The sequence below is a fragment of the Candidatus Pantoea persica genome (assembly GCF_013753875.1).
GTDB classification, from domain to species: domain Bacteria; phylum Pseudomonadota; class Gammaproteobacteria; order Enterobacterales; family Enterobacteriaceae; genus Pantoea; species Pantoea persica.
The window spans coordinates 113568-198080 of the sequence record NZ_SMDS01000020.1 but is presented as its reverse complement, the minus strand read 5'-3'; the positions used below and the strand labels follow the sequence as shown (position 1 = coordinate 198080).

The 84513-nt window shown below is 59.0% G+C and carries 52 protein-coding genes, 1 tRNA gene, 1 rRNA gene, 1 other RNA gene and 30 pseudogenes (1 of these 85 cut by a window edge); 52 read left to right on the top strand and 33 right to left on the bottom strand.

Annotated elements, in window-relative coordinates; translation table 11 throughout:
* Positions 1-86: 86 nt before the first annotated feature.
* From EIO60_RS13510 to EIO60_RS13500, 3 genes and pseudogenes are all read left to right on the top strand, one after another.
* Positions 87-162, top strand: a tRNA-Thr gene (locus tag EIO60_RS13510).
* A gap of 31 nt (positions 163-193) precedes the next feature.
* Positions 194-309 (top strand): 5S ribosomal RNA (gene rrf, locus EIO60_RS13505).
* Positions 310-474: 165 nt separating this feature from the next.
* Positions 475-1751 (top strand): annotated as a pseudogene (locus tag EIO60_RS13500) (MFS family transporter).
* Between the two features lie 173 nt (positions 1752-1924).
* On the opposite strand, the gene pssA reads toward EIO60_RS13500, so the two are convergent.
* The 4 genes and pseudogenes from pssA to trxC all read right to left on the bottom strand — a co-directional run bounded on the left by pssA (position 1925) and on the right by trxC (position 7340).
* Positions 1925-3280: a CDP-diacylglycerol--serine O-phosphatidyltransferase gene (pssA, locus tag EIO60_RS13495; RefSeq protein WP_258577092.1), complete on the bottom strand. Its 1356-nt coding sequence runs from the start codon at positions 3278-3280 to the stop codon at positions 1925-1927.
* Positions 3281-3396: 116 nt separating this feature from the next.
* Positions 3397-6054 (bottom strand): bifunctional acetate--CoA ligase family protein/GNAT family N-acetyltransferase, encoded by a 2658-nt coding sequence (locus tag EIO60_RS13490; protein WP_258577091.1) that lies wholly within the window; start codon positions 6052-6054, stop codon positions 3397-3399.
* A 125-nt stretch (positions 6055-6179) separates the two neighbouring features.
* A pseudogene (locus EIO60_RS13485) lies at positions 6180-6828 on the bottom strand (tRNA-uridine aminocarboxypropyltransferase).
* 98 nt (positions 6829-6926) lie between these two features.
* Positions 6927-7340, bottom strand: coding sequence for a thioredoxin TrxC (gene trxC / locus EIO60_RS13480; protein WP_258577090.1), 414 nt, complete (start codon positions 7338-7340; stop codon positions 6927-6929).
* A gap of 162 nt (positions 7341-7502) precedes the next feature.
* On the opposite strand from trxC, the pseudogene EIO60_RS13475 reads away from it, so the two are divergent.
* Positions 7503-8455: pseudogene (locus EIO60_RS13475) on the top strand (tRNA/rRNA methyltransferase).
* Positions 8456-8732: 277 nt separating this feature from the next.
* Here the strand turns inward: EIO60_RS13475 and emrB are convergent.
* The 12 genes and pseudogenes from emrB to EIO60_RS13415 form a co-directional block, all read right to left on the bottom strand.
* Positions 8733-10274, bottom strand: a complete 1542-nt coding sequence (gene emrB, locus EIO60_RS13470) for a multidrug efflux MFS transporter permease subunit EmrB (protein WP_258577089.1) — start codon at positions 10272-10274, stop codon at positions 8733-8735.
* Between the two features lie 16 nt (positions 10275-10290).
* Positions 10291-11463, bottom strand: a complete 1173-nt coding sequence (gene emrA / locus EIO60_RS13465; RefSeq protein WP_258577088.1) for a multidrug efflux MFS transporter periplasmic adaptor subunit EmrA — start codon at positions 11461-11463, stop codon at positions 10291-10293.
* A 148-nt stretch (positions 11464-11611) separates the two neighbouring features.
* A pseudogene (mprA, locus tag EIO60_RS13460) lies at positions 11612-12118 on the bottom strand (transcriptional repressor MprA).
* Between the two features lie 304 nt (positions 12119-12422).
* A pseudogene (locus EIO60_RS13455) lies at positions 12423-13560 on the bottom strand (MFS transporter).
* Positions 13561-13689: 129 nt separating this feature from the next.
* A pseudogene (gene proX / locus EIO60_RS13450) lies at positions 13690-14629 on the bottom strand (glycine betaine/L-proline ABC transporter substrate-binding protein ProX).
* Positions 14630-14721: 92 nt separating this feature from the next.
* Positions 14722-15805: pseudogene (gene proW / locus EIO60_RS13445) on the bottom strand (glycine betaine/L-proline ABC transporter permease ProW); the annotation flags it as partial.
* Positions 15802-16827, bottom strand: a pseudogene (proV, locus tag EIO60_RS13440) (glycine betaine/L-proline ABC transporter ATP-binding protein ProV); the annotation flags it as partial. The pseudogenes proW and proV, both read right to left, overlap by 4 nt.
* Before the next feature lie 120 nt (positions 16828-16947).
* On the bottom strand, positions 16948-17907 hold the full coding sequence (gene nrdF / locus EIO60_RS13435; protein ID WP_258577098.1) for a class 1b ribonucleoside-diphosphate reductase subunit beta: 960 nt from the start codon (positions 17905-17907) through the stop codon (positions 16948-16950).
* Positions 17908-17915: 8 nt separating this feature from the next.
* On the bottom strand, positions 17916-20054 hold the full coding sequence (nrdE, locus tag EIO60_RS13430) for a class 1b ribonucleoside-diphosphate reductase subunit alpha (RefSeq protein WP_258577087.1): 2139 nt from the start codon (positions 20052-20054) through the stop codon (positions 17916-17918).
* A complete protein-coding gene (nrdI, locus tag EIO60_RS13425; protein WP_258577086.1) occupies positions 20024-20437 on the bottom strand; it encodes a class Ib ribonucleoside-diphosphate reductase assembly flavoprotein NrdI in 414 nt (137 codons plus the stop codon). The genes nrdE and nrdI overlap by 31 nt, the downstream gene beginning before the upstream one ends.
* Positions 20438-20441: 4 nt before the next feature.
* Positions 20442-20684 carry a redoxin NrdH gene (locus EIO60_RS13420; RefSeq protein ID WP_258577085.1) on the bottom strand — a complete coding sequence of 81 codons (243 nt, stop codon included), beginning with the start codon at positions 20682-20684 and terminating at the stop codon, positions 20442-20444.
* 321 nt (positions 20685-21005) lie between these two features.
* Positions 21006-21320 (bottom strand): annotated as a pseudogene (locus tag EIO60_RS13415) (DUF883 family protein).
* Positions 21321-21491: 171 nt separating this feature from the next.
* Here EIO60_RS13415 and EIO60_RS16900 point away from each other — a divergent pair.
* From EIO60_RS16900 to EIO60_RS13390, 4 genes and pseudogenes are all read left to right on the top strand, one after another.
* Positions 21492-21826 (top strand): annotated as a pseudogene (locus EIO60_RS16900) (YgaC family protein).
* Positions 21827-21961: 135 nt separating this feature from the next.
* Positions 21962-22234, top strand: a pseudogene (locus EIO60_RS13400) (S-methylmethionine permease); the annotation flags it as partial.
* 128 nt (positions 22235-22362) lie between these two features.
* Positions 22363-23020 (top strand): annotated as a pseudogene (locus EIO60_RS13395) (homocysteine S-methyltransferase family protein).
* A 101-nt stretch (positions 23021-23121) separates the two neighbouring features.
* Positions 23122-23532, top strand: coding sequence for a peptidase associated/transthyretin-like domain-containing protein (locus EIO60_RS13390; RefSeq protein WP_258577097.1), 411 nt, complete (start codon positions 23122-23124; stop codon positions 23530-23532).
* A gap of 6 nt (positions 23533-23538) precedes the next feature.
* Here EIO60_RS13390 and EIO60_RS13385 read toward each other — a convergent pair.
* From EIO60_RS13385 to smpB, 3 genes and pseudogenes are all read right to left on the bottom strand, one after another.
* Positions 23539-23829: pseudogene (locus EIO60_RS13385) on the bottom strand (GNAT family N-acetyltransferase); the annotation flags it as partial.
* Between the two features lie 990 nt (positions 23830-24819).
* Positions 24820-25183: a transfer-messenger RNA gene (gene ssrA / locus EIO60_RS13380) on the bottom strand.
* A 44-nt stretch (positions 25184-25227) separates the two neighbouring features.
* Positions 25228-25710: an SsrA-binding protein SmpB gene (smpB, locus tag EIO60_RS13375; RefSeq protein ID WP_258577083.1), complete on the bottom strand. Its 483-nt coding sequence runs from the start codon at positions 25708-25710 to the stop codon at positions 25228-25230.
* A 166-nt stretch (positions 25711-25876) separates the two neighbouring features.
* On the opposite strand from smpB, the gene EIO60_RS13370 reads away from it, so the two are divergent.
* Together EIO60_RS13370 and EIO60_RS13365 are read left to right on the top strand one after the other, a co-directional pair.
* Positions 25877-26311, top strand: coding sequence for a type II toxin-antitoxin system RatA family toxin (locus tag EIO60_RS13370; RefSeq protein WP_258577082.1), 435 nt, complete (start codon positions 25877-25879; stop codon positions 26309-26311).
* Positions 26304-26597 (top strand): RnfH family protein, encoded by a 294-nt coding sequence (locus tag EIO60_RS13365; RefSeq protein ID WP_258577081.1) that lies wholly within the window; start codon positions 26304-26306, stop codon positions 26595-26597. Before EIO60_RS13370 ends, EIO60_RS13365 begins: the two co-directional genes overlap by 8 nt.
* Positions 26598-26665: 68 nt before the next feature.
* Here the strand turns inward: EIO60_RS13365 and bamE are convergent, their stop codons facing one another.
* The 3 genes and pseudogenes from bamE to nadK all read right to left on the bottom strand — a co-directional run bounded on the left by bamE (position 26666) and on the right by nadK (position 29621).
* Positions 26666-27013, bottom strand: a complete 348-nt coding sequence (gene bamE, locus EIO60_RS13360; RefSeq protein WP_258577080.1) for an outer membrane protein assembly factor BamE — start codon at positions 27011-27013, stop codon at positions 26666-26668.
* 194 nt (positions 27014-27207) lie between these two features.
* Positions 27208-28659: pseudogene (gene recN / locus EIO60_RS13355) on the bottom strand (DNA repair protein RecN).
* 83 nt (positions 28660-28742) lie between these two features.
* A complete protein-coding gene (gene nadK / locus EIO60_RS13350) occupies positions 28743-29621 on the bottom strand; it encodes an NAD(+) kinase (protein ID WP_258577079.1) in 879 nt (292 codons plus the stop codon).
* A 123-nt stretch (positions 29622-29744) separates the two neighbouring features.
* On the opposite strand from nadK, the gene grpE reads away from it, so the two are divergent.
* Positions 29745-30326: a nucleotide exchange factor GrpE gene (gene grpE / locus EIO60_RS13345; RefSeq protein ID WP_258577078.1), complete on the top strand. Its 582-nt coding sequence runs from the start codon at positions 29745-29747 to the stop codon at positions 30324-30326.
* 63 nt (positions 30327-30389) lie between these two features.
* Here grpE and ung read toward each other — a convergent pair whose 3' ends face one another.
* Entirely contained in the window at positions 30390-31073 is a 684-nt protein-coding gene (gene ung, locus EIO60_RS13340; protein ID WP_258577077.1) for a uracil-DNA glycosylase, read from the bottom strand.
* Between the two features lie 218 nt (positions 31074-31291).
* On the opposite strand from ung, the gene grcA reads away from it, so the two are divergent.
* The gene (gene grcA, locus EIO60_RS13335; protein WP_258577076.1) at positions 31292-31675 is read left to right on the top strand and encodes an autonomous glycyl radical cofactor GrcA; all 384 of its coding nucleotides are present in this window, start codon (positions 31292-31294) and stop codon (positions 31673-31675) included.
* 214 nt (positions 31676-31889) lie between these two features.
* Here grcA and srmB read toward each other — a convergent pair whose 3' ends face one another.
* Positions 31890-33218 (bottom strand): ATP-dependent RNA helicase SrmB, encoded by a 1329-nt coding sequence (gene srmB / locus EIO60_RS13330; RefSeq protein ID WP_258577075.1) that lies wholly within the window; start codon positions 33216-33218, stop codon positions 31890-31892.
* 126 nt (positions 33219-33344) lie between these two features.
* On the opposite strand from srmB, the pseudogene EIO60_RS13325 reads away from it, so the two are divergent.
* Positions 33345-34028, top strand: a pseudogene (locus EIO60_RS13325) (tRNA1(Val) (adenine(37)-N6)-methyltransferase).
* On the opposite strand, the gene nadB reads toward EIO60_RS13325, so the two are convergent.
* Positions 34015-35640, bottom strand: a complete 1626-nt coding sequence (gene nadB / locus EIO60_RS13320; protein ID WP_258577074.1) for an L-aspartate oxidase — start codon at positions 35638-35640, stop codon at positions 34015-34017. The pseudogene EIO60_RS13325 and the gene nadB overlap by 14 nt on opposite strands.
* A 434-nt stretch (positions 35641-36074) precedes the next feature.
* Between nadB and rpoE the strand changes: the two genes are divergently transcribed.
* From rpoE to acpS, 11 genes and pseudogenes are all read left to right on the top strand, one after another.
* The gene (rpoE, locus tag EIO60_RS13315; protein WP_258577073.1) at positions 36075-36653 is read left to right on the top strand and encodes an RNA polymerase sigma factor RpoE; all 579 of its coding nucleotides are present in this window, start codon (positions 36075-36077) and stop codon (positions 36651-36653) included.
* A 27-nt stretch (positions 36654-36680) separates the two neighbouring features.
* Positions 36681-37310 (top strand): anti-sigma-E factor RseA, encoded by a 630-nt coding sequence (rseA, locus tag EIO60_RS13310; protein WP_258577072.1) that lies wholly within the window; start codon positions 36681-36683, stop codon positions 37308-37310.
* Positions 37310-38232: pseudogene (rseB, locus tag EIO60_RS13305) on the top strand (sigma-E factor regulatory protein RseB). Before rseA ends, rseB begins: the two are co-directional and overlap by 1 nt.
* Positions 38229-38693: a SoxR-reducing system protein RseC gene (gene rseC, locus EIO60_RS13300; protein WP_258577071.1), complete on the top strand. Its 465-nt coding sequence runs from the start codon at positions 38229-38231 to the stop codon at positions 38691-38693. The pseudogene rseB and the gene rseC overlap by 4 nt, the downstream one beginning before the upstream one ends.
* Before the next feature lie 218 nt (positions 38694-38911).
* Positions 38912-40711 (top strand): translation elongation factor 4, encoded by a 1800-nt coding sequence (gene lepA, locus EIO60_RS13295; RefSeq protein WP_258577070.1) that lies wholly within the window; start codon positions 38912-38914, stop codon positions 40709-40711.
* A gap of 9 nt (positions 40712-40720) precedes the next feature.
* Positions 40721-41695, top strand: a complete 975-nt coding sequence (gene lepB, locus EIO60_RS13290) for a signal peptidase I (RefSeq protein ID WP_258577069.1) — start codon at positions 40721-40723, stop codon at positions 41693-41695.
* Between the two features lie 133 nt (positions 41696-41828).
* Positions 41829-42509 (top strand): ribonuclease III, encoded by a 681-nt coding sequence (gene rnc / locus EIO60_RS13285; protein WP_258577068.1) that lies wholly within the window; start codon positions 41829-41831, stop codon positions 42507-42509.
* A gap of 45 nt (positions 42510-42554) precedes the next feature.
* Entirely contained in the window at positions 42555-43460 is a 906-nt protein-coding gene (era, locus tag EIO60_RS13280) for a GTPase Era (protein WP_258577067.1), read from the top strand.
* A 4-nt stretch (positions 43461-43464) separates the two neighbouring features.
* Positions 43465-44189, top strand: a pseudogene (recO, locus tag EIO60_RS13275) (DNA repair protein RecO).
* 73 nt (positions 44190-44262) lie between these two features.
* On the top strand, positions 44263-44994 hold the full coding sequence (gene pdxJ, locus EIO60_RS13270; RefSeq protein ID WP_258577066.1) for a pyridoxine 5'-phosphate synthase: 732 nt from the start codon (positions 44263-44265) through the stop codon (positions 44992-44994).
* The gene (acpS, locus tag EIO60_RS13265; protein WP_258577065.1) at positions 44994-45374 is read left to right on the top strand and encodes a holo-ACP synthase; all 381 of its coding nucleotides are present in this window, start codon (positions 44994-44996) and stop codon (positions 45372-45374) included. Before pdxJ ends, acpS begins: the two co-directional genes overlap by 1 nt.
* Here acpS and EIO60_RS13260 read toward each other — a convergent pair.
* Positions 45371-45579, bottom strand: a pseudogene (locus tag EIO60_RS13260) (4Fe-4S dicluster domain-containing protein). The gene acpS and the pseudogene EIO60_RS13260 sit on opposite strands and share 4 nt — an antisense overlap.
* On the opposite strand from EIO60_RS13260, the pseudogene EIO60_RS13255 reads away from it, so the two are divergent.
* Positions 45557-45745: pseudogene (locus EIO60_RS13255) on the top strand (phosphatidylglycerophosphatase C); the annotation flags it as partial. The pseudogenes EIO60_RS13260 and EIO60_RS13255 sit on opposite strands and share 23 nt — an antisense overlap.
* 72 nt (positions 45746-45817) lie before the next feature.
* Positions 45818-46315 (top strand): tRNA adenosine(34) deaminase TadA, encoded by a 498-nt coding sequence (gene tadA, locus EIO60_RS13250; RefSeq protein WP_258577064.1) that lies wholly within the window; start codon positions 45818-45820, stop codon positions 46313-46315.
* Positions 46316-46419: 104 nt separating this feature from the next.
* Here the strand turns inward: tadA and mltF are convergent, their stop codons facing one another.
* On the bottom strand, positions 46420-47883 hold the full coding sequence (gene mltF, locus EIO60_RS13245) for a membrane-bound lytic murein transglycosylase MltF (RefSeq protein WP_258577063.1): 1464 nt from the start codon (positions 47881-47883) through the stop codon (positions 46420-46422).
* Positions 47884-48149: 266 nt separating this feature from the next.
* On the opposite strand from mltF, the gene purL reads away from it, so the two are divergent.
* The 5 genes from purL to glnB all read left to right on the top strand — a co-directional run bounded on the left by purL (position 48150) and on the right by glnB (position 56537).
* Positions 48150-52040, top strand: coding sequence for a phosphoribosylformylglycinamidine synthase (gene purL, locus EIO60_RS13240; RefSeq protein ID WP_258577062.1), 3891 nt, complete (start codon positions 48150-48152; stop codon positions 52038-52040).
* A 569-nt stretch (positions 52041-52609) separates the two neighbouring features.
* Positions 52610-54043, top strand: coding sequence for a sensor histidine kinase (locus EIO60_RS13235; protein WP_258577061.1), 1434 nt, complete (start codon positions 52610-52612; stop codon positions 54041-54043).
* A complete protein-coding gene (gene qseG, locus EIO60_RS13230) occupies positions 54040-54708 on the top strand; it encodes a two-component system QseEF-associated lipoprotein QseG (protein WP_258577060.1) in 669 nt (222 codons plus the stop codon). The genes EIO60_RS13235 and qseG overlap by 4 nt, the downstream gene beginning before the upstream one ends.
* On the top strand, positions 54708-56042 hold the full coding sequence (gene glrR, locus EIO60_RS13225) for a two-component system response regulator GlrR (protein ID WP_258577059.1): 1335 nt from the start codon (positions 54708-54710) through the stop codon (positions 56040-56042). Before qseG ends, glrR begins: the two co-directional genes overlap by 1 nt.
* Before the next feature lie 156 nt (positions 56043-56198).
* Complete coding sequence (glnB, locus tag EIO60_RS13220) at positions 56199-56537, top strand: nitrogen regulatory protein P-II (protein WP_258577058.1); 339 nt, start codon at positions 56199-56201, stop codon at positions 56535-56537.
* 309 nt (positions 56538-56846) lie between these two features.
* Here the strand turns inward: glnB and EIO60_RS13215 are convergent, their stop codons facing one another.
* A complete protein-coding gene (locus EIO60_RS13215; RefSeq protein ID WP_258577100.1) occupies positions 56847-56981 on the bottom strand; it encodes a hypothetical protein in 135 nt (44 codons plus the stop codon).
* Positions 56941-57164: pseudogene (locus EIO60_RS13210) on the bottom strand (NO-inducible flavohemoprotein); the annotation flags it as partial. The gene EIO60_RS13215 and the pseudogene EIO60_RS13210, both read right to left, overlap by 41 nt.
* 347 nt (positions 57165-57511) lie before the next feature.
* Between EIO60_RS13210 and glyA the strand changes: the two are divergent.
* Complete coding sequence (gene glyA, locus EIO60_RS13205; protein ID WP_258577057.1) at positions 57512-58765, top strand: serine hydroxymethyltransferase; 1254 nt, start codon at positions 57512-57514, stop codon at positions 58763-58765.
* A gap of 141 nt (positions 58766-58906) precedes the next feature.
* Positions 58907-60014 (top strand): annotated as a pseudogene (locus tag EIO60_RS13200) (3-phenylpropionate MFS transporter).
* Here EIO60_RS13200 and csiE read toward each other — a convergent pair.
* Positions 59978-61246 carry a stationary phase inducible protein CsiE gene (csiE, locus tag EIO60_RS13195; RefSeq protein WP_258577056.1) on the bottom strand — a complete coding sequence of 423 codons (1269 nt, stop codon included), beginning with the start codon at positions 61244-61246 and terminating at the stop codon, positions 59978-59980. The pseudogene EIO60_RS13200 and the gene csiE overlap by 37 nt on opposite strands.
* Positions 61247-61401: 155 nt before the next feature.
* Between csiE and EIO60_RS13190 the strand changes: the two are divergent.
* The 3 genes and pseudogenes from EIO60_RS13190 to EIO60_RS13180 form a co-directional block, all read left to right on the top strand.
* Positions 61402-61989 (top strand): annotated as a pseudogene (locus tag EIO60_RS13190) (DUF1007 family protein); the annotation flags it as partial.
* Positions 61972-62953: pseudogene (locus EIO60_RS13185) on the top strand (nickel/cobalt transporter). The pseudogenes EIO60_RS13190 and EIO60_RS13185, both read left to right, overlap by 18 nt.
* A gap of 212 nt (positions 62954-63165) precedes the next feature.
* On the top strand, positions 63166-64179 hold the full coding sequence (locus EIO60_RS13180) for a TIGR04086 family membrane protein (protein ID WP_258577055.1): 1014 nt from the start codon (positions 63166-63168) through the stop codon (positions 64177-64179).
* A 305-nt stretch (positions 64180-64484) separates the two neighbouring features.
* Here EIO60_RS13180 and suhB read toward each other — a convergent pair whose 3' ends face one another.
* Positions 64485-65288 (bottom strand): inositol-1-monophosphatase, encoded by an 804-nt coding sequence (gene suhB, locus EIO60_RS13175; protein WP_258577054.1) that lies wholly within the window; start codon positions 65286-65288, stop codon positions 64485-64487.
* A gap of 155 nt (positions 65289-65443) precedes the next feature.
* On the opposite strand from suhB, the pseudogene trmJ reads away from it, so the two are divergent.
* The 5 genes and pseudogenes from trmJ to sseB all read left to right on the top strand — a co-directional run bounded on the left by trmJ (position 65444) and on the right by sseB (position 70144).
* A pseudogene (gene trmJ / locus EIO60_RS13170) lies at positions 65444-66177 on the top strand (tRNA (cytosine(32)/uridine(32)-2'-O)-methyltransferase TrmJ).
* 130 nt (positions 66178-66307) lie between these two features.
* Positions 66308-66805 carry a Fe-S cluster assembly transcriptional regulator IscR gene (gene iscR / locus EIO60_RS13165; RefSeq protein WP_258577053.1) on the top strand — a complete coding sequence of 166 codons (498 nt, stop codon included), beginning with the start codon at positions 66308-66310 and terminating at the stop codon, positions 66803-66805.
* A gap of 87 nt (positions 66806-66892) precedes the next feature.
* Positions 66893-68059, top strand: coding sequence for an IscS subfamily cysteine desulfurase (locus EIO60_RS13160; protein ID WP_258577052.1), 1167 nt, complete (start codon positions 66893-66895; stop codon positions 68057-68059).
* Between the two features lie 156 nt (positions 68060-68215).
* Positions 68216-69343, top strand: a pseudogene (gene pepB / locus EIO60_RS13155) (aminopeptidase PepB); the annotation flags it as partial.
* Between the two features lie 59 nt (positions 69344-69402).
* Positions 69403-70144: pseudogene (gene sseB, locus EIO60_RS13150) on the top strand (enhanced serine sensitivity protein SseB).
* A gap of 31 nt (positions 70145-70175) precedes the next feature.
* Here sseB and sseA read toward each other — a convergent pair.
* Positions 70176-71018 (bottom strand): 3-mercaptopyruvate sulfurtransferase, encoded by an 843-nt coding sequence (sseA, locus tag EIO60_RS13145; RefSeq protein ID WP_258577051.1) that lies wholly within the window; start codon positions 71016-71018, stop codon positions 70176-70178.
* Positions 71019-71340: 322 nt separating this feature from the next.
* On the opposite strand from sseA, the gene ndk reads away from it, so the two are divergent.
* The 11 genes and pseudogenes from ndk (at position 71341) to EIO60_RS13090 (ending at position 84099) form a co-directional block, all read left to right on the top strand.
* Positions 71341-71772 (top strand): nucleoside-diphosphate kinase, encoded by a 432-nt coding sequence (gene ndk / locus EIO60_RS13140; RefSeq protein ID WP_258577050.1) that lies wholly within the window; start codon positions 71341-71343, stop codon positions 71770-71772.
* Positions 71773-71968: 196 nt separating this feature from the next.
* On the top strand, positions 71969-73138 hold the full coding sequence (gene rlmN, locus EIO60_RS13135) for a dual-specificity RNA methyltransferase RlmN (protein ID WP_258577049.1): 1170 nt from the start codon (positions 71969-71971) through the stop codon (positions 73136-73138).
* A 78-nt stretch (positions 73139-73216) separates the two neighbouring features.
* Positions 73217-73904, top strand: a pseudogene (locus EIO60_RS13130) (type IV pilus biogenesis/stability protein PilW).
* Positions 73894-74798, top strand: a pseudogene (rodZ, locus tag EIO60_RS13125) (cytoskeleton protein RodZ). The pseudogenes EIO60_RS13130 and rodZ overlap by 11 nt, the downstream one beginning before the upstream one ends.
* Positions 74799-74835: 37 nt before the next feature.
* The gene (gene ispG / locus EIO60_RS13120) at positions 74836-75963 is read left to right on the top strand and encodes a flavodoxin-dependent (E)-4-hydroxy-3-methylbut-2-enyl-diphosphate synthase (RefSeq protein ID WP_258577048.1); all 1128 of its coding nucleotides are present in this window, start codon (positions 74836-74838) and stop codon (positions 75961-75963) included.
* 91 nt (positions 75964-76054) lie between these two features.
* Positions 76055-77329 (top strand): histidine--tRNA ligase, encoded by a 1275-nt coding sequence (gene hisS / locus EIO60_RS13115; RefSeq protein ID WP_258577047.1) that lies wholly within the window; start codon positions 76055-76057, stop codon positions 77327-77329.
* Between the two features lie 39 nt (positions 77330-77368).
* Positions 77369-77986: a YfgM family protein gene (locus EIO60_RS13110; protein WP_258577046.1), complete on the top strand. Its 618-nt coding sequence runs from the start codon at positions 77369-77371 to the stop codon at positions 77984-77986.
* Positions 77987-78005: 19 nt separating this feature from the next.
* Entirely contained in the window at positions 78006-79187 is a 1182-nt protein-coding gene (bamB, locus tag EIO60_RS13105) for an outer membrane protein assembly factor BamB (protein WP_258577045.1), read from the top strand.
* 162 nt (positions 79188-79349) lie between these two features.
* Positions 79350-80840 (top strand): ribosome biogenesis GTPase Der, encoded by a 1491-nt coding sequence (der, locus tag EIO60_RS13100; RefSeq protein WP_258577044.1) that lies wholly within the window; start codon positions 79350-79352, stop codon positions 80838-80840.
* 369 nt (positions 80841-81209) lie between these two features.
* Positions 81210-83620: pseudogene (locus EIO60_RS13095) on the top strand (membrane-bound PQQ-dependent dehydrogenase, glucose/quinate/shikimate family).
* 320 nt (positions 83621-83940) lie between these two features.
* The gene (locus EIO60_RS13090) at positions 83941-84099 is read left to right on the top strand and encodes a type I toxin-antitoxin system Hok family toxin (RefSeq protein WP_258577043.1); all 159 of its coding nucleotides are present in this window, start codon (positions 83941-83943) and stop codon (positions 84097-84099) included.
* A 118-nt stretch (positions 84100-84217) separates the two neighbouring features.
* Here the strand turns inward: EIO60_RS13090 and EIO60_RS13085 are convergent.
* Positions 84218-84513: pseudogene (locus tag EIO60_RS13085) on the bottom strand (protealysin inhibitor emfourin); it runs 57 nt beyond the window's last position.

Sequence of the window (84513 nt, the reverse complement as noted above, 5' to 3'; positions counted from 1 at the left end):
TCAGAAGTGAAACGCCGTAGCGCCGATGGTAGTGCGGGGCCTCCCCACGCGAGAGTAGGAAACTGCCAGGCATCCAAATATAGTGTGCTGATATGGCTCAGTTGGTAGAGCGCACCCTTGGTAAGGGTGAGGTCCCCAGTTCGACTCTGGGTATCAGCACCAGTTACATGAGAGTTCGGCAAAAAAGAATTTGCCTGGCAGCCTTAGCGCGGCGGTCCCACCTGACCCCATGCCGAACTCAGAAGTGAAACGCCGTAGCGCCGATGGTAGTGCGGAGCCTCTCCATGCGAGAGTAGGGAACTGCCAGGCATCCAACACACGCGTTACAGTCAAATCCTCTGCTGCGTCACATTTACCGGCACCGCGTTCTTGATTAAGTTCCGCTGCTCGCCATGAAATGCTTTACTCGTTGTTTTAACGCTGCTTATCAGCAAGGAACATGAGGTTACGCATGACAGAACTACATAGCCGTTCATCCCAGAACGCAGAGGATGCTGGGGATTTAACCGACAGCGCGTCTGGGCTATCGTCGGTGCGTCATCGGGCAATCTGGTCGAATGGTTCGACTTTTACGTCTACTCTTTTTTCTCTCTCTACTTTGCCCATATCTTTTTCCCGCAAGGAGATACCACCACCCAGCTGCTGCAAACCGCAGGCGTATTTGCGGCCGGCTTCCTGATGCGCCCGATTGGCGGCTGGCTGTTTGGCTATATCGGCGATCGCCATGGTCGTAAAAAGTCGATGCTGATCTCGATCTGCATGATGTGCTTGGGATCGCTGGTCATTTCCTGCCCGGCTATGCCAGCATCGGCGTTGCGGCGCCTGCGATCCTGCTGCTGGCGAGCATGTTCTAGGGGCTGTCGGTCGGCGGCGAATATGGCACCAGCGCCACCTATTATGAGTAAAGTGGCGCTGAAAGGACACAAAGGATTCTACCCTCATTCCAATACGTCACCTTAATCGGCGGCCAGCTGCTGGCGGTGCTGACAGTCGTCGTGCTGCAGTTTATCCTCAGCGACGAGGATCTGCGCAGCTGGGGCTGGCGCATTCCATTTTTCCTCGGCGCGATACTCGCCGTCGTGGCGCTCTGGCTGCGCCGTTCGCTTAACGAAACCTCTGACAGCCAGAGCCGCCACCATAAGGATGCCGGAAGCATCGCCGGCCTGCTTCGCAACCACGAGCGCACCTTTATCATGGTGCTGGGTTTCACCGCAGGCGGCTCGCTGAGCTTCTATATATACCTATACGAGAAGTACCTGGTGAACATGGCGGGAATGGATGCGAAGAGCGCCAGCGGCCTGATGACCGGCGCGCTGCTGGCCTATATGCTAATTCAGCCGATCATCGGCGCGCTCTCTGACAAAATTGGTCGTCGCGCATCGATGCTGATCTTCGGCGCTGGCGCCACACCATTTGCACCGTTCCCATCCTGACGGCGCTACAGAATGTGCAAAGTCCCACCGTGGCGTTCTGCCTGATCATGCTGGCGCTGCTGATTACCAGCTTCTACACTGCTATCAGCGGCATTCTGAAAGCGGAAATGTTCCCGCCCGAGGTGTGTGCGGTGGGCGTAGGATTGTCCTATGCGGTCGCTAACGCCATCTTCGGCAGCTCGGCGGAGTATGTCAGCGCTGCTGATGAAGAGTGAGGGGATCGAGACAACCTTTTTCTGGTATGTCTCGGCAATGGGCGCGCTGGCGTTTCTGGTGTCACTGCTGCTGCATAAACGCGGCAAGGGGATTAGGCTGTAGCGCATAGATCAATGCCGGGCCGGCGCTCGGAAAACAGCATGGCGCTGGCGAGACGACCAGCTTTGGCGCGGGGCTCTCGCGGCGACGAAGAGCCGCCGCTGTTATTGCGCGATGATTAGCTGAACGGGCCCGGCGGCAGCCAACCTTATGGCACGCAGCCGCTGGGCATCACGTCAGAGAATACGGCTAATCAAACGGTCAATACGGATGCGGCGCAGGCGGCGTATCAGTTTGCGCACCTTCGCCGGATAGTCTGAAATGCTCTCCAGCTCGCGGAAGTGCTTCACCACATGCGTATGAGTGCGGATCAGCGCCAGCTCTTTTTCACGTTGCGCCGCCAGCTGCTGGAGCGGGTCGTGGAGCAGCACCGCATTCTCTAGATCGAGGCGCCAGGCGCGCGGATTAAGATTGTTGCCGGTAATCAACGTCCATTCGTCATCCACCCAGATGCCTTTGAGATGGTAGCTGTTCTCGCCATCTTTCCACAGACGCACCGCCAGCTGGCCGTTATCAACGTAATACTGCAGTCGGCTCAGAAAACGGCGCAAGTTGATCTCATAGAGATAGGGCAGCGCGCCGATGATTTTGAAAGGCTGATCCGGCGGAATATAGAAGTCATTAGCAGTTTTGTCGCCGACGATAATCTCCACCTCTTTTCCTTCGCGTAGCAGGTGAATAATGCTGTGTACCAGAATGGCCGGCAGGTTGAAGTAGGGTGTGCAGATCGTCAGCTTCTGCTCGGTGCAGGGCATCAGGTGGAAGATGGTTTTGTTCAGCAGGCTATGCTTGCCCAGCCCGACAAGCGGTGTGACCGTCAGCTCTTCATTGTGGCCGTCGCTCTTAAACTGATAGTTGAAGCCGCGCAGATCCTGGCGGAACTGACGCGTTTCATTTTTGATTTCAAGGCTGGAGGGGCGTTCGGCCCGATCGAGACGGTTAACCGCTTCTGACTGCTTGAGGTTGATATTGATCCACTCATACATGGTGTCAGCTAGCTTCGGATTGAGGATCAGCTGGTAGCGGTCATAGCGATACTTATCGTGCTGGTGCAGATAGACGTCATTAATACTGGCGCCGCTATAGAGCAACGTGTCGTCAATGATAAAGCCTTTCAGATGCAGCACGCCGAGCGCCTCGCGGGTATTCACCGGGATACCGTAAACCGGAATAGCGATATCCGCATGCTGGGTAGCCATCTCGCAATACCAGTCGGCATTGGTGACGCCGCGCGCGGCGCCAATGCGCCAGCGCTGGGCGCGATGCCAGTCCACCAGTATGCTAACGTCTAGCGTCGGACGGGCGCGTTTTGCCACATAGAGCGCGTCCATAATCGCCCGTCCTGCGGCGTCGTTCTCCATATAGAGGGCGACGATGCAAATGCGGTGCTGCGCCGCCGCAATTTTTTCCAGCAGCGTGCGGCGAAAATCGGCAGGCGAATAAAGCGTCGACAGATCAGCCGCGGGCTGCGACAGCTTAGGCAACTGGGCGAGGTGTTGCTGGTGTTTATTGCGCTTGAATTTAGACAACATCGCAGTGCGCTTCTTCTCGTTTCATTGCATGGCCTTTTGCCATCAAATCAGGGTATAACGGTAAATAATAACATCAACCCGACAGGGGCGGCCATTTTTTACCTTTCTCTACAAGGTTAGCTGATGTCTTTATGTAAAGGTAAATTCAGGCTGACGATCCCTTCATCGAGCTGAACATCTACGCCGAAGCCCAGCTTGCGCGCTAGCGTAATCATCCCGCGATTGTGCTGCATGGTTATGCCGTTAAGCTGCTGCAGACCATGATCGCGCGTATAGCGAATCATCTTCTCCAGCAGGCGGCGCCCCATTCCCAGCCCTTTCAGATCTGAACGCACCAGCACCGAAAACTCCGCGTCGATATTGTCAGCGTCGGAAATCGCCCGCGTGACGCCGATGATCTCACTGCTCTCCTGCCGCTGGCGCACTGCAACAAACGCCATCTCGCGGTCATAATCGATCTGCGTCATATTGGCGAGATCCTCATGGGTGAACTCATTGATCTCGCTGAAGTAGCGATAGTAGAGATCTTCTTGGGTCACCTGCGCAATAAATTCTCGCAGCAGCGGCTCATCTTCCGGCAGAATCGGGCGGAAAAGACAGCACTGCTCATCCTTCAGCGTCACCGACTCTTCCAGCTGCTGGGGGTAGGGGCGGATCGCTAGGCGCGCCTCGCTGTCGCCGCTGAACGGCGCCAGCTCCATCGTCACGTCAAGCAGTGTAAAGTCGCTGCCGGCCGCCAGCAGCGGGTGGATGTCGAGCCGCTGGATGGTGGGACAATCCACCACCAGGTTAGAGACCTGCACTAGCAGCTGGCTAAGCGCGGCGATATCCAGCGCCGCCAGTGCGCTGCGGCTGCGTATCTTGCCGCTTTTAATCGCCTGAATCACCAGGTAGCGCGCCAGCGTCATATTCAGCGGCGGCAGCGCAACCGACGCCTGCTTATCCGCCTGCCACTCTACGCCGCCTTCGCCCAGTAGAATAATAGGGCCAAACAGCGCGTGCTGCTGCACCACGACGCGCAGCTCCTGTGCGCCGGCGCGGTTCGCCATGCTCTGCACCAGCAGACCATCAATACGCGCCTGCGGCAGCGTCTGCCTGACGCGATCGACGATCGCCTCGGCTGCCTGCTGCACCTCTGCAGCACTGCGCAGGTAGAGCATCACGCCCTGCACCTCGGACTTGTGGGCAATATCGGGCGAGCGCAGCTTCAGAGCGACCGGATAGCCGATGCGATCCGCTACCGCGGCGGCTTCGCTGCTGTCGCTGGCGATCCAGGTAGGCAGCGTGGCGAGGCCGTAAGCCTGCAGGATGGGCTGCACCTCATGGGTATCCAGCGAGGTGACGCCGCGTTCCAGCGCCTGCGACAACAGCAGGTGCGCCTGGGCGCTGTCCTGCGTCAGGCTGGCGGGCAGCGCCGGTGTTTCGCGCAGCTGTTTCTGGTTGCGGCGATATTCCACCAGGTGCATAAAGGCGGTGATGGTGCCTTCCGGCGTGCGCCAGGTGGGAATGCCCGCCTGAGTAAAGGCGCGCCGCGCTGCCTGGGAGGAGTATTCGCCGCACCAGTTGGTCAACAGCGTGACCTGCTTGCCGCGCGAATGGGCGGCGATGGCGTCAATGATGCGTTCCGCCGACGCCGTGCCGGGTGCCACCGCGCTGGGGGCGTGAATAATCATCAGCGCATCCAGCTCGTGGCTGGCGAGCAGCAGGTTAAGACAGCCGACATAGCGCTGTGGCGTAGCGTCATCTTTTAGATCGAGCGGGTTGCCGTGCCCCACGCCTTCCGGCAACATCCGGTCAAGCGCCGCCAGCGTCTCGTCGCTGAGCGTCGCCAACTTGCCGTTGCGCGCGTAGAGCGCATCGAGCGCCAGCGCCGCCGGCGCAGCGCCATTGCTGATAATCATCAGCCGCTCGCCGCGCAGCGGGCGCATATGGCTGAGCGACTCAACGGCGGAAAAGAGCTCATGGGTATCCTGCACGCGCAGCAACCCGGCGCGCTGGATCGCCGCATCCCAGGCGGCATCAAGACCGCTGTGGGTGCCGAGCAGCGCCTGCGCCTGATGGCTACGTCCGCTTTTGATTACCAGAATGGGCTTATTGCGCGAGGCGCTGCGCGAGGCGGAAACGAAGCGCCGCGCATCGCTGAGGTGTTCAAGGTAGAGCAGAATGGCGCTGGTTTTGCCGTCGCGCGCCAGGAAATCAAGCAGATCGTCAACGTCGGTATCGAGACTGTCGCCCAGCGCGATAAACCAGGAGAAGCCGAGGTTGCGCTGTTGCGCCCAGTCGAGAATAGTATTGGAGACCGCGGCCGACTGCGAAATAAAGGCGATGCGTCCTTTCTCTATCGGCACCGGCGAGAAGCTGGCGTTGAGTCCCTGCCAGGGCGCCAGCAGGCCGAGGCTGTTCGGGCCAAGCAGGCGAATCTGCCACTGTGCGGCGCAGGTTTTCAACGCCTCCAACTGGCTGGCGGGCGCGGAGAGAATAATGCAGGCCTTGCAGCCTTTTTCGCCCAGCTGCAGCAGCAGCTCAAGATTGCGCTTCGCGTGGGTGCAGATCACGGCAAGGTCGGGCGCGAAGGGTAGGCTGGCGATGGTCGGCCAAGCTAGCACGCCGTTCACCGCCTGATACTTCGGCGTCACCGGCAGTACCGGGCCGCTGAAGCCGCCCGCCAGCAGGTTGCGCATCATAAAATGGCCGGCGCGTCCCGGTTTTACCGACGCGCCAATCACCGCGATAGATTTAGGTCGTAACAGCGCTTCCAGTCCGCGTTGGCTCATTCTGCTCTCCCAGAGTCGACTGGCGTAAGTGTAACCGCTTTTGCGCCGCTCTGCTGGTGCGGGGATCGCAGCCTGAGAGGCGCGGCACCCTTTCCGCCGCGTTGGCTTGGCGTGCACGGCGTCCGTTACTGGCTGTCGACTACGGTGGCGTAATGGGCCGGATAGGGCGGTTTGCCTGCCAGATAGGCGTGGCGGAAGTGCTCGAAGTGCTGATGCAGCGCCTACGCCGCCGCGACGTCGCCCGCCTGTTCCAGCAGCACGGCGGCGACCTCAGTGGTACAGTGCTGGCCCTCGCCGTAGGCTTCGCGCAGTGTATAGCGCGACGGCGCGGTGACGTTTAGCGACATCACCGGCAGCGCATCGAGCCACGGGTTTTTGCGGAACATTTTCCGCGCCTCGGTCCAGGTGCCGTCGAGCATGATGAACAGAGGCGGCGCGGTCAGCACCTCGCGATCGGCATCGGCATAGGCGGCGGGAAACACCACCAGCGGCTAATAGTCAGGATGCGCGACCGCCGCCAGCAGCGCCGGATTCGGCTCAGTGCGCGACCAGCCGAACGCCTCGGTCTGCGGCAGGATATCGGCGATAAGCCGTCCGGTATTGTTGGGTTTCATTGGTTCGGTATCAAACATCACTAGGCAAAAACGGCTACGCGCCGTCTGCGGCTGGATGGTGTTGCACAGGCAATTTTTTTTGCGGCAGCTGGCAGCGCAGCACGCGGTTGCCGCGGGCGAGTCGCTGCGCGCGCAGGCGGAGTACGGCGTTGTCAATCATGGCTTAGTAACAGAAGGAAAACGTCAGTGTAATCGAAGCGCGCGGGAAAAGAAAAAGGCCAGCAGCACTGGCCTTGGGCATTACAGGGATTCGTCGAGCTATTCGTTGAAGGGCGCTTTCGGCATGGTGCCGTTCAGCATGTCCACCAGCTCGCCTTTTTTGAAGATCATGATGGTCGGGATACTGCGAATGCGGAAGCGTGTGCTCAGCGCCGGTTCCGCTTCGGGGTTCATCTTGATAAAGCGTACCTGGCCGCTGCGCTCCTGCGCCACCTCTTTGAACATTGGCGCGAAGTTGACGCAGGGACTGCACCAGGGGGGGAGAGGGGGGGGCCAGAAATCGACCACGACCGGCAGATCGTCCTGTAGATAGCTATCCAGTATCGCGGCGGTGGCGTTAGCCACTTCGCCGTTAAACAGTTCGCTGCCGCAGCGACCACATTTTGCTCCGTCGGCAAGGCGATCTTGCGGAACGCGATTGGTTGCCTGACAGGAGGCACATACCGTATTCATATACACCTCTGGGGTTTTCGAAACGTGTCAATCACGTGAATGTCGTCCATTATGAAAAGGTTGCAAACAGCCTACAAACTGGATTGTCCAATAGGTTCAATAGTTGATAGCTAAGCGCAGACACATCAGGTAATCTTCGCGCTCTCAATGTAAGAGGAACAGATGAACGACGAATTTAAAGGCAAAAGTGGCAAGGTAAAAGTGATGTACGTGCGTGATGAGGGCGAGAAAAGCTCACGCGCGCCGAACCCGCGTACCGGTAAAGGAGGAGGCCGCCCCGCCCGCCAGGAAGATTCGCGTCGCTCCTCTGGCCGTCCTGGCGAAGAGAAAGGCAGCCGCGGTGGACGTCAAGGACGACGGCTTTTCTCCATGGCGTACCGTGTCGCGTCCGCCGAGCGCGCGCGCCTACGGCGAAAACTCCTGCCAGGCGCTGTTCCAGAGCCGCCCTGAGGCGATCGTGCGCGCCTGGTTTGTGCTGAGCGTTACGCCGCGCTTCCGCGAGGCGCTGCGCTGGCTGGCGGCGAACCGCAAAGCCTATCACGTGGTGGACGATGCCGAACTGGCGAAGGCGTCCGGCACGGAACATCACGGCGGCGTCTGCTTTATTATCAAAAAACGTCTGGGTATCGCGGTCAGCGAGTGGCTGAGCCAGGCGGGTGAAAAAGATTGCTTACTGGCGCTGGAAGATGTTAGCAACCCGCACAACTTGGGCGGCATTATGCGCAGCTGTGCGCACTTCGGCGTCAAAGGGCTGCTGGTGAATGATGCGTCGCTGCTAGACTCCGGCGCGTCGGTTCGTACCGCAGAAGGCGGCGCCGAGCACGTGCAGGCGATCAGCGGCAACAGCTTTGCCGTCGGTCTGGAGGTGTTCCGCGCAAAGCGGGCTACACCATCGTCACCACCTCCAGCCATCAGGGCACGCCGCTGGCGAAAGCGGATCTGCCGGCGAAAATGTTGCTGGTGCTGGGGCAGGAGCGCGTAAGGCCTCTCTGACAGAGCGCCTACCGCAGGGCGCTCTCAGCCTCTCAATCGGCGGCACCGGCAACGTTGAAAGTCTTAACGTGTCGGTGGCGACCGGCATTCTGCTTGCCGAATGGTGGCGACAGAACGCATAAAAAACGGGCCGAAAGGCCCGTTTTTGTTTCTGGCGATGAATGTCGAAGCTGAAAGTGCAGAAGCGGCTAGCTCAGGCCGATGGCAAAGAGGCAAAATCCGTTATCCCTGACAGCGCGTCCCGCGCGGATACGCACCTCATCCATGAGGCGCGCCCGTTACCGGGCCAATGCACTGCGTTGTTTAAAAACGCTCCCGGCGTTTTTGTCCCTGTCGCGGGACGCTTTGCTCCTCAGCCTGGGCCATCCGCTTTTTGAACTCTGCGCTGCCACTACAACGCTAATGCGCGCCACCGCCACCGCCACCGCTGCCAGAGCCAAACGGCGGACGGGCGAACCAGATCAGCACCAGCAGGATCAGAAACACGCCGCCGGATGCCCAGAAGATCTCGTTGGCGGAGATAATCAGCCCCTGATTGGTAAACTGCTTCGCGATATAGGCTGACGCCTGCTGATGAGACATGCCCATGCCTTCCAGCTGCTGGTACATCTGCTGCGCATTAGGGTTATAGGGCGTCACCGACTCGCTGAAGGTGCTGTGGTGCATCGCCTCGCGGTTGGTCCACATCGTCGTGGTGATGGAAGTACCGATAGAGCCCGCTAGCGTACGCACAAAGTTCGACAGGCTGGAGGCCGCCGCCAGCCGCTCCGGCGCCAGCCCGGAAAGGGTAATGGTGGTAAGCGGCATAAAGAAGCAGGCGACCGCAAAGCCCTGGATAAACTGCGGCCAAGCGGAGGCGCCGAAATCCATCGACGGCTCAAAGGTGTAGGCGCGCCAGTAGAAGCAGACGGCGTACATGATAAAGCTGAAGGTCACCAGCTGCCGCATATCCAGCCGGTGGGCGAAGCGGCCGATAATCGGCGACAAGATCACCGGAATAATCCCGACCGGCGCGGAGGCGAGCCCCGCCCAGGTGGCGGTATAGCCATAGACCTCCTGCAGCAGCTGCGGCAGCAGCACGATAGAGCCGAAGTATAGCATATAGGCTAGGCTGATAGAGAGGCAGCCGATGGTGAAGTTGCGCGATTTAAACAGCGCCAGATCGACAATCGGGTGATCGTCGGTCAGCTCCCATACCAGCAGCACCGCCAGCGACACCACGGCGACCACCGTCAGCACGATAATCTCGGTGGAGTTAAACCAGTCAAGCTCCTTGCCGCGGTCCAGCATCACCTGCAGCGAGCCAATGCCCACCACCAACAGCACCAGGCCGACCACGTCTATCGGGCGGATCTCGGTGCGCGTTTCGTGGCCGCGCAGCGTCTGCAGCGTCAGCATCACTACCACCGCGCCGAACGGCACGTTGATAAAGAAGATCCAGCCCCAGTGGTAGTTGTCGCTGATCCAGCCCCCTAAAATCGGGCCGCAGATCGGAGCGATGATCACCGTCATCGCCCATAGCGAGAGGGCGATGCTGCGCTTCGCTGGCGGGTAGTTGCTGAGCAGCAGGCTCTGCGACAGAGGGATCAGCGGGCCTGCCACGATGCCCTGCAGGATGCGGAAGAATATCAGCATCTCCAGGCTTTCGGACATGCCGCACGCCCAGGAGGTGAGGGCGAACAGAATCGTCGCCCTGGTAAAAAGCTTCACTTCGCCGACGCGCTTCGCCAGCCAGCCGGTAATCGGGATGGCGATCGCGTTCGCCACCCCGAACGAGGTGATGCCCCAAGTGCCCTGCGAGTTGGATGCCCCCAAATTCCCCGCAATAGTGGGGATCGCCACGTTCGCGATGGTGGAATCTAGCACCTGCATAAAGGTCGCCAACGACAGCGCAATGGTCATCAGGACCAGCGGTGCGCCCTCTAGGGGTTTTTGTGCCATAACAGCCTCCGCGTCATCATCCGGCGTTGGCGCGGACGATATCAGTGATCAGCTGGTTCACCGGCGCCAGATCGATCGCCAGCGCGTTGCTGCTGTAGGCGGCCTGCTGACGCACGTTGGTTGCCAGTGCACTGCCCTCCTTGCTGGTGGTATCGACTTTCACCAGCGTGGACAGCCCAATACGCAGCGGATGCTGCGCGATATCCTGCGGGTTCAGCTCGATACGTACCGGCAGGCGCTGCACTACTTTGATCCAGTTTCCGGTGGCGTTCTGAGCAGGCAGCAGCGAAAAGGCGCTGCCGGTGCCCATATCGAGGCCGACCACTTTGCCGTGATACACCATATCGTCGCCATAGATATCCGCCACCACCGTCGCCGGCTGGCCGATGCGCATGCCGGCCAGCTGCGTCTCTTTGAAGTTGGCGTCAATCCACAGGTTGGTGGCAGGCACGACCGCCATCAGCGCCGTGCTGGTGTCGATTTGCGCGCCTACCTGAACGCTGCGGCGTGAAACGTAGCCGTCCATCGGGCTGCGGATATCGGTGCGCTGCAATGCCAGCCAGGCGTCGCGCAGCTCGGCGGCGCTCTGTTTCACCGCGGGCTGGTTTTCCAGCGAGGTGTTGAGGATCATCGCCTGGTTGGCGTTGTACTGCTGCGTCGCTACGTCGAGCAGCGCTTTAGCGGTGGCGACCGCGTCGCGCGCGTGCTGCAGCTCTTCACGGCCAATTAGGTTGACGGCGGCCAGCGGCTCGCGGCGCTTCAGATCGGCTTCCGCCTGCGCCAGCGCGGTCTGCCGCAGCGCGATCGTCGCCTGATACTGCTTGCCGTTGATCATCAGCTGGTGGGTCTGGCGCACACTGGTGGCCAGCGCGGTTTGCGCTTTCTCGAAAGCCTGCTCGGCGTCGGTTTTATCCAGCGAGACCAGCACGTCGCCTTTCTTCACAAAGTCGGTATCGTCGAACCAGACCTTGTTGACGCTGCCTGAAACCTGCGCCATCACCTGCACCTGATTGCCGGCCACGTAGGCGTCGTCCGTTTCCTGAAAGTGACGCAGCACCAGAAACCAGTAAGCCCCCCATGCAATACCAATCAGCACAAAAAGCAGCGCCAGCAGAAGCAGCACTTTTTTGCGCGTTTTCTTTTTATTGGCTGGCTGTTGCGGGCTTTGCGCCTCCGCCGTTGTACTCATGTCGTTCTCCAACTGTTTCATATTGTCGGGGTGCGAAAATCCTTTTCACGGAGCCCAAGTCGAAAAAAGCCAGCGACAGAGCGCTGGCCGGATAAAAGGAAAATTAAAATAACGGTTTCGACAGGTGATTGTGTCGCAGTTCTTGCTATTAGCGAGAGAGAGAGAGAGAGGTGATGACTTGGTATTCGTCCATTTTATCAAGACGATTAAGCAATTTACGCGTGATACCTTCCAGTTGAGATTTTTCGTCGGTGGTCAGCGACGACCAGAGGTACTGCAGGCTCTGGTGCTGCGGTGGCAGCAGCTGGCGCAGAAACTCGTTGCCTTTCTCCGTCAGTGTAGGTGACGGCGATCGTTATCGCTTTCGCGACGTTCGATCCAGCCGCGCTTCTCCAGTTTGTCCGGGTGCGCGACGAGCCGAGCGCGGCGCTCAGCTCGGAGGGCTGAATGCTCTGGTTCTCCTGCGTATCCAGCGTGATCAGCACCATAAATAAAGGTTTCGTTAATTCCCTACGCCTTTAACATCTTGATTGCGGTTTTCCAGCAGCTTGCCCTGCCAGAAGCGCGTCAAAATGATCTCATGCAGAGGAAAATATTTATGGCAGTTTGCGCAGATGTTGAGCATCTGTTCAATGGGAGTGAACGAACTTTCCATTATAAAAAACTCACTAGTTGCAACTTATATAGTAACGATGGGGACAGATTAAGCGTAGCGATGTTTACTCTGCGCGATTGTCAGTCGATCACCCTGCCATCATCAGGTGTCTCCAGGCCACTCCCTGACCTAGGGCACATCACCCTCGCGCTGCGGCCGGGCCTTCAGCGCGTAATCCAGCCCAGCAGGAAACTTTCTGCATGGTAAATAATTTCTTAGAAAAAAATCACTAGTGTGAATAAGTTCGTTGCTAACGATAGCAAAACTAACCATTCGTGACCAGACTCAATCACGAAATTGGCTTTTAATTTACACTCTCACCTGCTTCGAAGCGGTAGCCGCGCCACCAGATCAGCAGATTAAGCAGCGTCATTACGACGCCGGCGGCGCAGACGCCGTACCAGCCGGCGATATGGAAGGCATTAGCGGAGAGCACCGAACCCAGCGCGCCGCCGATAAAATAGCTGGTCATGTAGCCAGCCGTCAGACGGTTACGCGCTTCCGGTTGCTGTAGATCACGCTCTGATTGGTAATGTGCACGCCCTGTACTGCCAGATCGAGCAGCAGAATGCCGACGATCAGGGCCAGCAGGCTGTGCGCCCCCAGCGCTGTCTCCGCCAGGACGCCTGCATAATCAGCAGCCCCAGCGTGGTAGTCAGCTTCGCCTTGCCTTTATCCGTCAGCGTTCCCGCCTGGTGCGCCGCCAGCGCGTCGCCTTCTGAAAAGCCATAGGGCGGGGCGGCGAGCAGAAAGTCCATTGAGGTCCAGAGCACGCTGAAATTAGCGAAAGAGAGGCAGCCGGTGAGCATGCGCGTGCGGATAACGCGGTTCGCCTTATAGAGGCTGAAGATAGATTGCAGCAGCTGCGGGTAGTTAAGCGCGACCGACTACTTCACGCGCGGCAAAAAGCGACACAGCGTCAGCGTCATCAGCACGCTGGCGGTCCAGTAAACGCTGCGTCAGCCGCCGAGCTGCGCCAGCGCGCCCGCGACGGTACGCGCTAGCAAAATGCCCAGCAGCAGACCGCTCATTACGGTGCCGACAATCTTGCCTCGCTTCTCCGGCGCCGCCAGCGTGGCGGCGAGCGGCACGAGGATCTGCGCCACGACCGAAAACAGGCCGGTCAGCACCGTGCCGAGCAGCAGCGTGAAGCTGGATTAGGTGGCAGTAATCACCATGCCGCCCGCCTCCAGCAGGCTCATGCTGACGATCAGGCCGCGGCGCTCCAGCATATCGCCAAGCGGCACCAGCAGCAGGCCGCAGGTATAGCTGAGCTGCGCAGTGGTAACGATAAATCCCGCTAGGCTGACGGAGAGGCAAAAATCGTTGGCGACGGTATGGAGCAGTGGCTGCACATAGTAGTTGCTGGCCACGGAGAGATCGTTGGCGATCGACATCAGCACAACCAGCGCGGGCGTCAGGGAATGGCGGTTAGCGTTCATTTATATAAGGCAGGCGATAATAATCATAATCCGGTAATAATAACCTAAAAAACTATTCATTAATGTGCAAGGGCGTCGGCCGACGCCCTTGATGTGAGCATTTACTTGCCTTGCAGCGGCGAGTGCGTCCTAAATCCAGCGATCGAACTGCTGCTGGTGGGCCTTAATCCAGCCATCGACGTGGCGATTAATATCCGCTTCCGAAGCCTGGCCGCCATGCATTGCCGCGTTTTCGGCGTTGATATCCTTAATCGGCAGCTTTATCTCGCTAAACAGTACCGCGGCCACTGGATTCTTCTCCGCCCAGGCTTTGTTTGCCACGATATGCATGCTGTTGACCGGGAGACCGTAGTTGGAACCGTTCGCCAGCTTCGTATCGACCTTGCTCTGCGCGCCCGACAGCCAGGAGAAGGGCACCTGCAGCCAAACCACATCGCGGCCCGGCTTCAGCACGTCGCTCAGCCAGTAGGGCGTCCAGGTGTAGTAAAGGATCGGCTTACCCTGCTTAAAGCGCGTCAGGGTATCGGCCACCATCGCCGAGTAGTTGCCCATGTTGGCGGGTATCGCTTAGGCCGTAGGCGCTGTTCTGATGATTGATAACCGCCTCGCAGCCCCAGCCTGGCATACAGCCGGTCATATCCGCTTTGCCGTCGCCGTTGCTGTCGAACAGCTGCGCGATTTTCGGATCTTTTAGCTGTTCAATATTGGTAATGTGGTACTGCTCGGCGGTTTTTTTGTCGATCAGGTAGCCCTGTGCTGCGCCGGAGACGTAGGTGCCCTGGTGATAGAAGGCCTTGTCGCCGCCGGCGGCGTTGTACATATCATCATGCAGCGGTTGCCAGTTGGTGGCGATAAAGGTGATATCGCCGGCAGCCATGGAAGTATAGGCGACATTATAGTCGATTTCGCTCGGCTTTTCGACCTTATATCCCAGCTTCTCTAGCGCGCGGCTGACCAGCAGCGTCTGGAAGCCCTCTTCGGCGATGGTGCTCTGCGCAGGCTTCACGGTAATGCCCATGCCCGGCAGCTCAGCGGCGGCGGTCTGGGCGACGGCGAGCGTGGTCAACACGGCGGCGAGGAGAGGTGCGGTCTTGCGCGTAGTTTTTCCTTATTGTCGGCGTTGCGAGGCAGGCGGCCGCGGCGGGCCGCCCAAAAACAGGCTTTGCGGAAAGGGCGGGTCAGCAGGCCAACCGGGCCGGTATGGCTCCAGCGGCGGCTGCCGCGCCTGCGGCCGTCGCGGCCCACGGACTGCGTCAGACGGTCAAGGATAATGGCGAGGATCACGATGCCGACGCCGCCGACAGCGATCATTGAGGCAATCACCACCATCGACAGCGCCAGCATTAGCGTCTGGTTGACGCCCGCCATGATGGTCGGCATCGCCAGCGGCAGCTGCACCTTGAACAACATCTGGCGCGGACTGGCGCCGAAGGATTCGCTGGCCTCGATCAGGTCGGCAGGCAACTGCCTGATGCTGAGAATGGTCAGGCGCACCATCGGCGGCAGGGCGAAGATAATGGTCACCACCACGCCCGGCACGTTGCCGATGCCAAACAGCATAACGATCGGCACCAGATAGACGAAGGCGGGCGTGGTCTGCATCGCGTCCAGCAGCGGAAGTATAATGCGGCTGGCGTGCGGGCTGCGCGCCAGCCAGATACCGAGCGGCAGTCCGATAAGGATGCAGAACAGCAGCGCGGTCAGTACCAGCGCCAGCGTCACCATCGCCATCGCCATCGCCTGCGACCAGGTGCCGATAGCGCCGATCAGCACCAGCGAAACCAGCGTCGCGACGCCCATCGCCGGGCTGGCGATCTGCCAGGCGATCAGGGCAACCACCGGCGCGGGTAGGCTCTGCAGCAACTGCTGGAAGGCGCTGAGGATATAGTCCACCGGCACCTGAATGCCCTGAAACAGTGGGCGGAAATGGCTGACTACCCAGCTGATGCCTTCCGTTACCCAGCGATCGAGCGGGATCAGTGTCTTATGGAGAGGATCGAGTAGGATTAAAATGATACGGCTACGGCTGAGGAGCGCTGCTCAGCCAGTCGCTGTTGCTGCTGCTGCTGCTGGCAGCGTCATGGGTGCCGCCGCTGTCCGGCGCGCCCCAGGCGTCCGCGCCGTGGCTGGCGGACGCCGCGCTGTCGCCCGCGCTGGACAAGGGATCGCTGTTTGCCTGTGAGGCGTCGGCGGTTTGCGGAGCCGCGCTCGCGCTTTCCCACGGCTGGCTGTTTTGCTGACTCATGACGTGGCTCCCTCTCGATCTAACGCGCGTAACAACATACCTTTGGAAATGATTCCGATGTACTGATCCGCTTCGCCCACCACCGGCACGGCGCAGGGTGCGTGCGCGACGTGGCTGAGCAGATCGTTCAGCGACGTCTCGGCAGGCACGGCGGCTGGCGCGTCGAGCAGGGCGCTGTCGAGCTCTTCGCCCGCCGCCAGCGTTGCTTTCAGCGAATCGGTGGAGACCAAGCCGATAAACTTCTGCTTCTCCAGCACATAGCCGAACTCACGATCTTCATCCTGCAGCAGCTTGATGGCGGAGCGCGGCCCGAAGCCCAGCGCTTTGCGGATTAGCGCGGCGGCGCTACGGCGCGCGATATCTTTGGCGCTGAAAACGTGGCTGATATCGACGCCGCGTAAGAAGGTGCGCACGTAGTTGTTGGCGGGATTATTGAGGATCTCGTCCGGCGTGCCGACCTGTACCACTTCGCCGCCCTGCATAATGGCGATGCGGTCGCCGATGCGCATCGCTTCGTCGAGATCGTGAGAGATAAAAATAATGGTGCGCTGATGTTTCGCCTGCAGCTTCACCAGCTCATCCTGCATTTCGGTGCGGATCAGCGGATCGAGCGCGGAAAAGGCCTCGTCCATCAGCAAAATATCGGGATTAATCGCCAGCGCGCGGGCTAATCCAACGCGCTGACGCATGCCGCCGGACAGTTCGTCGGGATAAGCGCGGGCGTAATTTTCCAGCCTCACCTGACGCAGCGCGTCGAGTGCTTTTTCCTGACGCTCCGCCAGCGGAACGCCGGCTAATTCCATGCCGAAGGCGGTATTATTTAGCACGCTCATATGTGGCATCAGCGCAAATGACTGGAACACCATGCTGATCTTATTTTTCCGCACGTTGCGCAACTCGCTGGCTGATATTTTTGCAATATCGACGCCGTCAATGATGACCTCGCCGCGTGTCGGCTCTATCAGACGATTGAGAAGGCGAACCATAGTCGATTTTCCGGGGCCGGAGAGTCCTATTATGACAATATAGCGCGTCATCAGGCGGTAATAATAGGGATAGTGGCGTTAATGGAAATAGCGGGCGCCTCTGGCCGTGCGGAAAAAAGAATAGCATCGGGCCGCGACCGGCCCGACAGGCGTGAATTAAAAGTCCCAGTCTTCGTCTTCGGTTTCCACCGCTTTGCCCATCACATAGGAGGAGCCGGAGCCGGAGAAAAAGTCGTGGTTTTCGTCGGCGTTGGGCGACAGTGCCGCGAGGATCGCCGGGTTTACCGCCGTCAGCTCCGCCGGGAACAGCACCTCGTAGCCCAGATTCATCAGCGCCTTGTTGGCGTTGTAGTGCAGGAAGGTTTTCACCTCTTTCACCCAGCCGACGTCGGCGTAGAGCGCCTCAGTGTAGGCTACCTCGTTTTCATACAGCGCCAACAGCAGATCGTAAGCGAACTGTTGAAGTTCCTCTTTGCGCGCGTCATCGACCTGTTCCAGTGCTTTCTGGTACTTGTAGCCGATGTAGTAGCCGTGCACCGCCTCGTCGCGGATGATCAGCCGGATAAGATCGGCGGTATTGGTCAGCTTGCCGCGGCTTGACCAGTACATCGGCAGCCAGAAGCCGGAGTAGAAGAGAAACGACTCGAGGAACACGCTGGCGATCTTCTTCTTCAGAGCATCGTCGGCGCGATAGTGTTCCAGAATAATGCGCGCCTTGTTCTGTAGCGCCGCGTTCTCTTCGCTCCACTGATAGGCGGCGTCCACGTCGCTGGTGTTGCACAGCGTCGAGAAGATCGAGCTATAGGAGCGCGCGTGCACCGCCTCCATAAAGCTGATATTCGAGAGCACCGCCTCTTCGTGCGACGTCAGGGCGTCGAGCATCAGGCCCGGCGCGCCGATTACGTTTTGGATGGTGTCGAGCAGCGTCAGTCCGGTAAACACGCGGATGGTCAGCTGCTGCTGCTGGCTGTCCAGCGACTGCCATGCCGGTAGATCGTTGGAGAGCGGCACCTTTTCCGGCAGCCAGAAGTTGCTGGTCAGACGGTTCCACACCTCAAGGTCTTTCTCATCCTGAAGGCGGTTCCAGTTAATGGCCTGAATTTGTTGTAGTCGCATAGTTTTCATCACAAGGCGCAGGAAACGCAGCCCTGCACCTCCGTGCCCTGAAGCGCCATCTGGCGCAGTCGAATGTAGTAAAGCGTCTTGATGCCTTTTTTCCAGGCGTAAATCTGCGCTTTGTTAATGTCGCGCGTGGTGACGTCGTCGCGGAAGAAGAGCGTCAGTGACAGCCCCTGATCGACGTGCTGCGTCGCCTCGGCGTAGGTGTCGATAATCGCCTCCGGCCCGATGTGATAAGCATCCTGATAAAGCTCAAGATTTTCATTGGTCATAAAGGGCGCGGGATAGTAGACGCGGCCGGTTTTGCCCTCTTTCCGGATCTCAACGCGCGATACGATCGGGTGAATGCTCGAGGTGGCGTGGTTGATATAGGAGATCGAACCGGTAGGCGGGATCGCCTGCAGGTTCTGATTATATAAACCGTGCGCCATCACCGCCTTGCACAACGCCTGCCAGTCGGCGCGCGTCGGCAGCGCAATGCCGGCGTCGGCGAACAGCTGCGCCACCCGTTCGGTGCGCGGCGGCCAGTCGCGTTCGACATATTTGTCGAAGTAGGCGCCGCTGGCGTAGGCAGAGCGTTCAAAGCCGTCGAAGCGCTGTCCGCGCTCGCGCGCCAGCTGGTTAGAGGTGCACAGCGCGTGGAAGGTGACGCAGTAGAAATAGAGGTTAGTGAAGTCGAGCGCCTCAGGCGAGCCGTAGGCGATGCCTTCCCGTGCCAGATAGCCGTGCAGGTTCATCTGGCCGAGGCCAATGGCGTGTGAGCGCGCGTTGCCTTCTGCCACCGACGGCACCGAGCCGATATAGCTCATATCGGAGACCGCCGTCAGCGCGCGCACCGCCACCGCCACGGTCTGCGCCAGATCGCGCGAGTCCATAGCGTGGGCGATATTCAGCGAGCCGAGGTTGCAGGAGATATCCTTGCCGACGCGGCGATAGCTGAGATCTTCGTTGAACTCGCTGGCGCTGTTGACCTGCAGAATCTCCGAGCAGAGGTTGCTCATGTTGATGCGCCCGGCGATCGGGTTGCTGCGGTTGACGCTGTCCTCATACATGATGTAGGGATAGCCCGACTCGAACTGGATCTCTGCCAGCGTCTGGAAAAAGTCGCGCGGCTGGATCCAGCTTTTGCGGATGCGATCGTCCGCCACCATCTCATAATACTTTTCGCTGATGCTGATATCGCCGAACGCTTGGTCGTAAATGCGCTCCACGTCGTAGGGCGAAAAGAGCGCCATCTGGCGGTTCTCTTTCGCCAGCTGGAAGGTGATATCGGGGATCACGACGCCGAGCGACAGAGTTTTGATGCGGATCTTCTCGTCGGCATTCTCCCGCTTGGTGTCGAGAAAGCGCAGGATATCGGGGTGGTGGGCGTTAAGCCACACCGCGCCCGCGCCCTGACGCGCGCCGAGCTGGTTGGCGTAGGAGAAGGCGTCCTCCAGCATCTTCATCACCGGGATCACCCCAGATGACTGGTTCTCAATGCGTTTAATCGGTGCGCCGTTCTCGCGCAGGTTAGATAGCAGAAACGCCACGCCGCCGCCGCGTTTGGAGAGCTGCAGCGCCGAGTTCACCGCGCGGCCGATCGACTCCATATTGTCCTCGATTCGCAGCAGGAAGCAGGAGACCAGCTCGCCGCGCTGTTGCTTGCCGCAATTGAGGAAGGTAGGGGTCGCGGGCTGGAAGCGGCCGCTCAGCATCTCTTCCAGCTGCGAGCGCGCCAGGGTTTCATTACCCTGCGCCAGCGTCAGCGCCACCATGCAGGCGCGCTGCTCGAAGGTTTCCAGATAGCGTTTGCCGTCGAAGGTTTTCAGCGCGTAGCTGGTATAGAACTTCCACGCGCCGAGAAAGGTTTTAAATTCAAAGCTCCAGGCCGCCGCCTCGTCGTGAAAGGCGCAGAGAAAGTCGAAGTCGTACTGATTCAGCACCGCCGCTTCGTAATAGCCTTCTTCCACCAGATAGCGCAGGCGCTCCGCCGCGCTGGCGAAGGCCAGCGTATTCGGCTGAACGTGCTGCAAAAAGAACTGGCGCGTGGCCTCGCGGTCTTTGCCGAACTGGATGCGGCCATCCGCATCGTAGAGGTTCAGCATGGCGTTCAGCGCGTGGTAGTCCAGTGCTACGCCATCAAGGGTGTCTGTTGTTGCCAAAATTGGGTTACTCCCGCTTTCACCGTGGCGATGTCCTCCGGCGTCCCCATCAGCTCAAAGCGGTAGAGTACGGGGACCTGGCATTTTTGCGCGATGATGTCGCCGGCGAGGCAAAACGCCTCGCCGAAGTTGCGGTTGCCCGCCGCAATCACGCCGCGAATGCCGCGCCGGTTCGATTCATCATTAAGAAAATGGATTACCTGTCTTGGCACGGCGCCGCGGCTGCCGCCACCGCCGTAGCTGGGCACCACCAGAATATAGGGTTGGTCGTGGCGCAGGCGCGCCGCGAGATCGAGCGGAATGCGGCGCGCCGGCAGGCCCAGACGAGCAATAAACCGATGGGTGTTTTCCGACTGGCTGGAAAAATAGACCAGCGGGAACACGCTGTTACTCTCCGGCCGCTGCCAGCTGGCGCAGGCTGGCGATCTTGTCCGGGCGGAAGCCGCTCCAGTGGTCGCCGTCCGCCATCACCACCGGCACCTGGCGATAGCCGAGCGATTTCAGCGTGTCGATCGCCTCCGGCTGCGCGTCAAGGTTGATCAGCTGGTAATCGATGCCATGACGATCCATGGTGTTTTTCGTCGCATTGCACTGGACACAGTGATTTTTGGTGTAAATAATAATGTGCATGATTCGTATTTACCTTTGTAGTAGACGTAGACAAGGTGCTTGTAATTGCCAAGGGAATCGCGGCATTTTCTGCTTCATCCCTGTTCACACCTTGTGTCTGCGTGATGCCTTTAATACTAGATATAGCGTTATTTAACTTCAAGGCCACAATATGTATGGTTTTGCGGATAAGTCTGGGGATAACCGGGCTGATGCCAGCGGTGATGCAGCTTAGCGTACGTTAAAAAATTTTGCGGGATTTTTGTAAAGGCGGCAGGTTAAAATATGGGCAGTAAAAAGCCCCGCCGTAGCGAGGGCGTGCAACATACTGATGTTATTACCTTAGCGACGGCCTACCAGCAGCGTGCCCAGCACCAGGCCGACAGCGGCGCCGATGCCTACGCCGTGCCACGGCTTGTCATGCACATAGGCGTCAACCTAGTAGCCTGCGTCACGCGCCGCCTGAGAGACGCGATTGTGGCCGCCGTTCATTTTCGCCCGCGTCTGCTTCAGCAGCGCCTGCGCCTGGCTGCGCGCACTATCCACTTCATCCATCGCCTCGCTGCCGTAAGATTTCAACAGCGCTTTCAGCGAATCCGCGAGATCGTTTACATCCTGGTTATCGATGTCATCGTTTTTAGTGGTTCGATTAAACATTTTTTCGCTCCCTTTGATTTTAAACGTAATACTGAGTGTAGACGATGCCGCCATAAACGCATCGGCAGCGCCGGGGTTTAGGGAAATTCCGAATGCTGCGCGGCGCCATGCTGTTTTAAGGTTGCGAAGCTTTGAAGAGATTGGAAGAGATTGGAAGAGAGAGGAAAGAGCATGTATTTACGAGCCGATGAGGTAGCGCGCGTTCTGGAAAAGGCGGGATTTGAAGTGGATGAGGTCACGCAAAAGCTTACGGTTATCGCCGCGGCGACAGCTATGTCTACGTTAACTCGCGAGGCGCGCATGGGGCGCACGGCGCTGGTGATCCCCCCGATGCTGAAAGAGAAGAGCCAGCCGTTCGCCGAGCCCGCTCAGAGGTGAAGATCTGCGATCACTACACGCGGTTCTCGCTCTATCTGGCGGGCGAATCGCAGGAGCACTACGGTATTCCCCACGGATTCAGCTCGCGCGTCGCGCTGGAGCGCTATCTGCAAAGCGTCTTCGGCTGACGGCCGCCAGCTCCGTCGCTGCCAGGCGCGGCACCGTTTTTATCCCTTCCTTAATGGTTCTCACGTTGTAATTCCTGCCGCCGACGCTTATAATGCATGCCATGTAGATGGTTAGACGTCCATGCGGATAGGTTTATGAGCGTGCAGAAAGCCTCGTCACGGGAACAATTCAAACGCACCATGAAAACGCGCCACTTGGTAATGCTGTCGCTGGGCGGCGTGATCGGTACCGGGCTGTTTTTCAACACCGGCTATATCATCTCTACCACCGGTACGGCGGGCACGCTGCTCGCCTACCTGATCGGCGCGCTGGTGGTCTGGCTGGTGATGGTCTGCCTCGGCGAACTGGCCGTGGCGATGCTGGAAACCGGCGCCTTCCATGTCTACGCTGCGCGCTATTATCAGCCCGGCGACCTAGTCGGGCTGGCGTTCGATCCCTCTCAGCGCATCGTGCTCTGGTGCGGCATTCCTTTGTGCTGCTCTGCTATGCGGTTTACGCTGTTACCACAAAAAATCGCAGGCCGAGGAGGCCAAAGATGCAGCATGATTCCCTGGTGCAGGCGCTGACTGAAAACGACACCCTGATACTCGATGGCGCGCTGGCGACCGAACTGGAGGCGCGCGGCTGCAACTTGGCGGAGTCGCTCTGGTCGGCGAAGGCGCTAATGGAAAATCCCGAGCTGATCTATCAGGTGCACTACGACTATTTCGCCGCCGGCGCACGCGTCGCCATCACCGCTAGCTACCAGGCGACGCCGCAGGGCTTCGCCGCGCGCGAGCTGGACGAGGCGCAGTCGCTGGCGCTGATCGCCCGCAGCGTCGAGCTGGTGCGGTGCGCGCGACGACTATCGTGCCGCGAGCGGCAACCAGGCGACGCTGCTGGCGTTCGAAACCCTGCCGTCGTTTGCCGAGGCGCAGGCGCTGGCCGCGCTGCTGACCGAGTTCCCGGACGCGCAGGCGTGGTTCTCTTTACGCTGCGCGACAGCGAGCATATCAGCGACGGCACGCCGCTGGTGGTCTATCCCCACTCCGGCGAGCAGTACGACGCCACCAGCAAAACCGGGCACTCCGCGCCGTTAGGCTGCACGCTGCATGACCAGCTGCCCGCGTGGCGCGGCGCTGGTGCGCGGCTGATTCGGTGGCTGCTGCCGCACCACGCCGGCGGCGATCGCGCAGCGCTGTCAACCGCAATAAAGCCCAAAAAAGAGGCGATGCTAAGCCGATTAACGGGGTGAGGGCGGTTTACACTGCCCTTTCTGACCCTTTAGCGGAGCCCTTTATGAAACAGCGACTTCATTCTCCTGGCCGCCGCGCTGCTGCTCAGCGGCTGCGCCTTTATCGTCATCGTCGGCTCGTCGACTCAGGCGGTGCGCATCGACTCGCTGCCGCCGGGCGCGCGCTTTACCGTACAGGATGAGAATGGCCGTTCGGTGGCAGAGGGCTACACGCCGCAGACCGTCGAGCTGGCAAAATCCACCGGCCGCTATTTCGGCAAAAAGCACTGTCAGGTGATGCTGGAGAGTCCGGGCTACGTACCGGTGACGCTGTCGCTCGAAGGCAAATCCAATCTCTGGTATCTGCTCGGCAATATTCCGCTGGGCGGCTTTCCCGGCTGGTTGTTGGTCGATTCCTTTAACGGCGGCATGTACAACCTCCAGCCGGAACACCCGCGCCCGTTCCTGAGTCCGGTAGGCGCGCGCAGCTGACGGCGGCTACTGCGCGGTGGGCTTAACCATACCACCGCCGGAGCGGAACCGCTCCAGAAACTGATGCTGAAAAATGCACATGCGGATGGTGTCGCGGTACTCGCCATTGATAAAGAATTCGTGCTTCAGCACGCCCTCAGTCTTAAAACCCAGCTTGCTGTAGATGTGAATCGCCTTCTCATCGACAATCAGGTAGAGCTTGTAGAGATTGAGCACCGAGAAGCCATACTCCATCGCCAGCTTCGCCGCCTGGCTCGCCAGCCCTTTGCCCTGATGCGCCGGATCGATAATGATCTGACTCGGCACGGCAGATTTGTCCCATCTCAAATGCGGCCAGTGCGCCCCCTACAAAGCCGCCGACAAGAACACATACGGGTGCTTAGGACCGCACGTTAACCCCGCGATAGCGCCTCCTGCCGCTCCGCCGGCAATACCCGAACCCCGTTTAATAGCGAGTTGTCTACCCGTCTCGGCAAAGTTGTTTTCAGCGGTGTAAATTTCGTAGACAGACAGGGCAACCGAGAGAACGATCAGGCCTTTGCCTGCGCGCGAAAGCCGCAGCATCTTCAGATTGACTCTGGGATTCGATTTACCCGCGGACTCGACAATAGCGGCATACACTTGGTTTTTTTGCGTTTCAGTGAGGGCAGCAAAAGAGGGTTTGTTGACCGAAAAGCGATGTAGCTTTTTTGGCGACTAGTTCATTAAGCGTTTTACCCGACGCTTTTATCTGTTCTGCCATTGCCCGGCCGAGTGGCGTGCTTCACGATCTGATCATCTCCATTATCAGGTTGCGTGTCTCCTGCGCTTCTTGTGCGGCCTGTTTCCATGTGATAAAGCCACGATTTACTCTGGACTTCAGGTCCTCAGCCATCTCTTTTATACGCGTTGAGTATTCCAAGCGTAACCGGGGATCGACTGAGAGGCGTGCCGCTGCGGCTGACAGATCGCCCTGAAAAGCGTTGATTACCTCATTAAACTGTTGCTGCTTGCTCTCTGCTGCTTAACGAAGCCGAAAAAGCGGTGTCCATCCTGCCTCCTTAGCCGTGCCAGCTCACTCTATCAAACGAGGAGAACGATCAGAAAGCGCGCGGCTGCCGTCATCAAAAATTCATCATCGGCAGTTTACTTGCGCCGGAAAATGTTTCTCAGTGCAGTGAAGGGGATACCAATAGCAGTGGATTGACTGGAAAGAGAGCGGATACAAAAAAGCCCGCCAGGCTTGCGCCGTGCGGGCTTTCTGGTCTTCTACAGATGACTCTGGTAATCATCTTTGAAGAAGAATTCTGGTGGAGCTGGCGGGAGTTGAACCCGCGTCCGAAATTCCTACATCCTCAGTACTACATGCTTAGTCAGTCTTTACATTCGCCTAGCAGCTGCGGACAGACACGCCACTGACAGACTAGCCTGATTAGATTTAACGCTTCAACCCCAAGCAAGGCATCCACGCGATCTCTTTTGGGTTTGACCTCTCTTGATCCCCGTCCCAAGAGCAAAGGCTAGGGAGAGAGGGCTCTTAGCAGGTTATTAAGCTGCTAAAGCGTAGTTTTCGTCGTTTGCGACTATTTTTTTGCGGTTTTTTAGCGAGGCCTACCGCACCTCGGCATGCACCTTGGGTTTCGCAAATCCCGTCGAATCCAGAATCAGCCCCAACAACCAACTACTCTAGCAAAAAACGTGAGAACTATCCAGCGATTAGCGGTTGCGATTTTTCATGATGCGCGCTTTGTCGAGTTTCCACTCGCGCTCTTTGATGTCGTCGCGCTTGTCGTGCTCTTTCTTACCGCGCGCGACGCCGATCTTCAGCTTGCACCAGGCGTTTTTCCAGTACAGCGACAGCGCGACGACGGTATAGCCTTCGCGATTAACGCGGACATAGAGCGAGTCGAGTTCGCGCTGGTTAAGCAGCAGCTTGCGGTTGCGCGTGGGATCGCAGACAACGTGCGTTGAGGCCACCGCCAGCGGCTGGAAGGTTGAGCCGAACAGATAAGCTTCGCCATCGAGCAGCAGAACGTAGCTGTCGCTGATGTTGGCTTTACCCGCACGGAGCGATTTGACTTCCCATCCTTGTAGCGACAATCCCGCTTCGAACTCTTCTTCAATGAAGTATTCATGACGGGCGCGTTTGTTAAGGGCAATAGTGGCAGAACCGGGTTTATGTACTTTTTTCTTTGTCATAGTGCGGCGTATTTTATACATCACTTAAGCGGCCATCGCACCCCTTGTCCTGCGGGGCTCCGGGAGACGGGATATTCTAGCACATCTCTGAATGCGGGTAATTTTTGTTTGATAGCTGGAAATGCTACAATTCAGCGGTTTTGTGATGAACAGGAACCATTATGGTATGGCTCAGATTAGTCGTTCGGCGCTGGTGCCCTTCAGCGCTGAGCAAATGTACCAGCTGGTTAACGATGTGGATGCCTATCCCGAGTTTTTACCAGGCTGCACCGGCAGCCGCGTACTGGAATCGTCTGAAAATCAGATGACTGCATCGGTAGACGTTTCAAAGGCGGGCATTAGTAAAACCTTCACGACGCGCAATACGCTCACCGATAATCAGTGCATCCATATGCAGCTGGTAGACGGTCCGTTCCGCAAGCTCACCGGCGGATGGCAGTTCGTTTCCCTCGGCGACGATGCTTGCAAGGTCGAACTGAGCCTCGAGTTTGAGTTTACCAATATGCTGGTAGAGATGGCGTTTGGCCGCGTATTCAAAGAGCTAGCCAATAGCATGGTGCAGGCGTTTACTCAGCGAGCCAAAGAGGTCTACAGTGCCTGACATCTCGGTTGAAGTGGTTTACGCGCTGCCGGAAAAGCAGTATCAGCGCGTGGTCACGCTGGAAGAGGGCAGCACCGTCGAGCAGGCTATTCAGGCGTCCGGCCTGCTTGAGCTGCGGCGCGATATCGACCTCAGCCGCAACAAAGTCGGCGTCTTCAGCCGCCCAGTTAAGCTGGGCGACACGCTTCAGGAAGGCGACCGGGTCGAAATCTATCGTCCGTTAATTGCCGATCCTAAAGAGCTGCGTCGCCAGCGAGCCGAACGCTCAGCCAGCGCGAAAAAATAGCCCTGACGGCAGCAGAGAAGTCAGAAATGCAAAAGGCGCCAGCGGCGCCTTTTTTGTTGCGAAGTCAATCAGTTCTGCGATGACGTCAGGTTGGGCTTGTTATCAATATTGGTCAGCACGCCGTTGCTGTCAAAGGTTAGCGTCAGCGTCTGCTGTTTCACGCCCTCATGACCCGGATCCTGACGGAACACGTAATACCAGACGTTGCTGCCAAATGGGGCGCGCATCATCGGTGTGCCGAGCGTATAGGCGACCTGCTGCTGCGTCATGCCGTTGTTGATTTTCGCCACGTCGTTGGCAACTAGATAGTTGCCCTGATTGATATTGGGACGGTAAACCACGCGCTCCAGGGTGGAGCATCCGGCGGTCATCATCAGCATCACCACTGCCGCGGCAATCAGCGTTGTACAGCGCATCTCTACATTCCTTTTCTGGGGCCAAACGCCTTTTCTCAGGCTGTTTTTTTACCATCAAATTCTGACCTCTGCCTGCGGCAGGCTTTATTATTCAGGCGATATAAGTTGCCGATGATAATAAACCTTTTTGCTATTGGAAACCTCCACATCGACAGAGCAAGCATATGACCACACAGCAGGAAGAAAGTGCGGCATCACGCCGCTAAAAGTTCTTTGGCGTTAGCTAGCGTATTGCGCGTAACCTCGATGCTGCCGAGCAGACGCGCACGCTTGTCCAGCGCCTGCATATGAGTTTTGGTCATCGCGCCGTCAGTCTCTTTGCTGACGAGGAAATGCTGATGGCCGCAGCCCGCTACCTGCGGCAGGTGTGTCACGCATATAACCTGCGTCGATTTGTCCAGCTGGCGCAGCAGGCGTCCTACCACGGCAGCCGTCGGGCCGCTGATGCCGACATCCACTTCGTCGAAAATCATCGCCGGGTTTTCCATCATCTTGGAGGTGATCACCTGTATGGCCAGCGCGATACGCGACAGCTCGCCGCCGGAGGCGACTTTAACGGCTGGCCTGGGTTAGTTGTGACCTGGAAGTCAATACGCGTCGCGCCGTCCGTCGTCAGATGATCGGCGTTGAACGTCAGCGCGATAGTGAAACGGCCGTGCAGCATGGAAAGCTGATGCATGCTCTGGGTTATCAGCTGCTCAAGCTCCGCGCCATAGTGCTGGCGCTGACGCAGGCGCTTAGCGCTCTGCAGCGCTGCCTGATAGTGTTCGTTTACCAGCGCCTGCGGGCTCTCCTGAGCGTTCTCCTACTGAGAGAGCAGCTTCGCTTCTGCCAGCAGCTGCTGATGCAGCTCCGCCAGGCCTTCCGGCGCCACGTGATGCTTGCTCGCCAGTGCGATATAGCGCGAGATGCGCTGCTCCAGCTCATACAGACGGTTGGGATCGAGATCGAGTCGGTCGACATAGTGACGCAGTTCGTCGCTTGCTTCGCTAAGATGAATCGCCGCCTCTTCCAGCAATTCAGCACGCCACTCAGCTTGTCATCCAGCGTGACGACCTCCGTCACCATCTGGCGCGCAGTATAGAGCAGGCTGTTGAGGTTGCTGTCATCGCCGTAGGCGAGCAGCTGCAGCGCCTGCTGGCTGGTAGAAAGCAGCTGTCCACTGTTGGCGAGACGCTTATAATCTTGATCGATCTGCTCGTATTCGTTGGCCTGCGGCGCAAAGTCGTTAAGCTCTTTCAGCTGATACTGAAGCAGCTCGCGGCGCGCTACTGCGACAGCTGTTGATGTTGCGCCAGATTGCGGCAGCTCTGATGTCAGGCCAAGTAGTGGCTGCGCATCTGCTGCTGCAGGTCGTCGTGGCCGGCATAGGCGTCGAGCAGGTGCTTCTGATGATCGGCCTTGAGCAGCAGCTGATGCGCGGAGGGAGAGGATTTGAGATTGAAGCGGGCGCAGAGATCGGCGCGCGGCGAGCCTTGGCGCACCATGTCCGCCTCTGCGCGTCCGCCCAGGCACAGCCCAAGCGCGTCAATCGCGATCGATTTACCCGCGCCGGTTTCACCGGTAATCGCCGTCATACCGCGTTGGAAATTAATGTCGAGCCCACGAACGATAGCGAAGTTACTGATGGTCAGCTGTGCTAGCATAGAATCACCTGTATGGAAAAACAGATATGGTTTTTCGTACAGCATTAATTGGTTTTTTATCCAGTAAAGAGGGCGCGCTGAAATTAAAACAATTTTTTCGACCAGCCGAGTTTTGAGCTTAAAGTATTAAAATAAATGTAATTTTTAGGGTGAATCAGGTTGAGGTAGTTTTCACTGCGGCGGATAAGCACATCCTCGCCTTCCTGAATCGGCAAGGCGATCTGGCTGTCGCAGCTGATTTCCAGGTCGCTGCGGCGCGAGGAAAAGCGCAGGCGAATGGTGCTGCTGCTGTTGATCACTAGCGGGCGCGCCGACAGGGTGTGCGGGAACATCGGCACCAGCGCGATGGCGTCGAGAGAAGGGGTGAGAATCGGGCCGCCCGCGGAGAGGGAATAGGCGGTCGAGCCGGTCGGCGTGGAAATAATCAACCCGTCGGAGCGCTGCGAAAAGGCGAACACCTCGTCGATATAGACCTCAAACTCAATCATATGCGCCACTTTGCCGGGATGCAGCACCACTTCGTTGATCGCGAGGCCCAGACGCGGCGAGCACTCATTTTTGCAGACACGCGCTTCCAGCAGAAAGCGGCTTTCGACGAAGTAGTTGCCCTGCAGCACCTCATCCAGCTGCTGCTGCGCGTTGTCGGGATCGAGATCGGTGAGAAAACCGAGGTTGCCGCGGTTAATGCCGATCACCTTGATGTCATAGCGCGCCAGTACGCGCGCCGCCCCCAGCATATTGCCGTCGCCGCCCACTACCACGGCGAGATCCGCCTGCTGGCCTATCTCCGCCAGCGTGCCGGTTTGCACGTCATGCCGATTCAGCTCCTGGGCGATTTGCTTCTCCATGATCACTTGATAACCTTTGGACGTCAGCCAGCGCCACAGCATCTCATGGGTGGTGAGCGCGGTAGGATGACGCGGATGGCCTACAATACCAATACAGTTAAAGAGTTTGTTCATTTGGTGGGGCTTTCCTCATAAGCCAAAACGATCAGGCAATGTGATGGGTTCTCTTGAAACCGTCAAATCGATCCCCATAATAAGCGGACTGGCGAGATGAATGTGCAAAACGCGGAGAAATTCATGAGTAGTAAAGAACAGAACACCCCTAATGAGCAAGTCTCAGACGAAATTCAACAGGATCAGCAACAACCTCAGGAAGCGGAGACGGCAGTTGAGGTGGATCCGCGTGATGAGCGTATTGCCCAACTGGAAGCTGAATTAGCGCAGTCGCAAACCGACGTACGTGACGCCCAGCTGCGCGCGCAGGCGGAAATCGAGAATATCCGTCGCCGCGCCGAAATGGATGTCGAGAAGGCGCACAAGTTTGCGCTGGAAAAGTTCGCTAACGAGCTGCTGCCGGTTATCGACAGCCTTGAGCGCGCAATGGAAGTCGCTGATAAAGAGAACAACGAGCTGGCGGCGATGATCGAAGGGATCAAACTGACCCTGAAATCTCTGCTGGGCGCCGTGCGCAAGTTTGGCGTTGAGGTCGTTGGCGAAACCAATGTGCCCTTTAACCCGGAAATCCATCAGGCGATGTCGATGATAGAATCTGATGAGGTGGCGCCTAACCACGTGATGGTGGTGATGCAGCGCGGCTATACCCTGAATGGTCGCTTGCTGCGTCCTGCCATGGTCGCGGTAGCCAAAGCCAAAGGCTAATCGTCGCTGAATAGAGTCTGAACCAGACGGCCGCGCAGTGACGCGGCCGTTTGCGTTTCAGGCTCAGGCGGAAGGCAGCTGCGGTATCCAGTCGATGGGTGTTTCGCCCGCCTGCGTCAGCAGCGCGTTAGCCTCGGCGAAATGGCCGCAGCCGAAGAAGCCGCGGTGCGCCGAAAGCGGCGAAGGGTGCGGCGCCTGCAGCACATGGTGACGCTGGCGATCAATAATGCTGCCTTTCTTCTGCGCATGCGATCCCCACAGCAGAAACACCACCCCCTCGCGATGCTCATTGATGGCGGCAATCACGTTATCGGTAAAGGTTTCCCAACCGAAACACGCGTGAGAGTGCGCTTTGCCCGCCTCAACAGTCAGCACGGTATTTAACAGCATCACTCCCTGTTTCGCCCAGCTTTCCAGAAAGCCGTGCTGCGGACGGCGGAAATCGGGAAATTCCTGCTCCAGCTCTTTGTACATATTCTGCAGCGAAGGGGGAACGGGCACGCCGGGCAGCACGGAAAAGGCGAGGCCGTGCGCCTGATTGGGGCTGTGGTACGGGTCTTGCCCGAGGATCACCACCTTGACGTCGCCTAGTTCAGTCTGGCGAAAGGCGTTGAATACATCCTTCTGCGGCGGATAAACCGTGACGCCCGCCGCCCGCTCGTCGGCCACTAATTTCAGCGTCTCTGTAAAGTAGGGTTTCTCTTTCTCTTCGGCCAGCACGTCGTGCCAGGTCAGTTTATCCGTCATCTTTCTACTCCCTCTCAGTCTGTGCCGCTAGCTTAACTGTTCGCTGCGCCAGGTTGAAGGTAAAATAGTTGAAAAATACAAAATATTTTTAGGCGAAAATTTATCTGAATCAACTAATTGAAGTTAGAAGCGAATGATAGCGCTGGAAAAATTGATTGGGGTCAAAACTTCCTCCAGAAGCGAATGCTATATCAGAGCGAAGTTTTGATTTATGAATTATGATCGCTAGCATTCAGGTCACCCAAACCAGTAACCTCGCGCTGATGCACTCATTCTGGCTGATTGACGACGAGAAAGCGGAAGCACGATGCCTGTGCGCCAAAGCGGGCTATGAAGAGGATCAGATCGTCGCGCTCAGCGAACTGGGCGAATTCGCCTATCGTGAAGTGCCGATGGAAATGCAGCCGCAGGTGCGCATTGAAGGCGGCCAGCATCTGAACGTCAACGTGTTGCGGCGCGAAACGCTGGAAGATGCGGTCAAACATCCGGAAAAATGTCTGCAGCTTACCATTCGCGTGTCAGGCTATGCCGTGCGCTTCAATGCGCTGACGCCAGAGCAGCAGCGCGACTTTATTACACGCACCTTTACCGAAAGCCTGTAAAACGAAGTTTGATGGCCTGCTGAAAACTGACGCACTGGCGTAACGATCGCAATCACTTGAAAGGCAATTGAATACCCTGTTTTTCCGCCGAGGTGTGATCGAAGAGAGAGCCGCTTTGCGCGTCAGGCAGGTTAAATCGGAGTTAACGCCTTTTTATCATCCTTAAAACAAAAAAATCGCCCCAAATGGGGTGATTTTTTACCGCGGTGCTGATTTATTCCGCATCGCCGTTTGCTGGCGCGGCGGCGCTTGGCTTGCGGCGTTTGCCGATGTTTTTAACGTCGCGATGACGCTTCTTCACGCGCGGTTTTTCCGCTTCGCTCTCTTTTTTCTCTTTACGACGCGCAAGCGCTTTTTTCGACGGTTTCCCGGTGGATTTCGCGTTCGGCGCACGCGTGACCGGGCGCAATTCGTCAATGGTGCGCGCTTTAATCGGCTCGTTCAGGTAGCGAATGATTTTGCCCAGCAGCAGATGGTCGTGCGCTTCCACCAGCGACAGCGCGGTGCCTTTGCGGCCGGCGCGCGCCGTGCGGCCGATACGGTGCAGATAGGTGTCGGCGGTACGCGGCATATCGAAGTTGATGACGTGGCTGACATCCTCGATGTCGATACCACGCGCGGCGACATCGGTGGCCACCAGCACATTGACACGGCCATCGGTGATGCGCTTGATCGCCTCGTTGCGCTTGGCCTGCACCATCTCGCCTTCCAGATGGCAGCAGCGGATATCCGCTTCGTGCAGCCATTTCACCAGCTCATGCAGACGCTCACGCTTGCGGACGAATATGATCGTGCGCGTCAGTTCTGGCTGCTTCAGCAGGTGGATAAGCAGTTTGGTTTTATGCTCGAGATCGTCGGCGTGGTAGTACCACTGCTGGATCTTTTTACGTTCGCGACGGCTGGGATCGGATTCCACCTCGACCGGATCGTTAAGCAGGCGCTCGGCGAAGTCTTTGATTACGTCGCCTTCCAGCGTGGCGGAGAAGAGCATGGTTTGCTTGCGCCAGCGCGTCTCGCCTGCGATGGTTTCGATATCCTGAGCGAAGCCCATGTCCAGCATACGGTCGGCTTCATCGAGGATCAGCGTCTCGACGGCACGACAGTCGAAGTTTTCTTCTTTTATGTACTGAAGCAGACGGCCGGTGGTCGCCACCACCACATCCTGATTTTCGCTTAACACTTCAGCATGGTTCATATAGGCGACGCCGCCGGTAATGGTAGCGATATCCAGATGGGTGTGTTTCGCCAGCTCGCGCGCCTGATCGGCGACCTGCATCGTCAGTTCGCGCGTCGGCGTCAGGATCAGAATACGCGGCGGGCCCGATTTCTTGCGGGGGAAATCGAGCAGGTGCTGCAGCACCGGCAGCAGATAGGCGGCGGTTTTCCCGGTCCCGGTAGGCGCTGAACCCAGAACGTCGCGGCCCTCCAGCGCTGGCGGGATCGCCGCAGCCTGGATTGCTGTCGGGCGCGTGAAGCCTTTGTCCTGCAGGGCATACAACAGGCTTTCGTCGAGTTCGAGTTCGGAAAATATGGTTACGGTCATGGTCTACCTCAGTTTGGGGCGCTGATTATAGACAGATCGCGCGCAATCTTCATCTCTTTATCCGCGATGGCTGTATTCCTTATGCCGTCACGCTACACTGATGCGCGAAAGGTATGGTTGCAAAGTATGACGCAGGAAAAGCCGCCTATGCGGCCATTGTTAAAAAGAAACGGGTTTACCTTCAAACAGCTTTTTGTCGCGCACGACCGCTGCGCCATGAAATTCGGCACCGACGGGATTTTGCTGGGTGCATGGGCGCCGGTGGCGCAGGCGCGCCGCGTGCTGGATATCGGCAGCGGCAGCGCGCTGATTGTCCTGCTGCTGGCGCGGCGTAAGCCCGACGAGGTGATCATCGACGCGGTTGAGCTGGACGCTGACGCCGCACAGCAGGCGCAGGAGAACGTGGCGCAGTCGCCCTGGGCTGCGCGCATTCACGTCCACGCGCAGGATATCGCCGCTTTCGCCACAGATTGCCCGCAACGCTATTCGCTGATCGTCAGCAACCCACCTTACTGTCCGCCCGATGTGGACTGCGCCACGCCGCAGCTGATTGAGGAAGAGGGATTTTTCTGCGTTGTTTTGCCGGAGGCGGTAGGGGAAAACATGATTGCGCTGGCCGAGCGCGACGGCTGGCATCTGTGCTTTCGCATCGACGTGGCAGAATAAGCCCATCGTCCGCTGCATCGCGTGCTGCTCGGCTTCTCGCCCCGCGCGGGCGAAACCTTGCTGGAGCGCATGGCGATATGCAATCAGTATCGCCACTATTCAGACGCTTGGTTCAGCCTGACACGCGACTTTATACCTCTTTAATGTAAGACGGCGTTAAAATCGTCGGTTTGGCTTCTGGCAACGGCTCGGGATAGTCGCGGGTAAAATGCAGGCCGCGGCTCTCTTTGCGCGCCAGCGCGCAGCGCACCATCAGCTCCGCCACCTGCGTCAGGTTGCGCAGCTCCAGCAGATTGTTGGAGAGGCGAAAGTTGGCGTAGTACTCGTCGATTTCCTGCAGCAGCAGCTGAATGCGCCGCAGCGCGCGTTCCAGCCGCCGCGTGGTACGCACGATGCCGACATAATCCCACATAAACAGACGCAGCTCGTGCCAGTTATGCTGGATCACGACGCGCTCGTCGGCGTCGTCGACGCGGCTCTCATCCCACGCGGGCAGGACGCTGACGCGCTCGGTTTGCGGCAGCGCCTGCAGCAGATCCTCCGCCGCCGACCAGCCGTAAACTAGGCACTCCAGCAGCGAATTGGACGCCATGCGGTTCGCCCCGTGCAGCCCGGTGTAGCTCACCTCGCCGATGGCGTACAGCCCGCTGATATCGGTACGCCCGTGCGCATCCACTATCACGCCGCCGCAGGTATAGTGCGCCGCCGGCACGATTGGGATGCGATCGCGCGTCAGGTCAAGGCCGAAGGTGAGCAGCTTTTCATAAATAGTGGGGAAGTGAGCGCGCACGAAGTCTGGCGGCTGGTGGCTGATATCGAGATAAAGGCAGTCGACGCCGAGCCGTTTCATTTCGTGATCGATGGCGCGCGCCACGATATCGCGAGGCGCCAGCTCGCCGCGGGGATCAAACGCTGGCATAAAGCGCGTACCGCCCGGGCGCAGCAGCCAGGCACCTTCGCCGCGCAGCGCTTCCGTTAGCAGAAAGCTTTGCGCGTCGGGATGAAACAGCGACGTTGGATGAAACTGGTTGAACTCAAGGTTAGCCACGCGACAGCCCGCTCGCCAGGCGATAGCGATACCGTCGCCGGACGCCACGTCGGGGTTCGTTGTGTACTGGTACACCTTCGCCGCGCCGCCGGTCGCCAGCACTACCGCGCGCGCGCTGCAGGTCTCGACCCGTTCGCGATTGCGGTTCCAGATCCAGGCGCCGGTAGCGCGGCGCGGACCAGGCAGGCCCAGCCTGTCTGACAGAATAAGATCCACAGCGTTGGCGCGCTCAAGAATGCGAATGCGCGGATGACTGAGCGCCTGGCTCACCAGCGTGGTTTCCACCTCGCGTCCGGTGGCGTCGGCGCTGTGCAGGATGCGCCGGTGGCTGTGGCCGCCTTCGCGCGTCAGGTGATAGCGCAAATCGCCCGATGCCTGCGGCTCGCGGTCAAAGGCGACGCCGTGATCGATTAGCCATTGCACGCAGTGCCGGGCATTGCTAGCGACAAAGGCGACGGCGTCGCGATCGCATAACCCGTCGCCCGCGACCAGCGTATCTTCCACATGGGATTCGATGCTGTCTGCGTCGTCAAACACAGCGGCGATGCCGCCCTGTGCGTAAAAGGTCGAGCCTTCGCTGACCTGCGCCTTGCTGATCACCATCACGTCGTGGTGGGCCGCCAGCCGCAGCGCCAGCGATAATCCCGCGGCGCCGCTGCCAATAATCAAGACGTCGCACTGGTAATCCGGAGAGGTTGAATGCGTCATGGCGTTTAATTTACTAAATATGGGTGGGGCGAGAATAAGTGCTTATTTCGATTCTGTGAAGGATTTTAAACATGTGGCAGACGGATCTGGATTAATAAAATAGCAGATTGACTTCGAATCAGGCAGTTACAAAAAGAGGTATATCATCACTGTTTTTTATATAAAACCTGGCGTCGCTGACGGAATTTGGGATGAAAAAGCCATCGTCATAGGGTACTCTGCCTGCGATTCTGCGTTGATAGCCGCAGCTTGGATTACACTGTCATTGAGAATGAAAAACAAACGGCAGCCAAAACTGGATAGCCATTATCAGGGCGTAAAGTGAACTTTCTGCCGCACCACGACTCTGAGCGCATGCTTGCTTAGAACCATGAAGAAGATGTGCTGGCAGTTCCTTTACGCATTTAAAAGAATTTGGGGAGACATTACCTCGGATGAGCGAGCAGTTAACGGATCAGGTTCTCGTAGAGCGAGTACAGAAGGGAGATCAGAAGTCCTTTAATTTACTGGTGATTCGTTACCAGCATAAAGTGGCGAGTCTGGTTTCCTGCTATGTTCCGTCGGGAGACATTCCTGATGTCGTACAGGAGTCCTTTATCAAGGCCTATCGCGCTCTGGAGTCTTTCCGCGGCGACAGTGCGTTTTATACCTGGCTTTACCGCATTGCAGTAAATACTGCGAAAAATTATCTGGTGGCTCAGGGGCGTCGTCCGCCGTCCAGCGATGTAGATGCGATCGATGCGGAAAATTTCGAAAGTGCTGGCGCGCTAAAAGAAATTTCGAACCCTGAGAACTTAATGTTGTCTGACGAACTGAAACAAATTGTCTTTCGTACCATAGAAGCACTCCCTGAGGATCTGCGTATGGCGATCACGCTCAGGGAACTGGACGGGCTGAGTTACGAAGAGATTGCCGCGATTATGGATTGCCCGGTGGGCACCGTGCGGTCACGTATCTTCCGTGCGCGAGAGGCCATTGATAATAAAGTTCAACCGCTTATCCAACGTCAGTGATAACGGCTACTGGAAGGGTACTTAGGCATGCAGAAAGAACAACTTTCCGCTTTGATGGATGGCAAAGTGCTCGATAACGCGCTGCTGTCAGAACTGTCTCAGGATGCAGAACTGCAGCAGTGCTGGACAAGCTATCACCTTATCCGCGATACCCTACGCGGCGACGTCAGGGATGTGCTGCATTTCGATATCTCCGCACGCGTGGCGGAGGCTCTTGAGCAAGAGCCAGTGCGCAACGTCACCACGCTGATCCCGGAAGCGAAGCCTAATAAGATGCTGTTCTGGCGCAAGGCGCGCCCCTGGGCAGCCCAGCTTACGCAGATCGGCGTTGCCGCCTGCGTGTCGCTGGCGGTCATCGTGGGCGTGCAGCACTATACCCAGCCGAGCGGCACTAGTGTAGAGCCATCTGATGCGCCGGTATTTAATACGCTGCCAATGATGGGCAAAGCGTCGATGGTCAGCCTGGGCGTGCCGTTTGAAGCGTTTGACACCAGCAGCTCCAGCCAGCAGGTGCAGGATCAGCGTCGTCGCGTCAACGCGGACTACGAACTGCAGCGCCGTCTGTACTCCGACCGCCTGCAGTTTGAAACCAACGCGCCGCAGCAGGCGCAGGCGAACGCTCCCGGTAACCAGTCTTTAGGTATTCAGCAGCAGTAATGAAGCAGCTTTGGTGTGCCGTTAGCCTGCTGGCAGGAAGCCTGCTCTGGTCATCAGCCGCAGCAGATGGAGCAGGCAAGCCAGACCCTCAATTACGAATTCGCTTATATCAACGTCTCCCGCATGGGCATCGAGTCGCTGCGCTATCGGCATGCGTTGATCGGTGGCCGCGTCTATGTGCAGCTGCAGCAGATGGACGGCCCGCGCCGTGAAGTGATCCAGCGCGGCACCGATATCAGCTACTTTGAACCTGGACTCGATCCCTTCTCTCTGCCGGGCAACCATATCATTGACGGCCTGCTGTCGCTGATCTTTGCCGACTTCGACAGGCTGGCCAGCGCCTGGGACTTTATCCCGGTCGGCCGCTCGCACATCGCCGATCAGCTGTGCGAGGTGAGCCGCATTGTGTCGCGCAACGGCACGCGCTACAGCTACATGGTGTGGCTGGATGTCGATACCCGGCTTACCGCTGCGCATCGATTTGCTGGATCGCGACGGCGAAACGCTGGAGCAGTTCCGCGTGATCAGCTTTGCGGTGGACAAAGGGGGGCGCAGCCCGATGCAGGGCTGCAAAAGGCGAATCTGCCGCCGGCGATCTCGGTGCCGGAAGGGGAAAAGGTCCAGCTCAGCTGGCAGCCTGGCTGGGTGCCGTCGGGCATGATGCTGGTGTCGCAGAGCCGCCGCGACATTCCTGCGATGAACAAAACGGTCGAGTCGCGCCTCTATAGCGACGGTCTCTTCAGCTTCGCCATCAACATTTCGCCAGCGAATAAAAGCAGCGTGACGCAAACCTTGCGCACAAGGACACCGCACGGTACAGACCGAAGTGCGCAATAATAGCGAAATTAGCGTGGTGGGCGAAGTGTCGCCCTCGACGGCGAAACGCATTGCGGACAGTATTGATTTAGGGTCACAACGATGATGAGAGAATGGGCCACCGTGGTGGCATGGCGTGACGGCATCACCATGCTGCATACCGAGGCGAAAACCTCCTGCAACAGCTGCTCGGCGCGCAAAGGCTGCGGCAGCCATATGCTCAACAAGTTGGGCCCCAAAGACGCGCACGTGATGGAAATCGCCAGCGCGACGCCGCTGCAGCCGGGCCAGCGCATTGAGCTGGGCATCAAAGAGAGCAGCCTGCTGGGTTCGGCGCTGCTAGTCTACATGTCGCCGTTGCTTGGCCTGTTTCTGCTGGCCGGCCTGTTTCAGGCTCTGTTTCACAGCGATCTGGCGGCGGCCTGCGGCGCGCTGCTCGGCGGCGTGGGCGGCTTTATCATCGCCAAAGGCGTATCGCTGAAAGTCGGCGATTGCGCCGCCTTTCAGCCGGTCATTTTAAAGGTAGCGCTGCCGCCTGACGCCATACGGGTGGAAAGCGAAGCGTAATCCATCGCCAGGCCGCGTACATCGCGGCCTTTTGTTGCCTGTTTCCCGGCAAAAAGTGTTGCGATTCCGCAACGTTCCATTCTTTTATGCGCGGCCTTAACAGTGTAAGATGCGTCGTCATTAATGAGGCTGACAAGATTGCGGGTAAAGAGCGATCTTCCTGAATGTGTCTGTGTTCAGGTTCTCAACTGTTTTTCTACGTGAAGATATTCATATAAATGAAGAACATAAGAAACTTCTCCATCATCGCGCACATCGACCACGGTAAATCGACGCTCTCTGACCGTTTGATTCAAATCTGTGGCGGCCTGACCGATCGCGAGATGGCGGCACAGGTTCTGGACTCCATGGACCTGGAGCGCGAGCGCGGCATCACGATTAAAGCGCAGAGCGTGACGCTCGATTACAAAGCGCTGAACGGAGAAACTTACCAGCTCAATTTCATCGATACTCCTGGGCACGTGGACTTCTCCTATGAAGTGTCGCGCTCGCTGGCAGCCTGCGAAGGCGCACTGCTGGTGGTGGATACGGGGCAGGGCGTAGAAGCGCAGACTCTGGCAAACTGCTACACCGCGATCGAGATGGATCTGGAAGTCGTGCCGGTACTGAACAAGATCGACTTGCCTGCCGCCGATCCCGAGCGCGCGGCGCAGGAAATCGAAGATATCGTCGGCATCGACGCCACCAACGCGGTGCGCTGCTCGGCGAAAACCGGCGTCGGCGTGCCGGAAGTGCTGGAGCGCCTGGTGCGCGACATTCCGGCGCCGGAAGGCGATCCTGAGGCGCCGCTACAGGCGCTGATTATCGACTCCTGGTTCGACAACTACCTGGGCGTCGTGTCGCTGGTCCGCGTGAAAAACGGCACGCTGCGCAAAGGCGACAAGGTGAAAGTGATGAGCACCGGCCAAGTCTACAATGCTGACCGCCTGGGCATCTTCACGCCGAAGCAGGTCGACCGCACCCAACTCAACTGCGGCGAAGTAGGCTGGCTGGTTTGCGCCATCAAAGACATCCTCGGCGCGCCGGTGGGCGATACCCTGACGCTGTCGCGTCATCCGGCGGACAAAGCGCTGCCGGGCTTCAAAAAGGTGAAGCCGCAGGTTTACGCCGGTCTCTTCCCGGTTAGCTCCGACGACTATGAAGCCTTCCGCGACGCCCTCGGCAAGCTGAGCCTCAACGACGCCTCGCTGTTCTACGAGCCAGAAAGCTCCACCGCGCTGGGCTTCGGCTTCCGCTGCGGTTTCCTCGGCCTGCTGCATATGGAGATCATTCAGGAGCGCCTGGAGCGCGAGTATGACCTGGATCTGATCACCACTGCGCCGACCGTGGTGTTCGAAGTGCAGACCACCGACGGCGAAACCGTCTATGTCGACAGCCCGTCGAAGCTGCCGCCGCTGAACAACATTGAAGAGCTGCGCGAGCCGATCGCCGAGTGTCATATGCTGCTGCCGCAGGAGTATCTCGGCAACGTCATCACGCTCTGCGTGGAAAAGCGCGGTGTCCAGACCAACATGGTTTACCAAGGCAATCAGGTGGCGCTGACCTATGACATTCCGATGGCGGAAGTGGTGCTCGACTTCTTCGACCGTCTGAAATCGACGTCGCGCGGCTACGCCTCGCTGGATTACAACTTTAAACGTTTCCAGGCCTCTGAGATGGTGCGCGTTGACGTGCTGATCAACGCGGAACGCGTTGATGCACTAGCGCTGATTACCCACCGTGACAACTCGCAGTATCGCGGCCGCGAGCTGGTGGAGAAGATGAAAGATCTGATCCCGCGTCAGCAGTTCGATATCGCGATTCAGGCGGCAATCGGCAACCACATCATTGCGCGCTCTACCGTGAAGCAGCTGCGTAAAAACGTGCTAGCCAAATGCTATGGCGGCGACGTCAGCCGTAAGAAAAAACTGTTGCAGAAGCAGAAAGAAGGGAAGAAGCGCATGAAGCAGGTCGGTAACGTTGAGCTGCCGCAGGAAGCCTTCCTCGCCATTCTGCATGTCAGTAAGGATAACAAATAAGGATCCCCTATGGCTAATATGTTCGCCCTGGTTCTGGCGATAGCGACGCTGGTTACCGGCGTCATCTGGTGCATCGATCGTGTTAAGTGGGCGCCGGCGCGCCGGGCTAAACAGACGGAAGCGCAGGCTGCGGCCGGCAATACCCTCGACAGCAAAACCCTGGCGAAAGTCAAAGGTCAGCCTGGCTGGATTGAAACCGCCGCATCGGTCTTTCCGGTGCTGCTGATGGTGTTCGTGGTGCGCTCGTTTATCTACGAGCCGTTCCAGATCCCGTCCGGCTCGATGATGCCGACGCTGCTGATCGGCGACTTCATCCTGGTGGAGAAGTTTGCCTACGGCATCAAGGAGCCGATTACCCAGACAACGCTGATCCCGACCGGCCATCTACAGCGCGGCGACATCGCGGTATTTAAATACCCGAAAGATCCGAGCCTAGACTATATCAAGCGCGTTATCGGCCTGCCGGGCGACAAAGTGGTCTACGATCCTTACAGCAAAACGCTGACCGTCAGCCCGAACTGCGCCGCCGGTCAGCGCTGCGCCAGCTCGCTGCCGATCACCTATACTAACGTCGAGCCGAGCAACTTTATTCAGACCTTTAGCGGGTTTGACGGCAACGAAAGCGGCAACGGCTTCTATCAGGTGCCGCAGGGCGAAACCATGCGCGGCAGGCTGCGTCTCGGCACGCGCAAAGAGACGCTGGGCAAGGTCACGCACGACATTCTGCTGGTGAATGAGGCGCAGAGCCAGGCGGACATGTACTACCAGCAGCCGGGTCAGCCGCAGGCGAGCTGGGTCGTGCCGCAAGGGCAATATTTCATGATGGGCGACAACCGCGACAACAGCGCCGACAGCCGCTACTGGGGCTTCGTCCCGGAACGCAACCTGGTTGGCAAGGCGGTCGCCATCTGGATGAGCTTCGACAAGCAGGAAGGTCAGTGGCCGACAGGCGTTCGTCTGAGTCGTATCGGCGGCATTCACTGATTAATCTGGCCCGGATAAAGGGGCAAAACGGTTGGCCTCCTGCGGGAGGCCACTGCACACGAAACAGATTGTGTTGAATGCCCAGCCCTGTTTCGTATGCAGAGTCACAGACGCACAAAAGAACTGGAATCGCATGAACCCCATCCTCATTAATAAGCTTCAGCGCAAACTGGGCTACACTTTTACTCATCCGGAACTTTTGCAACAGGCGCTAACGCACCGCAGCGCCAGCAGTAAGCACAATGAGCGTCTCGAATTCCTGGGCGATTCTATTCTCAGCTATGTGATCGCCAATGCGCTCTATCATCGCTTTCCTCGCGTCGACGAGGGCGATATGAGCCGCATGCGCGCGACGCTGGTGCGCGGCAATACGCTGGCAGAGATGGCGCGGGAGTTTGACCTTGGCGAGTGTCTGCGCCTGGGACCGGGTGAGCTGAAAAGCGGCGGTTTTCGCCGTGAATCGATCCTCGCGGATACGGTGGAGGCGCTGATTGGCGGCATCTTCCTTGACAGCAATATCCAGACGGTGGAAAAGCTGATCCTTGACTGGTATCAGACGCGCCTTGAGCAGATTAGCCCGGGCGACAAACAAAAAGATCCGAAAACCCGCCTGCAGGAGTATTTGCAGGGACGCCATCTGCCGCTGCCCTCTTATCTGGTAGTGTGGGTGCGCGGCGAAGCCCACGATCAGGAGTTCACCATTCACTGTCAGGTGAGTGGCATGGCTGAGCCGGTGGTCGGCGTCGGATCAAGCCGCCGCAAAGCGGAGCAGGCTGCTGCTGAACGGGCGCTGATCAAGCTTGGTCTCGAATAGCAACATCCTGGCGCCTGAACCGGCGCCGCATAAGTCAGGACTCGAATGAGCGAACAGAATACCTATTGCGGCTTTGTCGCGATTGTCGGCCGATCCAACGTCGGCAAATCCACCTTACTGAACCAGCTGCTGGGGCAGAAGGCGTCGATCACCTCGCGTAAGCCGCAAACCACGCGTCACCGCATCATGGGCATCCATACCGAAGGGGAATATCAGGCGATTTATGTCGATACGCCCGGGCTGCACATGGAAGAGAAGCGCGCAATCAACCGCCTGATGAATCGCGCGGCCAGCAGCTCTATTGGCGACGTCGAGTTGATCATTTTCGTAGTGGAAGGCACGCGCTGGACGCCGGACGACGAAATGGTGCTGAACAAGCTGCGCGAAAACAAAGTGCCGGTCGTGCTGGCCATCAACAAGGTGGACAACATTCAGGATAAAAGCATCCTGCTGCCACATCTGCAGTTCCTGAGCCAGCAGATGAACTTCCTCGATATCGTGCCGATTTCGGCGGAAAGTGGCAAAAACGTCGGTATCATTGCGGCGATCGTGCGTAAGCGTCTGCCGCAGGCGGATCACCAATTCCCGGAAGATTACATTACTGACCGCTCGCAGCGCTTTATGGCTTCGGAAATTATTCGCGAGAAACTGATGCGCTTCCTCGGTGCCGAGCTGCCGTACTCTGTGACGGTGGAAATCGAGCAGTTCGTAGCGAACAAGCGCGGCGGCTACGATATCAACGGCCTGATCCTGGTCGAGCGCGAAGGGCAGAAGAAGATGGTAATTGGCAACAAAGGCGCCAAAATCAAAACCATCGGCATCGAAGCGCGTAAGGATATGGAAGAGATTTTCGAAGCCAAAGTGCATCTCGAACTCTGGGTCAAAGTTAAATCGGGCTGGGCCGACGACGAACGTGCGCTGCGCAGCCTGGGTTACGTAGACGACCTCTGATCCTATGGAAGGCTGGCAACGCGCCTTTGTGCTGCAGTCGACCCTACAGCGAAACCAGCCTGCTGCTCGATCTTTTCAGCGAAAGCCACGGCCGGGTGCGCGTGCTGGCGAAGGGCGCGCGCGCCGTTCGCAGCTGAAAGGCACGCTGCAGCCCTTCACACCGCTGCTGGTGCACTGTGGACCGGGTGCGGCGAAGTCAAAACGCTCACCAAGGCCGAAGCGGTTTCGCTGGCGCTGCCGCTCAGCGGCATCACGCTCTACTGCGGCCTTTACGTCAATGAGCTGCTGTCGCGCGTGCTGGAGCGGGAGTTTCCCTTCTCAGAACTCTTTTTTGACTACCTGAACTGCCTGCAGACGCTGGCGGCGGTCATCAGCTCGCCGGAGCCGGCGCTGCGGCGCTTCGAGCTGGCGCTGCTGGGGCACCTCGGCTATGGCGTAGATTTTCTGCACTGCGCCGGCAGCGGCGAACCTGTTGCCGACGCTATGACCTACAGCTACCGCGAAGAGAAGGGCTTTATCGCCAGTCTGGTCGCCGGTCAGCGCAGTTTTACCGGTCGCCAGCTGCGCGCGCTATGGGAGCGTGACTTTCCCGATGCCGACACGCTGCGCGCCGCCAAACGCTTTACCCGCATCGCGCTGAAACCCTACTTGGGCGGCAAACCGCTGAAAAGCACCGAGCTGTTTCGCCAGTTCGTGCCGAAAAAGCGACCAGACGCCGCGAGCGAATAGCGCAGTCGCTGTTGCCTGCGCCGCGCAGCGCGGTACACTCCTGCTTTACGAGATAGCTAACCTGAGGATTGTCATGGCTGAGTTGCTGTTAGGGGTCAATATTGACCATATTGCCACGGTACGTAACGCGCGCGGCACAAACTATCCCGACCCTGTGCAGGCGGCCTTTGTCGCCGAGCAGGCGGGTGCAGAGGGCATCACCGTGCATCTGCGCGAGGATCGCCGCCACATCACCGACCGTGACGTGCGCATTTTGCGCGACACCATCCAGACGCGTATGAATCTGGAGATGGCGGTCACCGACGAGATGGTCGGCATCGCCTGCGATATCCAGCCGCACTTTGTCTGCCTGGTGCCGGAAAAGCGCGAAGAGGTTACCACCGAGGGCGGTCTTGACGTGGCGGGGCAGCAGGACAAAATCAACGCCGCGGTGAAGCAGCTGAGCGCGGCGGGCATTCTGGTGTCGCTTTTTATCGACCCCGACCACTGTCAGATTGAGGCGGCGGTCGCCAGCGGCGCGCCCTATATCGAGATCCATACCGGCGCCTACGCCGAGGCGCCGGAAGGGCTGGCGCGCGACGCTGAGCTGGCGCGCATCTGTCACGCCGCGACCTTTGCAGCCAGCCTCGGCCTCAAGGTGAACGCCGGGCATGGCCTGACCTACCATAACGTCCAGCCGATTGCCGCGCTGCCGGAGATGCACGAACTGAATATCGGCCACGCTATTATCGGCCGCGCACTGTTCAGCGGCCTGGCGGACGCGGTAAGAGATATGAAGCTGCTGATGCGCGAAGCGCGTCGCTAATGGCTATTCTCGGACTGGGTACCGACATCGTGGAGATCGAGCGCATCGCCGGCGTACTTGAGCGATCCGGCGATCGCTTGGCGCGGCGGGTGCTGAGCGAGGCAGAGTGGCAGCAGTACCAGCGCCACCAGCAGCCGGTGCGCTTTCTTGCCAAGCGCTTCGCGGTCAAGGAGGCGGCGGCGAAAGCCTTCGGCGCCGGCATTCGCGGCGGGCTGGCCTTCAATCAGTTTGAAGTTTACAACGATGAGTTGGGCAAACCCGGGCTACGTTTTTTCAATCACGCCTGCGACATGGCGGAAAAGCTGGGCGTCCGCCACGTGCACGTCACGCTAGCGGATGAGCTGCACTACGCCTGCGCGACGGTGATCATCGAAAGCTAGTGGTTGTGCAGCACGAACTTCTCCCACAGCGCATCGCGCGATTCGGTGTGCTGTGGGTCGGTGATAATGGTGTTGTCGATAGGGCAGACGCTCTGGCAGGTCAGCGCATCATAGTGGCCGACGATTCCGTGCAGCGACTGGCGTCAATCTCATAGATCGCCGCGCCGAGTGTAATCGCCTGCTTCGGCGGGCGCGTGCTGGCGATGCGCTGCCTTGGTCATGAAAAGGTGGCGCAGCTGGAGGAGAAAATCGGCACGCCGCTGTAGCTCTACAGCGGCTACAGCGACAGCAAGCAGGATAACCCGCTGCTCTTTTTCTGCCAGCACCGCTGGCGCGTCACACCGCACGGCGAACTCCAGCAGCTGGAATAGCGCTTTCATCTTCGAAATTGCAGGCGGGATCGCTATAATGCGCCGCTTTGCTGTTGCCGGGAGTGGGCCTGCGTGGATCAATCACGAGACGAATACTGGATGCGCCATGCGCTGCGGCTGGCGCGTATTGCTTGGGAACAGGGCGAAGTGCCGATAGGCGCGGTACTGGTGCAGGGCGATCGCGCTATCGGCGAAGGCTGGAATTGGCCTATCGGCCAACACGATCCCACCGCGCACGCCGAGATCATGGCGCTGCGGCTGGGCGGCAAGGTGCTGGAAAACTACCGGCTGCTCGATACTACCCTCTACGTTACGCTGGAGCCGTGCGTGATGTGCGCGGGCGCGATGGTGCACAGCCGCATCACGCGGCTGGTGTACGGTGCCAGTGACGAAAAGACTGGCGCGGCGGGCTCGCTGATCGACGTGCTCAGCCATCCCGGTATGAACCATCAGGTCGCGCTGGCCTCCGGCGTGCTGGCGGACGAGTGCGCTGTGATGCTGAGCGACTTTTTCCGCATGCGGCGCGAGCAAAAAAAAGCGCTGCGTCAGGCGCAGCGCGGCACGCTGTAGTCGAACGTCATGCTGGGCGGTCGCGCGTTCACGGCCCGGTTTGCGGCTGATCAGCCTCTGGCCGGCGCTACGCGCCGATTTCACTTCTGCTATCCGGCGCCTCTCTAGTTTATGGCGATATCTGGTGCCACCGCCGGATAGCCGCTGCCCAGTTCCGCCTCCAACGCAGACTGCTGTGCGATCCGCTTCTCCTGTTCCTGCAGATAGCCCACCAGGCTCAGCTGATACTTCCGGATATTCTCTACGTAGGTGTAGGCTTCATGGCCGCGCGCATAGCCATAGGTGGTCTGCGCGTAATAGCGCTTCTGGCTAAGCATCGGCAGCCGCAGCTTGACGTCGGCCCAGCTGTCGGGATTGCCGCCCTGTTTCGCCGTGAGCCTGCGCGCGTCCAGCATATGGGCGTACCCCACGTTGTACGCCGCCAGCGCGAACCAGATGCGCTCCTCTTCCGGAATCGTCGCGGGCACTTTGTCCATCATTCGCTGCAGATAGAGGCTGCCGCCGCGAATGCTTTGCTCGGTATCAGTGCGATCGTTGACGTCCACGCTGTCGGCGGTGTTGCGCGTCAGCATCATCATGCCGCGCACGCCGGTAGGGGAGGTTGCCAGCGGGTTCCAGTGCGACTCCTGATAGGAGATCGCCGCCAGCAGCCTCCAGTCGATGCTGGCGGCATATTTTTCAAACAGCGGCTTGATATCAGGCAGCGTGACGTCGATGGCGCGTAAAAAGGTGCGGGTATCGACATAGTCAAAGGTGCCGACGTGGCCGAGATATTTCTCCTCCAGCCGCGCCATGGCGCCTTCTTCACCCATTGAGTTAAAGAAGTCGAGCATCGCGGCGTTGAGGCTGTCGTCGTCGCTGTGCGGCACATACCAGGTCACCGGCTCTTCGTCGGTGACGTCGAAGGCGACGGCTAGCTGCGGATGAACGCGCTGCAGCAGCGCAATGGTCACCGAATCGCTGATGGTGTAGTCGAGCTTGCCGTCAGCCACCGCCTCCAGCAGCGCTTTCGGCGTCTGATCGCTGGAAATCACCCAGTTGAGATCGGGATACTGCTTGTCGCGCACCGCTTTCAGCGAGGAGAGGTAGGCTGAACCGGACGCCATGCGGAGTTCGCCTTTCAGATCGCCGAGGTTTTTCGGGCGCGGCTTGTCGACGCGGTAGACCAGCTGCTGGGATACGGAGTAGTAGCTTGGCCCGGTTTGGTAGCGCGCCAGCCGTTCGCTGTTGTAAATCAGACCCGCCGCCAGCAAATCCGCCTTGCCGTCGTCGAGATCGTCAAACAGATCGCTGAGATTCGGGCGCACCGTGACCTTGAGCTTGACGCCTAGGTAGTCGGCAAAGCGTTTCGCCAGCTCGTAATCCATACCGACGGGGGCTTTGTTTATGGTGTAGGTGTAGTAAGTCAGCGGGGAATTAATTGTACTGATGCGCAGTACGCCCCGTGATTTTATCTGCGAAATCGCGTCTTGTCCGTTGCCATACCAGGGTATGGAAGGCCACAGCGCCATGGCTAGCAGCAAGGTGACAAGGCCGATAAGCAGGTAGTTAAATTTCAGGCGTTTCAAATAGTTGTCTCTCTCTGGCTCTCAGGCCTCTGTCCTTAACAGGCAGTATTGATCTTTTTTTGACTCCCAGAGCGAGGGGCATTTTGCGCAACTCGGCGGCGTAGAGCAACTTATAAAGCAAGTTTTGCGCAAAAATCAGGCAAATCCGGTGACAGAGAAATTATGCGCAAACGGTTTCGTCATGCGGGATGTTTCTCTATAATACCGCCCGTTTTATTCTTGTTGTGCCCTATGAAGCGTCGTCCAGCGCTCTGACGAGAGATTAAATGATGGAAATTCTGCGTGGTTCGCCCGCCCTGTCGGCATTTCGTGTAAACAAACTGCTGACCCGCTTTCAGGACGCACACCTGCCGGTGAGTGACATTTACGCCGAGTACGTCCATTTTGCTGATGTCAGCGCACCGCTGAACGATGATGAAAAAGCGCGCCTGCAGCGCCTGCTGAAATACGGTCCTTCTCTCGCCGAACATGCGCCGCAAGGCCGCCTGTTGCTGGTAACGCCGCGTCCCGGCACTATTTCGCCCTGGTCCTCTAAAGCAACCGACATCGCGCACAACTGCGATCTGCCGCAGGTGCGCCGTCTGGAGCGCGGGCTGGCGTTCTATGTCCATGCGCCGCAGCTGACCGAGGCGCAGTGGCAGACGTTGCAGTCGCTGCTGCACGTTCGCATGATGGAGTGCATGTTCAGCGATCTGGCGCAGGCCGAGGCGCTGTTTGCCCATCATGAGCCGCAGACGCTGAAAAGCGTGGACGTGCTGAACGGCGGCCGTCAGGCGCTGGAGCAGGCCAACTTCACGCTGGGCCTGGCGCTGGCGGACGACGAAATTGACTACCTGCTCGACGCCTTCCAGCGTCTGGGGCGCAACCCGAACGATATCGAACTCTATATGTTTGCGCAGGCCAACTCCGAGCACTGCCGTCATAAAATCTTCAACGCCGACTGGATCATCGACGGCAAAAAGCAGCCGAAGTCGCTGTTTAAAATGATTAAAAACACCTTCGAGACCACGCCCGATCACGTATTGTCCGCCTATAAGGACAACGCGGCGGTCATGGAAGGCTCGGAAGTGGGCCGCTTCTTCGCCGACGCGCAGAAGGGCGAATATGAGTACTATCAGGAAGCGGCGCATATCCTGATGAAGGTCGAGACCCATAACCATCCCACGGCGATCTCGCCGTGGCCGGGCGCGGCCACCGGTTCCGGCGGCGAAATTCGCGACGAAGGCGCCACCGGACGTGGCGCCAAGCCGAAGGCGGGCCTGGTGGGCTTCTCGGTGTCTAACCTGCGCATTCCGGGCTTCGAGCAGCCGTGGGAAGAGGATTTCGGCAAGCCAGACCGCATCGTCAGCGCGCTGGATATCATGACCGACGGCCCGCTGGGCGGCGCGGCGTTCAACAACGAATTCGGCCGTCCGGCGCTGAACGGCTACTTCCGTACCTATGAAGAGCAGGTCAACAGCCATAACGGCGTTGAGCTGCGCGGCTACCATAAGCCGATCATGCTGGTGGGCGGTATCGGCAACATCCGCGCCGATCACGTACAGAAGGGCGAAATCACCGTGGGCGCGAAGCTGATCGTGCTGGGCGGCCCGGCGATGAATATCGGCCTGGGCGGCGGCGCGGCCTCCTCAATGGCCTCTGGCCAGTCAGACGCCGATCTCGACTTCGCCTCAGTACAGCGCGACAACCCGGAAATGGAGCGCCGCTGCCAGGAAGTGATCGACCGCTGCTGGCAGATGGGCGAAGCGAACCCGATTCTGTTTATTCACGATGTCGGCGCGGGTGGCCTCTCTAACGCGATGCCGGAGCTGGTGAGCGACGGCGGCCGCGGCGGCCGTTTCAACCTGCGCGACATCCTCAGCGATGAGCCGGGCATGAGTCCGCTGGAAGTGTGGTGCAACGAATCGCAGGAGCGCTATGTGCTGGCGGTGGCGCCAGAGAAGCTGGCGGAGTTCGACGCGCTGTGTCAGCGCGAGCGCACACCCTACGCGGTGATTGGCGAAGCGACCGAAGAGCAGCATCTGAGCCTGGCCGACCCGCACTTTGACAATACCCCTATCGATATGCCGCTCGACGTGCTGCTGGGCAAAACGCCGAAAATGACGCGCGACGTCGTGACGCAGCAGGCCAAAGGCGAAGCGCTGCTGCGCGACAACATTACCCTGAGCAACGCGGTCAACCGCGTGCTGCATCTGCCAACCGTGGCGGAGAAGACCTTCCTTGTCACCATCGGCGACCGCAGCGTGACTGGCATGGTAGCGCGCGACCAGATGGTCGGTCCGTGGCAGGTTCCAGTCGCCAACTGTGCGGTCACCACCGCCAGCCTCGACAGCTATCACGGCGAAGCTTTCGCAATGGGCGAACGCGCGCCGGTCGCGCTGCTCGATTTCGCCGCCTCCGGCCGTCTGGCGGTAGGCGAAGCGCTTACTAACATTGCGGCGACGCAGATTGGCGATCTGAAACGTGTCAAGCTCTCCGCCAACTGGATGGCCGCGGTAGGCCATCCGGGTGAAGATGCTGGCCTGTACGAAGCGGTAAAAGCGGTAGGCGAAGAGCTTTGCCCGGCGCTCGGCATCACCATTCCGGTGGGCAAAGACTCCATGTCGATGAAAACCCGCTGGCAGCAGGGCATTGAGCAGCGCGAAATGACCGCGCCGCTGTCGCTGGTGATCACCGCCTTTGCTCGCGTAGAGGATGTGCGCCGCACCGTGACGCCGCAGCTGCAGCCAGACAGCGACAACCTGCTGCTGCTGATCGATCTCGGCAACGGCGTGAACACGCTGGGCGCCACCGCGCTGTCGCAGGTCTACCGTCAGCTGGGCGACAAGCCGGCCGACGTGCGTGATGCGCAGCAGCTGGCGGGCTTCTTTAACGCCATGCAGGCGCTGGTGGCGCAGCAGAAGCTGCTAGCCTACCACGACCGCGGCGACGGCGGCCTGCTGGTGACGCTGGCGGAAATGGTTTTTACCGGCCACTGCGGCATCGAGGTTGATATCGCCGCGCTGGGCGGCGATGCGCTGGCGGCGCTCTTTACCGAAGAGCTGGGCGCGGTCATTCAGATCAAGGCGGAGGATCGCGCAGCCGTAGAACAGCTGCTGGCGGATCACGGTCTGGCCAGCTGCAGCCACGTGCTTGGCAGTGCGCAGCGCGGCGACCGCTTCGTGATCCGCTCGGGCGACAGCGCGGTCTACAGCGAAAGCCGCACCACGCTGCGCATCTGGTGGGGCGAAACCAGCTGGCAGATGCAGCGTCTGCGCGACAACCCTCTCTGTGCCGATCAGGAGCATGACGCGCGCAAGGATGACAACGATCCGGGCCTGAACGTGCACCTGACCTTCAAGCCGGAAGAGGACGTCGCGGCGCCGATGATCGCCACCGGCGCGCGCCCGCGCGTGGCGGTGCTGCGCGAGCAGGGTGTCAACTCTCATGTTGAGATGGCGGCGGCCTTCCATCGCGCCGGCTTTGTCGCCGTCGACGTGCATATGAGCGACCTGCTGGCGGGACGCCGCGGTCTGGAGGAGTTCCAGGCGCTGGTAGCCTGTGGCGGCTTCTCCTACGGCGACGTGCTGGGTGCAGGCGAAGGCTGGGCAAAATCGATTCTGTTCAGCAACCGCGTGCGCGATGAGTTCGAGACCTTCTTCCATCTTCCGCAGACGCTGGCGCTCGGCGTCTGTAACGGCTGTCAGATGATGTCGAACCTGCGCGAGCTGATCCCAGGCAGCGAACTCTGGCCGCGCTTTGTGCGCAACCAGTCTGAGCGTTTCGAAGCGCGCTTTAGCCTGGTTGAAGTGGCGGCCAGCCCGTCGCTGCTGCTGGACGGCATGATCGGCTCCCATATGCCGATTGCGGTTTCGCACGGCGAAGGCTTCGTCGAAGTGTGTGACGGCGCGCATCTCGCCGCGCTGGAGGCGAAAGGTCTGGTGGCGCTGCGCTTTGTCGATAATTACGGCAAGGTGACCGAGCGCTATCCCGCTAACCCGAACGGCTCGCCAAACGGCATTACGGCGGTAACCAACGAAAGCGGACGCGTCACCATTATGATGCCGCACCCGGAGCGCGTTTTCCGTACGGTAAGCAACTCCTGGCATCCGGCGGAGTGGGGCGAAGACAGCCCGTGGATGCGTATTTTCCGCAACGCGCGTAGGCAGCTCGGCTAAGAGGCTAAGCGTGAAAGCAGCAATAAAAAGGAGACAGCGATGTCTCCTTTATTTACGTCTGTTGGCAAACGGCGACAGGCAGGTAGATTGAGTGTCGCAAAAGGCGACACTTAAATCATTGAAAATAAATGGTTAATTATTTTCCGCCATAGACTGTTGGGTGTTGACGACAGTTTCTACCTCGGCCCGCTAGCGGTATCGCCTGCGCTGCACTCCGATATAGGCAACTTGCTGAAAAAGAAAGTTATTTATTTTGTGGCATGATAATTGCTAAAAATCAGGACGTGGCTCATTCTCCTGTTTATGATTGCCCCACACTGCGGTCAAGAGCTCATAAAAACTGAATGACGCACCAAACGGAGCCTGCCGTCCACTAACCGATAATCGTTTGCTCTGCTACGTTATCAGACACCGGGCGCAACGTTGAGTAAGGCTCCACCTCTTTTCCGGCGATGCTGTGGCGTCGCTCTAGCGGCAGACCGAAAGGTCTGCCGTTTTCATTTACACTCTATCTTCAACCGGCGGACTTCGTTAGCATCCTCACAGCGTTTACTGAAGGAAGCGACCGCGTGAAAAAATGGCAATTATTTCCCCGTTCGTTGCGCCAGCTGGTGCTGATGGCCTCTTTGCTGCTGCTGCTGCCGCTTTTGTTGCTGACCTGGCAGGCCTGGGAAAGCCTGTCGTCGCTGAGCAATCAGGCCGCCGATACCAACCGCAACGCCTTTACCGACGTGCGCCGCAGCGAGGCGATGGCGCGCACCGCGCTGGAGCTGGAGCGCAGCTACCGTCAGTACTGCGTGCTGGGCGACGCGACGCTAGCGCGCCTCTATCAGACCCAGCGCGCCCGCTACAACCAGATATTCGACGCGCATGCTGCCAGCCTGCCGGCGCTGGCCGCCTTTCAGACGCTGCGCACGAAGCTGCCGCAGCTGACCGAGCTACGCTGCGATAACGGCAACCCAGCGGCCGCCGCCTCGCAGGTGCTGGAGCGCTTCTCCGCTACCAATGCGCAGCTGGTGCAGGAGACGCGCGAGGAGGTGTTTGCGCGCGGGCTACAGCTGCAGCGCGAAATCGCTGACCGCGGGCAGTTCTTCGGCTGGCAGGCGCTGATCCTGTTTATCGTCAGCCTGGCGCTGGTGCTGCTCTTTACGCGCATGATTATCGGGCTGGTCAAAAGCGTCGAGCGCATGATCAACCGGCTCGGCGAAGGGCGCGAGCTGGGCGCCAGCGTAGCGTTTCGCGGCCCACGCGAGCTGCGATCGCTGGGCCAGCGCATCGTCTGGCTGAGTGAACGCCTCGCCTGGCTGGAGACGCAGCGTCACGAATTTTTGCGCCACCTGTCGCACGAGCTGAAAACGCCGCTGGCCAGCCTGCGTGAAGGCACCGAGCTGCTGGCAGATGAGGTGGTCGGTACGCTTAACGGCGAGCAAAAAGAGGTGGTGGCCATTCTCGACGGCAGCAGTCGCCATCTGCAACGCCTGATCGAACAGCTGCTGGAATACAACCGCAAGCTGGCGGAGGCGCCGACGGCGCTGGAGCCGGTGAATATCGTCGAGCTGGTCGACATGGTGATCGGCTCGCATGCCCTGCCGGCGCGCGCTAAGCTGATGCATGTGCACTGCGATTTGCAGGCAAAACGCTGCCTTGCCGAACCGATGCTGCTGATGCGCGCCATTGACAACTTGTACTCTAACGCCGTGAACTATGGCGGTGAATCCGGTAGCATCTGGCTACGCAGCCGACTGCACGGCGAGAAAGTGTGGATTGAGGTGGCCAACACCGGCGTGCCCATTCTCGCGGAAGAGCGGGCCATGATATTCGAACCCTTTTTTCAGGGCAGCCAGCAGCGCAAAGGGCCGGTAAAAGGCAGCGGGCTGGGGCTGAGCATTGCGAAAGATTGTCTGCGCCGCATGCAGGGCGATCTGCAGCTGGTCGACAGCAGCGAGGCCGACGTCTGTTTTCGTATTGAACTGAACCACACAGCCGGGATTTCTGACCGATGAGAATCATCTTTGCTCCACTTCTTACGGCGCTGCTGGGCCTGTCGCTCTGCGGCGGCAGTGCCTCCTTGGCGCCCACCTCCGTACATAGCGACGCCGTGGTCGCCGAGCCGGAGGTTAAGCTACCCGACTACCTGTCGACCGACTGCGCCAGCGTCTGGCGCAACGAAAGCAGCGCGGCTACGGGAAATCCGCTCTACTGGCTACGTGCCATCGACTGCGCTGAGCGCCTTTCGCCCGCCGAGGCGCGAGCCGAAGCGCACCGCTGGCCGGTAGAGGGCTGGGCACGCGCCTTCAAGAACGGCATTCTGATGGCCAACGGCAACGTCACCCAGCTGGAGCGACGCCGCTATGTCGAGCTGCTGGACGAGTACGGCAGCCGTTTTCCCGGCGCGGTGCGGCCGCTGATTCAGCTGTGGCGCAGCAGCCAGGTCGCCCAGCTCGATCTCAGCGAAACGCGTTCGCGCTTCGCCCATCTGCAGCAGAGCAGTGACGCCCAGCTTGACGCGCTGCGCCAGCAGCAGATGAAGATGAGCAAAACCCTGAGCGACACGCAGCATAAGCTGGAGCGCCTGACCGATATCGAGCGTCAGCTCTCGTCGCGTAAGGCCCCCGACGTGACAGAGGGCGGGCATGCCCCGGAAGCGCCGCAGCGCGAGGAGCCCTGATGGCGAGACAAATGGCACGTTTACTGCTGGTGGATGACGATCCCAGCCTGCTGAAGCTGCTGGGCATGCGCCTCAGCAGCAAAGGCTACCAGATTACCACCGCCGCCAGCGGCCCGGAGGCGCTGCGCCAGCTGCAGAAAGCGCCGATCGATCTGGTGATCAGCGATCTGCGCATGGATGAAATGGACGGGCTGGCGCTGTTTGGCGAAATTCAGAAGCGCGATCCCGGCCTGCCGGTTATTATCCTCACCGCCCACGGCTCGATTCCTGATGCCGTCTCCGCCACGCAGCAGGGCGTATTCAGCTTTCTGACCAAGCCGGTGGATCGCGATGTGCTCTACAAGGCTATCGACGATGCGCTTGCGCAGCGCGCGCCGGCCAGCAACGATCGCTGGCGCGAAGCGATCGTCACCCGCAGCCCGATCATGCTGCGGCTGCTGGAGCAGGCGCATATGGTGGCTCAGGTCGACGTCAGCGTGCTGATTAACGGCCAGAGCGGCAGCGGCAAAGAGATGCTGGCGCAGGCGATTCACGCCGCCAGCCCGCGCGCCGGCAAACCCTTTGTCGCCATCAACTGCGGCGCGCTGCCTGAACAGCTGCTGGAGTCGGAGCTATTCGGCCACGCCCGCGGCGCCTTTACCGGCGCGGTAAGCGCGCGCGAAGGGCTGTTTCAGGCGGCGGAAGGCGGCACGCTGTTTCTGGATGAAATCGGCGATATGCCGCCGTCGCTTCAGGTTAAGCTGCTGCGTGTACTGCAGGAGCGTAAAATCCGGCCGCTCGGCAGCAATCAGGACTGCGATATCGACGTGCGCATCATTTCCGCGACGCACCTCGATCTGCCTAAGGCGATGGAGAAAAAGGAGTTCCGCGAGGATCTCTTTTACCGCCTCAACGTGGTGAACCTGCGCCTGCCCGCGCTGCACGAGCGCACTGAGGATATTCCGCTGCTCGCCAACCATCTTCTGCGGCAGGCGGCGGATCGGCACAAACCTTTTGTGCGCAGCTTCTCGGTGGACGCCATGAAGCACCTGATGTCGGCCAGCTGGCCGGGCAACGTGCGGCAGCTGGTCAACGTCATCGAGCAGTGCGTGGCGCTGACCTCATCGCCGGTGATCAACGATTCGCTGGTAGAGCAGGCGCTCAGCGGCGAAAACAGCGCGCTGCCAACCTTCGTCGAGGCGCGCAACCAGTTCGAGCTGAACTATCTGCGCAAGCTGCTGCAGATGACCAAAGGCAACGTCACCAATGCGGCGCGGCTGGCGGGGCGCAATCGCACCGAGTTCTATAAGCTGCTGTCCCGACATGAACTGGACGCCAGCGATTTTAAAGAGTAGCTTTCTGGCGCGGAGAAGCACCTGAGCGCGCTGGCGGATGCAGCGGGCAAGATCCGCGGTTCAGCGATCTTGCCGGCAACGCACCCGTTGCTTCAGGCAGCGGGTATCACTAAGGCACCCCATCCGGCCACGGAGGGAGTGAGAAAAGGGGCTGACATGAAAAAGATTGATGCAATTATCAAGCCGTTCAAACTCGATGATGTGCGCGAGGCGTTGGCCGAGGTCGGCATCACCGGGATGACGGTTTCCGAAGTAAAAGGTTTCGGCCGCCAGAAAGGGCATACCGAGCTGTATCGCGGCGCGGAATATATGGTGGACTTCCTGCCGAAGGTGAAAATCGAGATGGTGGTCGGCGACGACATCGTCGACACCTGTATGGAAACCATTATGAAAACCGCGCAGACCGGCAAAATCGGCGACGGTAAAATCTTTGTTTTCGACGTCTCTCGCGTGGTGCGCATCCGTACCGGCGAAGAGGACGAAGAGGCGATTTAATTTCGGCAATAACCGACAGCGCCTGCGGGCGTTGTCGGTTAGCTAGGCGTCAGCGCGGGTGAAATGGCGCGATCGCAAAGAGGTTAACGTATCTCTCTGCCGATCCTTCCTGCGCGGCTGCCCACCTTGCCCCTGAGGCGCGCCCTTTACCGGACAAAGGCTTCGCGCAGGCGAAAAGGACTCGGCGCTGTGGTTCCCGGCGCGCGAGCCCTGGCTTCCCGCTTCATCTCATCCGCTTGCCAACGCGATATGCCGTTTGCGGCGCGCTTCTGGCGCGTCCTCAAAGCCCTTTGTGCGGACCAAATACTTCTAGTGAATGCGCGCGGCGTCAACGCCCGCATCGCGCAGCTGCCCGGCGATAAACTGCATAAAGCCGACCGGTCCGCACAGCCAGAACTGCGTGCGCTGGCAGCAGCGTCGCCAGATTATCCAGATTGGCACCATAGGCGCAGATGGCATTAAACAGCGCTTCGCGCTGGTTGCCGTTGCGCTGGTTATTCATATTGAAGACGTTTTTCAGTTCGGAATGCTGCGCCAGCATAGGAAGTGGGCGGTAAGTTTCGGTCCGACGGCGACGACGGCGGGCAGGGTGGATTTCACGGTGGCATTAGTGTGTGCGTCAAGCATAGGAGAATCTCTCCGGCTTCTTAAAGTTGTATTTTAAATGCATGTTATGATAGGGTGTCAGTCGTTGCAAATAACCCGAAAGATGTGCGGTCCAGTTCGGTGGCAAGCTTTTGCTACAACATGAAAAAAACGCGTCGCTAGAGAAAGAAATTTCAGCATGCCAGCTGGCGTGAAAAAAGCGTAAACATCCTGTGCCAGCGCGCGGCCAATTGTTTGCGTGAAAGAGGGAATTGCTGCTACCGTCACCTGGCAAAACGGTTTACACTGTGAGCCTTTAGCTTACGAGCTCTCGCAGGGGCAGGGAGCCTAAACTGCCGTTAAAAAGTTAGCTGAGTCAGGAGATGCGGATGTTAAAGCGTGAAATGAACATTGCCGATTATGATGCCGGGTTGTGGCAGGCGATGGAGCAAGAGAAAGTGCGTCAGGAAGAGCACATTGAACTGATTGCTTCTGAAAACTACACTAGCCCACGTGTAATGCAGGCGCAAGGTTCGCAGCTCACCAATAAATACGCGGAAGGGTATCCGGGCAAACGCTACTACGGCGGCTGTAAGTATGTGGATATCATTGAGCAGCTGGCTATCGATCGCGCCAAAGCGCTGTTCGGTGCCGACTTCGCGAACGTCCAGCCGCACTCCGGCTCGCAGGCTAACTTTGCTGTCTATACCGCGCTGCTGCAGCCGGGCGACACTATTCTGGGCATGAACCTGGCGCACGGCGGCCACCTGACTCACGGTTCTCCGGTCAACCTGTCAGGCAAACTCTATAACGTGGTGCCTTACGGCATCGACGAAAGCGGCAAAATCAACTACGACGAGCTGGCTGAATTGGCGAAAACGCACCAGCCGAAAATGATCGTCGGCGGCTTCTCTGCCTACTCCGGCATCTGCTACTGGGCGAAAATGCGCGAAATCGCCGACAGCGTGGGCGCCTGGCTGTTCGTCGATATGGCGCACGTGGCAGGACTGGTCGCGGCTGACGTCTATCCGAACCCGGTGCCGCACGCGCATATCGTTACCTCTACCACCCACAAAACCCTGGCGGGTCCGCGCGGCGGCCTGATCCTGGCGAAAGGCGGCGACGAAGAACTTTACAATAAGCTGAACTCCGCCGTCTTCCCGGGCGGTCAGGGCGGTCCGCTGATGCACGTTATCGCCGGTAAAGCGGTAGCGTTCAAAGAGGCGATGGAGCCGGAATTCAAAGCCTATCAGCAGCAGGTGGCGAAGAACGCCAAAGCGATGGTAGAAGTGCTGATCGAACGCGGCTACAACATCGTTTCAGGTGGCACCTATAACCACCTGTTCCTGATCGATCTGGTCAGCAAAAATCTGACCGGTAAAGAGGCGGATGCCGCGCTAGGCCGCGCCAACATCACCGTGAACAAAAACAGCGTGCCGAACGATCCGAAAAGCCCGTTCGTTACTTCCGGCGTGCGCATCGGTACCCCAGCGGTCACCCGTCGCGGCTTTAAAGAGGCGGAAGTGCGTGAGCTGGCGGGCTGGATCGCCGACGTGCTGGATAACGTCAACGACGAGGCGACTATCGAACGCACCAAGCAGAAAGTGCTGGAAGTGTGTGCCCGCCTGCCGGTATACGCATAAGCGACCGATGTTGCGCGACAGCGGTAAAAGGATGGCTTCGGCCATCCTTTTTTATTGGTGCTTTTCCGGTAAAGTAGCGCGCACTATTACTAAAGGACAGGTGTTGCTGGTGGGAACATGGCGATCGGCTCGTCGAAATAGCTGGGTCTCGGCTATTTCACCTACTTTTTTTGCTATGGCATTTATTTGCCTTTCTGGAGCGCTGGCTGAAGGGCGCCGCCCTTGATGCGGAAAAAATCGGCCTGCTGCTTGGCTGAGGCATGGTAGCGCGCCTTGTCGGCAGCCTGCTGATCGCCTCGCAGGTCAGGCAGCCGACGCAGCTGGTGACCGCGCTGCGGCTGCTGGCGCTGATGACCTGCCTGTTCGCCGCCGATTACTGGGTGGGGACGCAGTGGCTGCTGCTGGTGATGGTCGGCTTCAACCTCTTTTTTTCGCCGTTGGTGCCGCTCAGCAACGTGCTAGCCGCCACTTGGACGCAGCAGATCGGCCTGAAGTATTGAAGTATGGGCCGGTGAGGCTGTGGGGCTCGCTGGCGTTTGTCATCAGCTTGGCGCTGACCGGCGTGCTGGTGAACTACTAGTCTTCCCAGGCGATTCTGGCGTTGCTCTCTGTGGGGCTGCTGGCGATGCTGATCGGCATGCTGCTGACGCCGGGCACGCCGCCGCAAGGCGAGGCGCGATCTGCTGCGCGAAAACAGCGTCTGGCGCTTTATGCTGTGCGTGACCCTGATGCAGGGCGCGCACGCCGCCTACTATGTATGGCTTCAGCGCCCTCTGGTGGGAGCAGAGCGGCTACTCCGCGTCGGTAGTGGGCTACCGACGGTCGCTTGGCGTGGTGGCGGAGATTGTGATTTTCGCTCTGAGCAACCGCTAGTTCCGCTGCTAGGCCGCGCGCGATCTGCTGCAGCTCTCCGGCGTCTGCGCGATGGTGCGCTGGATGATGCTGGGCGCGACCACCGACCTGCCGTTGCTCATCGTCGAGCAGATCCTGCACTGCGGCAGCTTTACCGTCTGCCATCTGGCGGCGATCCGGCTTTATCGCCGCTCGCCGCGGTCCCGATGTGATTCGCCTGCAGTCGGTCTATTCGGCGCTGGTGATGGGCGGCGGCATTGCCGTGATGACGATGATCTGCGGCGTGCTCTTTAGCCACCTGCAGGGACACCTGTTCTGGGTCATGGCGCTGCCGGCGCTGTTTCTGCGCCCGCGTCCCGCTCAGGCTTCCAGCAGCGCGCGGATGCGCTGCTGCTGATGTTCGCTCAGCGGCAGTTCGGCGTGGATAAGCGGCGGGGAGTAGAGGGGCAGCGAAGTGGCGTAGGGCGAGATCACCAGCGCAATGTCGCGCGGCGCGCCGTCGCGCTGAAAACCCTCTTTGTCCTGATACTTGATATTGAGCGGCAGCAGCGTGACCTCGCGGATTTGCTGCTCAATCTCCTGCTCAAGGTGGGCATCGTCGCCGGTCAATAGCAGCACCTGCTTCTCCTGCAGCGCGCTCTCCTGCATCAGCCAGGCACCGAATATCACCGCGGTCAGGCTCATCTCTTCTTGGCTGAAACGCAGCGCAAAGTGCGCTTCGAAATTGCTCAGCGCCTGCTGGGTGGTACACAGCAGGCGCGGATATAGCTTGCTGACCTCAAGCGCTACGCTGTTATCGATGCCGATGGCGAAATAGTGGCGGTCCAGCGCCTGCGCCAGGTGCGTATAAAGTTGCTGCGTCAGCCTGGCACGATCGCCGAAGCGAACCGCCGCCTGATGCTCGAACGCGCCGATCATCTGCTCTGTCGCCTGCATCAGGCGCTGTCCGCTGGGATGGTGCAGGGTGTCGGCGCCGGGCGCGTGGATCAGGCTGAACAGCAGCGTCCAGAAATCCGCTTCGCTGACCGGGGGCGCTAGGTGACAGCGCTTCTGCCAGTGCAGAATGACGTCCAGCGCCGCGTCGTGCTCCACTTTTTGCTGTAGCCAGGCGCGCTGGCGCTCGTCAAACAGCGCAGGCTGGCGTTGCATCAGGCCATATTTCATATAGATCTGCAAAAACAGACGATCGCGCGCGCTGAAGTCGCGCGCCAGTTTCAGGCTGCAGTGCTGGATCAGCGCCTGCAGATTGGTTTCGTCATAGAGCGCCTTTTCGATTTTCATCGCTTTCAGCCGTTGGCGCAGCGGCGTGGCGAAATGCGCGCGCACGAACGCCTCTGACAAGCGAAGCGCGCGCCGCAGCCAGTGCAGCAGGCAAAGTCGTCGATCCAGCTCGGTACCATGAATGCGAAAACTGCCGTCCACCATCTGATGCAGCTCCAGCTGGTGGTAACGGTGTATCTCATCGCCGACATCTTCAATATCCTGTCGGGCGACGACGGCGTCAACCCCGTTCAGTTGACAGAGTTTTTTAAGCGTAAGCGCGGGAGAGGGCAGATAGAGCAGCAGTAGTAAATGACAACGGCGCTGCGATCGTGTGAAGAGTGGTGCCGAAGAGGGAGCAGAACTCATCAGTCTAGATTCCAGCGGTCCAGTATTGCGCTAAGGATAGCCAATGGCGAAAAAAGCCGCGGCGTTCGTCAGTTTTTTTTGCAATGCTTCAGCACGGGTCACAATTTTTTGGTACTCATAATGGCTTTCATCGGGAAATGTAGCTTTATAATATTATGCAGCGCATAATTTTATTTCTGCTGATGCTGCTGAGTGTGGCCGCTTGGGCCTACCCGCACAGCTTTATCGATATGCGAACCGAGCTGCTCGCCGACGGCGACGCTTTTGCCGGACTGAAGATGACCTGGACGATGGATGAGATAACATCTGCCGACCTGCTCTATGTGCGGGCGATGCACAGCCCGGCAGTACGGTGTGGAAAAAGCTGACGGCTGGCGTGGTGGCGAATGTGCTGGGGCAACAGTACTTTTCCGAAGTGTGTCACAACGGCCAGCGCGTGAAATTTCTTAATCTGCCGAAGGACTACAGCCTGTCGCGCAGCGGCAACAAAGCGGTGCTGGAATTTGTCATGCCGCTGGCGGAGCCGCAGCAGCTGGCCGGGCAGCGCTTTGAGATCCTGACCTTCGATCCTACCTACTTTGTCTTTGTCGATACAACCGGCGCGGCGCGAACGCGCTCCGCCTTTGTGCTGGCGACGCCGAAGCCGGACGACAGCCTGAAGCAGTATGCGCTGTCGCTCGACAAGGCGGATGCGCCGCCGGAGCAGATGGATCTGGCGGCAGTTCATGCAAAAGGTGACCCTGCATGTCATTGACGCTCTCCGGTGCGCGCGTCGCGTCTGGCCGCTCTGGCTGCTGGCCGCCGCGCTGGCGGGAGCCGGCCTCGCACTCTGGCTCTACCGGTCGCAGATCCTGCTGCAAAGCGTGATCTGGCAGAAAGTGCTGCATCAGCCGATGGCTTAGCTGCAGCAGCAGGTGAAGGCGTAGCCCAATCGCGCTGGCGTGATGCTGGTGGCATTCAGTCTTACCTATGGCATCCTGCATGCGCTGGGGCCGGGCCACAGTAAAGTGGTGATCGCCACCTTTCTCGCCACGCATCCGACGCGGCTTAAAACCAGCCTCCGGCTGACGCTGCTGGCGTCGCTGCTGCAGGGCAGCTTGGCGATTGCGCTGGTTATCCTGATGCTGGTGCTGCTGCAAACCTCGTCGCGCCAGCTGCACCTCAGCAGCAGCTGGCTGGAGAAGGGCAGCTATCTGCTGGTGATCGCCTTGGGGCTGTGGACCGACATGCGCAGCCTGCGCGCGCTGTGGCGGCATCTCCAGCCGCGGCGGGGCGTACGCATTTACGTACTGCACGCGCACTATCATCATTCGGCGCACTGCGGCTGCGGCCATGCGCATCTTCCCGACGCGCAGCAGGTCGCCGAGGCGGTCAGCGTGAAAACCCAGCTGTTGCTGGTGCTGTCGATGGGGCTGCGTCCCTGCTCGGGCGCGATTATGATGCTTCTCTTTTCCCGCGTCATCGGCGTGTATGGATAGGGCGTGCTGTCGGCGGCGGGTCATGGCGCTTGGCAATGCCCTGACCATTACTGCCATTGGCCTGACGGTGCAGCGTGCCCGCACGCTGGCGCAGCGGTTGACGCGCGATAATAGCGCCTCACCGACGGCGTCGCTGGTGCTGGCCGGCAGCCTGTTTTTGATTGTCATAGGGGGCCTGCTCTGGCAGAGCGCGGCGGCGGTGCCCGGCGGTATTCGTCCTTTCGGCTAACGGAGCGTAGGGCGTCAGGCAAATAAATAGCGTTGCCGGTTTGTTTTATTCCGCTTTGCTTATCTTTGTTATCGAACGCGCGTTAAGCGCAATCCCTTAACGATATATGTGGTGAAAATAGTTTTTTCGTCTACGCTAAATAAAAATAACCCAAAGTTAGTCCTCTAATTAATATTGATTATTTAACGTTGTCTGTTGCGAGGAGAACTACCATGCATGAAACCCGGATTAATAATGGTACAACAGAAACCATCACTGAAACCCACGCGGGATTACCGTTAAAACGTATTTCTTGGAGTGCGGTATTCGCAGGCGTAATTGGTGCGCTGATTGTCCATATTCTGCTGGCGCTGCTTGGCACGGCGATTGGTGCTACCACCGTTGATCCGCAGCAGGAGCAGAACCCGCTGCAGCATCTTGGCACGGGCGTGCTGGTCTGGACGGGCCTGAGCATGCTGATCGCAATGGCGGTGGGCAGCTATCTGGCTGGCCGTCTGGCGCAGCGTGAGGGTGCGCTGCATGGCCTGCTAATGTTTGGCCTCAGCACCTTATTCACTATATGGCTGGCGATTTCTTTCGCTACCTCCCTGGTCGGCGGCGCGTTCAATATTGTTGGCGCGGCCTTCCAGGCGATGGGCAGCGGAATTTCCGCCGCCGCGCCGACGGTAACCAATTCTGCTAAACAGAAGCTGCAGGAAAATAATATCAATCTGGACGATCTGCAAAATGAATTGCAGACTACGCTGCGCCAGACCGGCAAGCCTGAACTGCAGCCGGAGAATTTACAGCAGGATGTGAATAACGAAGCGAATAATGCGGAAAACCAGGCGCAGAATACCGCGCAAAATCCGCAAAACGCCGATACGGATATTACCAACAGGAATAGCGGCGTGATGAACCGTCATGCTGATACCCTGCAAGCGGCTGACCGTGACGCGCTGAAAAATATCATCAAGGCGTGCACTGGTAAGAGCGATCAGAAAGTAGAGCAGATCGTCAGCCAGAGCGAACAGAGCTATCAGAAAGCGATGCAGCAGTATCAGCAGCTGAAACAGCAAGCAGAGCAGAAAGCGCGCGAAGCGGCGGAGCAGGCTGCGAGGGCAACCGCGAAAGCGAGCTGGTACGCCTTCTTTATGCTGCTGATTGAAGCAGTGCTGGCGGCGGTGATGGGACGCGTTGGTCGTCGCACTCAGCCGCGTCAGGTGCTAAGTCACGAACGTCGCTAACCGGCGAGGTAAAAAAGAAAGGCGGCCGAAAGGCCGCTTTTTTTTTCAGGTTCGCAGCGCCGCTAAAACGCGGGTGATATAAAGCGAAGAGCAAAGCATCCCGCGCCAGGGACAAAAACGCCGAGGCGTTTTGAACAACGCAGCGCGTTGGCCTGGTAACGGGCGCACCTCAGGAAGGAGGTGCGTAATTGAGCGGGCCGAGCGATCGGGGATGATTCGAGCGACTTTGCGATCGGTTTATGTCACCAACGTCGGCATGGAATCGATTGTTAAAAAGGTGGCTACAGAGCCGCCTTTTTTATCTGTTAGCGCTTCAGCGCTTCGCTCAGCTCGTCACGCATGCTGAAGAGCAGCGATTTCACCACGCGCGGGTTGCCCGCAACGAGGTTGCCAGAATGCATATAGCCATGGCCGCCGGTGAAGTCGGTAACCAGACCGCCCGCTTCGCGCACCAGCAGCTCGCCTGCCGCGAAATCCCACGGCTTCAGGCCGATTTCAAAATAGCCGTCAACGCGACCGGCGGCGACATAGGCCAGATCCAGCGCGGCGCAGCCGGTGCGGCGGAAGTCGGCGCACTGGGTGAACAGCTTCGCTACCACGTTAATAAAGGCCGGCGCATGCTGCTTGGTTTTGAACGGGAAGCCGGTGGCGAGAATCGTGCCATCCAGATCGCGCGCGATGTTGCCGCGCAGACGGTAGCCGTTAAGCTGCGCGCCTTGGCCGCGAACGGCAGTAAACAGCTCGTTGCGCATCGGATCGTAAACCACCGCCACTTCGGTGCGGCCTTTGATACGTACGGCAATAGAGACGGAGAAGTGGGGCAGACGTTTGATAAAGTTGGTGGTGCCATCCAGCGGATCGATTACCCATTGAATATCCTGATCCTCGCCCGCCAGTTCGCCACTCTCTTCGGTGACGATAGAGTGATGCGGGTAAGATTTACGAATCACTTCGATAATCAGTCGTTCTACATCACGGTCAACATTAGTCATGAAGTCGTTGCTGCCTTTCTGGTTGACTTCGACCGCGTCCGGGGTTTCATAATTCTTGGCAATCAGGTTTCCGGCCTTGCGCGCAGCGCGCACGGCGATGTTGAGCATCGGATGCATCAGTATATCTCACTAGATGTTAAAGAACGAGGAAAAAAAGGTGGAGAGTATAGCAGCGCGTTCTTTAAATGTCTCGATTTAGGTTAGCATGCTGACCATCATTTCCTGACTGATGCCAACTATCTATCTATGCTGCAGAACAGCAGAACATTCGAATGGTGCTGGTTGAGACCTCTCACACCGGCAACATGGGCTCTATCGCCCGCGCTATAAAAACCATAGGCCTGAGTAGGCTTTACCTAGTTAATCCGCTGGTCAAACCCGACTCGCAAGCGATTTCGCTGGCGGCAGGCGCGCCAGCGACGTGATTGGCGACGCAAAGATCGTCGATACGCTGGACGACGCCATTGCCGGCTGTAGCCTTGGTGGTCGGCACCAGCGCGCTCGCTCGCTGCCCTGGCCTATGCTCGACGCGCGCGAATGCGGCGTGAAAAGCGTGGAAGAGGGCGCGCAGGCGCCGGTGGCGCTGGTGTTCGGCCGCAAGCGCGTCGGGATGACCAATGAGGAGCAGCAAAAGTGCCACTATCACGTGGCGATCCAGGCGACCCCGGAGTACAGCTCGCTTAACGTGGCGATGGCGGTGCAGATCATCGCTTATGAGGTGCGTATGGCGTGGCTGGCGGCGCAGGAAAAGGCGCAGCCGGCACCCGCTTATGCGGAGTCGCCCTATCCGCTGGTGGACGATCTTGAGCGCTTCTACCAGCACCTTGAGCAGATGATGATGCTCACCAGCGGCTTTATCCGCGAAGGCAACCCGGGCCAGGTCATGAGCAAGCTGCGCCGTTTCTATACCCGCGCACGTCCAGAGCGCGACGAGCTGAACATTCTGCGCGGCATGCTGGCCTCGTTTGAAAAGCGCAAAGGTGACAAGGAAACAAGAAATAGTTGAGTAAATTACCAGGTTAAATAGTTGAGCAGAATAGTCAGTTAAATAGTTGATCAAAACAATCGGGAATGTCAGACTTCGGACATCTGTTTGCTAATCCTCCGATAACCGGACGCTATTAAGGTAGTATGCTATGAGACTGACATCCAAAGGACGTTACGCCGTTACCGCCATGCTGGACGTTGCCCTGCATTCCCATGAAGGGCCGGTTCCACTGGCTGATATCTCCGAGCGTCAGGGTATTTCGCTCTCCTATCTGGAACAGTTATTCTCGTGTCTGCGCAAACATGGCCTGGTGGCCAGCTTTCGCGGTCCGGGCGGCGGCTATCTGCTGGGCAAAGCGTCCAGCGCCATTGCTGTGGGCGAAGTGATCACCGCGGTGGATGAGTCGGTGGATGCCACCAAATGTCAGGGCAAAGAGGGTTGCCAGGGCGGCGAGCGCTGCCTAACGCACGTGCTGTGGCGCGACCTCAGCGTACGCATCAGCGAGTTCCTGAATAACATCACGCTGGCGGAACTGGTGAATAAACAGGAGATCCTCGACGTGGCTGACCGCCAGAACGCACAGGACAATCGCCGCCTCCAGAACAACCGCGTTCAGGAAATCAACGTCAACCTCCGCGCCTCCTGATCCCCGCCTTGCGGCCCTTACTGCTAACGCGGCAAGGGCCAAATCTGCTATAAAGACGTATGTTTTTTGATATGGAGCTTTAGCGCAATGAAATTACCGATTTACCTGGATTATGCCGCGACCACGCCGGCCGATCCGCGTGTGGCCAGCAAAATGATGCAGTTCCTGACGCTGGACGGCACCTTCGGTAATCCGGCTTCCCGCTCGCACCGTTTCGGCTGGCAGGCGGAAGAGGCGGTGGACGTTGCGCGCAATCAGGTGGCGGAGCTGGTCAATGCCGATCCGCGCGAAATCATCTTTACCTCCGGCGCCACCGAATCGGACAACCTCGCCCTGAAAGGGGCCGCCCATGCGCAGCGCGCCCGCGGCAAACACATCATCACCAGCCAGACCGAACATAAAGCGGTGCTCGACAGCTGCAAACAGCTGGAGAGCGAAGGCTTTACGGTCACTTACCTGACGCCGCCCGCCAACGTCATTATTACGCCGGACATGGTGCGCGACACCCTGCGCGACGACACCGTGCTGGTGTCGCTGATGCAGGTCAATAATGAAATCGGCGTGATTCAGGATATCGCCGCCATCGGCGAGCTGTGCCGCGCGCGCGATATTCTGTTCCACGTCGACGCCACGCAGAGCGTCGGCAAACTGCCGATCGATCTCAGCACGCTGAAGGTCGACTTGATGTCCTTTTCCGCCCACAAGCTCTACGGGCCGAAAGGCATCGGCGCGCTCTACGTGCGCCGCAAGCCGAAAGCGGTGATCGAAGCGCAGATGCACGGTGGTGGCCATGAGCGCGGCATGCGCTCCGGCACACTGCCGGTGCATCAGATCGTCGGCATGGGCGAGGCCTTCTCGCTGGCCCGCGAGGCGCGCGAAACCGAGATGGCGTGTCTGACGACGCTGCGTATGCGGCTGTGGCAGGGGATGAGCGCCCTTGAAGGCGTGCAGCTCAACGGCGACTTGGCGCAGAGCGCGCCCACTATCCTGAACCTCAGCTTTGCCGGCGTTGACGGCGAATCGCTGCTGATGGCGCTGAAAGATCTGGCGCTCTCCTCCGGCTCCGCCTGCACCTCCGCCAGCATGGAGCCCTCCTACGTGCTGTGCGCCATCGGTCTGGACGAGGCGCTGGCGCGCAGTTCACTGCGCTTCTCCCTTGGCCGCTTCACCACGGAAGAGGAGATCGACTACGCTATCGCGCTGGTGCATAAAGTGGTGACGCGCCTGCGCGCGCTGGCGCCTGCCGCACGTTAATCTCTAGCGCCGTTTACCGGTAAGCTTCTGGAAACGGCGCGCCTCCGGCTGGATCTGCTGGCATCAGCAGGCAATATCTGTTATCAGGACTGACGTTAAACGGATAACCCCTGGCTTCTGGCTGGATCATACATATAACGCATACGGAGTTTCGCGATGACAGCACACCCCATGAACATTACGCTGAGCCACCAGCCCGCTGATGCGCGCTGGGGCGAAAAAGCGATCCTGACCAGCAACGATAGCGGCCTGACCATTCACCTGACCGGCGCGGATGTGCTTAATACCATCCAGCGCGCGGCGCGCAAAATCAACGGACAGGGCATTCGCCACGTCGCCCTTAGCGGCGAAGGCTGGGATCTGGAGCAGTGCTGGGCGTTCTGGCAGGGCTACCGAGGCCCGAAAGGTGCGCGCCAGGTTAACTGGCCGACGCTGAACGAGCAGGATCAGGCGGAGTTTGCGTGCCGTCTGCACATCATCGACTGGGTGCGCGACACCATTAATATGCCGGCGGAAGATCTGGCGCACAGCGCCGTCGATCTGTTCCGCGAAGTGGGCGGCGAGGTGGTCAGCTACCGAATTACGCGCGGCGACGATCTGCGCGAGCAGGGCTATCTCGGCCTGCACACCTTGGGCCGCGGCTCCAGCCGTCCGTCCGTGCTGCTGGCGCTCGACTACAATCCGACCGGCGACGACAGCACACCGGTCTACGCCTGCCTGGTCGGCAAAGGCATCACCTTTGACACCGGCGGCTACAGCCTGAAGCAGAGCACCTTTATGGACTCGATGAAGTCCGATATGGGCGGCGCGGCCACTGTTACCGGCGCGCTGGCGCTGGCGATTGTGCGCGGCCTGCAGCAGCGCGTGAAGCTGTTCCTCTGCTGCGCCGACAACATGGTGAGCGGCAACGCTTTCCGTCTGGGCGACATTATTCGCTACCGCAACGGCAAGTCGGTCGAGGTGATGAACACCGACGCGGAAGGGCGCCTGGTGCTGGCCGACGGCCTGATCGACGCCGCGACGCTGACCGGCGCGGCGAAAACCGCGCTGGGCAACGACTACCACGCGCTCTTTACCTTCGACGACGTGTTGGCGCAGTCGCTGATGGGCAGCGCGACCAGCGAAAACGAGCCGTTCTGGCGTTTACCGCTGGCGGAGTTCCACCGCAGCCATCTGCCGTCTAACTTCGCCGATCTCAATAACATCGCCAGCGCGGCGCATTCCGCAGGCGCCAGCAGTGCGGCGGCCTTCCTCTCGCACTTCGTGGCGCGCTACCAGCAGGGCTGACTGCACATTGACTGCTCGGCGACATACTGCAAAAGCGCGGTAGAGCAGTTGAATAGGTGCTGAAGCTGGCGGCCACCGAGCCGGCGTACCGTCCGGAGTTTTTTCAGCTGTTGCTGGCTGCCGACGTCTGGGTGCCTGGCGCCAGCACCCAGGCGCATTTCGCCGCCGATACGCCGGTCGATCTACAGCACTAGGAGAAAGAGGATGGGCGCAGCGTCACTCCGTTCTTTACCTCGCAGGAGGCGATGAGCGAAGCGATCGCCGAAGAGCAGGCCTATCTGCGCCTGCCAGTGCGCACGCTGTTTGAGATGACGCGAGGCGAGACCCTGTTTCTTAACCCGAAACTGCCCACCGGCAAAGAGTTCTCGCCGGCGGAGATCGCCTATCTGCTGGGCGAAGAGGGCGACGCCCTGAGCCAGCAGACCGTGCTGGAGGGCGGCCACGCGCTGCTGCTATCAGAAGTGGCAACGCCGCCTGCGCAGATGATCGATTCGCTGACGCAGCTGTTCAGCAAATACAAACAGGTGCGCCGCGCCTTTGTCGCCAGTATTCGCGCGAGCGCGCGGATGAGCAGCCGAACCTGCTGATCGGCATCGAGGCGGAAAGCGATATTGAGGCGATTATCCAGGCGGCAGGTAGCGTCGCGACCGATACGCTGCCGGATGACGCGCCGGTCGATATCTGCGAAGTGGTGGCGGACGAGAAGGGCATCAGCCACTTTTCCACATCACGCCCTTTTACGAGCGTCGCTGGGGTAGCTTCCTGCGCAACTTCAAAGGCAGCACGCGCATTATCTGAGGCGGGCGCGGCATGATGCCGCACCTGTTTTTTATTTCTCAATCGGCAAATCGTCCCGGCTGCCCCATTCGCCCCAGGAGCCGTCATAGAGTGTGACGTTGCGCGCGCCCAGCGCGGTCAGCGCCAGGATTGCCACCGCGGCGGTGACGCCCGACCCGCAGCTCGCCACCACCGGCTCATCCAGCTTCACGCCCGCGCGGGCGAAAATCGCGCGCAGTTCCGCTTCCGGCTTCAGCGCGCCGTTGACCACCAGATCGTTCCAGGGCACGTTAAGGCTGCGCGGAATATGGCCGCGATGCAGGCCCGGACGCGGCTCGTCTACCTCGGCGTTAAAGCGGTTCGCCGCGCGCGCGTCGACAATTTGCACGCCGCCTTCGTGGCTGATCAGCAACACGTCGGTCAGGCGCTTCACCTGCGCGTCGTCGAGGGTGGCCTCGAACTCTCCTTCCGGCAGCGCGACCGCTCCTGTCGCTAGCGGCAGCCCAGCCGCTTTCCAGCCCTGTAGGCCGCCGCCCGCCAGAATCGACACCTGCTCAACGCCGAAGGCGCGCAGCATCCACCAGGCGCGCGGCGCGGAGAAGAGGTTGCCTTCGTCGTATACCACCAGATGCTTATCGCTGTGGATGCCCAGCTCGCGTATCGCGACGGCGAAGCGCTCGGCGCGCGGCATCATATGCGGATAAGGGCTGGTGTGGTCGGAAAGCGCTTCAATATCGAAAAAAGGCGCGCCTGGCAGGTGACCCGCTAGGTACTCCTCCGTGATATTGCGTACGGCCTCCTGGTCCAGCGGCAGCATGCGGGCGTCCAGCACCTGCACATTCTCCTCGGCATAGTGTTCATTTAACCAGTCAGCGGAGACAAATATGGCTGTCATTGCAACCTCTTCTTATCGTTAGGAAAAGCCCAGTGTCGGGGAATGTGTACACTATCTCAAGAGTGGCGTTGATAAAGTCGCGGCAGGGCGATGGATTTGCGCTGCCACAGCATCGCTGCCAGACAAGTAAGAGTGGAAGGGCAGCGCTGTCAGGGTGCCCTGTCGCACATTTTTTGCGTGCCTGCACCGATGAAAATCAATAAATTTCCACAAATCATACGATAGCCAATAGGCAACACCCGCGGTTCTCCCTATAATCGGCGCGTTTTCTTACCGGGAGCGGGTTCCCGGTTTCTTCAGGATGCTAAAGACAGAGGTCAATATGGCAATCGAACGTACCTTCTCCATCATCAAACCAAACGCCGTTGCTAAAAACGTCATTGGCGCTATCTACAACCGTTTTGAGAGCGCAGGCTTCAAAATCGTTGGCGCTAAAATGCTGCAGCTGAGCAAAGAGCATGCTGAAGGTTTCTACGCTGAGCACCAGGGCAAGCCGTTCTTCGACGGTCTGGTCGAGTTCATGACCTCTGGTCCGGTTGTGGTGTCTGTACTGGAAGGCGAAAACGCCGTTCAGCGTCACCGCGATCTGATGGGCGCAACTAACCCGGCGAACGCGCTGGCTGGCACGCTGCGCGCAGACTACGCTGACAGCTTCACCGAAAACGCCACCCACGGTTCTGACTCTGCCGAGTCTGCTGCGCGTGAAATCGCCTACTTCTTCGGCGAAAACGAGATCTGCCCGCGCACCCGTTAATGGCTCCGCTGCCAGTCGGACCGCGCGCTTTACAATTTTCTCGCTAACGTGCCGCCGTCTACCCTGGCATCACACCGCAGATGTTGTAAAATATCGCGCCCTTGCTGAGCTTGGCTTAGCAAGGGCGTCTTTTTTTCTATCCTTTAACCAGCCTTAACCAGAGCCATAACGTGTAATAACGATGCCAGAGAACATTATGTCCGAACAGATTATGATGCCGTCGTCCGCTTCCTCCGTTGTTGTTGCCCCGAAAAGCGAAAAAATTAACCTGCTGGATCTCAACCGTCAGCAGATGCGCGAGCTTTTTCTCTCCATGGGCGAGAAGCCTTTCCGCGCCGATCAGGTGATGAAGTGGATGTACCACTACTGCTGCAACGATTTCGAGCAGATGACCGACATCAACAAGGTGCTGCGTGGCAAATTGAGCCAGATCGCGGAGATCCGTGCGCCGGAAGTGGCGGAAGAGATGCGCTCCAGCGACGGTACCATCAAGTGGGCGATCCGTGTCGGCGACCAGCTGGTGGAAACCGTTTATATTCCGGAAGATGACCGCGCCACGCTTTGCGTCTCGTCACAGGTCGGCTGCGCGCTGGGGTGTAAATTCTGTTCGACGGCGCAGCAGGGCTTCAACCGGAACCTGCGCGTATCGGAAATTATTGGTCAGGTATGGCGCGCGGCGAAAATCATCGGCGCCGCCAAGGTCACCGGCCAGCGTCCTATCACCAACGTGGTGATGATGGGCATGGGCGAGCCGCTGCTTAACTTGAACAATGTCGTGCCGGCCATGGAAATCATGCTGGACGATTTCGGCTTCGGCCTGTCGAAACGCCGCGTTACGCTGTCAACCTCTGGCGTGGTGCCGGCGCTGGACAAGCTGGGCGATATGATCGACGTCGCGCTGGCGATCTCGCTGCATGCGCCGAACGACAAGCTGCGCGACAGCATCGTGCCGATCAATAAAAAGTACAACACAGAGATGTTCCTAGGCGCAGTAAAGCGCTACCTGGCGAAGTCGAACGCCAACCAGGGCCGCGTCACCATCGAGTATGTGATGCTGGACCACATTAACGACAGCACCGACGACGCCCATCAGCTGGCGGCGCTGCTGAAGGATACGCCGAGCAAAATCAACCTGATCCCGTGGAACCCTTTCTCGGGCGCGCCCTATGACCGCAGCTCCAACAGCCGGGTTGACCGCTTTGCTAAAGTGTTGATGGAATACGGCTTTACCACTATCGTGCGTAAAACCCGCGGCGGCGATATCGATGCGGCCTGCGGTCAGCTGGCGGGCGACGTGATCGACCGCACCAAACGCACCCTGCGCAAAAAAATGGCGGGCGAGCCGATCGCTGTGAAGGCGCTCTAAAACCGCGCAGCTAAAGGTTTCTCCTGACGAGCACGCGTGGCGGGCTTGGCCGCAGCGCAAACTGTCAGGAGAAAAGCTATGGGTAAGGGCATACCGGCCAGCTTGCTGGCACTGATTGTTGTAACCGGGTGTGTCAGCCGCGCCCCGCAAACTGGGGCGGCGGAAACGCGTTTAGCGCTGGGCATGCACTATCTGGCGGCAGGCGATTTCGCTGCCGCGTGACTACCGGATGGCGCTGGTGCGCCTGGCGGAGAAACAGGAGCAGCGCAATGAAGCGCTGCTGCGCTATCAACAGGCGCAGCGGCTGGCGCCGGCAAATAGCTTTGTCGCTAACAATTACGGTGCGTTTCTCTGCGCTTTAGGGCAGTATGACGAAGCGCATCAACAGTTTAAGCGGGCAATACAGGCGTCGGAAAGCGAGGCTCGCGACGATGCGTGGGAGCTGTCGGGCTATTGTTATCTGCAGGCAGACCAGTCGTTGGCCGCGCGCGCGGCACTGAGCCAGGCGCTGGAAGCGGATCTAGCGAAAGGCAACGCGCTGCTGGATGAAGCGGAAAAAGTGCGCCTGCGCCAGCCGACCCGTGCTTTACTGTTAACGACGTTTTATCAGCAACATCTGCCTGCTACGGCGCGCAGCTTAGAGTTACAGATACGTTTCGCCGCGCAACAGGGAAACGCTGCTGACGTTACACGTTATGGCGACCGGTTGGCGCGAAGTTTTCAACAATCGATACAGTACCAGCGTTATTTAGCTAATGAATACTGAAGCCAATCAAGACAACTCTGCAGTACATTCCACAGGTGAACGCCTGCGTCTGGCACGTGAGAAAATGGGCCTGACCCAGCAAAACGTGGCTGAACGCCTGTGCCTGAAACTCTCGACGGTACGCCATATTGAAGAGGACAAATTGCCTGCCGATCTGGCATCGACCTTTTTGCGTGGATACATTCGCTCCTATGCGCGCTTGGTGCACATTCCTGAAGAGGAACTGCTGCCGATGATGGCGAAGCAGACGCCGGTGTGCGCGGCCAAAATCGAGCTGATGCAGAACTTCTCGCTGGGCAAGCGCCGTAAAAAGCGCAACGGCTTGCTGATGATTTTCACCTGGCTGGTGCTGTTCGTGGTGGTTGGCCTGACCGGCGCCTGGTGGTGGCAGAACCATAAAGCCTCCCAGGACGATCTGGTCTCTCTGGCTGATCAGAACGGCAGCAGCGGCGACAACAGTCAGTCGAGCGCGCTGGAAGGCGGCAGCGACGAAACCGCCACGCCTGCCGCGCCGGACGAAATCAACAGCGCGGCGGCGCCAGCCGCCAGCCAGCCGAGCAGCACTGCGTCCGCCGCCGCGTCAACTCCCAGCGGCGACCGCGGCCGGCAACGCCGTGGTTGCGCCGAGCCAGGCGCCGGGCCAGCCCAACCGCTACCGCCGCTGGTGGCCAGCTGCCGACCACCGGCGCGGCAGTCAGCGACGCCACCGGTAAGAAACTGTTCAGCGGAATGCAACGTAGCGGTGGTAAACTCGCGCTTTCCGGCAATGTGCCCTATCGCCTGAAAATCGGCGCGCCGCGCGCAGTGCAGGTGCAATACCAGAACCAGCCGGTTGATTTGAGCCGCTTTATTCGTACTAACCAGGTTGCTCGCTTGACATTGGGTGCGCAATAACACTGCATCGCGCCTGGGGCAATTATGGAGAAAGAATATGCATAACGAAGCACCCATTATCCGTCGTAAATCGACCCGGATTTATGTCGGCAAGGTGCCTGTCGGCGACGGCGCGCCTATCGCCGTGCAGTCGATGACCAATACCTGCACCACCGATGTAGATGCCACGGTTAACCAGATCAAAGCGCTTGAGCGCGTCGGTGTCGATATCGTGCGCGTCTCTGTGCCAACCATGGACGTCGCCGAAGCCTTTAAGCTGATTAAGCAGCGCGTCAACGTGCCGCTGGTGGCGGATATCCACTTTGACTACCGTATCGCGCTGAAGGTCGCCGAATATGGCGTTGACTGCCTGCGCATCAATCCCGGCAACATCGGCAACAACGAGCGTATCCGCCAGGTGGTGGACTGCGCGCGCGACAACAATATCCCGATCCGCATCGGCGTCAACGCCGGCTCGCTGGAAAAAGATCTGCAGGAAAAATATGGCGAGCCGACGCCGCAGGCGCTGCTTGAATCGGCGATGCGCCATGTTGACCACCTTGATCGCCTCAACTTCGACCAGTTTAAGGTCAGCGTAAAAGCCTCCGACGTCTTCCTCGCCGTGGAATCCTATCGCCTGCTGGCGAAACAGATTGACCAGCCGCTGCATCTCGGTATCACCGAAGCGGGCGGTGCACGCGCGGGCGCGGTGAAATCCGCCATCGGTCTGGGCCTGCTGCTGTCGGAAGGGATCGGCGATACGCTGCGTATTTCGCTGGCGGCCGATCCGGTGGAAGAGGTAAAGGTCGGCTTCGATATCCTGACGTCGCTGCGCATCCGTTCGCGCGGCATCAACTTTATCGCCTGTCCAACCTGTTCGCGTCAGGAGTTCGACGTGATCGGCACGGTGAACGAGCTGGAGCAGCGTCTGGAGGACATTATCACGCCGATGGACGTTTCCATTATCGGCTGCGTGGTGAACGGGCCGGGCGAAGCCAAGGTGTCGACGCTGGGCGTGACCGGCAGCAACAAGAAAAGCGGCTTTTACGAGGATGGCGTGCGCCAGCGCGAGCGCCTCGACAATGACAATATGATCGACCAGCTTGAGGCGCGTATTCGCGCTAAAGCAACCATGCTGGACAAGAGCCGCCGCATCAACGTACAGCAGCTGGAAAACGAAGGCTGAGGCGCGGGGCGACTTTTTTCACTAACCTGTGCGGTTTCATCCTCATAAGGTATGAGGCCGGACAGGTTTTTTTGCATTAAGAGATTTTAACGTGGTGAAGAATATTCAAGCTATCCGCGGCATGAACGACTACCTGCCGGCGGATACGGCTATCTGGCAGCGGATTGAAGGCGTCCTCAAGCAGGTGCTGGCCAGCTACGGCTACAGCGAAATCCGCATGCCGATCGTGGAGCAGACTCTGCTGTTTAAACGCGCCATCGGCGAAGTGACCGATGTGGTCGAAAAAGAGATGTACACTTTCGAGGACCGCAACGGCAAAAGCCTGACGCTGCGTCCGGAAGGCACCGCCGGCTGCGTGCGCGCCGGTATCGAACATGGCCTGCTTTACAATCAGGAACAGCATCTGTGGTATATGGGACCGATGTTCCGCTACGAGCGTCCGCAAAAGGGGCGCTATCGCCAGTTTCATCAGCTGGGCGCGGAAGTATTCGGCCTGCAGGGACCGGACGTCGACGCCGAGCTGATTATGCTGACCGCGCGCTGGTGGAAGGCGCTGGGCATCGCCGACCACGTGCGGCTGGAGCTTAACTCCATCGGTTCGCTTGCGGCGCGCGCCAACTACCGCGACGCGCTGGTGGCGTTCCTCGAGCAGCATAAAGAGATGCTGGACGAAGACAGCAAGCGCCGCATGTACAGCAATCCGCTGCGCGTGCTGGACAGTAAAAATCCTGACGTGCAGACGCTGCTGAACGACGCGCCACAGCTGATGGATCATCTCGACGACGAATCACGCGAACATTTCCAGGGGCTGTGTGCCCTGCTGGACGATGCGGGCATCGCCTATCGCGTCAACCAGCGTCTGGTACGCGGCCTCGACTACTACAACCGCACCGTTTTTGAATGGGTGACCGAGAGCCTCGGCGTGCAGGGCACGGTATGCGGCGGCGGCCGCTATGACGGCCTGGTCGAGCAGCTGGGCGGTCGCGCCACGCCAGCTGTCGGTTTCGCCATGGGCCTGGAGCGTCTATTACTGCTGGTGCAGGCCGTCAATCCAGAATTTGAACCGACGCGTGTTGTTGATGTCTATGTTATCGCTTCGGGCCAGGGCGTTCAGTCCGCTGCGATGCAGCTGGCGGAAAAACTGCGCGATGAAGCGCCAGAACTGAGGCTGATGACCAACTTCGGCGGCGGAAACTTCAAGAAGCAGTTTGCCCGTGCCGACAAGTGGGGTGCGCGCATTGCGCTGGTCGTTGGCGAAGACGAAGTGAAGGCCGGTCAGGTGGTCATCAAAGATCTGCGCAGCGGCGATCAGCAAACGCTGGCGCAGACAGAGGCTGCTGCTGCATTGCGCACGCTGTTGCAGTAAGCGTGGCACGGCACCAACCAGAGAAAGGAGAGGGATCGCGTGGAAGTCTATAGCAATGAAAACGAGCAGGTCGACGCGCTACGTCGCTTTTTTGCCAACAACGGCAAGGCGCTGGCGGTCGGCGTGATCATCGGCATTGCCGAGCTGGGCGGCTGGCGCTACTTTGCCAGCCATGAGGAGAGCTCGTCAAAAGCGGTGTCGGCGCAGTATCAGCAGGTAGCCAGCGCCATGACGGCGGATCAGCCTGCGACGCTGGACGCGGCGGCGAAGTTTGCCAGCGAAAACAGCAACACCTACGGCGCGCTGGCGGCGATGGACGTGGCTAAGCAGTATGTAGACGCTAACCAGCTCGACAAGGCCTCTGCGCTGCTGCAGAACGGCCTGAAAAACACTAAAGATACCAATCTGCAGGCGGTGATTAACCTGCGTCTGGCGCACATTCAGCTGCAACAAAATCAGGCGGACGCCGCGCTTAAAACCCTTGACGCTGTCAAGGGCGATGGCTGGACAGCCATTGTAGCGGACATCCGCGGCGAAGCGCTGCTGAGCAAAGGCGACAAGCAGGGCGCGCGCGACGCGTGGAGCAAAGGCGTGGAGTCAGACGCCTCGCCGGCGCTGAAGGAAATAATGCAGATGAAGATGAATAACTTAAGCTAAGCCAGTCAAGAGAGGGCGCATGGAATTACGTAAATACCTGCTGCCGGGGCTGATTTCAGTCACTCTGCTCAGCGGTTGCTCGCTGTTCAGCGGCGAAGAAGATGTAGTGAAAATGGCTCCGCTGCCGAAGGTTGAAAACCAGTTTACCCCTCAGCAAGCGTGGAGCACCTCGGTAGGCGACGGCGTTGGCGACTTCTATTTCAACCTGCATCCGGCATGGCAGGACAATACCGTATTCGCGGCGGATCGCTTCGGCGTCGTTAAGGCGCTGGATGCCTCCGACGGCAAGGAAAAATGGCAGGTCGATCTCTCTGAGAAAACCGGCTTCTTCTCGAAAAACATCTCCGCGCTGCTTTCTGGCGGCGTGACCGCGGCGGGCGAGCATATCTATATCGGCAGCGAGCGCGGCCAGCTGTTCGCGCTGAACAGCAACGACGGCAGCATCGCGTGGCAGACCAAAGTGGCGGGCGAAGCATTGTCGCGTCCGGTGGTCAGCGACGGCCTGGTGCTGGTGCACACCAGCAACGGCATGCTGCAGGGGCTTGACCAGAGCAGCGGCGTGGTGAAGTGGAGCGTTAACCTCGACATGCCAGCGCTCTCGCTGCGCGGCGAATCTGCGCCTGCCACCGCGTTCGGCGGCGCTATTGTTGGCGGCGACAACGGCCGCGTCAGCGCGGTGATCATGAATCAGGGCCAGCTGATCTGGCAGCAGCGCATTTCCCAGCCGAGCGGCGCCACGGAAATTGATCGCCTGAACGACGTCGACACCACGCCGGTTATTGTTAACGGCGTGGTCTATGCGCTGGCCTATAACGGCAACCTGACCGCGCTGGATTTGCGCTCCGGCCAGATCCTGTGGAAACGCGAAATCGGCGGCGTGAAAGATCTGATTGTCGATGCCGGCCGCATCTACCTAGTAGATCAGGACGATCGCGTTATCGCGCTGAACGCCGACGGCGGCGTCGCCATCTGGCGTCAGAGCGATCTGCTGCATCGCAACCTGACCGCGCCGGTGCTGTTTGACGGCTACCTGGTGGTCGGCGACAGCGAAGGCTATCTGCACTGGCTGAACACCTCTGACGGCCGCTTCGTGGCGCAGAAAAAAGTGGACAGCGACGGTTTCCAGACCGAGCCGGTGGTCGCCAGCGATAAGCTGATCATTCAGGCGAAAAGCGGCGAGGTTTACGCGATTACGCGTTAATCCGCCCCGGTTTTGCCTTCCGTTTAACGGCTCCTGATGCGTCAGGGGCCGTTTCGTTTTTAGTGAGGCATAGTATTTTTTGCGCCTTCAGCCTGAACCTGGCGGGTAAAACCGTTATAATCACGCCATTCGGACGATTCTTTTTTGTATTGAGGCACTGTTATGATTCCTGTGGTCGTGCTGGTTGGGCGTCCCAATGTGGGGAAATCCACGCTGTTTAACCGTTTGACACGCACTCGTGATGCGCTGGTGGCGGATTTTCCCGGACTGACTCGCGATCGCAAATATGGTCGCGCCGAAGTGGAAGGGCGCGAATTCATCGTTATTGATACCGGCGGTATCGACAACACGGAAGAGGGCGTCGAAACGCGCATGGCGGAGCAGTCGCTTCTGGCGATTGAAGAAGCCGACGTGGTGCTGTTTATGGTGGATGCGCGCGCGGGCCTGATGCCGGCAGACAAGCAGATCGCCAACCATATCCGCTCGCGTCAGAAAGCGACCTTCCTGGTGGCGAACAAAACCGACGGACTCGATCCCGATTCGGCGGTGGCCGACTTCTATTCGCTGGGACTGGGCGATATCCACGCCATCGCCGCCTCGCACGGTCGCGGCGTCACCAGCCTGCTGGAAACCGTGCTGCTGCCGTGGATGGATGAAATCGATCCACGCGAAGTGACCGAAGAAAACGAGAACGAAGCCTACTGGGCGGCGCTGGCGGCGCAAGAGAACGGCGAAGCGGCGGAAGATGAGGAAGAAGAGGCGTTCGATCCCACCGGTCTGCCGATCAAGCTGGCCATAGTTGGTCGCCCCAACGTCGGCAAGTCGACGCTGACCAACCGCATCCTTGGCGAAGATCGCGTTGTGGTCTACGATATGCCCGGCACCACGCGCGACAGCATCTACATTCCGATGGAGCGCGACGACCGCGAATATATCCTGATCGATACCGCGGGCGTGCGTAAGCGCGGCAAAATCACCGACACGGTAGAAAAATTCTCCGTGATCAAAACGCTGCAGGCGATTGAAGATGCCAACGTGGTGCTGCTGGTTATCGACGCACGCGAAGGCATCTCCGATCAGGATCTGTCGCTGCTCGGCTTTATCCTCAATAGCGGTTGCTCGCTGGTGATCGTGGTGAACAAGTGGGACGGCCTGACGCAGGAGATCAAGGATGAAGTCAAAGAGACGCTGGACTACCGCCTCGGCTTTATCGACTTCGCCCGCGTGCACTTTATCTCTGCGCTGCACGGCAGCGGCGTCGGCAACCTGTTCGAATCGGTGACCGAAGCCTATGACTGCTCCACCAAACGCGTTAATACTTCGATGCTGACGCGCATTATGAACATGGCAGCCGAAGACCATCAGCCGCCGCTGGTGCGCGGCCGTCGCGTGAAGCTGAAATATGCCCACGCCGGCGGCTACAACCCACCTATCGTAGTGATCCACGGCAATCGGGTAAAAGATCTGCCCGATTCCTACAAGCGCTGTCTGATGAACTACTTTCGTCGTTCCCTCAACGTTATGGGTACGCCGATCCGTATTCAGTTCAAAGAGGGCGACAACCCCTTCGCCGGCAAGCGCAACCTGCTGACATCGACGCAGCAGCGCAAGCGTAAGCGTCTGCTCTCGCACCTAAAGAAAAACAGACGCTAAGCAAAAAGGGACCGCAAGGTCCCTTTTTGCGCCATACATTTGCTTACCTCTGCGCACAGCGCAAAGTTCGCGCAGCGAACCGTGCAAATTGAAACACTTACCTCTGCGTTTGTAGCAAAAATGCGATTGCCACGTTTAGTTCCCATTATAGATGTTCACCTTGTCCTGTACCAGGTGGTACAATAATGCCCCGTGTTGCGTCGAGGGCAGAACATTCTTATTGCTTCCTCGCTCCCAATGCCTGCAACCCGAACATGGGTCCGTACCATTACGACGTAAAATAGAGCTATGTCCGGCGTGAAAAGTGCCATAGCGGCCGGCGCCTGTCCAGACGTGAAGGTTCTGTTTTTTTTCAGGAGAGTTTGTGTTATGGCTGAAACATCTTCCCGATCCAGCAAAGGATTGGGTATCTGGTTTTACTGCTGGGGCCGGGGCTGCTGGCGGTTGGCCTCTTCTTCGCTATCGGCGGCGGCAAGCTGGTTTCGCTTGGCGGCAGCTGGTATTTTCTGATTGCAGGCATTTTCATGCTGCTGTCGGCGATCCGGTTCTTCCGCCGGAAATCCTCTGCCGTCGTGCTGTTTATTCTAGTCTTTGTCGGCACGCTGATTTGGGCGCTGGCTGATGCGGGCTGGACATTCTGGCCGCTGGTTTCGCGTCTGATGATGCCGGCTGGCCTGATGCTGCTGGCCTTCCTGACCTGGCCTGCGCAAGCGCGGAGGCAAATCCTCGCTGGCGAAAGTTTCCTACGCGCTCTCGGCGATTATTGCCGTCGGGATGGTGGGAACGCTGGTGCATATGTTCCAGCCGCATCCGACCGTGGCCTTCATCGGCAAAGGGCTGCCGCTAATCTCGGTTGATAAGAGCAAGCCGCAGCAGGACTGGAATAACTACGGCCGCACGCCGGGCGGCGACCGCTTTGCCGCTATCGACCAGATCACGCGCGATAAAGTGAAAGATCTTAAAGTTGCCTAGACCTTCCACACCGGCGAAACGGCGATCAGCCCGACCGGCAACGGCGCGGAAGATCAGCAGACACCGCTGCAGATAGGCAACACGCTTTACCTCTGTACGCCGCACAACAACGTGATTGCGGTTGAGGCCAACAGCGGCAAACAGATCTGGAAGCGCGAAATCAATGCGCAGGCAGAAGTCTGGCCTATTTCAATGCCACTAAGCCGCTGACGCAGCCGAGCAAGCCTGGCTCTACGCCGGTGCCGGCCGTCACGCTGGCGGCAGGCGACACCTGCCAACGCCGTATCCTGACGAACACCATTATTGACGCGCGTCCGATCGCCATCAACGCCGACAACGGCGAGTTCTGCGCCGACTTCGGCAACAATGGCGTGGTGAATCTGAAAGAGGGCCTGGGCGAAGCGCAGGATCCGAAATATCAGCTGACCTCAGCGCCGACACTGGCGGGCACCACGGCCGTGGTTGGCGGTCGCGTAGCGGATAACGTGCAGACCGATATGCCTGGCGGCGTACTGCGCGGCTTCGACGTGATTACCGGTAAGCAGCGCTGAGTGTTTGACTCGGGCAATGTTGATCCAAACGCCGTGCTGATGCCGGGCTAGGATTACAAGCGCAGCACCCCAAACTCCTGGGCGCCGATGTCCTACGATCCGGCGATGAACACCGTGTTTATCCCGATGGGCAGCTTGTCTGTGGACCTGTGGGGCGCCAACCGTACTGCACTGGATCACAAATATGGCGCGTTGGTGCTGGTGCTGGATGCGACTACCGGCAAAGAGAAGTGGGTCTACCAGACCGTGCATAATGACCTCTGGGACTTCGACCTGCCGATGTAGCCGAGCCTGGTTGACTTCCCGATGAAGGACGGCACCACCAGGCCTGCAGTGGTCATCAGTGGCAAAACCGGCATGATCTTCGTGCTGGACAGCGAAACCGGCAAGCCGCTGACGAAAGTCGAAGAGCTGCCGATGCCGCAGGGCCATATCCCGAACGAGTAGTACACCAAAACCCAGCTGCACTCCACCGAGATGCCGTAGATCGGCAGCCAGACGCTGACCGAGTCTGACATGTGGGGTGCCATACCGTTCGATCAGCTGGCGTGCCGCATCGCCTTTAAATCGATGCGCTACAACGGCCTGTTCACGGTGCCGGATACCGACAAGTCGCTTAGCTTCCCGGGTTCGCTCGGCGGCATGAACAGGGGCAGCATGTCATTCGAACCGAACAACCAGTACATGTTCGTCAACGATATGCGTCTGGGCCTGTGGGTGCAGATGATCCCGGCTGATACAGACAAAATCGCGCACGGCAGCAACGGCGGCGAAGCGATCAACACTGGTATGGGCTCAGTGCCGCTGAAAGGCACACCATGCGCGGTTAACAAAAACCGCTTTATGTCGCCACTGGGCATTCCTTGCCAGGCGCCGCCGTTCGGCACACTGTCGACGATCGATATGAATACGCGTAAGATCGTCTGGCAGGTGCCGGTAGGCACGGTGCAGGATACCGGTCCGTTCGACATCAAAAATGCATGCGCAGATGCCGATCGTCATCCCGACACTGGGCAGTACCCTGGCGACGCAGGGTGGCCTGGTGTTTATCGCCGGTACGCAGGACTACGACCTGCGCGCCTTCGACAGCTCAACCGGTAAAGAGGTGTGGAAAGCACACCTGCCGTTGGGCAGCTAGGGCGGCCCGATTAGCTACGTTTCACCAAAAACCGGCAAGCAGTACATCCTGATCTCCGCAGGCGGCGCGCGTCAGTCGCCGGATCGCGGCACTATGTGATTGCCTACGCGCTGCCGTAACGGCCAGGCGTGACCCGCAAAACCCTGCGCTCCGGCGCGGGGTTTTTTATTTGGCGCACAGGAAAGTGTAAGCGTGACGGCGGTTGCACCCGCGCGCGAGAAACCGATCGCTAAGTCGCGGCGCGCCGGTTGGGCAGGAAAGGGAAGAGGGTATAATCGCGGCGGCGCTTGAGGTTTCTGCCTTAAGCAATCGGCATGCTGGTTGTGAGGCAGAAAAGATAAAGCCCCGTAGTTAATTTTCATTAACTCACGAGTCAGCCCCACTGTCCGAACAACAGCAGGCTAGCCTCTTACCGCGCTCTGCACAAGGAGGAGTAACCATGAAACTGCCGCAGCTAACGCTGGTTTGTTGCGTATTACTGGTGTGTCTCACACTTTTAATCTTTACCTGGCTGACGCGGAAATCGCTGTGCGAAATCCGCTACCGGGACAACCAGCGCGAGTTGGCTACTTTGATGGCTTACGAATCTGGTAAGTAGCAACCGCAAGGCAGGAGGTGACTCCCGCCTTTGCCGGCTGTTGGCTGTTGGCTGTTGGCTGTTGGCTGGACAGGTTTCAGGCGCCTTCTTAAGGCCGCTACTCAGGTGGCGGCCTTTTTTAATGCGCCGGCTTGTCGCCGTCGCGCCACAGCGCCTCCAGCTCCGGTGGCGCGACCTGCTCCGGCTCCGGAATCAGCAGGACGATGGTGCCAACTTCGCGGTGCATGGCGTAGCTGATTTGAATGCGGAAGTAGCGATGATCGCTACGCCCGATCTCCGGCGCTTTATCCTCCGGCTCGCCCAGCGGCAGCGCCTGTTCCATTACCTGGCAGACGCGCTGCTTCTGTGGCTGCGGCAGCTGGGCCCAGCGCAAAGCGCCGAGCGCCGCGCAGACCGGGAATCAAAGGCCAGCCC

What these genes read in the sequence shown, in the direction of transcription:
- pssA (WP_258577092.1), bottom strand. Translation starts at nt 3,280, where the DNA reads ATGTTGTCTAAATTCAAGCGCAATAAACACCAGCAACACCTCGCCCAG.
- EIO60_RS13490 (WP_258577091.1), bottom strand. Translation starts at nt 6,054, where the DNA reads ATGAGCCAACGCGGACTGGAAGCGCTGTTACGACCTAAATCTATCGCG.
- trxC (WP_258577090.1), bottom strand. Translation starts at nt 7,340, where the DNA reads ATGAATACGGTATGTGCCTCCTGTCAGGCAACCAATCGCGTTCCGCAA.
- emrB (WP_258577089.1), bottom strand. Translation starts at nt 10,274, where the DNA reads ATGGCACAAAAACCCCTAGAGGGCGCACCGCTGGTCCTGATGACCATT.
- emrA (WP_258577088.1), bottom strand. Translation starts at nt 11,463, where the DNA reads ATGAGTACAACGGCGGAGGCGCAAAGCCCGCAACAGCCAGCCAATAAA.
- nrdF (WP_258577098.1), bottom strand. Translation starts at nt 17,907, where the DNA reads ATGCGACTACAACAAATTCAGGCCATTAACTGGAACCGCCTTCAGGAT.
- EIO60_RS13420 (WP_258577085.1), bottom strand. Translation starts at nt 20,684, where the DNA reads ATGCACATTATTATTTACACCAAAAATCACTGTGTCCAGTGCAATGCG.
- smpB (WP_258577083.1), bottom strand. Translation starts at nt 25,710, where the DNA reads ATGACAAAGAAAAAAGTACATAAACCCGGTTCTGCCACTATTGCCCTT.
- EIO60_RS13370 (WP_258577082.1), top strand. Translation starts at nt 25,877, where the DNA reads ATGGCTCAGATTAGTCGTTCGGCGCTGGTGCCCTTCAGCGCTGAGCAA.
- bamE (WP_258577080.1), bottom strand. Translation starts at nt 27,013, where the DNA reads ATGCGCTGTACAACGCTGATTGCCGCGGCAGTGGTGATGCTGATGATG.
- nadK (WP_258577079.1), bottom strand. Translation starts at nt 29,621, where the DNA reads ATGAACAAACTCTTTAACTGTATTGGTATTGTAGGCCATCCGCGTCAT.
- grpE (WP_258577078.1), top strand. Translation starts at nt 29,745, where the DNA reads ATGAGTAGTAAAGAACAGAACACCCCTAATGAGCAAGTCTCAGACGAA.
- ung (WP_258577077.1), bottom strand. Translation starts at nt 31,073, where the DNA reads ATGACGGATAAACTGACCTGGCACGACGTGCTGGCCGAAGAGAAAGAG.
- grcA (WP_258577076.1), top strand. Translation starts at nt 31,292, where the DNA reads ATGATCGCTAGCATTCAGGTCACCCAAACCAGTAACCTCGCGCTGATG.
- srmB (WP_258577075.1), bottom strand. Translation starts at nt 33,218, where the DNA reads ATGACCGTAACCATATTTTCCGAACTCGAACTCGACGAAAGCCTGTTG.
- nadB (WP_258577074.1), bottom strand. Translation starts at nt 35,640, where the DNA reads ATGACGCATTCAACCTCTCCGGATTACCAGTGCGACGTCTTGATTATT.
- rpoE (WP_258577073.1), top strand. Translation starts at nt 36,075, where the DNA reads ATGAGCGAGCAGTTAACGGATCAGGTTCTCGTAGAGCGAGTACAGAAG.
- rseA (WP_258577072.1), top strand. Translation starts at nt 36,681, where the DNA reads ATGCAGAAAGAACAACTTTCCGCTTTGATGGATGGCAAAGTGCTCGAT.
- rseC (WP_258577071.1), top strand. Translation starts at nt 38,229, where the DNA reads ATGATGAGAGAATGGGCCACCGTGGTGGCATGGCGTGACGGCATCACC.
- lepA (WP_258577070.1), top strand. Translation starts at nt 38,912, where the DNA reads ATGAAGAACATAAGAAACTTCTCCATCATCGCGCACATCGACCACGGT.
- lepB (WP_258577069.1), top strand. Translation starts at nt 40,721, where the DNA reads ATGGCTAATATGTTCGCCCTGGTTCTGGCGATAGCGACGCTGGTTACC.
- rnc (WP_258577068.1), top strand. Translation starts at nt 41,829, where the DNA reads ATGAACCCCATCCTCATTAATAAGCTTCAGCGCAAACTGGGCTACACT.
- era (WP_258577067.1), top strand. Translation starts at nt 42,555, where the DNA reads ATGAGCGAACAGAATACCTATTGCGGCTTTGTCGCGATTGTCGGCCGA.
- pdxJ (WP_258577066.1), top strand. Translation starts at nt 44,263, where the DNA reads ATGGCTGAGTTGCTGTTAGGGGTCAATATTGACCATATTGCCACGGTA.
- acpS (WP_258577065.1), top strand. Translation starts at nt 44,994, where the DNA reads ATGGCTATTCTCGGACTGGGTACCGACATCGTGGAGATCGAGCGCATC.
- purL (WP_258577062.1), top strand. Translation starts at nt 48,150, where the DNA reads ATGATGGAAATTCTGCGTGGTTCGCCCGCCCTGTCGGCATTTCGTGTA.
- qseG (WP_258577060.1), top strand. Translation starts at nt 54,040, where the DNA reads ATGAGAATCATCTTTGCTCCACTTCTTACGGCGCTGCTGGGCCTGTCG.
- glrR (WP_258577059.1), top strand. Translation starts at nt 54,708, where the DNA reads ATGGCGAGACAAATGGCACGTTTACTGCTGGTGGATGACGATCCCAGC.
- glnB (WP_258577058.1), top strand. Translation starts at nt 56,199, where the DNA reads ATGAAAAAGATTGATGCAATTATCAAGCCGTTCAAACTCGATGATGTG.
- EIO60_RS13215 (WP_258577100.1), bottom strand. Translation starts at nt 56,981, where the DNA reads ATGGTGCCAATCTGGATAATCTGGCGACGCTGCTGCCAGCGCACGCAG.
- glyA (WP_258577057.1), top strand. Translation starts at nt 57,512, where the DNA reads ATGTTAAAGCGTGAAATGAACATTGCCGATTATGATGCCGGGTTGTGG.
- csiE (WP_258577056.1), bottom strand. Translation starts at nt 61,246, where the DNA reads ATGAGTTCTGCTCCCTCTTCGGCACCACTCTTCACACGATCGCAGCGC.
- EIO60_RS13180 (WP_258577055.1), top strand. Translation starts at nt 63,166, where the DNA reads ATGCATGAAACCCGGATTAATAATGGTACAACAGAAACCATCACTGAA.
- suhB (WP_258577054.1), bottom strand. Translation starts at nt 65,288, where the DNA reads ATGCATCCGATGCTCAACATCGCCGTGCGCGCTGCGCGCAAGGCCGGA.
- iscR (WP_258577053.1), top strand. Translation starts at nt 66,308, where the DNA reads ATGAGACTGACATCCAAAGGACGTTACGCCGTTACCGCCATGCTGGAC.
- EIO60_RS13160 (WP_258577052.1), top strand. Translation starts at nt 66,893, where the DNA reads ATGAAATTACCGATTTACCTGGATTATGCCGCGACCACGCCGGCCGAT.
- sseA (WP_258577051.1), bottom strand. Translation starts at nt 71,018, where the DNA reads ATGACAGCCATATTTGTCTCCGCTGACTGGTTAAATGAACACTATGCC.
- ndk (WP_258577050.1), top strand. Translation starts at nt 71,341, where the DNA reads ATGGCAATCGAACGTACCTTCTCCATCATCAAACCAAACGCCGTTGCT.
- rlmN (WP_258577049.1), top strand. Translation starts at nt 71,969, where the DNA reads ATGTCCGAACAGATTATGATGCCGTCGTCCGCTTCCTCCGTTGTTGTT.
- ispG (WP_258577048.1), top strand. Translation starts at nt 74,836, where the DNA reads ATGCATAACGAAGCACCCATTATCCGTCGTAAATCGACCCGGATTTAT.
- bamB (WP_258577045.1), top strand. Translation starts at nt 78,006, where the DNA reads ATGGAATTACGTAAATACCTGCTGCCGGGGCTGATTTCAGTCACTCTG.
- der (WP_258577044.1), top strand. Translation starts at nt 79,350, where the DNA reads ATGATTCCTGTGGTCGTGCTGGTTGGGCGTCCCAATGTGGGGAAATCC.
- EIO60_RS13090 (WP_258577043.1), top strand. Translation starts at nt 83,941, where the DNA reads ATGAAACTGCCGCAGCTAACGCTGGTTTGTTGCGTATTACTGGTGTGT.